We start from the raw sequence: 108979 nt of genomic DNA, 5'->3' as shown, positions 1-108979 counted from the left end.
AAGTAGATAAAGTGATATACGACATGTTACAAAGCGGCGAAATGGAGCGGCTGATAAACAACTGGGTAGAGAAATGGCTCTATGGCTAATTATTAAACTTTCTCTCGTTTTAATATCCCCCTTTTCTACAACAACAACGTTTGAACTAAATAACGTTGTATATACAGTATATGTCGCAGATAACTTTGTAAAGTGGGTTATTGGCTATATGAATGTGACCTCTTATGACCCACGCGGCGTTGGGGCCGTCGGTATGTTATTTATATTTCCCAGAAATTCTACATACTGCTTCTGGATGAAAAACACTTATATCCCCCTTAGGATTGTCTGGGTCAGCGGAAGTAGAATTACGGGACAGGCCTTGGGAAGGCCTCTAGACAAAACTCCGGTATGTGGCTACGGCGACAAAGTGCTAGAGCTTAAACCTGAGATTATACTTGGCGAGCAACAACAAAAATAGGCCTTTCTCGTTTTCAACTCACAACTAAGCGGGAACCGCCCCGGGAGAACATCACACCGCATTAGCTACAAACAACCAAAGGCCGCTATGGTATCTCTATCTTTGGTGTTCTATGCACGTTCATATGGGACCTCTGGAGTAGGGGAGAAAAGTCTGTGTCTACACCGTGGCGGCGCTATTCTAAACGTCATAACTTGGCAATTGACAATGACATAGGCTAAGATACGACGAAAAACAGAACGTCTAATAAGACCGTTTCACGTAGACACCGACAAATACGCCAAGTCAGCACTCTGACCAACTCCGCCGCAACTGAATTACGTGCCAGACCTACTTCAACCCACGAGCCTCTGGAATAGAACCTCTATAACACATTATGCCTAGATATCGCCGATATCGCAACGCTGAGAGATCGCGTGGCATGTATCCAAGGACGTGGGTATACACCGGCAGTACATCAGGTATAAAAAGCTGGGTCTCGGCCATGAGGTTGGGCGTGGCGGTGGCTGCGGCGGCTTTGGCGGTGTACGCCTTAGCCGGCTCGGACAGCAAAGCGCAGTCTGCGCAAGACGCGGCGATCGAGGGGCTGACCATTGGGGGTAATGACCTCTTCTGGTACATGTATGGCAGACTGCTGAGGAAGATGAAGGTTGACGACGTGTTTGGGCGTATTTTGGAGAGGCCGGTTGGGGCTCCCGGGCCTGCGAAAGGCAAATTTCAGCGAGAGACAGTGGTTTCACAACGACGCGGCGGGTGGGGAGGTTTACGAGAGGTGTCTTGGGGATTTTTGTAGACGCGGCGAGGATATACATAGTGGCGACAGACCCAGCCTGCGGAGAGAAGATAAGAAGAGCTGTGGAGGATCTCGCCAGCCGATACGGCACGGAGCTCGTCATCCTCAAAGACAAATACACACAAACAGCTAAGCCAGTGGGCAGACGCGCTGTTTCATAGGGCGTTTAAGGGGGTTTGGGGATAGGCTGAAGCAGATATGTGGAAAGATAGTTGTCACCGGGGTTGGAGTAGACCAAGCAACTAACCAGATCGTCGTGGGCATAAACCCAGACTGCATAAGCCGGGCCGTCATCAGAGAGCTAGCCAAAGCCCTAGACGAGTTGAGAATCCCAAAAGACGCCGTAATCCTAGAGAAATTCCCTGGTGTTGCGCCGTATCCGTTGCCAGTCGGCGTTATGGAGTCTAAGGATTGTTCTCTTGTGTTTACTGGGGGTTCGCGATGTTGGAAACCCCTTCGCCCTTACGGCTGGCGGCTGTGTGGTGTCCTACATAGATGTGTTAGACCACCGTAGATGTGTGATATTACCGCCTGGTGTCTGGGATATGTTGGGTGGTTAGGGCTGTGTGGCGATTCTGCATTGGTGCTGTACCACTGCGATAGCCACAAAGGGAGGTAGCGGCACACCCGTCCTCACGCCTTGGGTTGTTTTATCTTTCGTCCGCTGACTATTTTGTGACTCCGATATCGGTAGCTCTTCGAGATTTTTGAGGCGGTGTAGATTAAATTCCTCGTTGAGGTAGAATTTAATAGTGCCCCCTTACGGCTCCCGATCCTCTTCGGGAGGCCGCCGGAGTCGAAGGCCCGGCCCTGGAGTCTAGCGGCTGGGAGCGCCGCCAGCCCTAGTGACCTGGCTCCTCTCTGTCCGCGACCGCCCTAGCGCAGTCACGAGTGGGTCAAACCCCTAGGGAGAGTCGGCGCCGGGGAAGGGGGATGTAACGATGTTGTCCCGCCGACTTTTATAGTCGGCGAGCAACGACATCGTCACTAGTCAGAGGGGTTCCTCTTCCTCACCAAGTTTAAATATATGACCGCTTTTAAAAACGTGCTTCTGTGGGTTTACCTCGCCTTGGCGTCTTATGTTGTCTCTATAGGCTTTGGGCTCGCGAGCATGTCTGCGGCTTCAGCTGCGGCTGGCGCTATTTCCACTGTTCTTGTGGGAATTACACTCACTAAAGCCTACCGGGAGTTGCTTAATATCAGAGATATGTATTGGGATAAGCTCGGCGGCGTGTGGCTCGGCGGCGAATACGTCGTTGCCATCTGGCTTTTTGTAATCTCGGGTGTATCGTCACAACCAATTGCTCTGTTTCTAGTACATCAATTTGAAATTCTTGCAGACAGAAATGTGGAACAGATAGACTTTACAAAGTTGATGGGCTTGGGGGCGCTTGTCTTGGGGCTTCTTCTTCTAGTGGCAGTCTGGATAATTGCTTGGGCCTACTTGATTGAGGTTTTTACACGGGATATATACATCGTTAAAGTCGCAACGGGAGTCGGCACTTTTAGACCCTCTAGCGCCACGTTTTATATCGTGCTTAGTGTCATTACAATAGGTTTTTTATACTTCTACTGGTTATATAGCGTATGGAAGTGGATTTCTCAACTGAAGACATCGACGAAGTTGCCGCACTTATCGCAAAGTCAGACTGTGTAGTGGCGCTCACAGGCGCAGGGGTTTCTACAGCAAGCGGCATTCCAGATTTCCGAGGGCCTCAGGGCATTTGGAAGAAGATAGACCCTGAGAAATTCGACATAGAATACTTCTATAGAAATCCAGATGAGGTTTGGGATCTCTTTATCAAGTTCTTTCTCCCCGTCTTTGATGTAAAGCCTAATCCCGCCCATTATGCTTTAGCCGAACTGGAAAAAATCGGCAAATTGTGTGCTGTGATTACACAAAACGTAGACATGTTACATCAAGCCGCTGGCAGTAAGAATGTAATTGAGCTCCACGGCGCGCTCAGAGACGCCGTATGTATTAAATGCGGCGCTAGATATCCACTTAGAGAAGTATTAAAGTGGCGTAGTAGCGGGGCGCCTAGGTGTCCCAAATGTGGAGGAGTTCTTAAGCCTGATGTAGTATTCTTTGGAGAGCCTCTTCCACAGAGTGCACTAAGAGAGGCTCTTATGCTAGCCGAGATGTCTGACGTATTTATCGCAGCGGGGACTTCGCTAGCTGTATATCCTGCAAATCAACTGCCGGTAGTCGCTAAGAAAAGAGGTGCAAAACTCGTGATTGTAAATGCCGACGAGACTTATTACGATTTTTTCGCAGACTATGTGCTGCGGGGTAAAGTTGAAGAGATCTTGCCCAAGCTCGTGGAGAAGGTTAAAGACATTCTATTTTAAACGGCTTCTTTTCTACAAGAGCCTTTTCTACTTTCTTGCGGAGTTTTCTAATTTTTATACAACCTACGTCTTTTTCTAACAGCTGTATCGCTTCTTTTATCAACCTCTCAAATTTGTCCAGCTGACCCTCCTGGAGTTTTACAAATGATGCGGCCAACATTATTAAGCCTTGTAACGTCGGCTCTCTAGTTTTTCTCCAGACGCCCTCTAGTACGTTATGCGCCTCCCAAAATCTCTCTTTATTAAAAAGCTCTACGTATTTCTCAACGTCTCCACCGACTTCTTCAAATGTTATATCTATGACGTCTAGAACTCTGCCTATTTTCCTCTCTACCTCAACCACGGCCGTTTCTAAATCGTCGGTTTTAACATCAACTTCTACATGCGATGACGCAACTCTTATAGTTATAACTGGGAGAGACGCCCTCAGCTGCTTAATTAGAAACTCTCTATGAGACGGAAGATAGCCTGGGTTCTCTGCTATTATTAGATACCTCATTTAGCCAGTGAGAACAACATAACAACAAAATCTACTACGTCTCTAAATGATAATATTCCAACAAGTCTTCCCGATGTATCTACCACGGGGAGATGTCTAATATCTTGCACACGCATTTTTTCCATCGCCTCTGTAATTAGAGCGTCTTCTCTGATTACTATTGGATTCTCTGTCATTACCATCCAGGCTGGCGTATCCGGCGCTAGAGACCGGGCTACTACATACACTAGATCTCTTTCCGTAATTATGCCCACGGGTTTTCCCTCTTCATCTACTATAACTACACTACCAACTTTGTTTTCATACATTTTTATAGCTATGTCTTTTATTTTGTCGTCTTTTTTCGCAGTAATTACGTTTCTCACCATTACATCTGACACTCTGAGTGGGAGCTCTCTACGTTTTAACAGTGGCATAAATTCTGTCTTGTCCCCTCTATTTAACTATATCTTTACTAACATTTTTCTCACAGAGAGGTCTAGATCCACTATTACTTTTACATCTCCGTAGACCTCTCTCATCTTTCTAACTGTAGATATCAGTCTGTCTAATCTTCTTATGAAGTCTGCATTGTCTGGTAGGGGTCCGCCGGCATAAAACTCGACACCCTCTGCAGGTTTTAAATCGATGCCAAAGGCAAAGGCAAGCTCTTGAAACTTCAGCCACCTCTCTTCTAACGTCTCTAGAGCTAGTCTATTTGTTCTATACTTCTCGGCGTATTCTCTAATTGACGTCAACAACGTCTCTAGCTCAGACAGCGTAATTAATATCATCTCGAAAGGTAGTACGCTATCTCTACGTTGTCGACACAGAATTTAACCATGCCTGGCGTAAGGTCGTGACATCCAAATGTGTTGAGTCTAGTCTCTTCTCTTGGCAACGGCGGGATTTCTCTAGGTTGTGGAAGCGTAGGTATTACCTCTGGAAGAGAGGCCGGCGTTATATAGCTCTCGTCCGGCCCTATCACCACTGTGTAATCTCTTAACTTGAGATCTTCAGCCATTTTGTCAGCTTCAACAAGTGTTTCTAAGACAGAAGAGAGCGCTATGTAAATATAACCGAGGGTGCCGAGGCCTATTGTGTAGTTGCCAACTTGTCGGCGTGCTAGTAATATCGGCGTTGATTCTATCTGTGGCACAAGCGACCTTAAATGCCAGATGAGCTTCTCAATATTTGTTGAGCTTACTACGATCATATTATTATCCTTGTCTTACCGCCAGCTATTTCTATGTATACTTCTTCGTTTGGACCAAGCACCTTTAACAACACCTCTTTTATACGTGGGTCTATCTGTAGCTCTGCAACTTTTTTCTTCTGGAGCGTTCTCATGGCACAACTATGAGCGTATTTCTGCCCCTAAATACAACATACATATCTGGCGGAAAATATCGTAGTATATTCAACGGCACTCCAGTCGGCTGCGGAGGCCAGTAAAAATTTACCCTGGAGCCTCTTATAGCAACTGGCTTTACCTTATATCTCTCTAGGATAGATTCCACATCTTCTATAATATGGAGTTGCGACGTATGTAAAATCATATCTGCACCCTCTGGCGTGTTTATATATTTTACTTTAAAGTATCAAGTCTTAGCCGCCGTTTTGCAACCGCAGACAAGGGGGCTGGGTCATTGGGGCTTGCGTTCGTCACCGCGGTATGCCAGACCCTAGGCCGGGGGATGTCGTTCATGAGAGAGAAAGTTTTCTGAAGGGAAAATCTAGATAGTTGTCGAGACGGAGGTGAGGGAAACGAGTCATTATGGCTTTCTCTAAGAGTTTCTAATATCTCCTCTTGGCCCATATCGACGGTATATTGTCTCTGTGGTCGGTGAAGCTGTAGGAGGGGCGTGTCGTCTTCCTGTTCTTCAACTCCTGTAGCTTCGCGCCGTATCTCAAACAGACTGTTGAATACAACTCTAGACACGGCAACCCGTACCGCCGTGCGAGCTCTTGTAACCTTTTCCGCAATTGGCCTAGCCCGTCGAGGAGGTGCTTCTTCTCTCCGTCTCCGTCGCCCTCCCTCAACTCCCAATAGCTCTCGTCTTCTATCTTGTCGACGACTACGGCGGCTTTGTACTCCATCGCCAACTTGACGATCTCTCCGGCGATCTGCGTCACAACGCCCCCTATTTTCCTAAACCGCCTGGACTTGAGGTGGCGCGTCCTCTCCTCAAGCCGCCTCCTTGGGTCCGTCTCCCTTGCGACCCATTCTTCCAACCTACTTATCTCCTCGTGAAGTCTCCCCCGACTCCCTCGCCACAGAAAGGTCAGAGTGCTTTGGCGCCTAGTGGGAGAGACCGGAAATCCTAGACATCGCCACGGGGATGCACTCAACCGTAGAGGGATACGTCAAGAGATTGCTTAAGGAGGCTACGTGACTAGAGGAGCCAAAGCTCACGACAGAGGAGTTTGACAAGGAATTCCACACCGCTTTGTATACTCCTCTCGGCTAACAGATTTTAACCTGGGAAAACTTCTTTTCTATGCAAGCTGTGATTTTAGCCGGTGGGTTTGGAAAACGGCTTGCGCCACTGACAAACGAATTACCTAAGCCGCTGTTGCCAGTTGGCGGAAAGCCTATTCTTGTGAGACAAATCGAATGGCTTAGGAGATATGGAATTGTCGATATTATATTGGCCGTGGGTTACCTAAGACATAAGATCTTTGAGACTCTGGGAGATGGGCGTAAATACGGCGTTCGTCTCTTCTACAGTGTTGAGGAGGAGCCCCTCGGCACTGGGGGCGCTATAAAAAACGCCGCTCCCTATCTAACAGACGATGTATTTATAGTAGTGAACGGCGACGTGTTGACTAACCTGCCTGTAGATAGAGTTGTTGAAGCTCTAGAGAACGCAGATGGAGCAATTGCGCTTGTGCCTCTCAGAAGTCCCTATGGCATTGTTGAGTTTGACTCTAACGGCTATATCTCTAGGTTTAGAGAAAAGCCGCTGTTAGAGGGCTTTTATATTAACGCAGGCGTTTATGCTCTAAGGAAAAAAGTGCTGTCGGAGTTGCCAGACAGGGGGAATATAGAGGAGACTCTCTTCCCCTCGCTGGCGCAACAGAGACGTCTTAAGGCTGTTATATTTAGAGATGTCTTTTGGCGTTCTGTAGATAGTCTAAAAGACTTAGAAGAAGTAGATAAGTATTTTACTAATGAATCTTGAAGAGCTAGTTTTAAAATACGCCTTAGCTAACGCCGTTAAATACGGAGGTAAGGCAGATGTTAAAGCTGTTATGTCAAAAATCATGGCCGAAGTGCCAGAGCTCCGGCCGAAGGCTAGAGAGGTGAAGAGTATGGTAGAGGCCGTTGTGGCTAGGGTAAATTCTATGTCTCTAGAGGAACAACTTAGGTTGCTACGGGAGAGGTGGCCTGAGACTTTAGAGGAGAGGAGAGTTGAACAAAAGAGGCCAGGCATTGAAAATTTGGCAGAGCTGCCTAATGTAAAAGGCGGCGTGGTTGTACGTTTTGCGCCTAATCCGGACTTTGTGCTTCACTTAGGTAGCGCTAGACCTGCTATTTTAAACTACGCATATAGACTAAAATACGGCGGTAAGTTCATACTACGGTTTGAAGATACCGACCCCCGAACGAAAAAGCCGCTTGTAACCAGCGAAATTAATGCCTACGAAACCATACGGGAAGACCTCAAGTGGCTTGGCATCAAATGGGACGAGGAGTATATACAGTCTATGAGAATGGAAATCTACTATGAACATATCAAAAAACTATTGGAAAAGGGAGCTGCGTATGTTGACCTCTGCCGCCCCGAGGAGTGGAGAAAGTTGAGAAACGCCGGTAGAGCTTGTCCACATAGAGAACAAAGTCCAGAGGAGAACTTAGAGCTGTGGGATAGGATGTTGGAAGGCCGTTTTAAAGAGGGAGAGGCGGTGGTGAGGATAAAGACCGATTTGTCGCACCCAGACCCAAGTGTGCGAGACTGGGTTGCGTTTAGGATAATTGATACGTCTAAAACACCCCACCCTCTGGTTGGGGATAAGTATATCGTCTGGCCTACGTATAACTTTGCTGTTTCTATAGACGATCATTTAATGGGCATCACCCATGTGCTTAGGGCACAGGAACACAGCGTGAATACAATAAAACAGTCTTACATCTTTAAACACTTTGGCTGGGAGCAGCCTGTCACTATACACTTTGGGAGACTTAAGATTGAAGGAGCTTCTCTTAGTAAATCTAAGCTAAAGGCGCTTGGCGTTAGATACGACGACATAAGTCTGCCGACTCTCGCAGGTTTGAGAAACAGAGGAATTCTCCCCGAGGCCATCTGGGAGCTTATACTCACGGTGGGAGTAAAACCATCTGATTCAACTATAGCGCTGTCTAACCTCTTTGCTCTTAATAGAAAGAGGATAGAGCCGATAGCAAATAGGTATATGTATGTGGCAGACCCTATCAAACTCGTGTTTAAATCTGATAGAGAACTTTTAGCAAAAATACCTCTACACCCAAGTTTTAGAGAACGTGGAGAGAGGATCTATAAGTTTGGGCCAGGTACAATAGAGCTGTTTGTACCTAGGCAAGATATAAAGCCTGGAGCTGTCGTCAGACTGATGGAGCTTGCCAACGTCGAAATCATAGCCGTAGAAAACGGCGTTGCCCATGGCCGTTTACACAGTGTTGGCATTGACGAGGCCAGAAAGGTGGGCGCGCCTATAATCCAATGGGTTTATGAGCCCATCGAAATACATGTCGTAAAGCCTGTGGCCGTGGGGAAAAAGGTAGAAGAAATAGGGCTTGGAGAGAGCGCTCTTGAGAAAGTAGAGACCGGCGCCTATGTCCAATTTATGAGATATGGCTTCTTAAAAAAGGTGGGGCCTTCGGCTTTTGTCTACGTTCATGATTAAGTTAATATTTGACGCCCTCACGCCTAAACAAGCAAGGATTGCTGCTGTTTTATACCAAGAGGGGAGTAGACGTGGTATCAACGTTGTTATTACATGTCGTAACTATTTCCATTTAGCTGATATACTTAGAATATATGGAGTTCCTTACGTATGTATAGGTAGGTATGGAGTTACGCCATATGAAAAACTGGTCTATGGCTTGGAGAGACAGAGAGAGCTTGTGGAGTATGTAAAAGACGTAGATGGCATGCTTAGCTTTCCCTCTCCAGACCTAGCCCGAGTGGTATTTGGACTTGGTAAGCCAGTTATTGTGATGAATGATACTCCTCATGCAAGTCATGTGAATAGGCTTGTCATACCGCTTTCCGAAGTGTTGATAGCGCCTGCCGCCATACCTCAGGAAATTTGGAAGTCGTATTGCCCAAGGCGTGTTGTGACATTTGATGGTGTGTTTGAATATATGTGGATTTCTAAATTTGCGCCTAATGAGGAGGTTATCAAGAGACTGGGGCTTAGGAGAGGCGAATACGTAGTTTTTAGACCTGAGGAAGAACATGCGTCTTACTATCTGTGGAACACCGCCACAATAAGAATGAGACTTGTGGAAGAGTTTAGAAAGAGGGGCTACGTTATAGTAAATGTGCCTAGATATTCGAATCAAATTATAAACGGAGTTTTTAACTTGACGGAGGCTGTTGACCATTTACAACTAGCCTATTTCTCCGCAGGCGTTGTGACAGGCGGCGCAACTATGGCGACTGAAGCAGCTCTCCTAGGCGTGCCGGCTCTCTCGTATTTCCCAGGTGACTACTATTTAGACAGATACATAAGAGATAGAGGCGCGCCTCTATTTAGATGTAGAGATCTAGAGAGTTGTCTTGTTGCAGTTGAGGAGATGTTAAAAATTGGAAGGACTTCACCGCCAAAATTTGAAGACCCCACCCCTCTAATATTGGAAACTGCCACCGAAGTTGTTTCACTTCGTGAGAATTAGATTTAAAAGTCTCAACGTAACGACAATCAATGAGAGCTGTCGCTCTGCTTAAGGTGGGCCGCGACTACGGCGTAACTTTTCTAGACCTTAAAATTGCGGGTCTTAGAGAAACTGATACAAAACTTGCTAAATACACTGAGGAACTTGAGATGATACAAAATGATCTCATCGGAATTATGCCAAAACTAAAGGAAATGTATGTCTTAGATATAACACTTGAAGATACAATGGGGAGGAGGTATATAGCTAGATTCTACACCTACGGGGGAATTGTATATTATGCCATCCTGATATCTCCAAAAAGTACCATGGGAACTGTGCTTAAGAAATTAACGCAACAAGGTTGGAAACTTCTTATACTAATAGAGAGGAAAGCTGTTAAAAAGAGCGCTAGCGAGACAGACGTTCGATAAACTCTAAAAATCCCGTCTTCTCTGAATATTCAAGCCAATCTACTCTGTCGCTTCTACACCGCTTAGTTATACATCGTTTTAATACCTCAAATGTCTCCTCTGGGCTTCTTAATGTTACATCTATCTGGAATACTCTATGCCATCTTTCACTAGCAGATGTATAAACTATGTCTAAAATCTCGGCCCAAACATTATCCACTACCTTCTTAAGAGGCCACCCCCTGTTTAACAACTCTTTGAAAAGGACGTCTGGCGCTTTGCGCAACACTATAACAATTTTTGGATCTGGAGACACTTCTACTACGTGTGTATCTATGATGCTTCCAGGCCTTGTCGCTTTATATACGACCTCCTTTGCCCCTTCTAAATCTACTATTTCGTATGTATCTAGCTCTGGGATATATTTCACATATGGCGTATTTATCAACAACTCTCCCACAGATATGCACCACGTCGAGAAATACGCCGCAAGTTTTCTACACTGGCTAGTTTTTCCAACTCCCGGCGTGCCTGTAATTAGGGCCTTAGGGCTTTGTCCTTCTGATGTCACGTGGAAACGGCACTACATCTCTTATATGATCCGCGCCCGTAATCCACATAACTAGGCGGTCAACGCCAAGGCCAAAGCCTGAGTGTGGAACTGAGCCATACCGCCGTAGGTCGATATACCATTGGTAATCCTCAGGGTTTAGCCCGAACCGTATTATTTTATCTATAAGTTCCTTTGCGTCATAAATCCTCTCGCCGCCGCCAATAACTTCTCCATAGCCCTCTGGCAGAAGTACGTCAAAACTTAGCGTCACTTCAGGCCTTTGGGGATTATTTCTATGGTAGAAAGCCTTTAGTTTTTCAGGAAATCCATACAAAATAATCGGCTTGTCAAACTCTAGCGTTAACGCTCTTTCTTCGTCTGCACCTATGTCGTCGCCCCAATTTATATTCAAGCCTTTTTTTCTCAAAATCTCTATTGCCTCATCGTAACTAACCCTATAAAACGGCGGCTTGGCCTTTTCTAACGCTTCAGTCTTACGTCCCAAGAGCTTAAGCTCTTCTCCCCTCTCCTGTAAGACTTTTTCGACTGTAAAACTTATGACTTCCTCGCCTACGCGCGCGGCGTCTTCCATACTTGCCCACGCCATCTCCATTTCTGCATGCCAAAACTCTGTGAGATGTCTTCTCGTTCTAGAAGGCTCAGCTCTAAAACTAGGCGCTATTGTATATACTTTTTCAAGACTATATATGAGGGCCTCTAGATAAAATTGTGAGCTTTGTGTTAAATATACCGGCCGTCCAAAGTAATCTACTCTAAAGAGCGTCGCACCTCCTTCTACTGCAGCAGTTATAAACATGGGGGCTTGTACTTCATAGAAACCGTTTTTTCTAAAGTAGTGGTGTAACGCCTCAAATACTGTATGTCTAATTTTCAGGACTGCTTGCATTTTTCTACTTCTAAGCCATAAATGTCTTACGTCTAATAGATATTCGCTATCTGCAGTTACGGCATCTTCATTTATTGGATACGGCTCTCCTATATAAACCCAATCTATGCTTTCAACGTGCAATTCTACGCCTCCAGGAGCTCTCGGCTCTTTTACCAACAACCCACTTACCACAATAGAGGACTCTATATTGAGCTCTTCGGCTATTTTAAACCGATCTCTCGGAAAGACAAGTTGTATAATTCCTGTCGAGTCTCTAAGCACTACAAACACCTTCTCTTTTAACACCCTTTTCCGATACACCCAGCCTCTAACTGTAACGTATCCAGTGCTGAGCTTTATAGCCTCAGATATTGGAATGGCTTTCTTAAACACCTCCATCACGTCTGTAAAGGAGCTTCTTTAAAAATTCCAATTATGACCCCGCCCTCACATTCGGCGGTCTGTTTTCCCACGTAGTCTCCCTCTTGGTAACGTCTCTTTTTCTCAGTCCCGTCGCCGCAACGAACTAATGTAAATATCTCTGCTGGTCTCTCTCTGTCTCTAGTCGCTGTCACTCTCCAGAACATGTACATAAAGAACAGCAATACTAACAGGGATGTTATAAGTACAACGAGGTAATCCCACACATTCATTTTCTGCCTGCGAGATATCCGGCTTTTACATAGTCTTCATCTCCGTACCCCAGTGCAGTTAAAAGTTCGTATAGCGCCTTGACTCCGCTTATGGCTACTGACCCGGACTCAGCCTCACCTGCGGCAGTGGCGGCGTAGCGCATATCTTTTGCAGCATTTCTAATAGTAAACGTCGGTTGTCCGCTGCCTAACATTCTATCAATATAGCGCGCCGCCACTTCTTTAAACACAGTCATAGACAAAAGTTCTTTAAACACCTCGGGTTTAACGCCGTATTTAACAGCCAGAGAAAGAGACTCGCCTAATGTAGCCACTGTAGAAATCAGTAGAGAATTAAAGGCTAGTTTAAGAGCGGCGGCTTTTACGTTATCTCCAACGTAAAACAACGTGCCAAATTTCTCAAGCGTCGGCCTGAGTTTTATATATAACTCATCGGGGGCGCCTACGATATATATAGCGTCTCCTCCTTCCACATTGCGCGGACTGCCTACTACCGGCATGGCAAAAACTCTCTTTTCTCCTAGCGTCTCCACCGCTTTTTTAATAGCACCGATAGAATATGTGCCACAAAGCGCTATGTAATCACCGCCGATATTTGGGAGCACGTTGAAGAGGGCGGTATCGTCCGCGACAAAAATAGCCACAAATCCTCTTGCCTCCTCTGGCTTGTTTATAGCTTTGCCAGGCGCGTCTTTAACCTTCTCTCTAGTTCTATTCCACCAATATACATTATAGCCTAGCGATGCAGCGCGTTTTGCAAACGCCTTACCCATATTTCCCATGCCAATGATAGTTATATCCATATGGCGGGGACTGTACAAGTTTATATTTCTACATCCCTCTGCTACTGTGCTTTTACTACGTACAGATCCCCTTAAGCCAGACGCCGACGTAATTAGATTTGCCGCCGAGGTGTTAAAAAGAGGGGGCATAGTGGCGGCGCCCACAGAGACTGTCTACGGCCTTTTTACACATGCATATAGCGATATGGGGTGCGCCAAGGTTTTTAAAGCCAAGGAGAGACCTCCCGACAATCCCTTGATTGTCCACGTAGACTCGGTAGAAATGGCCGCACAAATCGCCTACATTCCAGAGGAAATTGTAGACGTACTCAGGCGCATATGGCCCGGCCCGATAACACTTGTAATGAAGTCTAGAGGGGCCGTCTCACGTTGTGTAACCGCCGGCTTAGATACTGTCGCAGTCAGAGCGCCGGCACATCCTATACCTCTGGCAATAATAAAAGAGTTAGAAGCTCCTATAGCAGGCCCTAGCGCAAATAAGGCGGGGAGGCCCAGCCCGACGACTGCAGAACATGTCGTCGAGGATTTAAATGGCGAAGTCGACGTAATTATAGACGGGGGGCCTACGTTTTTCGGTGTCGAATCGACAATTATAGATATTACTAGAAAACCGCCTATCCTCCTCCGCCCAGGCCCCTTTACAGTTGAGGAGCTTGAGAAGTATTTTGGGCCTGTGGAGATACCACCCGTCGCCCGCGGGCTTATTGAAACAGATGTGGCGTTAGCCCCCGGCATGAAGTATAAACATTATGCGCCAAATACGCCGCTTGTAATAGTCCATTTTGACCTCTCTCTGGCAGTTGAAACGCTAAGGTCTAAAGGGCTTAAAGTAGCTGTGTTATGTGCAACTGGCCGGTGTACTAATGCAGATGTTGTAATAAAAATGGGCGATGATTTATACGAAGTTGCTAAAAACCTCTATAGATCTCTTAGAGAGTTAGATAGATTTTCTGTAGATATTGGAGTTGTACCTGCTGTTGAAGAGACAGGCATTGGTCTCGCTATTATGAATAGGCTTAGAAAAGCTTCTGGACATAGAGAGGCTTTTAACCTAGGCCAATTGTTAAAGTATGGACTGGCTCAGCCAGTTTTTTGACGATATATATCTCGATTTTATACAACATTATAAAGGCGAGTGGGAGTCAAAAACTGAGGCGTTGTTTATACAACGCGCCCTCCGTATTGAGCCCGGCATGAGAGTATTAGATGTCGCTTGCGGACATGGGAGACATATGGCGTATATGCCTAAAGATACTGTAGTTGGCGTAGATATAAACCTGAAGTATCTAGAGATTGCGAAAAAACATGGAGATGTTGTACAAGCAGATGTAAGAAGCCTCCCGTTTAGAAAAGGAGCTTTTCACGGGGCGTATATAATGCACTCTACATTTGGCATGTTTGGCGTTGAGACAGAAGTAGAGATTTTAACTTGGCTCTCTGGCATATTAAAACAAGGCGGACGGCTGTTAATCGACGTAGCAAATAAGGAGAAGATTGAAGACATATACCACTCTCTAGGCGAGGTGTGGAACTTCTGGATCTCGGCAGGCCCCTATAGAGTCTTAAGTACGGCATATTACAACCCTCTTACCTCACGTATTAGAGAGGTGAGACATATATACAAGAGCGGGCAGTATGTCGGCGAGAGAGTACTCGAGCTTACTTTATACAGCCTTGGCGAGTTACGTGTAATGTTTTCAACAGTCGGCTTTTCCATTGAAGATATTTATGGCGGTTTCAACGGCGAAAAATATGATAGACACGCAGATAGGCTTATCGTAATCGCTGTAAAAACCGGCGGTATATCAAGGGCGTTAAAAGAAGCTGTCGTATGGAATGTGTAGCTTAAAACTCACGTCGGTTTTCTAACTTATGGATATCTTAGCTTTTCAAAACGCGGCCGACCTCATAACAGAGTTAGAGAAAGTGGGAGTGGTAAAACAGGTAGAAGAGCGGGTTTTTCCAGATGGCGAGGTCTTAATTCGTCTCCCAGAGACAGGTCCAGAAGTCGCACTTGTCCTTCGGCTCTATCCCAGCGTCAATGACAACATAATTAAATTGGTTTTAGCGCTTGACGCGCTTAGCGATATAGGCGTGCGTAAAGTGGTTTTGCTAACGCCATATTTCCCATATGCCAGACAAGATAGGAGGTTTAGAACAGGAGAGCCGATCAGTTCTAAGACTATTCTCAAGCTGTTGGCTAATTACCCCGTCTTCACTATTATTACGCTAGATCTACACAAGCCTTACATTGCCGAGTACGTACCGCGTATTACTACAAGAAATATATACCCAGCCGTAGAGTTTGCTGAAAGACTTAAAGACGTAGACATAGTACTAAGCCCAGATTTTGGCTCTGTCTACCGTGCTGAGGCTATAGCAAAAATATTGGGGGTGTCATATACATACTTCGAGAAGTATAGAGATAGAGACACTGGAAGCATCACACTTGTCCCACGCTATGATGTTAATCTCAAGGGTAAAAACGTCGCCATTGTCGACGATATATTATCGACAGGGGGCACTTTAGTAGACGCTTGTAAATCTGCGCGGGCGCTTGGCGCAAATAAAGTATATGCCGCAGTAACCCATTGCCAACTTCTCAGAGATGCTAGAGAAAAAGTGAGGGGGTGTGTTGACCGCTTAATATGTACCGACAGTATACCTAATGAATTTGCAGAAGTGAGGACTGGCCCTATTTTGAGAAGAGAGTTGGAGCGTCTCCTATAATCTCCAATATCGGCCGACGTAGCTCTTGACCTCCTTTATAATTTCTTCAAACTTCTCTAAGGTGTGTACGTCTGTAGAAGTTTGGCTTTCGCCTGGGGCAAACTCCCCAGTGTCTGCTAGTCTAATGAGAGCTTTTGTACCTCTTCTTATCACCTCACGGTTGTAGCCGCCTTCAAGTAGAAATATTACAGGCTTCTGTAGACGTAATACTGTTTCAAAGACGTAGAGGTAGCTTTTAAGCGATAGTCTCATATCGGCTAGGGGATCTTCCTTATGCGCATCCCAACCTAGTGAGATTATCACAAGACGGGGGTTGTATTGTCTCAACACAGGTGTTATAATCTCGTCAACTACTTTGATGTACACATCGTCGCCAGTATGAGGCGGCAGTGGGATATTTATATTGTAGCCCTCCCCCTTGCCCTCTCCCACCTCTTCGGGATATCCCGTGCCTGGGTAGAGCGTGAGCGGATGTTGATGTGTAGAGATATACAACAGATCTCTGTCATATAGTATTTCCTGTGTGCCATTACCGTGATGTACGTCTATGTCTAATACGGCTACTCCCTCTTCTCCATAAAGTGCGCCTATAGCAGCTGTATTAAAGATACAAAACCCTTGACTTGGCGCAGAGAGAGCTCTACCGGCAATCCCGGCGTGGTGACCCGGCGGTCTTGCCGCAATTAACGCCGTCTCTTTTCTCTCCACTGCGTTTATAATCGCGGACACGGCTAACGCTGCGGCATCGCATGTACCGCTTGATATGTATGTATCGCCGTCGATTTCGGCATGTCCTTCTCTACAAAGTCTACGTACTAACTCTACATAGCTCTTGTCGTGTATAGACTCTATAATGTGCCAGACGTCTTCGCGCATAACGGGCTCCTTTATCTCGGCCCCGGCCTCCCGAGCCCCCTCTAACAAGTGGTCTAGTCTATCTGGCGCCTCTGGATGTCTAAACGGCGGCGTGTGTTTTTTAAATATTGGCGAATAATACACAAGCATAAGTCTATCAGATAAGACATTATTTAAGCCTTCAGTTAGATTTAAAAGTTGTATAAAGTGTGTCTATTTTGAAAAGAAAGAAGAAAGAAGAGGAGGAAGACGATTTAGAGAAAATTCTTTCTGAACTGAAGGAAAATGATGAAGGCAACGACGTCACTACTGTCACTATTCAAATAGCTGGACTTAAGGAGTTGACTAAGGCCATACAAGAGTTAGCTGAAGCTATGAAGAAATGCAATAGCTAAACTTTGAGAAACTCCTCTACTTTTTTTAAAATCCTCCCTAGGGCGTCTTCCAACATCCTTCTCCCCCTTTCGGCTGAGACTTCTCCAGATTTGAGACAGCCAACGATGCCGCTTTTCGAAAATTTATCTACAGACATCTTTCCGAATAGGGAGGTGTCCCCCTCGCATATGTCGACTAAATCGCCTGTTAGTTTTCCGCCTATTGCAAGATATATACTAGTTTCGTCACTACCTGCGTGATCTCTTACAAAGATGTGCGACCAAACTTTTATGGCTAATACCCGGGGCCCCAGCTCGTAGTTTAATTGTTGCGCCAAGAGACTAACGGCTTCCCACACTCCGCCGTGGCCTACCACAGCTACTACCTTGCCACATTTCTCTACTGCAGATCTAAGCACATCCTCTAGGTATGGTATGAGACTTCGGCACCTTACAGAAATCGTATTTGGAAACGCACGATGTTCGTCGCTACAGGTATACCAAATCGGAGGTAGTACCTGTGCCGTAATTTTTTCAGCTAATTTCAACGCTATATATTGCGCTATCTCTGTATCAACAGTAGGGGGGAGGTGGGGGCCGTGTTGTTCATATGAACCTATTGGCAATATACAGACCACACACAGAGATTTTGCTCATTTATTCTCTTCGCCGTAAACTAAAGTTTACAATACACAAGTATTTATATAATCGGTAGTTTACCACCATGTGCACGGCATCGCAGTGATTGAACTCAAAGGATATAGAGAGTGGACAGAAAGCTTGGGCCCCCGTAGGGAACATATAATCCAACAGATTCAAGCCAAGCTACACGCGACGCTTTGGAAAAGTTTTACCACAGTGGGGGCCCTGCCCCATCATTTTAGATACGACTTTTTTATAGCGCTTGTTAACAACATAAGTAGTGCAGCTGTAGAGTCAGCTGTTGCAAAAATAGCGAAACACTCCCCAGTACCTATAGACTTCTGTATAGGAACAGGCGACACTCCCTACAGCGCGTATCTAAACTGCAGAGGTAAAGAGGTAGAAGCTACAAGTTTCTCTATCGTAGCCCATATGGATATTGTAAATAGTACCAAGACTACAAAACTCAACGGTCCGTTAGACGTATATTCACACATAGTAAGGTTGATAGACACACTTTTAGATGTGTGTAAAGAATATGGATGTCTAGTTTTTTACCTAGGTGGAGATAACACAGCTCTCTTCTTGCCAACGCCTGATGTAATCAACGAAATTGTAAGAAATATAGATACAAGAGTTAGAGTGGGCGTCGGCGTGGCGAAAAAACCATACAACGCGTTTGTCAAAGCAACTAGAGGTCTTGACTACCTCCGGTCAACAAATAGAGAGGGGATAAAAATTGTGAAATGAGACCATACGTCTATCTAGTTGCCGCAACTACGATAGACGGTAGGATAGCTAGTTATACAGGATATTCACGTTTGTCATGTCCATACGATTTAAAAAGACTTCATTCGATAAGGGCTAGTGTAGACGCAATAATAGTGGGAGCAAATACCGCCATTGTAGACAACCCTAGGCTAACAGTGAGGTATGTCGAGGGAAAAAACCCGATGCGTGTATTGATAGACGGAGCGCTTCGCGCCCCCCTCACGCTCCGTATATTCGACTCCTCGGCGCCGACTGTTGTATTTACTACACATAAAGCGCCGCAAGACAAGATACATGAGCTGCAAAAACGTGGTGTGAAGATCTATATAACAGAAGGCGAAACAGTCGACCCCGCTTATGTGTTAGATACGTTATATAAACAGGGAGTGAGGAAAGTGTTACTAGAGGGGGGCGGCAGGACGAATTGGGAATTTCTCTCCAAGTGTCTTGTCGATGAAATCATTCTAACTGTAACGCCATATGTATTTGGAAGAGGGGTCTCCCTAGTAGAGGGGGCCGGATTTGCCACTACTGAAGATATGCCGTTTGCTCTTACGCTACATTCTATAAAGCTTTGTGAATGCGGCCAAGAGGTAGTGTTGAAATACCACGTATCTTGTAAACATTAGTTTACAGAAAAGTATATTAGCAGTGACAAAAGTTTACTTATGCCAATTGAGGAGGCCATTAAGGCTTTAAGAGAGGGACGCATAGTTATGATATACGACGGAGATGAGAGAGAAAACGAAGTAGATTTTGTCATACGTGGCGACGCTATAACTCCGTCGTTAGTGCGATGGTTGCGTAAAAACGCCGGGGGACTGCTGTGTTTTGTTACTACTGAAAAAGTGGGGAGAACCCTAGGCTTAGAATTCCTAAGCGAATATTACGGAAGAAGAGGCTATGTTACTAAGGCGCCATATGGCGATAATCCAGCGTTTATGGGATATGTAAATCACATCAAGACTAAAACTGGCGTAAGAGATGCAGATAAGGCGTTGACTATAAGAGAGCTAGCCAGAATTGTAGAGCTAGCTCTTAGAGACCCCGATGCGGCTTATGAAGAGTTTAGAAAGAACTTCTACCTCCCCGGCCATGTGCCGATTCTCGGCGGCAGAGTTGGAACAAGATGGGGGCATACAGAGCTTGCGCTTATATTAGCCAACGCGGCCGGGATACCTCCGGCTTTGGCTATAATAGAGGCGTTAGGCGATTATCAAGAAGCTATGCCACTAGAAGAGGCTAAAGAGTTGGCATCTATACTGGGGATACCTCTTGTCACAAGTAGGGAAATTAGACCTTTAGCTTAAGTTCCACGACCCGTCTGTCCATAAGCCTAGGGACTTTCTCCTTGCCCACGCCTTTATGGGCATCCATGATGCCTCCGGCGTGGGGTCATCGGGCATGGGGCTGGATGGCGCGCGGTCCTCCGCGAGCGTCTTCGGGGCAGAGCCCCTCATTTAGGGAGGGGCGTGTACATGTATTTAAGTCTTCTGCCTGTATTCACAGCAACCGCTTTCTGCTCATGCGGGGTTTCCACCGCAGAAGTCTCGGCCGTAGTCTCTTTAATGTCACGTAATATACTCTATCTTTACTGTCTCAACCTTGGCTTATGTTCTTTGTTTTATGGCTTAAAGTGTCTACGAAGTCTAAGCTTTATCTTTGTTAATTTAGTCTCCTTAACAAACTCGATAACATATGGAGCTAAACGTTTAACCTCACTTTTTGAAACTGTATGCCAAACTGGACATGTCCTATCTATATCTACTTTCTCTCCGTCGAAAATAAGTGGATATAAACGACATCCGATGGGCCTTATGTCGTACATCTTACACATCTTGGTGTCTGGGTCGTAGAATACACAGTGGCCATTCACGTTTTTCAGCCTATATACGCCGTCGCGCTCCTCTGCAAAATCCTCTAACTTATAGCCCTTTGATGTTATCCGCAGTATATCTTCGACAAGGAGCTCCATTTCAGTACCTATACAACAGATGCCACATTTAATACAGCGAAATTTTACCTCAAACCAACTGGCGTCTTCCCACATTGTTTACGACTCTTCAACAGTGGAAAAAATATTTTTTGAAATAAAACAGCGACAATGTGATATATGACGTTATAATAGTAGGAGCTGGGCCCGCCGGCTCTACGGCTGCGTTAATGGCAAGAAGACTCGGGCTAAAGACGTTGGTAATAGATAGGGCGCAGCCGCCGCGCGAAAAGCCTTGTGGAGGGGGGCTAACGCCACGTACGTGGAAACTCTTGGAGAGACTTGGCATAGAGTATCCTGTATATGGCTCTTGTAAAAGTATAGAGACTAGAGCGGCAGGCTATCGCCATGTGTTAAAAAAAGAGCCTATACTTATCACCAGAAGGCCGGACTTCGATTACGCCATACTTAAACAAAGCGGCGTAGATTTTATAAAAGACTATATATTAGGCGTAAGAGAGGGAGGTGTAGTTGGTAGAGCTGGCGAATACCAGGGCAGAGTTATAATAGGCGCCGACGGCTCGACAAGCGTAGTGGCAAAATCTATAGGCGTAAGAAATTTCCGCGGTGAGAAAAGCCACGCCATCGCATATGTGACAATCGCCAAAGGGCCTACTTCCGATATATGTGTGATAGACTTTGACGCCGTGGTAAACAATACTGGGAGAGTTGGCTACGCTTGGATTTTCCCCTTAGACCAAGGCGCTAATATCGGCGCAGGTGTGGGGTGGGGTAAATGGCTAGACCTCAGAAAGTTGGTTGTTGAATATGCAGAGAAAGAAGGCTATAAGCCAGGCCCAGTACTAGGCCACCCAATATCTCTAGGCTATATAGCCGGCTTGGGGAGGCGAAATGTAATACTTGCAGGAGAGGCGGCGGGTTTTGTCGACGCCACAACAGGAGAAGGCATCTATTACGCCATAGCAACTGGAGCCTTGGCAGCAGTAGCGGCATATACTGCGCTTAAGATATATGGCAATGCGAAATGGACTTTTGACGTATATAGCGAACTAGCTAAGCCATATGTAGAAGAAGTTAAAAAGACAAGATGGCTTTCACATATGGCGAGAACCCTCGGCACAAGGAGATGGGTAGTTAAACTATTAGGTAGGCGGTTGGTTGAGTTATATTCGAGAGTGTACACAGGCGAAGCAACCTATAGCCTAACGCTAAAACCTGTGGAAAGACGGCTAAAGCTCTAATTCTTTCAACTGTCTCAACACATACTCCCTAATCTCTATATCGCTGGGGATACCTCTCACAAGTTTTCCATCTTCTATCCACTTAATTAATAGAGGTTCTCCACAAGGCGGCGGCTCATCCCATCGCACAACTACATGTCTAGACCCACACTTATATATCTGCTTAAAACCAGGGAGTTTGCCCCTTTTGGTAATTGGAACCCACCTCCCCTCTACCTCAACCTCCACAATATCCATAGATAAGTCTACAGAAGGCGGAAAGGCGATTGATGTGCCGACGCCAAATCCATCAGCTATATCTCTTAACATCGCTATCTGAGACTCGTCTAACCCTCCGCTGACGAAAATCTTGACATCTTTATACCCATGTAGGTCTAGAGTCCACCTCACCTCCTCTACAATACGCCTTATGTTCCCACGTCTGCTACCCGGCGTGTCTAACCTAACGCCATAGAGTCGGTTTCCCAACAACCTAGCGGCTATCAAGGCCTCCTCTCTCTCGTCTAAAAACGTGTCTACAAGTACAATACGGGGTACGTCTTGAGGCATTGTCTTATCAAACCATAGCCAAGCAAGTGTGTGATCTCCCATCAACGCCCTAAAGATTATCATTAGGGCGTGGGGCATTGTGCCCGACGGTTTGATTCCAATCATTTCAGCCCCTAGTACTGTAGCCACGCCGTCGCAACCGCCTATATAGGCAGCTCGGTCGGCCATAGGTTGAACAGCTGGATGCAAAGCTCTGGCGCCAAAGAAAAGACATGTTTTATCGCCAGCTAATTTCTTAATACGCGCAGCTTTAGTAGATATACTTGAGTAATGACGTAAAATTCCTAAAATTGCCGTCTCTAATATTGCAAACTCTAAATATGGGCCCTCTATTACCATTACAGGCTCGTTTTCATAAAAGGCCGTCCCCTCCGGCAGAGCGTATACAGTGACCTTTCTATTTTTTAACAACTCTAGAACCTCCTTTAAGCCAGTAAACAACGCCCATTTATACCCCCTTGGGAGAGACGCTACGTGAAACTCGGCTCTTACTCTTACGTCAGAAAGACCGGCGTTTTTTAAAACTTCAACTGTCCTGAGAAAATATACATCTGCAGTCCTACCTAACGAAATGTCTTGAGGAGAAGCTACATGAAACATTAAAGATAAAGGTATTGCCGAGTTTTAAAATTGTGGAGCTTTTTCCATATGAGGAATTTAGGCCTTACCAACGTGAGATCTATGAGAAAACATACACTACCTTACTTACTGGGGGGACTCTTTTAATTAATGCACCTACAGGTCTTGGCAAAACAGCCGCAGTTATAAGCGCCGCGGCGAAATATATCTTAGAAACCGGCGGCGTAGTACACTATACAGTTAGAACAAGGACAGAGCTAGAGCCCCCCGTGAGAGAGTTGGCAAATATAATGAGGCGGGGAGTGGAGTTAGACTATGTAGTTATCAAGAGTAGACAAGACATGTGTTGTTACCAACAACTGAAGAAGCTCGACTACTTAGAGTTTCTGGCAGAGTGTAATCTCCTCAAAAGTATGGGCAAATGTATATACTATCCGCCAAGAGATGTAAGCATTCCCCTAAAAAACGTCTCGGCCTACATAAAGTTTCTCTGTACTGCATATAGTTGTCCTTATGAATATGCAAAAGCTAGGCTAAATCGTGCAAAACTCATAATTTCTACCTATTACTATATACTGGGACGAGAACATATAGATCTAAAAGATAGAGCTGTAATAATAGATGAGGCACACTCTATATTTGATGCAGTAATACATTTATATACAGTTAAAGTATCGGAAACAGATGTTAAATCCGCATATAGAGAGGCGAAAAAATACGGCTTTTTAGAAGAAGCTAGCAAAATATATGCCTTACTCACATTTATTAGAAAAATGTCGGGCGTTGTAGATTTAGGAGATCTCCTAGGCATCGTCGAAGATTTAGACCTAGAAAACGCCATATGGGAAATTATAAAGAAGAAAACAGATGAGAGGATAAATCCATATACGCCGTTGATACTACTTAGAGAGTTAAAAAATGCGTTGAAAAGCAGAATAAAATACTTCTCTGAGATACGCGGCGAAGATGCCACAAAAGTTTTAGTTCTCCAACCGCTTGACCCCACGTCGTTAGTAAAAGAAAAGCTAAAAGAGGCAAAAAGCGTTATTTACATAAGTGGGACATTGCCGATATCGCTTTTTTCTACAACTCTAGGTCTGATAAAATACAGCCACATAGATATATCATTTAGTGAGTACATCCCACGTCAAAACTATCTATCGATAGTAGATTTGGGCGTTACGACAAAATTTACAGAAAGAAGCGAGGATATGTACGTCAAAATAGCGCAGAGAATAGCCGATATAATCAACATATCTCCCGGAGGGGTCTTGGCGGTGTTTCCTTCATATGAGGTATTAAAAGGCGTTAGGAAGTACCTAAGTATTTCAATACCACATTGGTACGAGGGGAGCCAGGAGGTGGATTTACATAATCTCCCAGATAGATTTTTCATAGGGGCAGTGGCCAGAGGTAGATATGCAGAAGGCGTTGAGTATGTACGAGACGGAAAGAACCTCCTCAGTACAGTAGCAGTAGTCGGAGTGCCATATCCTGAGCCGTCGCCATATTTAGAAAAAAGAGTAGAGTCATTAAGGCCACGTCTGGGAGAAAAAGCGTGGAACTCTGTGTACCTCTATTATGCAATTATCGCCGTTAGACAAGCAATAGGCCGGCTATTTAGAGGACCTGGAGATAGAGGCGTATTGATATTTTTAGATAGACGCTATGCCGAACCAGATATATGGAGTAGTCTTTCAGATATATTAAGCGGTTCTCTAATAGTAAACGAGCTAGGCGAGGCCAAAGAGAATATTATACACTTCTTCACCTCCGTGTTAAAAGTCGCCAAATAGCTACAGCAATTATAATAATCGCAGCATTTGTACCGGCTATTGAAATAGCGAGTAAAGAAATACCCAAAGTCTCATTAAATACTGAGAATACGGCAGTGATGACGCCCATTAACGCCGCCACCATTGCAATAATTATACCAACGAGGGGAAGCGGCTGAGTCTTCTCTGCCTGCTTCAAAGGTCTCTTAGTTATCTGCGTCTCTTGTTGGGGGGCCAACGGCAGAGGAGACGGAGGGGGGGTTGTTCTCTGAGTTCTAACAGTAGCTGATGGCATTGGATAGCCCGGCGGGGGAGGCGGCGGCGGGATTGGCTGTTGATACTGTATAGGCGGGGGAGGCGGAGGAGGAGGTGGTATTGGCTGCACAGGAGGTGGCCGTGGCGGAGGTGGTCTTCTAAGCGGCTTCTCTTGCTCCTTATCATCTACGGCCATACGTTCCCCTATGTCTCATTATATAAATGTTTCTACAACTGCTTAAATACGCCAACGCGTCTTGATATGTGATTTTGATTGTTGCCGAAAAGAGGTCTGTAGCTCAAGCAATCGCCAGATATCTAGGGGGGACGTATAAAGTGGAAAAAATCTATGGAGTATCTGCCTATAGGTTTCTATATAGCAATAGAGAGGCCGTGGCGCTTGGCCTCAGCGGCCATATCATGGACTACGATTTTACAGCTAGACAAAACGTGTGGAGTTGGCTACCTCCAGAAGAGCTCTTTAAGACAAGCCCCATACTTGTCCTCCGAGAAGAGGCTATTAAATACGTAAGAGCGCTTAGATCTCTAGCTCGTAAAGCCGAAGAAGTCTACCTAGCTCTTGATGCCGATTCAGAAGGCGAAGCAATATCGTATGAGGTTGCGCTAGTGGTAAGACTTGTAAATAAAAATGTAAAGATATACAGAGTACGTTTTAATGCTGTCACATATAAAGATATAAAAATGGCATTTCAAAATCCGACAAAACTTGATTTAAAACAGGTAGAGAAAGTTTTTTCAAGAATGCAAATAGATCTAACACTTGGTGCTGTATTTACGAGATTTTTAACTCTGACTGTGAGAGATTTGTTAGAGAAAGGCCAATTCTTGAGCTACGGCCCTTGTCAAACCCCCGTTCTCGGCATAGTCGTCACCAGAGAGCTACAACGGAGAAACTTCAAGCCTGAGAAATACTATGTAATTAAGGCCGTCGTTGAAATAAGAGGCTATAAAATCGAGATGTCAGCTGATGTTAGATTTAAAACTAGGAAAGAGGCCGAGGCCGTTGCGACTACAATTAAACGCGGCGTTGTAAAAACCGCCATATATAGACCACATTATATACAACCTCCCGAGCCTCTAGAAACCGTAGAATTAGAAAGGAGAGCAAGCAGATGGCTTGGGATAAACTCCAAGAAAACTCTCGACATAGCCGAAGAGCTCTACCGCGCGGGGTATATATCATACCCTAGGACAGAGACAACTATATATCCACCAACGTTAAATTTACGAGAGATTTTACAAGAGTTAATAAGGGGAGAGCATAGCCGGTATGTAGAAGAGCTTCTACTACGTGGTTTCAGGCCTACTAGAGGAGATTCAGACGATGGGGCACATCCGCCCATTTATCCAACAAAAGGAGCTACAAAAAGCGAGATATATAAGACCTTTGGAAAAATAGGCGATAACGCTTGGGCAATTTACGACTTTGTAGTACGTCACTTTTTGGCCACTTTAAGCCCGCCAGCGCAAGTTGAAAAACAAAAGATTGTCGTAGATTTTGGAAAAATACAGCTTGAGGTAGAGGGCCAGAGAACAATAGACGAGGGCTACTGGAGGATATACCCCTGGGAGAGACAATCTGATAGGCCTCTTCCACGTGTATATGTCGGCGACGAAGCACATGCAATTAAAGTGGAGGTAGTGGAGCGAGAAACCGAGCCCCCTCCGCCGATGTCAGAATCCGAGCTACTCGCCTTAATGAAGAAATATGGCATAGGCACAGATGCCACAATGCAAGACCATATCTATACCAATATAAAGAGAGGTTATATGAAGCTCCAAAAGGGTAAATGCATACCTACAAAACTCGGGGAGACTCTGGCAATAACGTTGTTTCAATATACGCCGGAGCTTATAGAGCCCACAGTACGCGCCAGAATAGAAAGAGCCATACAGGGCATTGTTAAAAACGGCATTTCTCCCAACAGGTTAATTCAGGAGATAAAATCTGAATTTGAGAAGTATTACAATGATCTTAAGAAACATAGAGATGAAATAAGAAGAGCCCTAGAAACGGTTTTAAACTCTAAAGCTAGGGAAAGGAGTGGAACATATTGAGGTACACCCTTTTGTATGGAAGGCGGGGCCAGACACGTTAATAGAGACCCCACCAGGTTTTAAATGGGTGGCGATAGAAATAGCCCGTAAGACTGGGGCGACGGTATCTGGTAGACCGGTATGGGGTGCGTGCGACGTAAGACCAGACCCACGCTTTAGGAAGATATTCCACTTGGGACATAGCGTGCCCCCCAATGTAGCTTATCTCCTACAGAAAAATCTCGGCGGCGAAATAGAGAGAGTAGAACAAGACTTTTACAGATTTAAAACCGGCGGTACAGAGATTTACTTCATTCCTGTGTACTACAAGCCGCCTCCAGATCTCCCGAGGCTTGAGAAAGTGGGAAAGATATACTTCCCACTGCCCTATAGGAAAATAGCAGAGGTAATACACAAAGAGACGGGGTTTCCTATTGCTAGAGACCCCGTCACGGGATGTTGGGTCGGGGAGCAACCTGGCGACGTAGCATATGTAGTGTCCACAGGGCTTTTCTACCCGCTTACGTTGAAATTCTTTTACCCAGATACAACAGTTTATCTAGTAGATCCATTTCGCAGAGAGGTCAAAGATATTGAGCCAGAGTTTATGAGATTGATAAAACTGAAGGCACGCGCGCATATATCTACGCCAAAGCGTGTCGCCGTGTTGTTAACTACGAAGCCAGGCCAAAGACAAGATGACAAAGCTTTGGAACTCTCGTCACAGGGACTAGTTATGGTACTACTAGATGAGATCTCCCCGGAATATATTGACGATTTACAATTTGACCTAGTTGTAAATACTGCATGCCCACGTATAGGTATAGATGACATAGATAGAATCAAAACGCCGATTTTGAACTACTATGAATATAAAAGAGGCGTCATTGATCCAAGACTTTCAATTAAGCTTATATAACAGAGAGAAGAGAAAGCCTCATGCGCCCCCTTTCAAAGAGTGGCGCCCCGGCCCTCTCCCGGGGGGCTCGGGGCCCGTCTCCGCCAGACGCCTTCGGCGGGCGGGGCGGAGGCGAGAGGGGCCGGCCGTGCCCGGGCAGACGGGCGCGGCTGATCGGCCGTACCCCCAGGGCCGGGGGATGTGGTTCATGTGAGAGAAATGTTACGAGCTTAAAAGTGTGAGGGGTGCCGGGACGGAGGAAAAAGCGGGTTGTTTTGTCTTCTGGAGGATTTCCCAGTATCTCCTCTTTGCCCACAACAACGGGATGTTATCTCTGTGGTCTGAGAAGCCGCAGGCGGGGCAACGCATTATGCGTTTTCTCCCTTCCTCCATCTTCGCGCCACACCTCGGGCAGACCGTGCTGTAGAGTCGCTCCTCAAGGTACGGTAGCCCATACCACTGGGCGAGCGCTTGCAAACGGCGGCGTAGTTGGCCCAATCCATCGTAGAGGTGCTTCTTGTCACCTTTCTCGTTGCTCTGCTTCCTCTCAATATACGTCTCGTAGTCCATCACATCTACTACAATGGCAGCGTTATGCTCTCTCGCCAATTTTACAATTTCGCTTGCGGTCTGCTCTACAATGCCCCTTATCTTCCTAAACCGCTTGGACTTGAGGTAACGCGCTCTGCTTTCGAGAAAACTCCTTCTGGCGGGATCGGTCTCCCTTGTGGCTCGCGCATCGAGACGGCCTATCCTCTCGTGGAGTCTCCACAACTTTTTGACCGCGCGCTCGTCTAGTAGTCTCTTCCGCTTGACGATCTTGCCGTCTTTTACAACGCCCACCATTATGCCGTGGTCGAGACGGTTCACGTCGACAACGACAAGCGCCCTGGGCTCCACCGGCGTCGCCTCTCTAGCGAACACCAGGGCGATGTACAAGCCGCCGTAGGTCGGCTCCTTCTTACCCCTCCGCTTCTCTATGCCAAGGAATGCCAACTTGAGTTTGGCGTCTTCCTGTAGTCTCTTCCTTATCCAAGAGATGTCGCTTTTCTTTAACTTGACGGTAAAAGGCGGTATGCCCAACTTCCGTACTCTGAGGACGCCGTTTTTCAAATCGACGAAGACCGCCTTACTCGTATCTCTCTCGTTCCCAACTCTAAGCTGGGCGTTTAGCGGAACCGCCCGGTGGAACAACACATCACGCCAGAAGAACTTAGCCCACTCTGCGATATATCTCTTAAGTCCGTACTTGGGGAACACCTCCTCAATTATCTTGACAGCCAGCTCCCGTCTGTCTGGCGTGAGGAGTCTGTCCAACTCCTCCATCGTCAGCTTCGGCTCCTCTTGCTCCGTGATTTCTTTAAACAATGTTTTGACGTACTCCTCCGCCGCGAGGCGCATCCTTACGGCGAGGTCAAGGACGTCGGGGCGTTCCCTGACGAGACGCCACGGTATCTCCGCTTTCAACATCCTATATACTTGGCTCATATGCATACAGGGCGCGAGGGAGAAAAGCTAGGTGTCGAGACCCCGTTGTGGGCGGGTAGGGCGCCGGTCTTGGGGAAGGCTATAACGGGGGAACCACGGTTAGTATCCGCCCGGCGGCGTTGGCAATGTATGCGACATCTTCACACCTCCCCCGCCACATGCGCGAAAAAGCCAGAAATACCCTTTCAACTATTTCGACTAACCTGCCTGACGTCGTCGCTGTCAGGCAGGTGAACCGAGGTAGTAGAAAGTGGTGTGTGGTTGCGTTAGAGGTGTGGGTGGGTTAAGAAACGGGTTTACGGCGGTTATCGCCGTCGGTACGGCGGTGGGTATCGCCGGTGTGGACAACGCGAGGGGTGGCAACGGCGGCGTATGACGCCGGCGGGTGTCAGCAAGTTGCTTACGACGACGGTTGTTCTTGTGGCGGCGAAGGTCATGGCCAAGCCTCCTAACGCCGCCTTCACGACGGCGCCGTGGGTTTGTCTTGTAAAACTTTTGGCCTGCCCCCATGCGCCTCCCATAACCAACAGATATTTCAGCCCCACCACATATACGCACATGTACGCATACAGAACGCTGAGGATAGAGATACCTTGGCGCCTCATCGAGGAGCGTCCAGACGTCTTAGACCTCGTGACACGTATGTATTTAGCCGTCGGGGAATATGTAAAGAGACTGCTAAAGGAGATTGCGGGGCAAGAGGAGTCGAAGCTGACGATGGAGGAGTTGGACAGACTCCTCACGCCAGACAAGCGCAAGTTGGTGCGCCGAATTATAAAGCCTCATAAACCGATTAACAGATAAAAACTTGATATAAATACTATTCGGTGAAGTTTAAATGTCCAGTATGTGGGAAAGAGGTAAACCTAGAACCCAGATTGGAAGGAGAGCCAATAGGCGGTCTATATGAGGTAATAGTACAACACGAAAGACATTTCATAAAGGTGTATATAGACAAAAGCGGTTTTATAAGACGAGTTTTCCCAATAGAACATCTCATTATAATAGATCCTCCGCAATACACTATATATATATACGAAGATAGAGCGGAAATAATAGATCACACCGGAAACATATACATAACAGACTCAGACTATTTATTAAGTGTCGTAAAAAAGATAATAAAGTAATCAATATAGTACAGTCATAGATAGTCGAGGGCCCTGGGCAAAAGGGTCTGGGCCACTGGGGTCTGGTAACGGCCCCCTCGGTAGTGAGCTTGGGCCCTTCTTGCCTCGTGACTTCCTTAAGCGATCTCTCGACGTTCTCCTCGACAGCCAGCTGCATTCTCGTCACGAGGTCTAGGAGTTCCGGTCTCTCTTCGATAAGACGCCATGGTATCTTTAGATTCCGTAGACGTACATGGCTATGTCTAGTGGCAGAGTCGAAATTTCTGCTGGTTATGAAGACTACAGGGGACCACACTAAAAGTTATAATATCAGCTTCAATTAGGCGTAGCCGTATGCTCGGATATTCTGTAAGGTAATCGAAAGAGTGGAGACGCGTCTCTCCCACGCCACATTTTAGCTCTCAGGCTTAAATTGTGGCGCCGGGATTAACTACGTGGAAAAAATAGGCGTAGTTGTCAAATCGCCCTCTATATACTACTATATATTTAGACCATTTCGAGGCGTTGAAATAGATGTCGGCTCTTTTGTAGCTACAGAGGTAGATGGACTACGCGTCATTTCTCGCATCACAGCTATTAGACACAGAAATGCCGCGACAGATCCAAGACTTATCGCACAGTTTGACGACGAGAATGTAATAAGAGAAATTAAGGAGACTCTAGGCATAGAAGACGTCTTGTATTACACAGAGGCGAGAGCTGTCGTATTAGGCGCTAGAGTCGGACGTAGGATATTAAAACCTCAAAAGCCAGTGAAACCTCTCAGCTACGTCTATAGAATTGTAGAACATGAATTAGAAGAGTTTTTCGCACCGCCTGAAGACGGAACGTATATCACTATAGGTAGAATAAGGGGCACGAACATATCTGCAAAAATCAACGCCGAAAAACTAGTTACTCACCACTGCGCTATATTAGCCAGCACAGGAGCTGGGAAGAGTTGGCTCGCAGGAGTCATAATAGAACGCCTTAGTCTCCTAGATATACCAATAATAGTTGTTGACCCACATGGCGAATACTCGGCAATGTCTATACCTCTGACAGAAGAGGGAAAAGCCGTCGCAGAAAAAGTAAGGATATATGTAGTGGGGAAAGTAGATACTAGACCCGTAGACGACGCATTTGAAAAAAGATATGGCACAAGGCGTGTGTATACAAGGATTGGGATAAACCCAAGAAGTTTACCTCTACGCACACTTGAAAAACTTCTTGACATATTATACGGGCTCACAGACGCGCAGAAGAGAATTCTAGAAGAGGGTTGGCAAGTTGCTACAAACTACGGCGAGAGACAGCCCCTTACTACAGTTGAAGAATTGATACGAGAGGTTTTAGAAGGGGGCAAACACGCGGCGCCTCCCGGCTACGCTGGCGAAATGGCGCTCAGCGGATTAGAGGGTAGACTCAGATCTCTTTTCTATACAAGCCCTATATTCATAACTAGATATGGAGAGGTGTACCAAGGAGAGCCTATTAAGTTAATTGACCCACAATCTTTTGTCACCACGCCTGCTCTGCATATTTTGGACATATCTGGACTAGACAGCGTTGACCAACAACTGTTTCTAGCCGTATTTCTAGATCAGATATACAGAGTTGCGACACAAAGGAAAAACCTTACAACTTTTATCGTAATAGAGGAGGCTCATATTTTCGCCCCATCTACCCCCAACGCGCTTAGTAAAAACTACGTTGTGAAAATAGCGAGAGAAGGTAGAAAGTTTGGACTCGGCCTCTGTCTCATCACACAAAGACCTACTAAACTAGACCAAGACGTAGTTTCACAAGCTATGACCCAAATATTCAAAAGAATGATTAACCCAAGCGACTTAAAGTACGTAGCTACAGTTGCGGAACATCTCGAAGATCCACGTCCATTACGGACGTTAGATGAAACAGAGGCTATGATTACAGGGATCTCTGTGCCCGTGCCTCTACTAATTGTCGTCGGTCAAAGATGGACACACCATGGGGGAATAACTCCTAGAATTAAGAGGGAGATGTAGTAGATATATAGGATTTATTTGTATCCCCTTCGCGGCGCCGGCTCTCTGGGAGCTGGGGGCGGGCCCGCCCCTTGCCGACGCGCCCTAGTTGGCGGTCGCATTCAACGTCGGCATTACAATGGCGATACTGTACACAGGAAGGTGGGCCTATTCGGTGGAGGGGGTCGGCGTTGCTAGACACGTCGTGGCGGTCTTGGCCACCGTCGCTAAACTGCCGTGGTAAACAACGCACTCGTCCTTACCTGCGCCGTAAACACACCACTACTACCGCCCCAAGCCCTACTCCCACTGGCAATACCCATCGTGGCGTTGACAATAGACGCCGTGAGAAGGGTAGAACAAACCCGTTTCCCCCCACTTATATTTAAAAACACCCGACTCTCGGGTCTATATCTTTTTACTGTTTCTCTACAACGCAACTACGAACGCATACAGAACACTAAAAGTGAAAATCCCATAGCAGTTAGGGGGACTAGACGTCCTCAACTCTGTGACGCACAGACACTTAGCAACGGAAAGTATGTTAAAAGACTGTTGAAAAGTCACGGGACGAAAGGAGCCCAGACTAACGACAGAGGAAATAGATCGGTTTGTCCACGCCAGATAAGCGTGAGCTAGCGAACTTGTGCAAGAATTTACTTAATCTGCACTTGCGCAGGCTTTACCTCAATTATCTGGCCAGCCGCAATAGTTCTACCCATGTCGCGGAGAGCAAAGCGGCCAAGCGCTGGGAATTCACTGAACTTCTCCGCAACTACAGGCTTCAGAGGCTTAATCTTTACAATTGCCACATCGCCCTGCTTTATAAATTGAGGCTTTTGTTCAACTGCTTGACCAGTGCGTGGGTCGAGTTTAGATACAAGCTCTACAATTTGGACAGGTACCGTGGCTGTATGTATATGCATAACTGGCGCGTAGCCTGGGCCTATAGCTGTGGGATGCCATAGTATAACTACACGGGCTACTATCTCTTCAGCGACAGTCGGGACGTTGTCTACTTTACCTAATACATCTCCACGTCTTACATCCTCTTTGCTTATACCTCTCACGTTAACACCTATATTATCGCCTGGTTGCGCTTGCTCAAGTTTCATGTGGTGAGTCTCTATAGATCTCACGTCGCCTACCTTAGCAGGAGGTACTATGACAACTCTATCGCCAACCTTTAACACGCCGGTCTCAACTCTACCAACTACCACAGTGCCCGCGCCTGTAATTGTAAATACGTCTTGTATCGGCATTCTAAGCGGTTTGTCAACAGGTCTTGGAGGCGGTTGGAAGGTATCAAGAGCTTCAAGTAGCGTGGGCCCGTTATACCACGGCATGTTGGAAGACTTAGTTTTGACGTTATCTCCCTTTATCGCACTTACTGGGATAAAGTGTATTTTGCTTGGGTCGTAGCCCAATAGTTTTAATAACTTAGAGACTTCGGCTTTAATCTGTTCATACCTCTTCTGGTCGTAGTTTACAATATCCATCTTATTAACAGCAACTACTATTTGTTGAACACCTAATGTCCTAATGAGAAATAGATGTTCTCTGCCCTGTCCCTGAGGCCCTATGGCTGTTTCAAACTCTCCAGGACGTGCAGAAATTACAAAGAGAGCTGCATCTGCTTGGCTAGCTCCAACAATCATGTTCTTTATGAAGTCTCTATGGCCAGGTAAGTCGATGATTGTAATGAATAATTTATTAGTCTCAAAACCCACGTGTGTAGCCTCGATAGTTACGCCGCGTTCACGTTCTTCCTTAAATCTATCAAGAATCCATGCAAAAGCGAAGTCTTCCTTCCCCATCTTTTTAGCCATCTCTTCAATTTCCTTAAACGCTTTTTCATCTACATAACCTGTCTCATATAGTAGACGGCCTACCAATGTCGATTTGCCATTGTCAACGTGGCCAACAACTGCTAGGTTTAAGTGCGGCTTTTGTAGAGCTGTTGGTTTTGGTGGTAATATTATCGACGGCATAGGCGGCTTTTATTCTTATTCTTATAAATTTTTCGAGCTTTAAATACCAAAGTTTTTAAACTGAAGTAAATCTCAACATATGCCGCGGCCTGCATATCGCTCTAGAAGTCTTAGGAGAGTAAAAGTGAGGACTCCAGGCGGTAGAACCGTAGTACATTATGAAAAAAGAGCGAAGGGCGTCCCCAAATGTCCCGTGACTAATCTGCCGCTAGGAGGTATGAACCATAAAGTATACAGATTTGGCATATCGATAAGAGCGCCCAATAGACCATATGGAGGCGTTTTTTCTCATAAAGTCTTAGCTAGGGCGTTGAGACTGGCCGTGAGAGGATAGACATACATGGTTGTTATAGCTATCTCTGGACAGCCAGGTAGCGGAAAGACTACAGTAGCTAGAGAGGTAGCTAGGGTGTTAAATTTACCACTTGTCTCATCCGGGTCACTTTTCAGAGAGTTGGCGGCCAAAATGGGCATAGATTTCATAGAGTTTCATAAATATGCCGAGAAAAACCCCGATATTGACAAGGTAGTAGACTCCATGGCTATAGAAAGAGCGAAAGCCGGTAACGTAGTTCTCGAAGGCCATCTAGCGGCGTGGATTGTGCGACCTTATGCGGACATATGTATATACTTAAAGGCATCTAGCGAAATACGTGCAAGACGAATTTCTATACGTGACAAAAAAAGCTTCGAAGATGCTCTACGGGAGGTAAGAGAGCGTGAGGAACTTAATAGGAGGCGATATCTTTCTCTCTACAATATAGACATCAACGACCTCTCGGTGTTCGATCTTGTCTTAGACACTTCGTATCTCTCTATAAACGATGCCATTAGAATTAGCTTAGACTACATTTGCACAGTGTTGGGATTTAAGTACTCCAGAAAATTCTGTTGATATTCGACAAATACAATAAATACGCATTTAATATATCACATTTCCAGCTACTATGAAGTTCTTGCTTCGATGCAAACCCAATACGAAAAAACCGCCGACAGGGAAAAGAGTTGCAATAATAGGCGCAGGGCCTGCGGGCCTAGGCGCTGCAGGCGTGTTGTTATGTAACGGACATGAAGTCCATATATACGACGCATTGCCCGAGCCCGGAGGACTGTTGATATTTGGCATTCCACCTTTTAGGGTCCCAAGAGAGAGCGTGAGAGAGGGGGTGAGGGAGCTGATAGAAGCCGGCGCGAAGTTTTACACATCTACGTTTGTATACTGCGGCGAGAAACCACATGAACACGAGGCTCTCCTATTAGTGAAAGAATTTGTAAATCTTGAGGACCTTGTAAAGAGATACGACGCCGTTATAATTACGACCGGGACTTGGAAGAGTAGATCGTTAGGCGTGCCAGGGGAGAATTTACAGGGGGTTTACAAAGCGCTTGACTACCTCTTTAGAATCTACGCCAATCAGTTGGGGTATCTACCTAAAGAAAAAGTCTATCCAACTGGAAAGAAGGTGTTAGTAGTAGGCGGAGGCTTGACTGCCGTAGACGCCGCAATTGAGGCCAAGCTACAAGGCGCAGAAAAAGTAGTAGTCGCCTATAGGCGTACTATTAACGAGGCGCCTGCCGGCAAGAAGACTATAGAAACTGAGCTTATAGCGAGAGGCATAGAGTTTCGAGAGTTAATAAACCCCGTGGCTTTCCTAGGCAGGGAAAAAGTGGAAAAAGTCCGGTTCATAAAGATGAGACTAGGGCCGCCAGATAAATCTGGTAGGCCCAGGCCTGAGCCTGTGCCAGGTAGCGAGTTTGAAGAAGAATTCGACACCGTGTTAATAGCCATAGGCGAGGAGCCAACGCCGCCAGGGCCCTGCCTAGGTATAGAATTTAACCCCGACGGCACCATCAAGGTAGATGAAAAAATGCAAACAACTCACCGCGGCATCTTTGCAGCAGGAGACGTAGTTACAGGGCCTTCTCTCATTGGCAAGGCATTAGGCTCCGGGATGAAAGCTGCACAATTTGTAAACGAATATCTCTCCTCCCACTGACTACTTCTTTTTAGCTATGACCATCGCATGTGCTGTATCATAAGGCTCTAAGTGGACAGTCTCAAGAATTTCAAACCCCCTCTCTTTTAGCGTGTTTATCTCTTGTTTAAACGTCTCAGTTGCCGGGGCCGTCACATCAATACTCATGGCTTTTATCACTAACATGACGTAGCCGCCAGGCTTAAGGAAGTAGTCGGCGTTGTCTGCAAGTATTTTTGCTTGCGCCGGCTGTGCCACGTCAATGTAGACAACGTCTACGCCTTTTACATAATGTGCGTATTGGTATGGAAATCTGGCATCACCTAAAATCGGTACTACATTTCTTCTGCCCTGGTCTACCAATTTTTCTATAAATTCTCTGAAGACCCGTGGCGAAAATTCCACAGAGTATATCAGACCCCTCTCTCCCACTATGTCACTTATATGGCTTGGCGTCGTACCAGAGGCAGCGCCTAGATAAAGCATGTGCGTACCCTCTTGAATTGGGATAAATTTTATGCCATTGACTATTGCGGCAGCAAGCTTAGAGCGATAGGGGTTCCATTCTCTATATTCCTCATCTCTCCATTTTATCAACCTCTCCCCATACACTCTCTTGCCTGGAGTTAGATTTTTCGTCGCCAGACGCTCAGTCCCATCTTCAAATTTAACTACATATACGCCGAAGTGATGTTCATGATTACGCACATCTACCACTTCAATAGACATGGAAAAATACGTCACTTTACGATTTATATACTTATCGCCGTGGCGGATATAATCAGCGCCGTCCTCTCCTAGGCGGAGGCGGTCTCTTCCCCCCTCCGCTTGGAGGAGGCGGCGGTGGAGGCGGGGTCTTTGTAGCCGGTTGCTGAGGGGTCTTGGGAGGCGGCTTTGCGTAGAGAGTCTTGATCTCTTGTATTCTTTTCATTAGTTCCTCCTTTAGTCTGGGGGCGATGAAATTACCAGTAAAAGCGTCGGCTTTAGCCGCAATCGCCAACTTAGCCGCAAGAGCTCTCGCTATCTTACCTCTCTGCCACCTCGGCGATCTAAAGATCTCGGGATATTGGAATATTACGCCGTGTTTAGGAGGCTTCCCTCCAGTACGTAAAGCTCTAAATAAAGCCTTCTCAGCGCCGAGAACCTGTATTGTAGATGCGGGAAGAAACGCCATCCTCGTCAGCCCACCGGCAAGTTTTATCAATCTGGCGCCTAACAACGGCCCCACTAACTCCCTTATGTTAGGCGCAACCTCTTTCATTGCCTCGTCAATATATGTAGCCAAGCTTTCTCTATACGACTCCAGTTTGATAAACGCCTCTGCGTACGATTTTAACTGAGCTAAATCCCACTCTGACATCTCAGCGCCTATGCTTTTCTTTGCAGACTCGACTATTTTCTTCACTCTCTCCGCAGGCATATCCGGAAATACCTTCCTTATACTCTCCTCGCTTATCCCAGATCTATGTCCTATATAGTACACTATCCTTACATACTCCTTATTGTCTCTCACTAACTCCTCCAACTCAGGAAAGTGCAAGCCGTACCACTCTCTAATTCTTGACGCTATTAGATTCAGTATTTTATCTACATCATCAAGTGTACTAATAGCTTGGGCAATAAATAGGTCTCTCTTTTCAACAGCTTGTCTTAGCTTACGCCTGGTTACCAAATCGCTTATTTCAAATAGGTAGTTTCTATAATCTTCCCAGCTTAAGCCCAACGCCTGGAGGTACTTAGAAAAGTTTTGTCTAAATGTCGTGAGCACGGGGGAGGGGCTCTCGGCCACGATCTCTACGCCCTTGATAACAGACACAAGCTTCCTCGCAAGCTCAGGATCCTCTACCACGATTTTCTGCGCCTTTGTCTTCACCCTCTCGATTATTGTAAGGAGTTCTGGTACGTAATTTGACTTTTCAAGTTCTATCAATCTCTCAGCTACTAGGTCGGGTTTTTTCTCATAAAACACCTTATCTACGAGATTTCCCGTCTCGTCAAGCGCGAAAAACCCCAGTACATCTGTCGCTATGTATATTTTCGTCATTAAGCCCTTTGAAAAATATACTTAAAAATATAACTCAGAAAGAGCACGTCTTACGTCTTCTACATCAATCCTCCCTCTGTATCTCCTCATGACCTCGCCTAAAGCCTTGTCTTTCCCAACCTCCCGCACCACCTCTCCCACCACTTTTTTCACCTCTTCATAAGACATTCTAACTAAGCCCAACCTCTTAGCAACTTCTTCCGCAGACTCCCCAGCTTTCATATTTCTAAGCACCTCCTCTACAGCCTCCTTTGTGATAATCTTTTTCTCAAGAGCCTCGAGAACTGAGACAATTTTCTCGTCTGTTATCTCAACGCCCTCTCTAGCGAGAGCTTTAGAAATATTTAGAAGAATAGTGGCAATTTGTTGAGGCGGCACTTTATATTTCGAGACGTAGTCTTCAAATTTCTCCAAGTATGGAGATTTAATAAGCTGAAGTGCCAAATCTTTACTAAGGCCTAGCGACGTTAATTCTGACAGCTTCCCCTCTAGACTTACCTTTGCGATCTCCTCAGACTTTTTTAAAATTTCAAAGGTGATTCTAATTGGCGGAATATCAGTCTCAGGGTACATCCTCGCGGCACCAGGCCTTGGCCTTAGAAAACGCGTCGTGCCGTCCGGATTAGCCCCCCTCGTTTCCTCTGGCACGCCTTGTAAAGCGGCATTTAGCCTATCAACTACAACAGTAGCCGCCTCCTCTAACTCCCTATCGTCTACGCCCATGAGTAATATGAAAGACTCGACGCCAAGTTTACTTATTATATCTCTCACCTCCTCTGCCGTTATTCCATATCCAGGAAGCTCGTCGCTGTGAAGAAGACCGCCTAACTCTGTCCAGGCTCTTACATAATCAGCAAGCTCTGTGCCAAAGCGCCGGCCAGGTTGCACCTCAACTCCAAAGATCTTCTGAAAGCCGGGCGTTTTGACCGCCACCACCTTACCCCCTGTCTCAAGCACTCTCTTTACAATCTTCGACTTTGTGTTTGTAAACACTTGAGTAACATCGACAGTAGAAAGCTCTAGTTTGCCCACTCCCCTTCTCCTCAACTCTTCAGAAATCTTCAGAAGACTGAGCTGTCTCTGTACTTCATACTCTATGACTTTCGGTATCAAGGAGAGGTCGGGCACCCCCTTAATCTCAGTTTTGGCACCTCCGGCAATTGAGACATTTACATCTTGTCTAACTGTGCCGAGACCTCTCTTAGCTCTCCCCGTGATTTTTACACTATATCCGATGATCCAAGCCACCTCCTCAACTTGTTGTGGCGGGTAAGACATAGGCTCTGTGGCAATCTCTATGAGGGGTATCCCCAATCTATCAAGCCTGTAGACAACTGTCTTCCCCTCCTCCGCTATTTTCCTAGCGGCGTCTTCTTCAAGCGCTATAGTCTCTATGCCGATATCATAGCCAAGAATCTTCTTCTTGCCGCCGTATGCGATCAACATCGTCCGTTGGAAGCCGGAGACATTAGAGCCGTCTATCACAATCTTCCTCATTACGTGTATCTCGTCGAAAATTTTTGCATTAAACATCTTAGCAACTGCGACAGCGGTGGCAAGCGCCTCCTCGTCTGGAAGATGCGGCGGCTCTTCATCTAGTTCCACTAGACAGGTAGTGTCGCGATAGCCCTCGTAAATATACCGCCTCCTTTTCCTCACCTCCCACAACACAGCTGGGTCAACGGCGCCGAGCTCGCTTACAGATAGGTGTAGCCTCCTCTCTAATCTAAAGTGGGGCTCGTCGTCTCTCAACACAGGGGGGCAGTGGCAGAAGAGCTTACGTTTAGTGTTTAACTGGATATGTATTTCAAGACCTACCTTTAGGCCAAGCGACTTATAGTCCACATGGCGATATAAATATTGGGTTTAAAATATATCGTGGGAAAGAGGCGGTGGAGTCAACATTTCTTAAGAGATACGTCAGTGGCGCAGTTTATAACAGAGCTTGTCCCAAGCGGACTTGACATAATTGAAGTCGGGCCGGGGAGGGGGGCTTTAACATTACCTCTAGCAGAGAAGTCAAAAACCATATACGCCATCGAAATCGACCCAACGCTAGCGGAGTTTTTAAAGAGACAAGCCCCTCCAAACGTCGTAGTAATTGTAGGCGACGCGCTTGAGATAGAGTGGCCTAGGGCAGACTTCTTTGTGTCAAACATCCCATATTCTATAACCTCCCCGCTACTTCTAAAACTCGCCAAATACAGACTCCCGGCGGTAGTTACTATACAGAAGGAGGTCGCCGAAAGACTTGTAGCTGCGCCAGGTACTGAAAACTACGGGAGGCTAACTGTGGCAATTCGGTGTCACTACGACGTAGAAGTGTTACGTATACTCCCACCCCATGTATTCAGCCCGCCGCCTAAGGTTTATTCCGCCGTGGTGCGTCTCACGCCGAGGCGGCCTTGTGTAGAAGATTTTGAAAACTTCCAACGATTTACAGCTCGGCTTTTTTCAACACGTAGAAAAACTCTCCGCCGTCTGAAACTTGGAGAGACAGAAAAGCGGGTGTACCAACTCACACTTGAGGAAATAGTTGAACTATATAAAAAACACTTCGACACGACAGAAACGTGCCGCTCTTAAAACTCGTATTTCTAGGCACAGGCGGCGCAGTGCCTAAATCAGATAGAATGTTGCCAGCTATATACCTAGAGGATTGGCTAGGCCATAGAGTTTTACTCGACGCAGGAGAGGGGGCTCAATATAGACTGTTGCAAATAGACGTCTCCCCCGCCTCTCTCACCCTAGTCGCAATTACACATCAACACGAAGACCACACATTAGGCCTACCCGGTTTAGTGATCACTAATAAGTTTCTGGGCGGAAAATTGAAAGTACTAGCTCCGAGATCTATGCATAAGATCTTAGAGAGACTTGGCGTTGAGGTAAGCGACAGCTACGAAGAGGGGCGCTTCAAAATAACATGCGTAGAGGTGTGCCACACTGTAGACGCGTGTGGGTGGCTCTTTCAATGGGACGTCGGCTATAAGCTAGATCTTTCTAAAGTCGCCGGATTGCCCAAGTGGGCGCTTACGAATTTAATAAGAGGAGAAGCTGTGAAAGTAGGCGGTAGGTTAATAACCCCAGAAGAGGTGGCAGATCTTACACATAAAAGATTCCGCCGGCTGTTATACACTGGAGATACTGCGCCGTGCCCCCAGATGTGGAAAACCGTCGGCGAGGTAGACGTGTTAATACACGAGGCCACTTTTGCCGACGACGTAGAACCTCAAAAAGCACATGACGAGGGTCATTCAACAGTGGCAGACGCCGTTGAGGCCGCAAAGGCGCTTAAAGCTGACGTACTTATACTTACACATATAAGCGCTAGATACCCCAGTAAAGAGAGACATAAAGCTCTAGCTGACGCCGTTAAGCCGCCGCCTCATATCTATATCCCCGACGACTTTGACACATTGCTTATCAAACTTTAACTGCGACATAAATAACTGTGGTGGCAAAAGGCGCAAAACGCTTCAACAGATCTAGTTTTTCAAAAAACTTAAGCCTAAACCGCTTTTGTAAAAACCTAGAGGGGAGGGGCGGGAATAAATATATCGGCCTAGCATCTATTATTTCAAGCCCGGCTTTCCTCAACGCAGATTTGACATAGAAGTACGAGTAGTAGTTGAAGGGCAGTTCGCTATCGACAGACTCCCAAACTCCTCTTACAACGCCGCGGAAAAGGGCATCTTTAAACTTGCCAACCCCTTGGAACAGCAGGTATTCATACAACATATCTAGACACACGGCGTTGTCTATATCTGTGATAAAGATGCCGCCTTTCTTAAGCACGTGCGCCACAGAGGCAAACGCACTCTCTAGGTTATGTAAATGGTTGTAGACGCTGCCGAGCGCCGTCACTGCGTCAAATCTACGAGCCCTAATAGGCAACATGGCGGCGTCGCCCTGTATTCTATCGCCACATCTACACACTTTCAAAGACTCGATAGAGATGTCTAGAGGGATCACTGTGGCGCCCCTGGCCTGCATATAGAGACTCCAAAACCCCGTGCCAGCCCCCACGTCGAGGATATACATACCTCTTTTGATATATACGTCTAACACCTCGCCTAACTTTCTATACAACGTCCTATAGTACCACGTCCCTAGGTATTTATCTACATAGAGGCGGGCTACTGTATCGTAATAATCGGCGACCGCCTTCACCTTGGCTCTATTCTAAAATCTAGCGATAGTTTCCTACGTAGTTTCTCTAACTTAGCAACCCCCCTCGAGAGGACAACGCCGAGGTACTCCTCAGGCACCTTGATCACAATTAGGCCGTCTCTCTCCTCAAGCTTAATCTCGCCAGGGGGCACGTAGCGCTTCAAGGCGGAGACCACCATGGAATATATCTTGCGGCTCGGCGCCCTCTCCCCGCCCCTCTTCACTGGCACCACGAAGGTCTCCTCGCCAAAGACGTAGATCTCATACTCCACCTCGTCTGTGAGGAAGTCCTTGACTAAGATAACCGGCCGGGCGAGATCCTCTTCCCTCATCCCCGCCGGCACCTTTACCACCATAGAGAGAGCGTATATCTTCTTCACCTCGCCGTCTTTCATAAAGATCACCGTGTCAATTATGGAGGGGATCATGCCCAGCTCCACCCTCCTGATAAACCTCTGGATGGCATCTATAGGCGAGGTGGCGTGGACAACCCCCACCATCCCCACCCCCGCCAGCCTGAGGTCCACGTAGAGCTGGAAGTCCGCCGTGTCCCTCATCTCGTCAAAGATAGTATAGTCGGGCCGCGACAGGAGGAGGATGTCGTGAACCTCCTCAGATGTGGCCAAGTTCTTCGAGATCTGCGTAATGGCGGGGCTCAGCACCATATCTCTCGGCGACTCCAACGTCTTCACAATCTTGCCCTTGCTTAGGTAGAACTCCGCGAGGGCCTGGGCGAAGGTGGTCTTGCCCGCTCCAGGCGCCCCCGCGATCAATATACCCTCGGCGCTTTTCTCAAGCCGCTCCAACACCCTGGGATCAAGCCCATAGTCTTCTATGCTCTTCCTAACCACAGGTTTTGTAGCTGTGATCTCCAATCTTTCAGACACCGGCGGAAAAACTACGACTATTCTATGCTCCTTATGTTGTATAATCATCGAATGGGGGCGCCTGATCTCAATCCTCGTCTTTGAATTCAGACGAGACGCCTCAGAGACGAGCTCTCTAATTATTGTATACAATTGCTTTCTCGTAAGAGGCTCTGGAGACAGTTGGACAAAACGCCAACTGCCCGGCTTGCCGACTTTGCCAAAAGGCGGCAAGCCCTCTTTTAAATGCACAGACATTACATCCTTAGAAAAAAACTTCTCTATCGTCAAAACGTCGCGCGGTTTGCCTAGATATATAGTTCTAATCCCCTGCACAACCGCGGCGTCTCTAGACAATTCGTCACTTGTCACATAGATACAGTTATTCTCTTTCGCAAACCTCCTAGCATACATATCTAACTCACTTGGGTCTACCCTCCTATCTATAGAAACAACCTCTATCTTTACAAAGTCCGAAAGCCCCAGCTTCTCCACAGACTCAAACAAATCTTTCAACTCCTCCACGCCAATTATCCCAACCCCATCCCCCTGTCTTGCAAGAGAAGAGAAATACTCCGCCATTTCAGAGAGGAGAAAGAGAGTGCCCCTAAGCCTCCCCCCAAGTATCGCCTCTTTTAACGAGCCGTCTAACACCACCGAGCTGTCAGCTATGTATTTATCCACCGCCAACACACATACAAGTCTATATAAAATCTTTTAGCAGATAGCCCGTGCGATATTTAATAACTACAGTCCCAGGACTCGAAGACTTTGTAATAGAAGAATCGGCGGAGCGGCTCTCGGCAAAAACTGCAAAAGCCATATACATGACAGGACGCGTAATCGTAGAGACAGAGGCAGAACCACACGCCCTATACAGTTTAAAAACTGCAGAGAGGTTCGGCATATTCCTAGGCGAGGGGCTAGCAGAGACACTACAAGAGGTGGTAAACACGGCGTCGACATATCTACCACACGTCTTGAAATACCTCACAAAAAACACAACCGTAGGCATACGTTGCGAGAGAGTAGGCCAACACCCCTTCACCTCACGCGACGTAGAGAGAGAAGTGGGGAGGTGGCTAAAGGAGAGGGGGTACGTCATCAGCCTAGTCGACCCAGACGTCGAGATAAACGTCGACGTAGTACACAACTACGTCACAGTCTGGATCACCGTGGCCAAAAAAAGCCTCAAAGACAGGCCCTGGCGCGCCTATGAGCACTACGCCAGCCTAAACCCCATAATCGCCCACGCCATGGCCAGACTCGCCAAGCCAGCCCCCGGAGAAACCATATGCGATCTCACATGCGGCGGCGGAACCATAGCCGCAGAGGCGGCCGAATACGCCCCCTGGGCCAGATACATATGCGTAGACATATCCCTAAAACACATAAAAGGCGCCGCCTTAAACACGGCCCGCTACCCCCAGGTAGACCTCCTCTGGTTCGACTCCACCAAACTACATAGAGCAATACGCCCCATATGCGACAAATACATATTCAACCCCCCATACGGCTTCAGAATACCCGGCAAGATAGGAAAGCTATACCACCTCCTCGGAAAAGCCATGCGCAAACTCACCCGCCACTGCGCCACCTACGTCACAATAACCCCCAGATACAAAACCTTCACAAGCCAAGTAGGAGGCGAGATAATCATGAGAAGAGTCATATACCAAGGAGGCCTATACAGCAGCATCATAGTGGGAAGAATATGCCCCACCTCGTCCCCCTAACCCTCTCTTGGCCCCTCCCTGGGGGACTCAAGGGCCCGCCCTCGGGCACGAGCTTGAGGTGCTTAACCAAGTCAAGGAGCCGCGCGGCAAACAGATGTGCGTACCCATACAGCCAAAAACCGCCCACGAGATAGAGCGCCAGGGCCAGGAGGAGAATCAAGACAAGCCGCCTCGTGTAATACACAGAACGGAGGCCTTATATAAGGCGCGCGCCGCCATCCGCGAGCCTATAGTGGGGAGAGTGCGTCCCACGTGAGTAGGAAGACAAACGACGCCAGAGGCACAAACACGTTGTCGTCTATAGGCGGGAACTCAAACCTCTCCACAAAGCTGGCCAAGACCGCCGCGGCCGCCCCCGCAACCCCTAGGTAGTGCCAGCCGATAGGTATGGAAACAGCCGCCATGGCTAAATTGCCCACCCAGTGCTTCGTCCTCCTCCCAAACAGGAGGTTTCTTACGACGCCCGTGGCCGAGTCGCCCACGGCCATAAAAAGCGCCGGCACAACGCCCAAGCGCCAGTCCCCCAAAAGGCCCCAGCTCGCGGCCACCACAACCCCCACATAACTGCGAAAGAGACCTCGTACATATTGCCGGGGTCTTGAAACCACCAGAGGAGCCGGCCGGTCCTATGCGGTATGTAGAGCAACACAGCGATTAAAAACGCTGTGGCCGCGGGAACCACCCAGCTTGAAAAACTTGGGACCAACACCGCCACTACGCCGCCGGCTAGCACGTGGATAACCTTCCGGTTGAAATACGCCGCCCTCATGTGCCCTAGGCGAGACAGCGGCTTATAGAGCCACCTCGTCAACCCAAGGGCTACGAAGGCAACCCAGGCGCCGAGCGCAGAGGCTAACGCCAGGTCGTTATACAAACTCAACGCCATCTGTCTTGGTGAGGGTCACGCGGTAGAGAAAGTCCATCTGCCTGAGGGCGGCGGCGTAGTCGAACTCGTTTAGCGCCGCCACCGCGTCGACAGGCACCACCACGTCGTAGAGCCTCAGCCTAGCGCTGGCCACCGTGTGGAGGACGCAGATGTTGGCCACAGTCCCCGTGACCACTAAGTGCTGGACGCCGTACATCCGGAGTATGTGGTCGAGAGGCGTGCCGAAGAAGGCGTCGTACCTCATCTTCTCCACTACTATGTCCCCCTCCCTGGGCTTCAGCTCGTCTACGATCTCCCAGCCCCAGGTGCCCCTAATGACGTGGGGCCCCCAGATGGGGAACTCCACCGGGTCGTCCCCGTAGTGTGTATCCTTTGTGTATATCACCCGCACGCCGCTCCTCCTCGCCCTCTCCAAGAGGGAGGCGATCCTCGGGATGATCTCGCGGGAGGAAGGCGCGTACAGCCTCCCGTTGGGGTGGGCGAAGTCGTTTTGCATATCTACGACAATTACGGCGGCTCTTTTAGATGGGATAGAGACTCTATCGACGATATTCACCCTGGGCACGCGGACGTAATCAGGCAACATGTCAAAACTCCGAAGCATATTTAAATCTATATCAACCACTTTGAGATATGAAAGAAGTCATCTACACAGAAAACGCCCCCAAGCCCATCGGGCCCTACTCCCAAGCTATTAAAGTAGGGAATATGTTGTTCGTCTCCGGCCAGATACCGGTGGACCCAAAGACGGGGGAGGTGGTAAAGGGCGGGATAAGAGAGCAGACCAGACAAGTCATGGAGAACATAAAAGCGGTGCTGGAGGCCGCCGGCTACACCCTAGAGGACGTAGTGATGGCCTTCGTCTTCCTCGCAGACCTCAACACATTCCAGGAATACAACGAGGTCTACAGCCAGTACTTCAAAAAGCCCCCCGCCCGCGTCACAGTACAAGCCGCCCGCTTGCCAAAAGACGTATTAATAGAGGTGGCAGTTATAGCCGTGAGGTGACGAAGACTCGCAGCGCTGAGAGGTGAAGACGAACCGGGTTCCGACCGTCTTCATAATCGGAGGCGGGAGGGAGGCCATGCTCTGCGCCAAGAAGATAGGCGCGGTGCATATAGACCAATACGCAGAGGTCAACCCAGAGGAGGTAGACGGCGGGATTCAGGCACACGTCGAGGACCCAAACCTCGCCATCCTCCTCCTAGACGCCGCCGAGAAAATATACCTCTACCCCGAATTCGCCCAGCTACTCCCCAGCCTCCCCCGGGACAGAGTAGTCGTAGTGGCGCCGGAGGGCCACCCCCTCTGCGCCGAGTATAGATGCGGAGAGCCCTGTTCATAGCCACCACATCCCTCACGAGGTCAGGCGTCGAGGCTTGCGTAGACTTCCTAGAGGCAACCGCGCCGAGGCTTGGCGAGTTCTGGCTACCGCTCCCCAGGGAGCTCTGCGCCGGCCGGCCAGTAGACCTAGGCCCCCTGGAGAAGTACCTAGAGCCCCTCCTAGCCCTCTACCACGAGGTAGAGGCAGACTGGCGTTGCTACGGCTCCGCCGAGGACCTCCGGCGGAGGGAGATGGCCACGGCCAAGCTAGCCGCCCTGGTCATAAAGGCGAGGGTATATGGGAAAATCGACCTAAGGGAGTGGGACGCCTACTTCAGCCACCCGCCGAGCCCCCCGCCCACCCCCTCCCTCGTCTTCGGCGCCGTGGGAGGAGAGGAGCTCGTGATATGCGGAGCCCACCCACCCAACCCAATAGAAGCCGCACACGAGCTGTGGCACACCCTCACCCCACAGAAAAAGACAGAACTAGCCATGTGGATCACCAAATTCATAGCACATATAGTAGACAGCATAAACCTCGACGAGGCATACCACAAACTCATAAGAGAAGGCTGGGAAAACACATACAAGACAATACTAGGCAACTCGAGGCCACAGCCAAAGTGGTGAGGAAAAATTCCCACTTAGCGGCGCATAACGACCAGTATACACAGTGAATGGAGTAGATCACGCCAATTAGATATTGCATAATATAATGCTTATATATTTACCTTAGCTTTCATAGTATGAAGTATATTGCTTTGTTTTTATCAGCTATATGCATTTATGGAACCACCGTAACCGCAATTTGGCACTTTGAGAGCTACGGCGTGACAACACAAACAACAAGCCCAGCCCTTTAGGGCGGGGGATGGGTACGAGTATATTTTTCACGGCAGATCGGTGAAGAAGGCAGAGAATGGCTTAAACAGCAGTGCACGCCATACGACGAGGCGGGTCAACCTACGTGTAAGATGGCCCCCGCGGGGGGACACCCCGCCACGATACCCGCCCCGACGCGGCCCACCAACCCCGGGCAACGGCCGAGACCCCGGCAAACTCCGCCTCAGGGGAGGGGGTCATCTCCGTCTGTGGAAATATATAGCTACTAGTGGTACAAGTGCTGCCAACACGGCGGCCGCCCATAGAGGCGGCGCATCGCGGGGCTCTCTAAATTCGTAGCCAGTCTTAGGCCAGAATTCCACTATCAGCGGCGACTTGCAGTACCCAGAAAGCTCGACGAAGCGCCTCACTACTTTTTCCGCCGTCTTTTCATCCGGCGGCCTCGTGCCGTTGGGGTACGGGAAGACGAATACCCGGGGGCCTGCAGGGGATAGTATAAAGAGGTGGATAATGCCCTCAACTCCTCTCTCTGTTTCTCTCACAGTCCCCATCTCCTCCTCTAGTCGCATTGCGGCGTTTCTGAGCCTCTCGTTCTCCTCGTCGCCCCCCGCCCAATATGGGCCCACTCTTACGATAGCCGAGAAGTCGCCTATCCTCTCTTTAACCGCTTTGATTATCCCCTCCGCCTCGGCGAAGTTTGTAGTAACTATAATGAGGGGGTCGCCGTGCCGTAGTAAAACTTTGACCTTCGGCGTCTTCTTCACAACTCCATCAATCACTGCAATTTCCCGTCGGCCACTCTGTGCAGTCCCATTTTCATTAAGCCCCTTGGATGGGTCTCTATAGACTTTCAACCCAAGCGCCCTGCCTACAGCAGCCTCAAGCTCTGTATAGTTGCGAGCGGCTACTTTCACGATCTTAGATACTTGATATGCTCCCCTACCTGCGTCCGAGACCCCGTAGATGCTGACCACCACCTCCACCTCTGGACCCACGAGAGGTAGAACGGCGTCCACAAGCTCTTCGAAGCTGTGTGATGGGGGCGGCGGCAGAGGCCTCTCCATCCTTGAGAGGAACAGCATGGGGGTTGTGTCGTTGAAACTCCTCGCCACGTAGACATACGCCGAGCATGTACCCAAGTCAAATACATAGGTAGGCCTTAGGATGTCCGTCAGCGCTGTCAGGTTCTCCACTACAACCGAGCCACGTTTCTCAATAAGCGACACTGAAGACGCAAACACGGTTGCCAACGCGACAAGCAACACAACCCCCGCCAGCCTGAATATTTGAGCTAGAATCACGCCCGTCGCTGTGCCGGGATATATAAACCTTGTCTACTCCAAGTCTACAACAGCGGCAGAGATACAACGTAAAATACGGCAGAAAAAACCGAGCAACACGTCGGCAATCGCCCATAGGCACCTGCCTTCGCTGAGGATCATACCACTGGTAAAAAGGCCGGGATTCGAACCTTATCTCAAGCCCCCTCGCGGGGGCTTGACGAGACCTCCCAGACACCTCGGCCTCGAAGGGGCGCTGGTGGGGGCAAGCGGATTCCCAAGCTGAGCATCATAGCCGAGGTGGCTAAGGCGCACAGCGTGTCTCACGGCAAGAGCCGAGGTTCGCGAAAGCAGGTCCACTGGCTGAGGGCTGGCTATACCCTCCAGTTAGGGGGGTAAGGGTCGAGATTTTGGTAAACGCCACCGGGCTGGGGCCCTACAACGCCACCCGCCACCGCGAGGTGTCGCAGAAGGCTAAGTCCGAACAGCCACGTTGACGACACGATAGCGGGGCCGCGTCCACTCCGGCAGGCGCAGATGTGGCACCTCCACACCTGGGCCTCAGAGAGATGATCCCCCTCCGACCTGAAGGGCGGGGCTTGTTGTTTGCGCTGTCACAAAGCGTTAGGTGTGGCCGAAGTTTAAAAGCCACGCGGCCTCTACGCCGCCGTGTGATAGCAAAATTTTTAAATATAGACGACACTCTGTTTGTGGAGGAGCTTCCGCGAGAGGTGGAGCTTCTGCTCGAGGCGTATAGGGAGGCTAAGAGGCCCCAGATCAAGATAGGTTACATCAGGGTGAAGAGGGTGGTGGGTGTTTTCTATGGCGTTGAGGGTGAGGATAAGACTTAGGGCCGGAGGGCGCGAGGTCGAGACTTCCGCGCTTGTAAACACCGGCTTTGAGTCCTCTGCTCCTGACGTGGCGGTTCCCGTCGAGGTGGCTAGGAGGCTCGGCTTGTGGCCTCCCAAGTCGGCCAGAGTCGTGTCGGCCGATACGGGCGGCGGCGAGGTTGAGATGGTGTATATTGAGGCAGGCGCTGAGATCGAAGTAGAGGGGAGGCGGGCCTCTGTAAACATACTCGTGAACCCCTACATCGACGAGGTTTTAATAAGCGACTTCCTAGCTGGGGAGCTGGGCATCGTCATACTCGACGCGAAAAGGGGGCACTGGCGTTTTAAAGATGAGGAGACGATAAGGAGCTCCGTAGAGCCGCAACGCTGGCCCCGCCGCGGCTAAACCCAACAGCTGGCCTAATTCCAGCTTCTCGTCCAGCTTGAGCTTGTGCCTTCAGCCTCCAGCCGCCGTTGATGTGGCGCCAGGACTGCTTGGTAGGCCGCAGAGGTATTACAGCCCAGCCTCTGTGCGTCGCCCCCTTATCGCTGTACAACGCCTTTCAGGTTTCCTCCTGTACGGCGCGCCGAAAATCAGGGGACTTACTTCAGGGTTTTTCGGCGTCTCCGCTGAATCCGCCGAAAATAAGCGCTCTTTGCAGGGAGATCCCTGAAGTAACCCCGCCAAGAAAACATTTCCGTTTTCAGCTCCCCCTCGTAGTCGGAGCCGCCACAACGCGCATGTGCACACGGGTGACCCCCCGCGCGCTCGGCGGAGGCGGCCGTATTCCCCGATGGGAGATGACCCCCTCCCCGCCTGATGTTCGATGTCTCATCTACATTAAGCAACACTACCGATTTCTTTTGAAATACAGGGTGGCCGTGTGGATATCGAAGCATCCGCCTCTGGAAGCTGAATACAGCGATATGCTGCGGCTCGGCGCTGAGGTGAAGCAGAACCTCAGAGGTTCGTCGGCGCTTAAACTATATAAAAGCGCTCTTCAACACACTGTGTGAGCGAGCTGAAGTTGCCGCCCAGCGTCAAGAGGGTCGTGGAGATATGCCGCTCCATGGGGTTTAAGGTATTTCTAATTGGGGCCCGGGCTTTGGAGTTCTACGGCGTGGTGAGGCACACGGCCGATTGGGACTTGGCTATAGATCAGCCGTTTACTGTAGAGGTGAGGGATAGGCTCACTGAAGCGTTGAGAGGGGCAAGCTACGCTGTACAGTGGAGGAAGTGGGGGCTGTACGTCGACGCGGCAGGGATCCGCATACACCATCCGCCTCTCATGCTAGACAGCGACTTTATTTCTAGGTGTAGAGAGGCGGGAGGCGTCTTTATCCCATCCCCGGAGGATCTAGTTATCTTAAAGCTTGCCAGCTGTGAGTGTAAAGACGTAGAGGACTTGAAGAGACTTCTCAGACTGCCACTCGACTTATCTTACCTCAAAAAGAGGGCTCTCCAGGCGGGTCTGGATAAGGAGCTGTGGAAGATCTGGCGGAGGGTGCATGGTACTCGCCTTTAGAGAGGGGGAGTGTCTGCTTTTCGGAGCTGTGAGGTTATCAGCCGAGGCCGTATATGTCTTGGAAGGCTGTGCCCTGGCTGGTTGGTCCGCCCTCGCCGCCCATTTAGGTACGGCGCAGTCCCTTCCATTTCACCCCCCGTATCTCCAGTTCGTATGCCCGTCGCTCGACGCAGTTGTTGAGAAGGCTGTGAAAACCTCGCTACGTGTCTGGAGGGGGCGGAGACGCGTTTCCCTCGGCACCAGGCTGGGCAAGGAGGCCGAGGTAATTGAAGGATTCGTCACCGGTGAGCGATTCCGCTGTGGGCTGTATGTACAGCGGTGCGACGAGGCGGTTAGGCATATTGCAACACACGGCCCCGGCTCGAAGTATCTAAAGCTGTTGCCGAAATACGTAGAGGAGGGCTTGTGCCTGCATAAAAGGCGTTCCGCATAGGTTAACGCTGGACGTACCAAGCCTAGGGTAGGTACGGAGCACATCCGCTTGAGGCTCTTTAGGTCTCATACGTGATGGCGGACTGGACATGGGGGCCGCGGAGGCTCCTCTACGGCGTTTGAGCAGTTTTTGCTCCAAACAGTGTTTCTCATTGTGCTTGTGGTGACGCCGCTTGTTTCGAAGAGGGTGGAGCGTAACATTGAGCCGTTTTTCCTCGCCGTGGGTACCGCCGGCGTGTCTCTGGCGGGTTTGTAGAGCTGGGAGCCTCTCAAAGAGGCGCTTCCCCACCCACTAGCTGTCGTACCGAGAATCGCCGAATTCCTGAAATCGCCTCGACGAGAAAAAACGCGTCGTTTAAATCCCGAAACAGTGTGCACTGGAATCTGCGGAGACACATCCTATCGCCGTAGTATACATAGCCACCGTCCTCAGAGGACGCCAGAGTCCAGCGCCTCCCATCGAAGCGGAATACATAGAACCCCCTCCAGACCGGGATATGACCTCCCTGAGGCAGGGTTTCCCTGGGGTCTCGGCCGTTGCCCGGGGTTGGTGAGCCGCGTCGGGGCGGGTATCGTGGCGGGGTGTCCCCCCGCGGGGGCCATCTTACAACCCGCCGCATGGCGCGCACTGCTGTTTAAGCCATTCTCTGCCTTCTTCACCGATCTGCCGTGAAAAATATACTCGTACCCATCCCCCGCCCTAAAGGGCGAGGCTTGTCGTTTGCGTTGTCACGCTACTTCCTCTTTACGTCTCTAGGCTCCTCCCCCGTTAGCTCTTTTATAAGCTGGGCGAGCCTAGCCGCGGCCTCTGCCCCCTTGGGCGTCAGCCTCAGCTCCTCGTCGCCCGTTACGAACCCCCTCTCTTTTAGATACTCCACGTATTGCTGAAAGCGGCTGTAGCTCACCCCAGACAGCAACGCCGCCTCTCTCCTGCTACGTCCATCTGCGAGGAGGAGCAGGATTTTCGTCACGACGTAGAGATCAGGATAGAATCTCCCTCGCCTTTTCATAAAACACCTCGGCCCTCCTAGCCAGCTCGGCTGACCGCATCACAAGCCTCCACGCCAGGACCAACGCCAACGCCAAGGCGCTGTAGAAGGAGGCGGCCCACAGAGCCGTGTACAAAACCCAGCCAGCTGACCCCCCGAACACATCCCCCTTCACAACCACTATAAACCTCCCTCCCCGGGCCACGCTCCCCACGCCCCTTACGTGAAACACCACCTCTGTTATGTTGCCGACGAGAGCCGCGGTGTGGTTGCCCAGCCCCTCCGCGCTTGTCGCGGCAGACGCCGGAGCTACCTCAACCACCATCAGGGGAGTTGTGTAGAGATACAGCGAGGTGGTGGCGACAAACGCAAGCGCCGCGTAGGACGCAACGTACAAAACAGGAGCCGCGACGCAGACACCCCCGCGTCTGTGGAACAGCTCCAGCAGATCCAACCCCCCGGCCCCCTTCCTCCCGGGGAGAAGGCCGACAACCGCGGTGGCCACCGCCGAGGCGGCCGTGGCCGGAAAGACAAAGCCCCCCACGGCGCCTTCAACATAGAGGAGGAACAAGACAGGCAACAGCCATACGTGAACCAAGGTTAGGTAGAGGAGGGGAGGAGCCCACCTGCACAGACGGAAAAGTAGAGACATGGAGCGGAGAGGAGCTCTACTTAATATCATTTGCAGAAAAACAAACCGAGACGTCGAGAGAAAAAGACGGGTTTCTGGAGAGGCATTATTCGTAGTATAGCGTTAGCGTGCCCGAATAAGTTATGGAATAGGAGTTGGGGTTCATCACCACAGCAATAATGTTTTGAGACAGATCTAGAGGGAAGGAGACGGAGGCGCTCTGGCCGTAGCTACATATGCCGGGTCCGCTTCCCGTTTTCAAATCTACATACCCGAGGCAGAGATAGCCCGTGGGGCTCCACGAGACGCCGAACTCCACGTTGATAAGCCCGGTGTAAGGCCCGTAGCCATCTCCAGTGCCAGGAGGTAGCGTGCCGGAGATAGGTTGTGACGCTTTGATTATGTCTGGACTCGGCTTCTTACCGGCCTGGCCGGCGCCCTCTGCGCCGCCTTTCCACTCGATTCTACCCCTAGACCAGATCCTACCGCCGTCTATTACCAGAAGTGTGCCGTTGGGCAAAAACTTGAACTCGACTCGCCTGACCTCACCCCCTCTCATGACTATTTCCTTAATTATGGCAATGGGCCTCCCACCCTCTAGCAACACGGCGGAGCCGTTTGGCAACAGCCTTATCTCAGCCTTCTTAACCCCCTCCTTTAGGTTTAGCGCGACTGTGTGTACACTGCCCTGGAGATCTACCATCTTCACAACCCCGTTCTCATATGTGTACGTCACCTTAAACGCACCGGCGCTCAGAGCAACGGCCATCACCGCGGCCGCCAACGCGGCGAGCGCCGCCAGCTTGACCGTTTTGGATTTCTTTTCCATGCCCGCCGCTGTGCCGGGATATATAAGCCTTGCATACTCCAAGTCTACAACAGCGGCGGAGATACAACGTAAAACACGACAAATAGGACGGGGCGGTAGGTGCTACCCCGTCTAGACCCGCGGCGCGGTGCTCTCTCACATTCATCTAGCGGCGCCTCGTGAGGGGGGCGCGGCGCGGATGTGCGATAGGTGCGCGGCTTAGCGGCTTGGGCCTAGCTACCTGGGGAGCCCGCCGCGTGTCTCTTTGAAAAACTCCTCGAACCAGTCGGGGGTTCTGAACTCATTGACGACGTCGAGGTGGTCGTAGGGCTTTATGTCCAACACGGGGCTCCCGCTCCACGCATCGAGGCCTAGGACTTTGAGCCTGGGCGGGTCCACCTCCACGATCTTGACTATGGAGAGGGCAATGGGGTTGGGCCTCTGTGTAAAGCGCGTTGCGAATATGCCCACCTCGGGGAAGTCCCCCCGGCCCCAGGGCCTCAGCCTCAGCTTGACGCCTCGGGTTTCGTAGAAGAGCCATATTATTGAAGGCGTGGCTGTACTCCTCCAGCCCCCCAAGCCCCTCCACATACTCGTCGAACACCCTAATCACAGACACAAAGTCGAACCTATCCACCCGCCCCAGCCGCGGGAGGCCCACCTCTACAACCCCCACAGGCCTTAGGCAGATTGGGCACGACACGTCGCCTGTAGGCCGTGGGTATTTAAGTCAACCTCCGGCGCCCCCTCGCCACGTCCTCCAGACGCCGCCGCCTCGGCCCGGCGTAGTCCAGCTCAGAACCGCGCCGTGTAGACCCCCGGCTCCCCCGCCGAAGTCAACCAACTAGTCTTGGGAAAAGCCACGTAAGACCCCCCGGCCGCCCGTCCGCGCAGCCGCCGCCGCGACGTGCACAGAGCTTCCAAACCCCCGGACAAGCCCCACCCCCCTCCAGAGCCCCGCCGATCTGCTGAAACGCAGGCGGGGTTGACTACCACCTCCGCCACCACGCGAGCTCCGGGGAGAGCACTACACATACCAGACAGCAAACTGCGAACCCCCCGGCCCTAAACAGCGCCAGCCTCCCTCCCCCGAAGCCGCCAAGGGCACCTTCTCACCACACGTCAAGAGACCGCCCCTACCCACCACGGGACAGACCTTGACAACCGCCCCACAACGACCGACCCCCACCACCTCCACCAGCGCCGACACAACCCCCCATCCAAGGCCCCCCAGCCTACCTCCCGAAAAACCCACCTCGCCGCCCCGCCAGACCCCCCTCCGCCGCCTACGCCCGTGCAGGCTCTCCTCTACCTAGCCACCTCCCCCACCGAGACAGAAACAGAGGTGTGCGCCGACCCTCTAGAGGCCCCAACCCCCAGACTCGGCCAGATCTGTTTACCCCCCCCCCCCCCCCGCGAGGTGTACCGTGGCGAGCCAGCCGACCTCGGCCCCACCCCAGGCGAGACAGGAGCTAGCCAGGTGGATAGCGGAATACGTCACACAGATCGCGGAAAGCACAAACCTAGACGAAGCCCACCACAAGAAAACAAAACTCGGGTGGGCACAAGCCTACAGGAGGCTGAAGCCAAAGAAATAGGCAGAGCAGAACGGATACCCTCAAAAAGGACAAGACACAAATGATCACAGACGGCGAGGAAAAGCCCCGGCCGGGATTCGAACCCGGGACCTCCTCACTAGGCGGCTAACCGCCATTACCAGTGAGGCGCTCCACCAGGCTGAGCTACCGGGGCAGGATAGAAAATGGCAAGACCTTAAAAATTTTGTCTCCTCTGCCAGTGCGAAGTCGCTCAATCATAGCCCCCCGGCGCCCTCCCCCGCTAATCCACAGCCTTTTGGGCCAAACGCCTAGATCCGGTGTTGTTATAGCTTTTCGTGTTCGGCAGAATCGCCCCCGGTCTCCGCCATCTCTTCTCCCCTGCCTTCACCGCCGCCTCCTCGGCTTCTAGCCATAATTGTAGGGGCCCTCTAGCCTTGTAGTGGCGCATGTACACTCTATGGTGCTAGTAGCGAGCGTCTTGTAGGGCGGGGGTCTAGACCTTGAAAAGTTAAATATAAAATGCCGTATAGATGTCATAGTGATGATCTCTTCGCTGCGCGGAGTTGTGACCATTCCGGCGGAGCTGACACATTGTTTTATACACTATAAAGGCAATGGGGCCGCCGGGATTTGAACCCGGGATCACCGGCGTGCTGGCATCTACGGGGTTGTCCCCAGGCCGGCCTCAGGGGGCTACGCCCAATCCTAGCCAGGCTAGACTACGGCCCCTTTGCTTTATTGGGTGGAGTTTATTAACTTTTCTATAGTTCACTCGGTGTGAGGATTGCTCTTGTCCAGATGCCTAGGGTTGGGCTTGGGGAGGGGGTTCGCTGGCTTCTGGAGCGGTTGCCTAGGGCTGATGTGGTGGTTTTGCCGGAGTATTGGCTTGGGAGGTCTGTGTTGGATGGAGAGGGCTTGCGCAGGCTTGTGGGGGCTTTTGTGGATGTGGCTTCTGCTGTGGGCGGGGTTGTTGTGGCTGGCGGCGTGGCTGTGGCTGTTGGGTCGTCTGTGAGGGGGGTTTGTCCGGTGGTGGGGCGGGAGGGGCTTTTGACTTGGGGTGAGAAGATCTTCCCGTCGGCTGCCACGGGGGAGAGGGGGTGGCTGTCTCCCGGCTCTAGGCTTGCGCTTTTTGCCGTCTCGGGGTGGGCTGTGGGGTGTTTGATTTGCATAGATCTCATATATCCGGAGCTGGTGCGGAGGCTTGCGTTGGCTGGGGCTGAGCTAGTTGTAAATCCCGCGAGTATATCTGCCGACAGGAGAGGGCTCTGGGGAGCTGTGGGCCTTGTGCGCGCCTTTGAGAATTCGATATACGTCGCCTCTGCGGTGGGGACGGGTTTTGAATATGCCGACGGCAGGCCTGTGGCAGGCGGCTCTTACGTGGCTTCTCCTAACGGCGGCTTTAGAAGCTTTGGTTCTGAGGCTGGGGTTTATGTAGCTGAGCTTGATCGTGGGGAGGTTCTTCAAGCTAGGGCTAGGAGGAGGTATTTAGACGATGTAAAGGCCATGGGGGGCGTTGATTTAAATATCTATGGTCTATAGACGCTATGTCGTGTCCGATTTGCGTCAGGCCTATAGGAGTTGTTGAAGTGGGTCTGCCTAGGTGGGGCAGTGTGGATAGGTTCGACTTTGTGTCTGTGATTAGGGTGTTCGACGAGTATGTGGATGGCCTTGTGGGGCTTGAGGAGTACAGCCACGCCTTTATCCTCTGGCATTTCCACGAGGCAGGGGCGCCGCGTCTTAGGCTGAGGCCGTGGGGGAGGGAGGATCTTCCCGAGGTGGGGATATTTGCCACGCGGTTTCCGCAGCGCCCCAACGCGCTGGCGCTTACGATTGTGAAGATAGTGGAGGTGGATCCGCCTAGGGTCAGAGTGCTTGGGCTAGATGCTTGGAGTGGCAGCCCGGTGTTAGATATCAAGCCTTATGACCACCTCGATGTGGTTAACGAGTTCCGTACGCCGGATTGGGTCGAGGAGTTTTTCAGGGGGTCTGTCGATAAGTTCCCCCGCTGGCTGGGGCCTGCTAGGAAGACGTAGTGTAGAAAGATAATGGTAGCCCGGCCGGGATTCGAACCCGGGCCACGGGTTGTGGGTGCCGGCGGCACTGTCCAAAGCCCCGCATCCCAAGCCGGGTTGTCCTTTGGCCGCTAGACGACCGGGCTCGTCTATATCTTGGTTGTGGGTTTTAAGTTTTTTGTCTCTATTGCCAGCCTGTGGCTGGCTTTAGTGTTGTGCCGGCGGGGATTCTGGCGCCGCGTGGTATTAATGCGCCGAGTTTGTAATATGTCCTGCCTCTTACTTCTACGGGCTCTAGCCTTTCTCTTCCCTCTCTCAATACCGCCATTGTGACTACGTTAGGCTCTAATACGGCCTCCTCTCCGACTATGCTGTATGAGATAAATGAGGCTCTTCCTATAGTCGCCTTTCTGCCTATTAGGCTGTGGCTTATTTCCGCAGCGCTTCCTACCACGGCGTCTTCCTCTATATAGGCGTAGTTACGGATTAATGTGTGGCTCCCTACGAAGGTTTTTTTGCCGATGTATGCCGGGCCTTTTACTACTGCATAATGGTCTATCTCTGCGCCTTCTTCTACTATGACGGGGCCTTCTATTATTGCAGTGGGGCTTATCTTTGTATTGCTTGCTATGTAGGTGTGTTTCGGCGCGATGTATTCAAGGAGTTGTAGTATGTCCTCTGGGTAGTTTACGTCATGCCAGACGCCGCTCCAGGGGATTGTGGCTATTTTCTTAGTTTTCGCCGCCTCGTTTAATGTTTCATAAAACGTGGCTTGTAGTATTGTCTTTATTATGTCTCGTGGGAGTAGGGCTACGCCGCCGAAGATCCACTGGCTCTCTCCGCCTATTCTAGCCAGTAGGCCCCCGGCCTTTGTCTCTACAGCCCCGTAGCCTTTTGTCGCTTTTTTTGGCACTATGAGTATTGCGCCGTCTGCTCCCGTCGATATTGTGCCTTCTACTAATGCTCTGAAGGCGGAGGGGTCTACATATACGTCTCCATACGCCAGGAGGATGTGTGTTTCAGCGCCTAGGTGGGTCTCTGCGGTAGCGATGGCTTGTTCTATTCCCTGGCCTCGCTCTTCTACATATATATAGGGCCCTCGCTCTGGGTGGGGAGATACTATATACACTCTGCCGAAGATAGCTAGGAGGGGGTCTGCGACATATTGATAGAGTCTTTTTCCGCCGACTTCTATATAGGTCTTTGGGAGGGGGCCGGTGAGTTTTTCAAAAAGCCCCGGCTTTCCGCCTGCCAATACAACTGGTGCTATCTTCATACTACTCCACGGTGACGGTTTTTGCAAGGTTTCTAGGCTTGTCTGGGTCGTAGCCTTTTTCCACGGCGGTGAAATATGCCAGTAGTTGGAGAGGCACTATATGTAATATAGGCGCGGTGAGTTCTCCCAATTCTGGCACCTCTATGGCGTAGTCTAGTCTTTTGGCAATGTCGCTTTTCGTAGGCACTGTGCCTATTGTGTAAGCGCCTCTGGCTTTCATTTCCGCCACGTTGCTTAACGTCTTTTCTCTTGTGTTTGGGTCTGAAAACACAAAGAGGACGGGAAAGCCCTCTTCTACTAACGCGATGGGGCCGTGTTTTGATTCCCCCGCTGGGTAGGCCTCGGCATGTATATACGCCACTTCTTTTAATTTTAGAGCGCCCTCCATAGCCACTGGCAACGCCGCGCCTCTGCCTAGATAGTAAGCGCTTGGCTTATTCTTAAGTCTCTTTGCTAGGTCTTTTGCCGCGCCTGCTGTATTTTCTAGTGTTTTTCTCACAAGGTCGGGCAGCGCCTTTATCTCCCGCTCCATGGGGGCTGTATCGTAGCCTAGTGTTTTTAACGCTGCTACATAAAGCGCCGAGAGGGTGGCTACTTGTGTGGTAAAGGTCTTTGTGGCGGCTACGCCTATCTCTGGGCCGGCACGTGTGTATATAACTGCGTCGCTTTCTCTAGATATTGTACTACCGACGACGTTTGTCACAGCTAGAACTCTGACGCCTTTTTCCCTCATCGTTCTCACCGCTTTTATTGTGTCTATAGTTTCGCCTGATTGTGAAATTGCGACTGCCACATCGCCTTTGTCGAAAAGCTGTTCATATGTGGCGTATTCAGAAGCTACTATTGGAACTGGAGTCACTTTTATACGTAGTAGCAATTGTAGGAAGGCGAGGCCGGCGTGAAGTGACGAGCCGGCGCCGACTATGTAGACATTTCTGGCAGAGAGCAAAGTGTTTGCGGCAGTTTCTAACAAAGGCCACTCAAGCCCTGCGACAGTCGTGGCCAAAGACTCGGGCTGTTCATATATCTCTTTTAACATAAAGTGTGGATAGCCGCCTTTTGTAGCCATTTCTGCACTCCAGGGGATCTCCTCTATGCGGCTGGATACGTCTTGTGACACTCCGTCTGCTTCAATATACACCTGGGTGGGGGTTATGTAGCCGTACTCCCCATCTCTTACCGCTATGACTCTTCTCGTGTAGTCAAGGACTGTTGGTATATCGCTGGCAATTATATTAAAGCCGTCGCCGACGCCAATTATAAGGGGAGATAGATTTCTGGCGAAGTATATTGCCTTTGGGTTTTCCGCATCTATCAAAGCCACGGCGTAGGCCCCCCTTATTTTTGAAATAGCTTTTTTAAAGGCTGTAAAGGTGTCTACGCCTTGTCTCTTATACTCCTCGACGAGGTGTGCAATAACCTCGGTGTCCGTTTCAGAACGGAATATGTGCCCCTTGGCCAAGAGCTCCTCCTTTAATTCGGCGTAGTTTTCTATAATGCCGTTGTGAACTACGGCAATTATGCCGCCGCAGTCTATATGGGGGTGGGCGTTAGATTGGTCAGGCTTTCCGTGGGTAGCCCAGCGGGTATGCGCCACGCCGGCTGTGCCTTGTATAGAGTCAAAGTTGTACCGCGCGGCCACCTCTGCGACTTTTCCCGCGTCTTTCCTAACTATTAACAGCCCTCTGTCTACTACGGCGATGCCAGCTGAGTCGTATCCCCTGTATTCAAGCCTTTCTAAAGCTCTTCTCAATATTTCGCCTAAGTTTCTCCTAGGCCTCTCGGCAAATACTATACCAAAAATACCACACATAGGCTTAGTCTATTTATTGTTACATTTAATAGTTTTTCATAGACATCGGCCTTAGACAATTTTATCGTCGTCTAGCTCGGCTTTGGGCAGGGCTGTAGTAATGGACGCTTAGGGCTATAGACTCAGTGCCGCTGAAGGGCGCTCATCTCTCGCCTGAACCTCTACTCATCACCTCTATAGCTCTACAAGGCACGTTTATATTGTTGCAACTGCCAAGTACATAAACAACGTTGGGTTTTAGAAGCTGTATGAGTTGTCGTAGAGGCCTATGTCTGTCGTATATTGGGGCTTTGATGTGGGCTCCTGCTGCGTATTTATGCCCGCCTCCTCCCATACGTGTTGCGACTTCTGTACAATCGTATGGGCTATCTCTATGCGCGCCGCAGTATAGCCTGTAGACTCTCCAACCTCGTTTAACTAGTATATTTACAAATTTTACGCCCTTTTTCTCAAGCTCTATCGTGAGTAGACGGTAGGATATGCCTAAGCGTATGGGGCTGTATATAAATAGGGTCTCCTCTGCCGGCAGTTTTGTAGCTATTTCTTGGATTTGTCTATTCCTCTCTAAACCTCTCTGGGCAAGCGATTTCAAAGGCTCCTCTTCTAATGCAGCAAGTCCAGCTTTTGCAAGTTTTTCTACCGCGGCCAACTTCTCTCTTCTGTCGGCGTATCTAATCGCGAGATCTAGAAGCCTCACTCTGGGGTCTGTTACATTGGCTGTATCTGTTTGTATAGCGGCGTCTACCAACTGCTTAGCCACCTCGTCGTTTTCCAAGCCAAGTGCTTTAGCTGCCAATAGCGCTGATGCGGGGGCCTCTGGGTCGTAAAACTCCACTTCTGCACAGGGCTTGTTAGTCTTGTGGTGATCTGCCCTCACTCTTACTCTGCCTGGACAGGGGAGGTCTGCCACAAAATCCCACCTCGTTAGTCTAATCCACCATTTTTTTACGTCGGCTGGCCCCGCCAGTACGACCGCCCCCCGTGGATTAGCTCTTTTAAAAAGAGCTGCAGACGCTATCCCGTCTACATCTCCCACGTCACACAACGCGAGAGGTCTGCCAGTTAGTTTAGCTATGATTACAGTAAGGAGCATACGCCGCCGTTAGATATATATTTATTTAATTTTGTCTACAGCGTTGAGGCTGGGGTTCTTGGGGAGGAGGAGTCTCTTTGAAGTCGTAAGGAGGGTGTCGTTTAACATAGCTCTTTTTGAGCGGGGGGATATAACTATTGTCGATGCTAAACTTAGAGAAGGGGGAGATATCGTATTACATTGCGACAGCTATCGTTGTGTTGCACAAGAGTTGTTTACTCTCTTGCCTAAACTACTTGGAGGTGGAAAGGTGGGGGTGGACCTCGGCACGTCTAGAAACGGCATGGCTTATGTATGGAGAGGAGAGCCTATTCTCCACGCCGTATTAGACTGGAAGACTGTAGAAGAGATTTTAAGAAATATTGGGCCTCTCCAGATTTACATAGGCTCTTCTCCTTACGTCGACGTTAAAAAAGCGGCTACGCTTGTCGGATGCCGCGAAGTGCGGCTTGTGGACGAGCTAGCCGCAGGTTGGACAAGAAGGTGGCTTAAGGCAAAATATCCAGAGTTGGAGGAAGACGAAATAGATGCGCTAGCGTTTACATATCACGACGGAGTGGCTGTATCTCTATGTTGACAACTCACCACTAAAGTCCCCCGCTTGCGCCCTTCACCGACGGCCTGGCTGTCACTGGCACGAGGCCGGCGCTCTTCGAAGAGTCTCCGAATTGTAGCGTCTATATCTAAGCCTTCACAACTCTGCTAAATACAATCCGCCGGAGTAAAGCCCGCCCTAAAGGGCGAGGCTTGTCGCAGTTGTCACTAATAAGTTTCAACATTTTCATAATGTATATCTCAAGGGAAAAAGTTTCACAAAGACTCCCCAATCTCTTTTATAAGCCCTGTTTTCGGCCAAGGGAGATTGCGGTGGGTGTGTATTTCTCGTCCTTTGTTTTAACTTCTGGCTCTACACAACTCTACAGAGGCCGGGGTTATAACTCCGCTGTTTCTAAACTAACAGACATAGCCTTAGGTGTTAACCCCGGTGAGGGGTTTTCGTAGCGAAAATCTGCGTACATGGGCAGATCGCCTCTCGCATGTTCAAAGGCTGTAATCTATCGATAGGTGTAAGACTAGTATTATCTAAGAAACTTTAATAAGCGGGATATGTCTTTTGTCAGTGTTTGTTGTGAAATGCGATTCATGTGGATTTATACTATATAAGGGGCCGGAGCCTAAGACTGTAGAAGCTGTCTATAAAATGTGGGGTGGAGTCTGTCCCAAGTGTCTCTCGCCGCTGGAGAGGAAGCCGATAAAAATAGCCATAGGCTTAAAGAGGGCGGCACGTTAAAGATATATTAGGGGCCGTTCCGTCCGTCATGGACAAGAAAGAGAAACTTCTACTTGCCGTGCCAGCCCTATTGGCGGCGTTTGCCATCGCTCTCTACGCCAGGATGTATAGGGTGTTTCTCTGGGGGTGGTGGCTGGACGAATTTGACCCCTACATAAGGTACTACCTGGCCAAGTACACTCTTGAGCATGGCGTCGGGTGGTGGTGGGGCGGTGCGCAGTTTACCCAGTTCTGGCACCCCTACGGCGTAGACTGGGGCAGAGTACTCCTCCCGGGCACCTCCCTCTACGGCCTCTTTGTCTACGCCCTCCTACGCCCCTTCGGGGTAGATCTGTGGCACGCCGTCATAGCGGCTCCTGCGATAATGAACTCTCTGGCTGTCTTTTCCATGTTCTACCTGGGGTATAGGGTTGGAAGCGAGTTGGGTATACCAAACGGCGGGGTTAGAGTTGGCCTAGCCGCCGCGTTGCTCACTGCCATAGCGCCGGCCTTCGTCGAACGCGGCTTTGCCGCTTGGTTCGACGACGAGCCGATAAGCCTCTTCCTAATCCCCCTGGGCCTTGCCCTGTTGATAGACGGCCTTAAGAGGCCGTGGACTGGGGCTCTGGCAGGAGCCGCGTTGGGCTACGTGGTGTGGACGTGGGGCGGGCACTTCTATGTCTGGAACTTAGTCGGCCTATACGCCATGGTCCTCCCCGCCTACTACTACCTAAAGCTAGCCCTGGCGAAGCTGGGGAAGAAGAGCAGACCCCCGGAGCTCCCCTTCGACGCAAGGAATTTCTTCCTGTCCTACCTCCTCTTCTACGTGGTGTACGCGGCCTTTGTGGCGGCTATACCTAGATACGGCGTACACACGGTGGCGAGCGCCTTCAACATACTGCCGACTTTCGGCCTCGCCTCGGCGGCGTTGACGTGGGCGCTTGGCTTAAAGCTCGGCGCCGCCAGAACAGCCGAGCTACTTAGGCGCTACATATGGGCTGTCGCAGGCGTGGTGGCCGTCGGCGTGGCGGTGTTCGCAGCGGCTATTGTGGCTGGGCTCATCGGCGGGAAGTTCATCGCCACCCTCCTGCCCTTCGGCAGATCGGCCATCGTGGCCAGCGTCGCGGAACACTCGACAACTCAGTTTATACAGATCTTGAGTAGGTACGGCCCCATAATCCCGTTCATAGTGGTCTCTCTGCCATATCTCTTCACGCCCAGCGGCCTGCTGGCGCTGTCTTACCTAGTTACCGCGGGCTACGCCGCCGCCACCATGGTGCGTCTCCTCGTGCTCCTGGCCCCCGGCGCGTTGATCGCGGCCGCCGTGGGCATGGTTAAGCTCTTTGACAACAGGAGGTTTGGCCATATCGTAATGGCGGCGGCCGTGGTCTCCACAGTGATGTTACTCTCCGCCGTGATGCCGGCCGTCTCGCAAGGCCAGGGCTTCGTCCAAGGCCTCGCTAGACAGCCTACCCAGATCGCCACCTCCGCTGTGGGGGTGGTGAGCGACGACTTCATAGACGCGTTGATGTGGCTTAAGACCCGTCTGCCGCCTTACGAGCCTGTGGCGTCGTGGTGGGACTACGGCTACTGGATTTCTGTCGTCGGGAACAAGACGAGCCTCGCAGACAACTCGACGATAAACGCGACGCAGATCGGCAAAATAGGCCTCGCGTTTATGGCGCCGCCTCAGGTAGGCGCCGCCATATTTACAAAGCAGTTCGGCACCAAGTACGTCCTCGCCATCATGCCCTACGCCATATACCCCGTCACCTTGCCCACGGGCCTGCAGACGCCTCTGCTCGTGCACGAGTATCCGCCTGGCGGCGACTTCTTAAAGTCCTACTGGATGACGAAGATAGCTCTGGAGAACGTGGGCAACGCCACGGATGTGTTAAAGGCGCGCGACATGAGCCCCGAGGACTATATATACACGAGGGTGATGTCTTTCCCAGGTCCTCCGCCTAACGCGGCGTACGCCTACTTCACCATCGGGGGTAGCTACTACCCCGTCCCGCTGGATTTAAACAGGACGTTGTACGCCATGCTCTTCTCCAAGGAGAGGTTCTTCCCCATATATGGCAACTACAGCCAGTTCCTCCCCTGGATCTTCGAGGGCATGGAGCAACCAGGCGGGGGCTTCACGTCATTTAGATCTCTGAGACTCGTCGGCGGCAACGTCTATCTGCCGACCGACATAACGCCGCAGCTCCAGAGCTTAGGAGCCTACGTGATCAAGGGCTGGGACCGCGGCGGGGTAGACGTAGTCGTTGACCCGTTGACGAACGCCACCCAGAGGATCCCCCTGGTTACGGCCGACCCGCGGCCTCTGAGACTTGTATACGTATCCAAGCCCTACGGCTGGGTGGTGGTGTACGAGGTGGAGGGGAGCTAGGGCCCCCCGAGGAGGTCTTTCAGAATTCTCTCCTTTGTCTCCTCTCTGACGGGGAGGGCGCCCGTCGACAGCTTCTGTAGGATTCTATACCTCTGGTATTTATCCTCCGGCGAGTACTTGGGCGGGTGTGGCACCTTGACGGGGCCTCCGCACCTGGGGCACTTCTCCTTAGACAGCGTGTAGGCCCCACATTTTGTGCAACGCCTCAGGAGTGACCTCATTCTAGGCGCTGCACCGTGGCTATTACTTTGTGCTTCTTCTGTAGCGTCTGTAGTATGTTTGCCAGCTCTGTGAAAGCTGCCTCCACCTGCTTAGGCGCCTGGCCTACAAGGTCTATGCGGTACCTCGGGGGCCCCACCACGTATATCTTCACAGAAACGCTGGGGTATTTCTCATGTAGGGTTTTTGCCAGCTCCGCTAGGGCGGCTTTTATCCTCTCCGCCCCGTCGCCCTCGACGCTGACGGCCTTTATTATGCCGGATATCTTGGTGGGGGGTATCTCCACCTGTTGTCTCGCAAGCTCCACAATCTGCTCCTTGAGCTGGGGGTCTAGCTCCAGGTCGTCGAGGACGTGGGGGCCGGTTTTCACGACCTCTTCAAACACCTTGAAGGGGTCTCCGAACTGCTCCTCCAGGTACCACAGCGCCTTAAGCGCCTCCTCCGGCGGCCTGCCCAGCTTCTTCATGGCTATCTCGAGCATCTTGAGCACTCTGACCTTGTGGCGGTAGAGCAAGAGCTTCTTCTCCTTCTCGTCGACACGGACGCGCTTTAGCGACACTTCCACGACTCTCATCCTCGGGTTTACGCTAATTACCTTAAACACTGTCTTATTCCCCTCCTTCACGTAGTCTCTAATCGAGTGGAACCAAGACTGTATAATCTCTTGCGTAGGCGCGAAGGCCTCCAGCTCGTATTCATCAAGGTAAATGTATGCGCCGTGTTCAGCTATTTTTTTGACGGTACCAATTACCAGCTCTCCGACGTCTGGGAGATCTTTCTTAACCAGTTTCATAAGGCGATGGGGGTATTTGGTATAAATCTGTTTAGCTATTCTAGTATTTTCACTACGTGTCCCGCAAGTCTAGCTTTTCCACCAGTTGGCTCGGCGAGTACTCTACCACAAACTAAACAGCGCACTACCATAGCCGCGTGGGAAAATACTACTTGTTCATTTCCACAGTCTGGACATCTGACTTTTATAAACTTAGACCGAGGTTGTGGGATTAAGACCTTGCTAAATTTAACTGGCATACTATACTAGCTCTACTTTCTTCATTCTACCAAGACTTCTCACAGTTTTATAACCGCATTTAGTACATGTAAAGACGAGAGTCACTTTCTTATTTACTTTTGCAAAACGTTTTTGCTTAGGCTTTGGGGTAGAGCCGTACCCCTTTAGTTTTCTCTCATATCTTCTCTGGCCTTCTGCTAAAGTGCGCCTCTGGCCGGCGTGGTAGTGAGATACTGTGTGTTTTGTATAAGTGTTGCAACGTGGGCAGTACTTATTAACAGACTTGGGAAATTTCATCAACCAACGCTGGAATTGAGTAAAAAATAAATCTTTCGCGCCGTAGGTCTCCTGACAAACATGGAAAACTAGCTCCTCCCAATGGCGCTCTGACAAAGTCTTATGGAAACCTCTTTGCCACACCCCTCTCCTCTAGATCTTTGGCGTCTCTCGCCGGTAGCTTAGCTAAATCTCCTTTGGCAAAGGGGCCTATTTGGATAAACTCCTCTGTTACTATGGCTGGGTGAGACACCAAAAATTGGACCACCACGTAGTTCTGTGATTTCTTCCTCTGCGGGCTGGCTTGTCTTATCTTAAGCAGGGGGCCTATTAGTCTCTCCTCTTCTGCAGTCATGTTACTAGGAGTTCTACCCTGGCTGAGCTCCCATAGTATTTTTTTAATTCTAAGGTCTACAATAGCTAATAGAGTAGAGATTATGTGGTCTTTTACTTTGTCTTGGAGACTCTGGGGAAGGGGCGAGTTTTGTAGCTCTTTTATAAACCGTTCGGCCACTTCTGCGTATGAGCTGTAGGGGGGTTCTGTTAATAGGCGTGAATTTACCTCCGCCGTAAGCCAAAGTCTTAGTTTCTCAATCATATATTTTACCTATTTCTTGCAGTTCTAAATATATTGCAAGATATGCAGGAAGTACTTTTACATCGCCTTCTCTAGCATTTATTTTTTCAAATAAGACAGCGCCTTCAAATGTCTTGTTAAATCTAAGTTTTAAGTTGCCCTTCTTAAAGACAATTGCGCGTTCTACAATCTGCTCTACATCTTTTTCGAGGTCTTGTTGAGAGAGGGGGAGCGCTAATAGTCCTGTCTTTCCGTTTATAGAGCCGGGTACTCTAATTAGCCTGTGTATATCCTGGGTAACAACTTCGTCTATTTCTATTTTTAAAGCTTTTGGGTCTTCAACTCCCTGTCTAATTCTAAAGAGGTTTCCGCCGACCTCCTCCTCGTACAAAACGACTTTTTTCCTCCCCTTCTTTACGACGAAACGAGAGGGGTCGAAACCCACGGCCTTTAGGTAGTTGACAAGCTCTCTCCTCTCCTTAGCCCCTAATGTTAACACCTCCTCTTCAGACACATGTATGTGGAAACCTCTGTTGCCAGAAAACACAACACGCCTAGGCTTCAGCCCTAGCTCTCCTGTGAGGACGTCAATTAGCTTGTTGGCCTCTTCTTTTGCATCATTAAGACAAGCTATGGACACAAGTTTGCTTTCTCTACAAGCCTCTGTATCAAGGTGATCACCGTCTATGTCAAATATTAAGTCTGCCCCCAGCCAGCCTTTTCGTTCCATATCTTCTTCGCCTGGCCTTTCGTAATATGCCGAAGAGTGGTATATATGTCTTGGCGTTTTTTCTATAACAAATTTTTTCAATTCTTCCAAAGTTTTGAAAGCTCTATGTCTAACTATACCGCCTTCAAAATATTGAAATGCAAACTCTCTTTTCTCGACCGCGTCTATGTCAAATTTTGCATAATTCCGGTAGAAGTTGCGGAAAAAGACTTCGACGATCACTCTACTCTAGGCGCTAGGAAGTAGGAGATTTTGCCGCCCGCGGGAATGTCGAAGGTTAACAGTAGGGGTTTCGCCGTTGCTAACTCAATTGTAACTATGTCGCTGATTTTAGACGTCTTTCCGACAATATCAACTAGATATTCCAAAGAGTATCGGGCAGAAGCAGGCTCTTTTACATCAAATTCGTAGACGAGCTCGCTGTTTTTATCAAGCTTAACTTCTACCTCGCCTTTATCGCTAGACGCCTTCATTAACAACGCCTCTTCATTAGCCTCAAATTTTATCTCATCTGCTATAGCATCTGCGTCTTTTACTGCAGAAGCTAAGACATCGCTGGCAGTTTTTACCATTGCCGTAAATACTACCTTTGGCGTTGGGAGGTCTTCGCTGACAACCTCTATCGTCGGTATTGTAATAGATCTCACAGATTTCCCAACTAGTTTTATTCTCACTCTACCCTCCTCAATCTCCATAGATATCTTATCCCCCTTCTTAATCCGTCTCAAGACCTTCTTCAAGTCTTTGAAATTGAGGCCAATACGCAACTCCTCTACTTCTGGAAATTCTTCAAACGCCTCCTTAGGTATTGAAAGATCTACCATCGCAGTTCTAGATGCATCAAGCGCCCTGAGGTAAAGGCCGTCGCTTCTGACGATAAAACTTGCCTCCTCTACCAATACAGAAATTGAGTCTACTATATATGCAAATTCCTTGGCGTCTAGGTATGTTAATATGTGTTTCGACATGTTATTATATCACCACCCTATTTTTAAGTCTGTAGATTGGTATTATTCATATTCGCGCCATGTATATCCACATTTTGTACATCTGTAGAAACGCGTTGGCGGCTCATCTGCCGCTCTAGTTTGTTGAACCCATACATAAGCCTCGTCGTGTCCACATTTGGGACATCCCCTAGTCTTAACCTTAGGCAGATTTATTATATTATCAGACACCACTATGATAGTGTTTTTACTCTCTACAATAGACTTGCTCTGATATCTGTTTTTCGCATCGCCGCTAATCTCCTCTTCATATCCACATTTTGGACATCTCAATACGGTCTTATCCCCCTTTCTTACAGGAATTAACAAACTCTTGTCGTTAGGACAAAATCTCATGCCGCTACAAACGACGTGTGGTATATAAATTCTTTGAGACAAAAATCTTATAAATTGGGGCTATAACTGGGGCGTGACGTCAGTTAAAGAAGTTCCTGCCGATATGTTAATAGCTGAATTAGCTAAATATATAAAAGAGAATATACCGCAGGTAAAGCCGCCGGTATGGGCGCCTTTTGTAAAAACTGGGGCTAACAAAGAGAGGCCTCCTATGAACGAAGACTGGTGGTATATAAGAGCAGCATCTATAATGAGAAAACTATACCTATATGGGCCTGTTGGCGTCGGTAGCTTAAGGACGGCCTATGGCTACAGGGCTAAGATAGGCGATAAGACAAGACCTGAAAGAACTAGAAAAGCGGGGGGCGCCATAATTAGAAAGATATTACAACAGCTTGAACAAGCTGGTCTAGTCGCTAAGACCAAACAGGGGAGAATATTGACTCCAGAGGGCAAGTCGCTTGTCGACAGGATAGCTGCAAAAATTGGAAGAGAGCTTACAAAGACAAGACCGGAGCTTTTAAAATACATCGCGCCGCCTAAGGAGTAATGGCTGAGGGGGGTTTTGAAGATAGAGAACTAGAGGAGATAAGGAGGAGGAAGCTGGAGGAGTTACAAAAAAGGGCAGAGCTTGAGCGGCAGGCACAAATAGCGGCTGCCCAGAGAAGAGTTGCATTGAAAAGAATACTCACTCCTGAAGCTCTTGCAAGGTTAGATAATATCAGAGTTGTGAGACCTGAGCTGGCGGAAGCTCTTGAGCAACAGCTGATTGCTCTAGCTTCCTCTGGGAGAGTAAAAGTGCCTATAGATGATGAGACATTAAAGAAAATTTTAGAGGCTATCTATAGCCAGACACGCCGGGAGTATAGATTTCGTCTCTAAAGTTTTTAAACTCTCTGATTAAAACACGGCCATGGCCCGTAATAAGCCTCTTGGCAAAAAGTTAAGACTAGCCGCCGCGCTTAAGTCTAATAGAAACCCCCCTGTGTGGGTTGTTGTGAAAACTAAGAGAAGAGTCACTAGATCTCCCACACGTAGACACTGGCGTAGGACGAAGCTAAAGGCTTAGGCAGATTTTATTGCTCTTATTATCTCGCCGAGTTTCTCAGGTTTCTCCTCAGCTAAGGTCCCAGTTACTATCACATTTGGCTTCTCCCGCGCAATTGTATAAGCTACCTCTCCGCTTCTAATACCGCCGCCCACAATTAAAATTCTTGGAAAGACTCTTCTCGCGGCTCTTACCATCTCTGGGGGCGCTGGCTGAGGCGCCCCGCTGCCAGCTTCTAAATACACCGCCTTAAAACCTATGTAATTTGCAGCTAATGCATATGCCATAACAATGTCTGGCCTTGTGTATGGTATTGGCTTACTCATTGAGACAAAACCTGCGGCGCCGCCGTCGCCTATTATAATATAAGCTGTTGATATAACTTCCAACTTGGGATAGTGCTTTGCCAATAGGACAGCGCCTTGTATCTGAGCCCCAATTATATAATAGGGGTCTAGCGAGTTTAGCACGCTGAGAAATAATACGCCATCTGCTTCGTCAGTGAGTTGCGAAATAGAGCCTGGGAAAATTACGACTGGGACGTGCGCTATTGATTTTATGTCTTTGACAACTTGTGTAATCTGGCTCTCTCTAATGCCTAAAGATCCGCCGACTAGTATGCCGTCAGTCCCTGCCTCTAAAGCGTATTTAGCAATCTTTAGATAGTCAACTGATTTATCTGGGTCTATCAATGTGAAGTGTTTTGTACCCTCTATTAGATACTCATATAGTTTCATTGCCATCAACTCCTTCTTGTTTTCTTTGCGGCGGTGTTATTTTGCCCTCTAGATATAGGTCTACGAAAGCGTTATAGTAATCCACAGCCATCCACCCCGGCCGCTCTTCAAATTCGTAACGTAAGCTACAGTTGCCACATATTACTAAATAGCCGTTTTCTGTCTTTTTTACTGTAACTAATTGAGCGCCACAGTGGGGGCAGGTAAAGATTTTTGGTAATGTCTTCTTTAGCTTTGGAATTATCTTTCTAGTCTTTCTTCGTCTCCCCATATAACTCGTGGGGAGACCGTGAATATAAATATACGTCAGCTGTAGCGCCTTCGGTCACCAAATCACCGTAACCCTGACGGCATCACCATAGAGCACTTTATACAAATTTTAAAACTTTAGCGTAATGAAACTTATGAGATATCTGTCTGGCTTAAACCCAGTTTATAAAGTGGCAGATATCTTACCACAAGTCAACAAAATAGAAGACGTGGAGAAAATCGCCGTATGGGATGCGGCAGGTCGCGTAGTTGCCAGAGATGTTATAGCGCCTCACGACTATCCCCCATATCCTAGGGCTGCCTATGACGGCTATGCTGTTAACTCTAGCGCAACGCCGGGAAAGTTCAGAGTCGTCGGAACTATTCTCGTAGGGCAATATAGGAGAGATATAGTATTGAATAGCGGCGAGGCCGCTTATGTCACAGTGGGAGCTTTTCTGCCTGAGGGCGCCGACGCTGTCGTGCCTGAGGAAGCTGTAAAAAGAGAGGGGGAGTACATTCTGGTAGATAGGAAGTTTGAAAAATACGCCAATGTAGACCCTCCTGGCTCATATGTACGTAAGGGTGTTGTATTATTAAAACAAGGCACTGTAGTCACGCCGTTTGATGTTGTAGGTCTTCTCGACGTCGGCATCACTACGCTATATGCATATAGAAGGGTACGCGTCGGCATTGTTACAACAGGCGATGAATTAATCGCCCCGCCTATCGATCCAGATACAGCTAGTGAACTAGTGTTACGTGGAAAGGTTATTGAATCGACGGGATCTTTAGTTGCGTGGTATATCCAGACGTTTATGCCATATGTAGAAGTTAGAGAAAAAATAATCACCGGAGATAGACACGAGGAGGTGCGAGCAGTAGTAGACAGATTTCTTAAGCTATATGATGCAATTATCATAACCGGCGGCGCAGGGCCTAGCGAAATAGACCATTTCTACAAACTAGGCTTTGGGGGGCTTAGAGGATTTCGCATGAAGCCTGGAAGACCTACGAGTGTAGCAGTAGTAGGAGGGAAGCCTGTCTTTGGACTTTCCGGCTATCCGATAAGCGCACTTCACGGCGTTATTAGAATCGTAGAGCCAGTTCTCAGATATATGGCGAATGTAAATAAAGCGCCAGGCCACGACTGGCATTATGCGGTAATTACACAAGATATACAGGGCGAGATGGCTCAGATTGTGCGGGTGAAACTTGAGGTTACTGAAAGCGGACTTCATGCAATACCTATTAAGGCTAGACACCATAGTTTTACAGAGCCGGATGCGTGTGGTGTAGCTTTAATACCGCCGGGGGGCGTAAAAAGAGGAGATATGGTTCTGGTATTAACGTACCGCGATATTAGGAGAGGCTAGACATTTGCTAAGCTTAATATAGCCTCTTTTAACAAGCATATCCAAAGCGTACAGCATATAGCCAAATCTCTTCTCTACATATTCACTACCGTACCACTCTAGATGCGCTTGTATTAGTTCGTCAAGACACCACTCGGTTTTTCCGGTCTCTTTTACGATCTTCATAATAAAGCCTGTGGCATCTTCTACGGCATTCCATTGATAGGCAAACCAAATCCACTCTCTAACCTCTACTGCGTAGAAATCCGGCATAAATTTGGCAACGCTTGTTATTACTTGTAACGCGGCTGTCTTAACCTCTTTTGGTCTACAACACTCTTCGAGACTCTTTTTTGCAAGCTCGATACTATCGCCAGTGTCGACAATATCGTCTACTACCAACACTCTTTTACCACTTAGATCTACGTTAATTGGATATTTCACATAAGCTTTCTCAGCGATTTGTGCAGCAGAAGGCCAATGTACCACTTGTACACTAAGGAGGTCGCTCACGCCGAGCCAATCACAGAGAAGACGCGCTGGTACATAACCGCCGCGGGCCACAGCTACTATTACGTCTGGTTGCCAGTTACTCTCTTTGATTTTCTCTGCCAATTTCCTACTCCACTCAACAATTTCGTCAAATGTCACAACTTTTACAGGGATCTTAGGCACGTTGAGGTAAGTTCCTACCCAGTTTATATACATTCAAGGTATTATTTACACGGCTCCACAGTTATAAACGTCGTACCGAAATTGCGACATTTAACTAAACCTTTAAATTCAAAATCCGATGTCCTAACAATACCGCACTCCATATCCACACACTGGTTAAAGAGGAGGTTGCCCACTACACATCTATCGCCTTCGCATGATGCGTATTTAGCCCTCTTTCTTCCCCCGTCTACCATCATGTTTATATTGCCGGCTGCAATATACAGCCCTGCTACATTAAACGCAACGAGCCACCTTCCCATCACTTTTGCAACAATATATGGAAGAGCTCTCAACAGCCCCAAGTCTACGGCAACGCCTCCTGGCATAACCACAGGATCTAATGCGGCATAGATCCCAAATAGAAGCAACCAACTCTCATAGCTCAGAGAAAGTCTCCATTTTAATGCGCTGTAGATGCCATATCGCATAGCTATAGCAAATCCAAGCCACGACTGGTCTATTACCTCAAGCACATCTCTAAACTTCAACAGCCCAAGAAGAGCTGCAGATATCTTGTCTAGATTTGGCGGCGTGTAAAGCTTACGCTCTCTTAACCCCCTGGCAATTAATACACCAAGAGTCTCTCTACATCTTCGCAGAGCTATAGGCTCCCCCCTGCGGTAGATATCCCAAAGAGGACGTGACCCTTTAATAACAGCATATAGATATTCGGCGAGACAATCGCCACTATTTAACCTATCTGTTGCATAAAGTTCAGAAATTCTAAGAGCTTTATTTAACCCCTCTGTAAAAACCTCACGGTAGAAAAACCTAGGTATTTCAGGAGGGTCGCTACAGAGATATAGACCGCCAACTTTAACAGGACATCTCAAGGCGCGTCTAAATACAACCAATTTTTCGTTTAGATAGACGCCATCTTCTCTAATTTCTACTCTTCCCAATATACGACTACCGCCAAATTGTAACTTACTACTGTTGATATATAGCGTTTTACTAGGAGATATCTTGATAAAAATATCGGCGAGGTTATCAGCGTTCAAATCCTCGCTCATCAATCGCCACTCGCCTCTCGTCACCCATAAAAAACAACACAGAAAGATAAAAAATTAATACCTTGCCGTATCCACGCCATCATCGTGTCTAACAACAACTCAGCCAGTGCAGACGTAACATATCAAGAGATGCGCAGAGATGTCGTAATAGCTCGCGAAATACGGCTTTGAAAAGGGAGCTACGTACCGCCCGGCCCCACGTCCGAGGTTGCCGACAACGGCATAGGCGAGAAGGAGGTTTCTAGACGTCGTCTAGGGATGGGCGGACGAAAATCAGACGTCTTTTTCTCTAGTATACAGCCATGTAAGCTTAGAGAGATCTATTCCCTCGCCGTGTTTTATAAGAGAGAGGACATTCCAGGTTATTACCCCTATGATGATGTGTCTACAAATCTTTCCCCCTACTGTATTACCTTCACATGTACACTTAGCCCCATATTCGCCTACTGCGACATAATACCAAACATCTGGTTTTTTTCTTGATCTTACGGCCAGCCTTAGTCCAACTATCTTACTTCCTCTCTCAACTATTTCAACTATTCTCACAGTCTCAGGAGTTACATAGAAATATAGATCTAGAACCTTCTCTATCCTTATATCTAAAACTCTAGAGAGGGCCAATAAGAAGTTCTTAATCTGGTCATCAATTTGATACTGCATCTACAAAATCTTCGTCTCCTGCTATAATAGAGATTCTTGAATCTGGATATTGTTGTCCATAGATTACGTATTTAAAGCCGGGGACATATTTTGAAAACGTCAACGCCCCCGCGATATCTAATACACGTAACCTCCCTCTGAGGTCTACAAAGCCTTTTGCAATTCCTTCGGCTGTATATATTAGTTCTGCGGCAGAACTGCCCAAACTCCTCCCCTTTAGCCCCATTTTTCGCAAAATTTCACAAGTCTTGTCAGGAAATCCGTTGCTAATGGCTACAAAAACTATATTACTTTTCCTTCTTCTTTTGATAGGCCTTCCGTTTTTCCGAGCGCCGAGCTCTGGACTGGCAGTATATATATCTCCCATTGGTAAAATAGATACCGTTGCATATTCTAAATCCCCAAGCGTTCCTTCTCTGTATTTTCCGGCTGCTAAAGAAATGGCAAAGATTGGTATCCCGACAGTATAGTTAAGCGAGCCGTCTAGCGGATCAAGAACAAACATATACCGCTCGTCCCCCCATCTATAGACCCCCCGCTCTTCTGCATATAGAACCCCGCCCTCTCTAAAGTTTTCTTTTAACATATAGTACACCAACTCCTCTATTGCTAAGTCGATTTCTCTAGTTACATCATCTCCTTTGTTTAAAATAACTTCGACCCCTCGACCTTTTTTGAAGCTATCGAGTAAGTATTGGGAAGCCCGCGCCACAACCGCCTCCAATATACCTAACACATTTCTAGCTTTTCTATGTCTTATTTAAGTAGTACAGATAGATAGTCGCAGCAATTATAAACTTGGCCGTCTAGCGACATATGGAAAAGCTAAAGAAGAGGTTTGTAATTGCGTCTATAGGGGTTTTTTAAATACGAATCTTTATATCAAGAAAAGTTTCTGAAAGCCAAGCCCCTTCTGTTGCCAACTCGAAGTCTACTATGTAGTCGACAAATCTTGCGACACTAGCTACAGCGTTTACATAATCGACAACGTCATTGCCCAGAATTCTTTCTATGTCTCTGATGCCTGAAACCGCAAATACTTTGACTTTCATACGCCCAGAGTATATGTTATATATAACTTCTATAATATCACGAAATGTCGTAGCTACTTTAACTCTATTTTCCTCTAACTCCACTGGGAGTGTTGTCTGCGGAAATAGCGAAAGGTAAAATATATCACGCGTTGAAGCGAGCTCTTCTAATTTTTTCGCAAGCTTTCTCTTATCTGTTCCATATATGCCTACTATCTGAGATTTGTATAGTTCCTCTACGCCAAGAAGCGTTGCGTCTTCAGGCATCGGCGACTTTATGACCAAGGGTTTTTTATTTGGATATACGTAGACGAGCCCTACGCCTTCTAGAAAGTCAAAGAGAAAACGTTCACTGGGGGGCGCATGTCTAGATTTAACAAGTTTAAGATATCTAACTGTATGGCCCAGTGCGTTTTCTTTACTCCACACTTTGACTAAGTTATCTGCTATGTAAAACACTTGCTTTGGCACGCCCTCTACTACAACTATAATTGGCATATCTTTAGAAAGCTGGTAGAGAAAGCCGTGAGCTAATTCTTCTAGTTTCTCTTCATGTGGCGCAATCCCATTTATCGTATCTACTACTAGCGCCTCATATTCGTGGATGTGGTCTGCAATAAACTTAGCTATATTCCCTCTAAAGGCTCTTGGGAAGTCGAATACATAGAATTTCTCGGCGTTGGCGCCAACTCTAGTAAAAGTCGTCTTTAGTATATTTGGCGGTTCATTTGTACTAATCCACAGTATTCTATTTGCCACTTTGTCGGCAAGTTTAGCGGCGACGCTAGTCTTTCCGCTTCCAGGCGGCCCGTAGACTACAGTAAGGCCTCTAGAGGCCACTTCCTGAATTACAAACACATAGGTGCAACGGTGTATATTTTAAAATTTGCAACACGAACTGAGAGAAGACGTAAGTATCTTAAGCATGTAATTTTCCAAAACTCCTTTTGCTCTCTTGGCGAGACGCTCTGGATTTCTGCGTTCTTTCGCCATAGGAGGCACAAGAAATGCTTGTCGCTGTACCACCACTAGCTTGCCGACAGAGATGTTAAAAAGCCCTGCATTAAAGAGCTCCCCTAGTAGACAACTTAGACATTTGTAGAAACGTCTTGGTATATATACGACAACATCTCCATATATCGGAAACTCTACACAATCTTCACATACGCCCCCCTCTCTACACCACATGGCGTAAACAGCGCCGTTTTCAGTAACAGCCACGTGATAATCTCCTATCGAAGTTATACATTCGAAGTCCCTCCCCTTTATTAGAAAAACTGTTGAAAATATCTCAAACATAGACACTCTACCCTCTCATAGCAGTCTTAATAAGGATGTTGGGTATTTAGTGGGCCCGCCGGGATTTGAACCCGGGATCACCCGCGCGTCAGGCTTCTGCGGGGCTCTGCCCCTGGGCATCCTACCGCTAGACTACGGGCCCCGTAGATGTCCTACCCACACTTTTTAAGCTTTTTGCTAAAAGCACGATTAGAGAACGTAGCGGGCCCGGTGGGATTCGAACCCACGACCTACGGGTTTCTACGGGCGACAACCGCCCCTAAGAGCCTCGGCAGGCCCGACTGGGTCCTCCGCCGCTCTACCAGGCTGAGCTACGGGCCCTGCATTCAAGAGTTGCCAACTTTATAAGCTTTTCTATATCTCTGATTCATCTCGGCACGTGTAAAACTTAGACATCTACAACCGCCAGAAACGTTTATATAGGGGGTCTCCTTGGGGTAGATGGAACGAAAGCCAAAAAGAGGGCCGTTTCGTGGACGACGCAGCCCGTCTGGTCCGAAGCCTGTTAAAGAAGGAGATGTATTAGAGGTGGAAGTTATAGAAAAATCTAGAAAGGGCGATGGGGTTGCAAGAGTTGAAGGATTTGTAATATTTATACCAGGAGCAGAACCTGGCCAGAGAGTGAAGATACAGATAGAAAAAGTAGGCGGCACCTACGCGATAGGTAAGGTGGTCACCTGAGCTTGGCGCTTATACGGTACTCGTCGACTCTCCCGCGTGCTTTTTCTCTCCTCTCCCTATGATCTTTTAGAAATCTCGAGATCTTCTCGTAGAGTTTTAGTTTGCACTCTCCGCAAAGCATAGCGCCCGACTTGCAGTCTTGCCGGATTTTCTCCACAGAGGCGTCGTCTGGGTCAAACAACATGTGGTAGTGGAAGACAGGACATATATCGGGGTTGCCGCCGTATTTACGTTGTTCCTCCGCCGTGGGCCGGCCCCCCGTGAAGGCGTTCATTATCTTCCTCTTTACGGTTTTCTCGTCGTCTGTTGTATATATCGCTGAGTCCGGGTTTGAGGCAGACATCTTGCTCTCCCCCGTAAGCGCCATTATGAACTTCGAGTATATGGTGGCGGGCTTGGGGTAGCCGAGGCTGTCCGCTATATCTCTGGCCAGCCTGAAGTAGGGGTCTTGATCTATGGCACATGGTATCAACACGGGGGTGGGCTGGCCGCGGAGCTCTGTGGGGAGAAATGCGACGGCTATCTGTAGCGACGGGTAGAAGATAAGGCCTATGTTGGTTGAGTCGGTGAAGCCGAAGGTGGCCTTGACGGTGTTCCAGGTGAGCTTCTTGGCTACCCTCACCGCGATTGGGTAGAGCGGCTTGATGTCTTTTGTGTCCACTATGAGGTGTAGCTTGTCGGGCGTGAAGCCCAAGGCAATTACGTCTAGGGCGTTTTCATACGCCCAGCCGGTGGCCTCGTCTAGCTTCATCTCCGGGTCGTCGTAGAACTTCTCGTCGTCTGTCATCTGGAAGTAGACCTCAAGGTTGAACTTGTCCGAGAACCACTTCAGCAATATCCACGGGACCATATGGCCTATGTGTACAGGCCCGCTTGGCCCTCTCCCCGTGTATAAAGCCCAGGGCTTCCCCTCGCCGTGCCACTTCAAGATAGTGTCGAAGTCTCTATGGGCATAGAAGAACCCCCTTTTAATTAGTGGATGTACTTCGCCGGCATATTTCTCAAGTAACGCCACGTCGTCTGGTGTTAATCTCTTCGCACCAAAGTGTTTGAGAAGCTTATCGTAGTCTACCCTCCCCCTCACCTCCCAGGGCGTAACGACAAACTCTTCCTCATTTCCTCTTACGTCCACCCCATGAGTTTTTGGTGCTTTTAGTCAGTATTTAAGCTAAACCGCCGACGAGTCCCTTATCGATTAGATACGACACTGTCTGCACCCAGCCTGCGAGTCGGCCTAGCTTTCTATATGACAGCCCTCTGAGACAGCGCGAAGAGATAGGACATGTCTCACATGTGTACTTGCGGCAGTAGTTTGCCCTTGGCGTCTCTCCGGCTAAGCCCAACTTTGGAGCAATCCTCATGAAATGTTTATCTACGGGGGCAGATGTGACATCGCCTGTAAAAAGTAAAAAAAGGTCGGCGACTTTAGGGCCTACGCCTGCTATTTTAAGCAACTCCCCCCTACTGCGGGGTCTCCCCAGTCTTATATAATCCTCTATAGCTTGTGGAAGCCGCTGTAGTTGATAACTTCGCCCAATTTGAGGCGCTATCTTTACAATCTCTCTCAAGTCTTCTGATAATGAAAAAATGCGACGTATCCACCGTAGGACATTAGTATAGTAGTTTGTATTTTGCGTTAAGAACGCAGTTACAAAAAGGAGATCCTCATCTCCAGGCGAGATTGAAATGCCAATACAATCGCCGTATAACTCCACGAGCCTATGTACTCTGTTGCGCAAATCGCCGTCTACATCATTTATATATCTCCAAGGGTTGTACCAACGGCCAGATATATACTGATCCTCCGACGCTTTTACGCCTTTTTTCACCCCGAAGATTTTTACATAATTCTCATCTAGTAGTGAGAGCGTAAGACTTGGATAAAGAGTGAGACTAAGACAGCGGTCTTCCCTACTGTGTCGCATCATATCATAAAGGTGGGCACGCCACTTGGGGTCACTGCGTGAGTTGGCCTAAGTCCCCGCATCTCCATGAGTTTAACTACATGAGGATACAGTATTACATATTCTACATCAATACATTGAGACAGCCGTTTGTCGATCTCTTCTAGAGTCTTCTCAAGCTGTCTTATGCTTTCATCTGTCGAAAATCCTAACATCGCCGCGGGATACACGTCTTGACAAGGCGTCATGCCGCTTTCTATCAAAAGTTGAATAGCCTCTATCTGTCTGTAGAAATAGACTCCAGGCGACCAAGTAATTTTTTCAAATTCCCAAGGGGCGGCCCCCTTAATTGAAACTCTAACGACTGCGTTTGGCCTTGCCGCAAGCTCTTTCGCAACCGCCTTGTCTATGAGAATGCCGTTTGTCTCCACGATAAATACATAGTCTCTCAGCTCATCTATTACTTTAATTAAATGCTTAGGCGCAATAAGGGGCTCGCCGCCGGAGATCCTCACTTGATTAAATCCCTTCTCTTTTACAATTTTTCTAAGCTTGTCTGCAACTTCGTATGGAGACATCCACGCCCCCGCCGTAAGTACATACGAAGTGTTTCTCCACGCCCAACACATACCACACCGTAGGTTACAGCCGACAACGTCTGCTGTGGCAATACCTCCATACCATCTATCCGCTCTAAACCGTTTATACCGCCTGTATATAACGCCATCTACTGTCTTCACAGCATACTTCTCCACAAGCGCAAGCAATTTCTCCGGATCTATCACATTAAATACTGTCATTGTATTTATTTAATTTACTTTGCTTGAAAAATTTACAGAAGAACATATAATAAGGTATCTTCACAATATATCGTGTATGAAATAAGTTTTCCTAAAAAGGGCGTAAAAGAAGTTAGAGAAAAAAGGCCAGAGCTATATTGGGGCTAACGGCTGAGCCACTAGGGTGAAGATCAAGTAAACCTCGTTCTTTTAATGCGGCAGAGTCAGTCACTGGTGGAGTCGTCGCTTTACCTGCCTTTAAAACTTCATGAGAGGAGAGACCACAACGTAGCTGCGATGATAAACACCAAGAGAAGAGCCTTGGAGGTATTTACAAAAGGCTGTGCACCGCCGGCCCTATGCCCAGGCGGCCCGGCGTCAATGACGGCATAGAGGAGAAAGCCCCTAGGTGCTGCCGGCTGACGACGGCGGCTAAATTTTAAAACGTCCCTTTTTCTGCTTAGCTGTGTCTGAGGAGAAGAAGGTCGTACTCACTAGGGAATATATAATTAACCTAAGGAGGGCGTATGTCGTTTCAAGAACTAAGAGGGCAAAGTATGCGGTTGGTTTAGTCAGAAGATTTATTGCCAGACATCTAAAGGTTGATCCTAAGGCTGTGAAAATTGGACAGCGGTTAAATATGGCGATATGGTCGCGTAGCATTGAAAAGCCGCCTAGAAAAGTCCACGTAGTTGTTGAGAAATATAGTGATGGCGTAGTAAAGGTAGAACTAAAAGAATGACCTTTGATATAGCTCCCGTCAGAATATTTGGAAGCCCCTCTGTGGGGGTATTCATAGCTACAAACAACACGGTAACATTTCTACCGCCTGATGCGCCTGAAAAAATTGACGATGTAGTGCGGAACACTCTCCGCACATCTATCGCCAGATTTACAGTTGCCAAATCTCCTTTACTTGGCATTTTTCTTGTACTGAACGACAACGGCGTGTTACTTTCCGCATTAGCACTAGAGGAAGAGGTAAGACTTTTTAAAGCCCTTGGGTTGAATGTGGGTGTTGTAAATAGCAAGTACACAGCCATCTCTAACCTCATATTGGCGAACAATAAAGTGGCTGTCGTCTCGCCACTCTTAGAGCCTGAGATACGGAAGATAATTGTAGACACCCTAGGCGTAGAGGTAATTGTAGACACAATAGCTGGCAACCCGCTTGTCGGCTCACTCGCAGTAGCTAACTCAAGAGGCGTCTTAGTGGCGCCTGAGGCTACAGACGAAGACTTGAAAAAACTTTCGGAGTACTTCAAGACGAGAGTTGACGTAGGCACGGTTAATAAGGGGAGAAGCTTTATTAGAGGCGGCATTGTGGTTAATGACAACGGGGCGCTTGTCGGCGACGAAACAGCAGGCCCTGAGTTAATGAGAATAACACAGGTCCTGGGGTAAAAGCCAAGGCCGCGTACACAAGGCCGCCGGCCGCATATCGCCAAGCTCCATGCAGGAAGCACCATGGAACCAATAGCGGCACGGGGCGAAGAGGAAGCCGCCGTCTACAGCACAGCAGGAGCTTAAAAACAATATCTCGGAGAGGCCGTAGAAGAGAGAGAAGTGGAGTGAAGAAGAGGGGCAGAAAAGCGCCGAGAGAGGCATGAAGAAAGACACAGAGAAGAAGAATGAGTATGTCGTAATGCGTACAGACGGTAAATTTTTTAAGGTTTTGCGTCTCTATACGACATGCCTAAGATTTACCGCATAGTTGGCGAAACTACCACAGGTATGAAGTTTAAAATAGAGGTAACGGCCGAGAAGCCTTACGACGCAATTGAAAAGGTGTATTCTCTCATCGGCAGTAGACACAAGCTTTCGAGAGTACAGATAAAGATAAGAGAAGTTACAGCAGTACAGCCAGAAGAAGCTCGTTCAGATAGTGTAAAGATGCTAATGGCGATAGACCGAGTTATCAAGTATTAATATGTCTCGACAAGATGTCCAGAGACTTCTTGAGGAATATCAAGTCATTAATGAACTCTTAGCTACACTTCAAGCTCAACATGCCACAGTATCTGAGCTTCTTGAGGAGCTTACTACTGCACTAGATGGCGTAAGGCTGTTGAAAACGGAAGGCGGAGAGAGACTTGTTCATATAGGAGCCGGTCTTTTTGTAATGGGCACATTTAACACAAGAGAAGTTCTCACTCCTCTTGGCGCCGGTTATCATGCCTTTTTAGATCTAGAAAATGCCGAAAGAATTCTAAAAGAGAGGATAGACGAGTACTCTAAGGTAAAGACCTCTCTTGAAGAAAATATAGAGAAGCTTATAGAAAGAGCGGCCCAAATTCGCCAGGTTCTAGAGAGGCTAGGTATTAAGTAATGTTTGAAAAACTTAAAAAAACATTCTCTAAGTTTGTAGAGTCTGTAGTTAGTGTTGTAAAAGAAGAGAAACTTGATGAGCGCGATGCCGAAAAACTTCTCTCCGATTTATATTTCGACTTGGTAGATAGTGATGTTGCTGTTGATGTCGCCGATGCAGTAGTTGAAGAACTTAAGAAGAGGCTTGTGGGGATTAAAGTGCCGAGATTTGGAGATAGAGAGGCCGCAGTTAAAAAAGCCGTATATGAAGCTCTACTCAATGTACTTAGCGACGTGCCTGACGTAGATTTCTATAAAGAGGCAAGAGAAATGCTTGAAAAGACTAGGCCATTTGTCGTAATGTTTCTCGGGCCCAATGGCTATGGAAAAACCACTACGTTGGCAAAATTGGCATTTCACCTACAGGAAATGGGGTTTAGAGTTGTAGCCGCTGCCGCCGATACGTTTAGAGCGGGGGCAAGAGAACAATTAGAGGAGCATGGAAGAAGAGTTGGATTTAGAGTTGTGGGAGGCGCCTACGGCTCTGACCCCGCTGCAGTTGCTTACGACGCCATTCAACACGCTAAATCCAGGGGGTACCACTTTGTACTTATAGATACTGCAGGGCGTATGCACACTGATACAAACCTAATGGATGAGCTTAGAAAAATACAGCGCGTAGCAGAGCCCCACCGCTCAATTTTTGTATTTGACGCACAGTTAGGCAACGAGGCATTAGAAATAGCTAAATATTACTCTAAATATGTCAATATAGATGGTATGATAGCTACTAAGGTGGATGCATATCCAAAAGGCGGCTCTATTCTTACCTTTATATACGTATTGAAGAGGCCAGTATATTTCCTAGGCGTTGGCCAAACTTACAGAGACTTGGTAAAGTTTTCTAAAGCAGAGTATATAAGTCAGCTATTAGCCTTAACCTAACCTCCTAGTTCTCTCAGCGTTTAGCTCTTCTAAGAGTTTGTATTTCTACAAGGTAGCTGTAAGCGAGGGTATTATATTTGTTGCCGTGTGTTACCCAAGACACAAACGACTTTTACAACCGAAAGTCTTGCCTCTAGGACAGACTTTTAATCTCGACAATCAACATAGAAAGGTGGGGAAAAAGACTTAAACATCGGCGTTGCGTACAGCAAGACGAGTCAACCAACCGCCTGTCCCTAGGCTATTGCGCCTAGGGACTTCCTCCTCGCCCACGCCGTCATGGGTATCCATGATACCTCGGGCGTGGGGTCATTGGGCATGGGGCCGGGCGGCACGCAGCCCTCCTCGAGCGCCCTCCTTTCGATGTTTATGACAGCGGCGACGTCCCTCCCCCACTCCCGCCCGCAGTGGGGGCAGAGGAGGAGCCTCGGGGCAGAGCCCCTCACGAGTTTCTTCCCGCACCGTGGGCGGGCGGAGGAGGTCTTGCGCGGATTGACCTTTATCAGACGACCTCCTTTAATTACCGACAGCAACAATCACGAGACTCAAGCCTAAGCCGCTTCGGAGACGCCCCCGCCGAGATACCTGCCCATAACCCTGTCGGAAGTGGCGTAAAGCGGGGCTGCCCCATGAGACGCTGAAGGAGGGCCGCTTGACCCCATGACCAATGACCCCATGTCAGAGGTGGCCTAATTACTAATGAAGGCGTTGGCGAGGAGAAACCTCGCCCTCTAAGACAGGAGCGCAGTCAGAAATGCCGTGTCTCTACAGCGGCAAGCTTTTATAGTATTACGAATTATAGCATGTGTCGTCGTTACAAGAGAAGATAGCAAATATCTGGAGAGATATTAAGTGGGTTATTTCTACGGCAACAAAACCCGATGAAGAGGAGTTTAAACTCACAGCGAGATTTTTGGTTCTTCTAGCATTTGTCGCCGGGACGTTTCAGTTAGTCTTTCACTTGGCTGGCGTTTATATCAACAGCGCTGTTTACAAACAAACAGTTCCAACATTAGGCGATCCTATAAAAGAGACTGTTACCGCGCTTGTGTCTATAGGGGTGATCTTAGTAGGGCTGATATATCTCATGGCTAAGTTGAGGTGATGTCGCAAGAGAGGTGCCCTGTTTATAGCGTCAGCGCCGTTTCACGGCAAGAATACAACATAGTGATAGTATTAAAGATGCGCATAGAGTCTAACAAAATTCCAATATATTCTATTGTGGTACCTCCCGAGCCTTTTGGGATTTTATTTATAGAGGGCGAGTCTCTTCCCGCAGTCAGCCGTGCCATCTACGGTGTGAAACATATCAAAGGAATTATGAGGGGAGTGACAAATGTAGAAGAGGTATTAAGGGTGGTAAGGCCTACAAAACCCGCCGTTGAAATAGATATAAACGACGAGGTAGAAATTATCGCAGATGTATTAAAGGGGAGTAGGGGGAGGGTTACCTTTGTAGACAGAGAAAAGGGAATTGTGCGCGTAGAGCTTCTAGACAGCGCCTTCCCCATGCCCCTAGATCTCAGAATTAACGAAGTGAAGTTAGTAAAGAAGGCGTCACAAGGATAAAGCTTTAATACTAAGCCCTTTGAGAGGCCGATGTCTAAACGCGTTATAACTGTGCCGTTACAAGGCGGTAAAGTTGCTGTAAATCCACAATTTCAAGACTCACTTAAACAGATAGGCCTTGACCCAAACGCCGTTGTTCAAAAAATACAAGAAGAGTTGAAGAGATATAGCAAATACCCTATCCAGAAGGTAGAGTTAGAGGTCTTTTCGCCGTCTAGATACGAGGTTAAGATATATCTTCCGCCAATAGGCGACTTATTCTTAAAAATACTTGGAAAAGACACCGGCGCTCACGACTCCAGAAATGAAGTTATTGGAAACTTGTCATTTGACCAGCTTGTCGAAATTGCAATATTTAAGAAAGACGAGCTTAAATCTAAGAGTCTAAAATCGGCAATAAAACAACTACTTAGTACATGTAAGGCAATGGGAATTACAGTAGATGGGAAACCGGCTGGCGAAGTTATTAAGGAAGTAGATGCGGGGAAATACGACGAAATAATTAATAAATTTGAAAAACTGTGGTCGCAATGAGCGCCGTAATTAATAAAGAGGTTCTACTTTCAAAGATTAAAGAGGCGTTGAGAAACGGAAAGCCGAGAAGGTTTAGACAGAGCGTAGAGCTTATTGTAGTATTAAGAGATGTGGATTTGAACAAGCCTGAGAATCGTATAAATCTATTGGTTGAGCTCCCCCACCCACCTAAGCCTAACAAAGTAGCTGCCTTTGCGCATGGCGCATTTGAAACACAAGCTAAAAATGCCGGCGTAGACGCGATAATTACAAGAGATCAAATAGAGTCTTTAGCTGGGAATAAGAGAGCTATTAGAAAACTTGCAAAACAATACGACTTCTTTATAGCTCCGCCTGATCTAATGCCTTTGCTAGGCAGAGTGATAGGTCCCATATTTGGCCCCAGAGGCAAAATGCCTGAGGTCGCACCGCCTAATGTAGACATAAAAGCGCTTGTAGAAAGACTAAAGCGGTCTGTAAGAGTTAGGCTTAGAAACGAGGCTGTGGTAAAAGTCAGAGTTGGATCTGAGACCCAGAGGCCTGAAGAGATTTTAGAAAATATCCTTGTAATACTTGAGGAACTCAATAGGAGGTTCCCACTACGCCAACACTTAAGGGGGATCTATATTAAAAAGACAATGGGGCCTCCCGTAGTCGCTAGGGCTCTGGAGGTTTTAGTTCGCTAAATTATTTAAATACAGCAAGTTCTTCGTTTTGATGCTCGCCATAGGCAAGAGGAGATATGTAAGAACTAAGCCATACCCACTGCGTAAGGTTAAAATAGTAGAAGAGGCCATAGATTTATTAAAACGCTATCAATATATCTTTCTATTTGACCTACACGGGCTTTCTGCCAGAATTCTACACGAATACAGATATAGGTTAAGACCATATGGTCAGATTAAGATTATAAAGCCTACGTTATTTAAAATCGCATTTACTAAAGCCTACGGAGGTATGCCAATAGATATCGCAGAAAAAGTCCGGGGCGAAATAGGCTTCTTTTTCACAAATGCCAACCCTGCAGAGGTTATTAAAATAATCGCTAAAAATAGCGTTAGAAGAGCCGCCAAGCCTGGAGACAAAGCGCCTTTTGATATAGTCGTCCCAGCAGGTCCTACAAACGCATCGCCAGGCCCTATAATTTCTAAATTCGGCAAATTGAAAATCCCCACTAGAGTTCAAGAAGGTAAGATCTGGATTGTAAAAGATACTGTAGTTGCCAAAGCTGGTCAAGAGATTACGCCAGAAATAGCTGAGGTTCTCAGAGTAGTTGGGATAGAGCCTATATTTGAACAACTAAGGCTTATAGGCGTTATTTGGAAGGGCAAGAGATTTGTAGAAATAGCCGAGCTTGCTGTAGACGTCGGTAAGTACAAAGAGCTATTTGAAGCCGCAGCTGTTTATGCAAAGAATTTAGCGCTTAACATAGTCTACCCAACTAGAGAGGTATTGCAAATAGTTATACCGGCGGCTCATATGAGGGCAGTTGCTCTTGCAGCTAGACTCGGCGTAGTGACTAGAGAGACGTTACCAATGTTATTAAGCAGAGCAATTGCAGAGGCTAACTCCTTGGCGGCTTTAGTTGCATCTAAGGCACCGGAACTCGGTCTATCTGTGTCAACAGTGCCACAACCTACGTCACAACAACCGATACAACCTACTGAAACTCCAAAAGAGAGCGCCGAGGAGAAAAAGGAGGGACCTAGCGAGGAGGAAATCGCGGGATCTTTGGCGTCTCTCTTTTAAATGGTAAAGGTTTTTGCACCCGGCGTTGTAAAATTATTTGGAGAACACGCCGTTGTATACGGCAAGCCGGCTATAGCAACTACAATTGACAGAGGAGTTTTCATAGAGTGTGAAAAAAGCGACCGTCTCATTATCGAGTCAATAGGCACGCCATCTACGCTTGTGTACCTCCCAGAAGAGGGGCGTTTAGAGGCTTTAGGCGCAGAACGTTTTTTTGCATATGTAAATACCGCTCTTAAAATTGCTAGAGAAAGATGGGGCAAGCTTAAGGCTAGGTTTTCTATAAAAAGCGAACTTCCGCCTAGCATAGGCGCTGCGACATCAGCCGCTGTTTCTGTAGGCATTTTAAAAGCATACTCTTTATGCGCCAACGTTGAAGTTAGTAAAGAGGAACTCGCCAAGCTTGGACATCAAGTGGAGCTTAATGTACAGGGAATTGCATCGCCTATGGACACTACCGCTGTGGCGATAGGGGGGGTTTTAAAAATCTGGGCTCACCCCTTTCGAGTTGAAAAACTAGACGTGTCTCTTCCACAGTTTTACATAGTGGTACTCCCTCGCAGAGGCACAACTGGCGAAATTGTAGCTGACGTAAAAGCTCTATTGGATAGACGGCGTTCTGCACAATCTATAATTAATGCAATAGGCGAGGTGGTGGAGGAGGCAGAGGGGTGTTTAAGACGCGGCGATTTAAATTGTGTCGGAGAGTTAATGATTTTAAACAATTGGCTACTGGGAGCTCTTGGAGTTGTAGACAACAGAGTGATGACGCTCTTAGATTTACTTAAGACGTTTGTCTATGGCGGAAAAATTAGTGGAGCTGGCAGAGGCGGCGTGGTGTTAATACTACCTAAAGACGAGACCGTAGTAGAGAAAATACTTTCGGCAACCAGCTATACATATTTCAAGGTCTCTATTTCTAAGACAGGGGTGGTTGCCATATGACTCAGATAGTGGGCCTCCTTGGGCTACTTCTAATTGCTTCGGCTTGGGCTGTCAATATAGCTCGCAAAAGCCCTCCCCCTCCGCTTGATCTCACCCTCTTGTATCTCCTGGGGAGTGTCGTACTTACGGTTTATGCATTAATACTTGGCGACATTATCTTCACAGTACTAAATGCTGTATCTAGTATGCTCTCCCTTATTAATCTCCTACGGGCACTACGTATTAAAAACCAAGGCTAAACACATATATGGCACAAAGACCTAAGATAGGAGCTAAGGCGTATCACCTCTTGTTGGCGCCTGGCGAAGTCCCGCGGTATGTACTTCTGCCGGGAGACCCAGGGAGAGTGCCGCTTATTGCAAAATATTGGGATAACGCCAGAGAGGTTGCAAAAAATAGAGAGTTTGTTACATGGGTGGGTACATATAGGGGTGTTCAAATTGGAGCCACTTCTACTGGAATAGGCTCTGGCTCTACCGCAATTGCTATCGAAGAGTTATTATACGCCGGCGCAGACACCTTTATTAGAGTGGGGACTACAGGCGCCTTACGGAGAGAAATAAAACTAGGCGACGTGATAATTGGAGCTGCCGCAGTACGTTTTGATGGAGCTTCAAAATGGTATGCGCCGCCGGAGTACCCGGCCGTCGCCCATTGGTTAGTAGTAAAGGCGCTGATAGAGGCGGCGGAAGCTCTAAAAGTTAGATATCACGTCGGCATTGTAGCATCTACAGATTCGTTCTACGTTGGCCAAGAACGGCCTGGATATGGCGGTTTTATGCCGCCGTGGGCAAAAGGGCTTATAGAAACTCTGAGAGCTCTCAGAGTACTATCTTTTGAAATGGAAAGCGCAACTATATACACCCTCTCCTCTATCTATGGCGCAAGAGCCGGCGGAGTTTACGCAGTAATTGCAAATAGGGAGACAGACGAATTTTCTCCAGAAGTCGGCGTTGAGGAGGCTGTAAGAGTCGCAAATGAGGCCGTGAGGATATTAGCTGAGTATGATAATAAAGGTAGTTCAAATACGTGACACAGCAATTATAGAGCTTAGCCTGCCGCCTTGTGCCGATGTATTTACTTTCAAGATTAGCAGTAGAGAACTAGAAATTTGCGGCAAGACGTACGTCCTAAGTGAGGAGATAGGCGAATTTAAAAGGGGGCTTCTCCTATTGGAGAAAACCCCATTTTTTATCGAGTGTGACGAGGGGAATTGCATAGCTGCTAAGGCGCAAGTATAAAAATGCCGCCGGTTAGCTAAAACCATGGAGGTGCTTGTGGCAGCATATAACATAAGTTCTGTGCCAAAGATGTTAGAACTAGCCAAAGTTACATATGGCTTTGGCTTAAAACGATTTATACTCATTAAGGTGTTTGGAGCGGCGGCGCAACAGATAGGAGACCTCTTTAAGCTTGCGTTTAAAATGGGCGGAGAGGTATTAGTATTTAACGACATAGCCGATGCAGTGGATATTTTAAAACCAGATGTTATATATGCATTAGGGCGCCCCGACAGAGACACAAAACCTATAGAGAAGGTAGATGGGAAAATTATGTTATTAGTACATGGGGCGGACTTATCGTTTTCGCCTAGAGAACTACCCCCAGGCGCAATTATGAGCCACGCCGTGGCAAAAGACATAGGCTCAACAGGACAGCTTGCGATTGCGCTATATAGATTACTAGGCGCCTAGCCACGGACTGGGATTTTTATTTCCTCTTCTCTGATTTTCTTAGCCGTAATTATAAGCACGCCGTTTTTATACAAAGCAGATGCTGTAGAGGGGTCTATCCTAACTGGCAGACGTATAAGTTTTGAATATTTTCTATCTCCTCTAGCGCCCTCGGCCTTAATTAACGAGCCGTCTTTTGTTACCGAAAGAGATATATCGCTAGCCTCAAGCCCCGGCATATCTATCTCTATCCTAATCCCGTCGCCTTCTTCAACGAGATGATAGTCTCTCTTTTCTTTAATTTCCTCAATCATTTTTTGAAACGACTTTGTCACCTCTTCTATAGCTCTTTTGAAATCTTCCATATCTCTAGCTACAGTTTGTATTTTAATTATTCTCTTCTAAAGACTTTGCCGACGGCCCTCGGCGGCTTAGCCCTCCCAATTACTCCCGCAACTATCAACAACGTTGCAATATACGGAATCATCCTAGTTATTTCATATCTAGCTACGCCCACTGTCTGTAGCCAATATGACAAAGCGTCAAAAAAGCCAAATATAAAAGCTCCGACAATGGCCAACAGGGGATTCCAATTGGAGAATACAACGTTGGCAAGCGCTATAAAGCCCCTCCCTGCAGAAATCTCCTTTGTAACGACAGAGAGATACGCGGTGCTTAGATACGCCCCGGCTAAAGATGCCAATGCCGACCCAATAATCGTAGAGAGTAATCTCACCCTGTATACATCTATGCCCATGTTATACGCCGAGTCTGGATCCTCGCCACACGCCCTAATTATAATGCCCACTCTAGATTTAAATATGACATACCACATGATCCCCGCAACGATAAATGTAAAAACAGTAACCCACATGGGATCTGCCTTTGCCCAATCTGGTACTTGTTTATATCCGGCCACACCCCAATAAGCTTGTATACCGTAGGCCACAGCCCCCGCCGCAAATAGGTTTATTGCAACTCCGCTGATAATCTGATCGCCGGCTAGATATGTTGAGATATAGCCATGTATCAATCCCACTGAGGCGCCTATGGCAATAGCAGCCGACATAGCAATTATCGGCCATACGAGGTCTGGCAACCACATCCCCACGCGGTAACGGAGATAATCTACCGCTAGAGGAGCGACAAACGCACCCAATAACATTATCCCCTCCAGCCCTATGTTAACAACACCGCTACGCTCCATTAGAATCTCGCCTAAAGAAGCGAGAAGAATCGGCACAGATGCCAAAAGCGCTTGTATGATTAGAAGAAGGAGTAGTTCTGTCATGTCTTTTTTAACATCTGTATAGCTAATAACAATATTATAACGCCTTGTATTATCCTCACAAACTCAAAGGGCGTTCCAGCCTCTATTTGCATATGTCTCGCACCTTCTTGTAAAACGCCGAGAAATAACGCCGCAATAGCCACGCCTATGGGATGTCCGCGGCCTAACATAGCTGCGGTAATTCCGTCGAAACCTAAGCCATAAACATTGGCGAGATTTCTCATTAAGCTATAAGACGGCGGCTTGGCGACCACTTGCATAACGCCGGCAACGCCCGCCGTTAATGCGCCTATTAAAAACGACAGCATTATCGACCGCATAGGCTCAATGCCGTAGGACTTAGCTACTATTGGGTTTTGACCGCTTATAGAAATTCGATAGCCCCATACACTGTATTTAACAAAGATATAAACAAACAAAGCTATTATATAAGACAACGGAACTGCCGCCGTGAGATCTGTCCCAGCTACTAGCGGCGTTAGACGCGCTGGCTCAGGTGTTTTTATAGACTCCTCTGGCTGAAGAGGATTTGTAAATACTGTAGACACAGCCATTATTACAACCCAATACGCAATCCAATTCATCATTATAGTAGTTATCACCTCGTTTACCCCTCTCCAGATTTTAAGAAGAGCAGGTACTAAAGACCAAACACAAGCTAAAGTCAACCCTATAAACAACGCAAGAGGTAACGCCAAACTACTCTTTGTAATATATGCCGCAACTACAGCGCCCAAAGCCCCCATATATACTTGGCCCTCTGCACCTATGTTAAACAAGCCTGCTCTTAAACCTACGGCGAAGGTAAGACCGGTTAGAACTATTGGCGCCGAAAAGGCCAGTGCAGAAAAGAAATATGTATAGTCTAAGAGCGGGGTAAATAACATAGATCTATACGACATTATTGGGTCGTATCCAGAGATCCACATAACTACTGCGCCTATGGCAAAGGCGGTGACAAGCGTAAGAACTACGTCTAACAATGGAAGAGGTATCCTCATAACCCTGCCATCTTCTTACCCACTAGGTCTACCCCCATCTCTTCTACAGGGCCTAAAGCCACTATTTTGCCTCTGTAGATAACCGCGATGGTGTCCGCCAATTTGTATGCCTCATCTAAGTCGCTTGTCACAAGTAAAATGCCTGCTCCGTTATTCCTCGCCTTCATAAGCAACTGATGGACATACTCTGTCGTAGCTACGTCTAAGCCGCGTGTAGGTTGATGCGCTATTATTAGCTTAGCCCCCCTACTTAGCTCACGCCCAACTACAAGTTTTTGTTGATTCCCACCCGATAGGTGACGTACAAAAGCCCTGGGACCAGGAGCTATTATGCCAAATTCTTTAATTAGCTTTGTCGCAAATTGTTTCGCCAAAGTCCATGAAATTATCCCTCTTTTTGCAAACTCATTCTCTTTACCAATTATTGCGTTTTCAACAAGCGTAAATTCTGGTATCAACGCTTTTCTCAATCTATCGTCGGGGATATAAGCCAGTCTGCCGTATATTTTGATCACACCCCTTCTCCACCTCCTTAAGCCTACTATAGCTTCAACTAAATGTTCCTGACCGTTGCCTTCTACACCAACAACGGCCAAAATCTCCCTCTCTCTCACTTTAAAACTCACGCCTTGTACGATAGCTCTGCCACCCTCGTAGATCCATAAATCTTCTACTTCAAGCACGAAGTTTTCCCCCGGTTTCTGAATTCTTTCGACACGTTCTATTTTTAACTCGCCGACCATAGATTCAACTAATCCCCTGGGGTCATAGGGAGGAAGAAATTCTGCAACTTTTACGCCTCTTCTCAATACTACGACGCGATCAGCTATTTCCAATACCTCAGGTATTTTATGAGTGATATAGACTATCGATTTGCCAAGGCTCCTCAATTTTTTTATTACTTGGAAAAGAGATCTCACCTCTGGAGGCGAGAGCACTGTGGTAGGCTCGTCTAATATAAGCAAATCCGCGCCCCAGTAGAGAGCCTTTACTATTTCAACTCTCTGTCTTACACCAAGGGGCAACTCCTCCACATCTCTATCCCACTCAATTTCAAATCCAAGCTCTTCTGATATCTTAACAGCTCTTTCTTTTAACACCGTTGATATAGGTTTTAAACTTGCTCCCTCTAAAATAGCCAGATTTTCCAAAGCTGTAAGTCCAGGTATAAGAGAGGGGTGTTGGTGAACCATAGCAATTCCAAGCTTTAATGCGTCTCTCGCACTTCTAAACCTCACCCTCTTGTCATTTACATATATCTCGCCAGAGGTAGGTCTGTAAACTCCCGCCAATATCTTCATTAGAGTTGTTTTTCCAGCCCCATTTTCGCCTAACAATGCCAAAATCTCACCTGGAAAAATTTCAAGAGAGACACCCCTAAGGGCGTATGTACCATCTGAAAAAATCTTGTGTATTTCCCTGAGAAAAACCTTCATTTAGCTAACTCTGCCAAGGCCAAGCTCTTTTCTAAGTTGAACAACTTGGTCCTGCGTAGTGGGCAGAGGCACTTTCTCTTTGCCAGAGATTATGTCTTGTCTTAACATATCAATAGCATCCCAAATCCACGCCGGTATTTTAGACCTCATCTCTCTGACAGTCTCAATAATTTTCTGAGCATCCTCCTGTCTAACAGCCCCCGCCTTAATGCCAATTTCTAAAAACTGCGACAAATCGTCAAGTGTACTCACAGAAACGCCGCCTTCTTTAAGACCTAGTTCTAAAACACCGCCTTTGAATGTCCCCTCAACTGCCATCTTGGTTGCAGTATAAACGCCGACATCTACTCTCTTCATCATAGAAGCGAGGATAAAGCCTGGCTTAATATAGTCCTGATCTGCGTCTACTCCAATTGCAAAAGGCGGCCCCATATTCTTCCCAGCCTTCCTACCAGCCTCTGCAACAGCCTCAAAAACTCCCAACCCCGTGGCGCCTGCAGCTTGATATATCACACATACTCCCTGCGAAAGCATAACTTCAGCCGCTTGTTTACCCTTGGCGGGGTCGTTAAAAGACCCAGTATATATGTACAAAATGTCAAACTTTGTATCTTTGCCAAACTTCTGTTTGATATACCGCTCGGCCCATCTCACGCCGTATGCATACCCAATTTCAAACTTCCAGAGGACGGGTATCTCCATGCCTAATACAATACCGACTTTTGTACAGTTGAAATAATATGCTGTAAGCGCCGCCAAAGCACCAACGAGAGCCGAGCCCTCGTTTTCCCGATACAGTATTGAAACCACATTTGTCCTATCTGGCACATACCCATCAACAATGGCGAATTTGACATTTGGATACTCTTGCGATACTTGTTTAACGGCGTCTGTCATTAAGAAACCTACAGCAACTATTAAAGCCGCATCACCTGACCTCGCGGCAGCTCTTAAGTTAGGCACATAATCATCTTGTGTCCGACTTTGTACCTCCTTTAGGCTAAGTCCTAAGTCTTTTGCTGCCCTCAAAGCACCTAAGTAAGCCATGTCGTTAAATGAAAGATCTCCTCTGCCTCCAATATCGTATATTACATAGATATTTCTTTGCTGTTGTCCTGTGGTTTGTTGCTGTTGCGTAATTTGTGTAGTCATTGACTGTTGTAATATAAAAAATATGCCTATTATAATCAGCGTAATAACTATAGCAGCAATAAGCCAAGTTCTTGTAGCCATGAAATACACAATACATTAGTTTTTATCTCTTGCCCTTTAAGAGGTAACCAACTATGGCGCCCAAAACAAAAAATAAGACCCAGAACGCTATCCAGAGGAATAAAAATAGCGAGAACATGGAGATATATCGTGTTAACCTGACAAAATTTATTGCAGAATAATAGAAAAATACCACAGCTACAGGTACTAAGGCTACAATCGGCGATGTAAGTATCTCTCTTCTCTTGTCAGCAAAGTATCCGTAAACAAAACCACCTATAAGAGGTAGAGCCGCCGCGTTTAGTATGTGCAATGGCGAAATTACACCAACTAGTGGTATAAACAAACCTATGTACTTAACCCACTTTGACATATTCCCCCCTCACCCAAGGCATATACATTGCATCATAAAGCGGGCTGAGAGGGTCACCATCTGGCCCACCTGGTAACATCATATAAATGCCATCGCCAAACGCGACAATAAACCTAACACTAGGACCATGCGTGACTTTAAAACCTGGCGCCACGTTTATGGTAAACCAACTTCCCGGAGCCTCGACCTGTTTATAGTTAAGCTGCGGAAAAGCAGAACCAAGTATATGGTTTATACTATACTTATGTAACTGACCCCACGGCGTAGATATTTTCAAAGCCTCTTTTGCTGCTAATTCTACAATAGAACGGTTAAGCAAACCACGTTTAATAGAGATAAGTGTTATTTCAAACGGTACAAAAGTTGTGGAAATATTAAACCTTTCCCATGCTAACTTCTGTAATGTATATACAAACGTCGCATATCTTGTAGCAATTACAGAGTCCGGAGCCATAGAACAATCCCATTTATTTAGCTCATTAAGAAGAGATCTTCCAGCCTCTCCCCCATATAGTTCTAGTAGTGTTTTTACATCTCTACAAGATATATCAACAATATCTCTCTGGATATCCATTACATCTCTTGTAGAGAGTTTTCCCTTCGATAGCTTTTGAGATATTAATTCTAGTATCCTGTCATGCCGATACCTATCGGCCCACCGCCACTGTATGTATATATTTGCATCTGCCACTTTGTTATTTGCCGTGGCAAGATATGGCGGATTTACGTAGTTTAAGACCTCGGGAAGCCAGACAAACCTCTTCCACTCACCCTCACCTTTTGATCCATTAAATGGGAGATATCCGCCGTCTCTAATTGGAAAATACCCATTTGCAAAATATGCCACTACTCCATGTTCATCGGCGTAAACTGTGTTTTGGCTAGGCGTAATGAAATATTTTAACGCGCTGAGAAACTCTGTTAGATTAGTTGCCTTGTTCATGAGATATAGGGCTAGAGCCTCAAGTGTTACGTTGTTTCCTAACCACCGCATAGCATATCTCTGTCCTCTGTATTCTATTACAGGACCGTGTACCGTCTCTAGCACTTGAAGAGCTTTTGAATTACATATATTGTTTAAATCGCATATTTTGAAAACCTCGGTACGTATCTCTGCGTCTCTCCACGAGCCGTTATAGTAATACTTTGTGTTATTCCATACGTAGTAATAATAATCGATAACATCTACGCCAGTGTTGGTAAAACCCCAAGCAATATGCCCGTTGGTACCTATAACGACTACCGGAGTACCTGGGAAAGCGACGCCCATCACATAGTACTCAGGCGTCTCTACTCTTTGGAAAATCCAAATGGGGGGTACTGAAAGAGAGAGATGCGGGTCGTTAGCTAAAATAGGCCTTCCAGTAGCTGTATAATTAGGTGAGATAATCCAGTTATTACTACCTAACGTAATCGGAGACATATAGGAAAAAGTTACTTTACGCTGTAAAATAGGCGTGTTCATCTCTCGAGAGAGAGCTATGTTTAGAAATTGCGGACCAAGTGCATCAACAAGAACTTTAAGATCTAGGTCGCTCTCGCCACCGCTTAGAGACCAAGCAATAAGCTTATTAATAGCAATCGTATCTACGGGCTTCCAAGGCTCTGGATTTTTGCCAAGTATTAAGTACTCTATGGAAGGAGAGTTCTGCGATAAGAAATCGTTAACACCCCGTGTATACTCTTCAATCAACGTGGCAAACTCAGGATACTTGGCCTTGATATATTCCCAAGTCTTCTCAGCTGCTATGTAAAGTCCTCTAGTTCTGAAGTAGATATCTATTTCTAAAGCCGCATCGCCCAATAATTCCGACAACCTACCTTCTGCCGTTCTTCTCATAATATCCATCTGGAAAAAGCGATAATAGGCGTGGGCGTAGCCAAGTTTATAAAAAGCCTCTTTTTCGCTATTTGCTTTTACTATCAATATATAATTTTCTATCGGCACAGGCGGTGGAGGTCTTGTAATAGCCTTCATAGGTCCTCCAAAAGGATCTGCAAATCTAAAAAGAAAAGGCGGTATGAAAAACATAATTAAAAACGCTAGTAGTAATACAACAAGTGAACCGGCTAGTCTCATAGAGATTAGCATCTCGACCCTTAAAAATGTGATGACGCTTACAAGGTCTGACAGATGAGGAGGGCTGAGCAACTGATCTATTCTTTTTATATAGGTGATAAAGTTCTACTATGAATTACAGTGTGGAACATGCAAAAGTGAAAGAGCTAATTGAGAAAGCCCAATGCACGGGGGCTTCTCCACTAGATGTAGTTAACTGTATAATTGAACAGCTGAGGTCTGCCGGATACACTCCAACGACTACACAGTTGTTAGATGCAAATGTCGACCCCGCCGAGAGGCTTGAACAAGCGAGATTTATACGATTTGAGGCCCGTAGAGAGGGAGATAAAAACCTCCACATATTTACTTTTGCACTACTTAAGCCAGGCGGAGTTTATAAGCCTCTTTGGCTTCAGTCCGCCGTAATTGAAAAGTAATGGAAACCATCAGAGAGCGACTTATAAAGATTCTGCTTGAGAGTAAGGAGCCGCTCACTATACACCAACTACAGTCGTTAGCTCAGACAGAGTTGGAACCAAACGAATTATATGAAGAGTTAGAACATGTAAGAAAGACTTTGAAAAGAATGGGGTACCGCCTAGTGATAGTGCCAGCCACGTGTAAAAAATGCGGCTATCAGTTTACAGATAGAGAGAAGCTGAAAAAGCCGAGTAGATGCCCGCGCTGTAAGAGTGAGAGAATTGAGCCGCCTAGGTTTTATGTGGTTACTTCTTCTTAAACTTCTTAGGCCGTAGATTTCTAGAGCGGCAGCGGCGGCATTTCTCCGCATCTGGGGGATTTCGCGCGCCGCACTCTCTACAGATCTTATACTGGAATTTGTGTTTCATTACTATAGCCAACTTCTCAGGATCTAACGTGATAGGCATAGGTGGTTTGGAGATTTCAAATTTATATACTTATCACTCCATTTCTCTCTCTTCTACGGCCTCTCCGAGAGACCGAAAAGGGAGAAGAGACGATTTAAGATCGATGAGGTTAAATAACTGTAAAGTGACGAACATGTGTCTACTTCTCTTTTAGGCATAGCAAGAGACGGCGATGAGTATTATATTCTTAATATTACAGAGGGCTACAAGTCACGTCTTGTTTACTGGTTTAGAGATCTCGAAAACCGTATCTCTGCCACACTTAAGACAGGCACGTCGGTTGTATTACTGGGGCCTCACGGCTCTGGCAAATCTGTACTCGCGCGTTATATAGCCGCAAAGTTTGTAAGCGAGTATTACGCAGTCATAGACCTAGGCGTAGATGTTGTCACTTTTGACAACTTGCTTGAAATACTTCCCGAGGTACCCAACGCAATGGGGTTTTACGACCCTCTTGGGATATCGTTTTACGACAATCCACATATCCCAAGAGCCGAGTTGGCCGTGCCCTGGATACGGCGGTGTCAGTATATAATAGACCGCGCCTTTTATCTAAACACACGCGACATACCGACGTTATTAGTATTGCCATATGACTTGTTTCGCTACTCCCCGTGTAAGACATACATAGAGAAGAACTCGAAAATTGTCGACATAGCAGAATATCTACGTAACATAGATGTGTCTTCTATATTAAAGAGCGTGTTTTCTACACATGCAGCAGCTCTAGGTTGCAAGACTTCAAACCCAGACCCATACATAGACTACGTCTTGCAGAAACACAGCGATTTAAGTGGAGTTTTTGCCTTGGCGACATACGGCGGTAGGCTCTATGCCAGAAATAGATGCGCCCCATACAAACCAGATGTGTTATACCAAGATGTTATAAAAGAGCTTGCAAAGATATACTACAGACTATATCGAGAACTCTTCTTCCCAACTTGCCAAATCGCCAAAGCCTTAGCTATTCCTCTTTTATTAAGTCTACAGGGCCAATATATACCACCGGCGATTATACACCCGCTTTCAAATGCAGATAGAATTTCTAGGAGACTGTATATATTGAGCAGAGCTTCTGCAACCCTAGACTCGGCGGCTAGAGAAGAGATACTTGAAGAACTAAAAGAGCTATATCAACCACAGGAAGAGTTTGTCGACATAGCAGAGTGGGCTTCTGCGCCTAAGGAAAGCGTCGTAGTGGAATCGCTTAAGCTATCTATTAGAGAAGATCATTGTACTAATATACAGGGAAACCCTATACACAAAATAAGGACGGTTTACAAAGGCCTTATGACTCTAGACTATAGATATGCTATTGATCTAGCTAAGGCAGTAGCTTCAATAGTGCTGAGCATAGATATATGTAAAGAGGATATAGGTAAATATCTTTGTTACAGAGGGGAGGTACCCCAGATAATTATCGAAGCACTGGGCGGCGATAAGAGAATAACTCTTGAGACACATATTGTGTCGCCTACCCCCCGCTGTCTCGAAGATGACATCGAACTACTGACTCAACTAGCTACTATAGACGCAAGAAGAGCCCCGCTTCAATGTCTAGAAAAGTTTATAGAAGTTCTTTATAACACAGTCAAGAAAAACCCAGAAAGTCTTGTTAAATTTTATAAACTATATAGAGACTATATGGAAATAGTCGCGGAGAGGGTAGCTACGCCTATTCTTAGAAAATTCGCGCTGACGCATTACTATGGCGTTGTGCCAAGCGAAGCCACTCTGATTTTAAAGAGGATACTAGAAGTTGCGCAAGAAGATTACAAGACCGTTGCGACGGTTCTAGCGTCTCTAGCTACTTTGACGTCTGAAGATGTCGCTAGTCTACTGCCCACCTGCGACTGTCCCTACCTAAGGGCGTTCTCCGCGTATCAAATAGCTAAAAAGCTTATGGAGAGTAGCCGGCCTCAAGAAGCATTAAAAATTCTCGACATCGCAATTACAGAAGTTAAACGTGGCGACCCACGGCATGAATATACACCACAGTTTATCCAAGAGGTAGAGGAGCTCTATCGGCAAGTGGCTTTAGAGCTTATTATTTAAAGTACTACCTTTATTAGGTCTCTGGCGTCGTCTTTTAAAGCAGATATATAATACACCTCCTGTGCTCCTACCGCTACAGCGATTTCATCAGCCTCAATATAGAAGCCGTATTCATGCGCGAGATCCATTTTATTTCCCACGACAGCCAGTCTTTTAAACGGCTTTATCCCCCTATCTAGCAAGCCGCTGTGTATTTCTACCAAAGCTTTCAGAGTATCGTAGTGAAGTACATCATACATATACACGGCCTTGTCTACATAAAAAGTCCACATCTTGGCAAAGTTTTGGACTACCTCAATGACATACTGCCCTGGCACATCGATAAGATTTACCTCTCTATTGGCAATATAAAGACGGTAGACGCCAGGACGCAGAGTTACAGTAGGCCTAATCGACAGCCCCATAAGCCTATATGCAAGCGTTGTCTTGCCTACACCACCGACGCCCAAGAGGACAACAATATAGCGCACGTCATATCTACAGGCACTATATAAATAAGAAATGTCTCCCTAACCACCGTTATATTTAAAAATAAGTAAAAAAAGACGCGTATGAATCCAGTAGGAAGACTTGCGTTGTGGATAGTGGTGTACATTGTTGTAATGGCTGTTGTACAATACGCTTTCCAATTTGTAACTAGTAACATATATAAAGATGCAATGAGCTACAAGGTCTACGTCGATATTCTACTCACTCTATTCTTTGGGTGGCAGATTGTAAAAGCGTTTGCAGATATTGTGGCATTGCCTGTTGCTAAAAAACAGGGAGAGACCGCCGGGAAGGCTGTGGCAAATCTAATAAAACTTTTGGGCATAGGCGCTCTGGTAGCATCTCTAGCAGGCGCCGTCTCTGGCGGTGCTGCTGCGGCGGCTTTAGGCGGTTTTATCGGATTAGTAATAGGCTTTGCAACTCAGCAAGTGCTTAGCCAAGCAGTAGCCGGCACCTTTCTACTTCTCGCAAGGCCGTTTAAAATTGGCGACAAAATTGTAGGCGCCGGCCAAGAAGGCATAGTCGAAGACATAGGCGCTATGTACACTGTTGTTAAAGATGCCGAGGGTAACAAGATCTTAATACCTAACAACAAACTAATAGGTGATATACTGAAGATAAAGAAGTCTTAGCTTTTTTCAAACCATACCTCAACCTCCCAATTTTCCCTTGGGATAACCACCGCGAGCGCCGGCCTCAAACCTAACTTCTCCATTATCTGTTGTCTCTTCTGTAGAAGAGTTCTCTTTTTCCTAAGCTTTGGATCTGTGGGGCGCGTTGTGGTTTTAACCTCGACGTGGTAGACCACCCCATTTTCAACTAGTAGAAAATCCACCTCTCTAAGCGTTTCTATCACTGATACAACAAAATCAGGCCCGCCTCTAAGTCTTTCATAGATAACAGCCGCTATCTCTATATCTGTCTCTGTAAAAATGTCGAAGTCTTTTAGGAGCGTGGGCGATACGCCCTTTAATACATAGTCTTTTAACTCTTTTAGCCCCAAGGAGAGAAGTAGGGCGTAGACGCCCTCTGTATCCCTCCCTATATATTTCACAAGTCCCCTCGGCGGGTCTAAAATCACTGCAGGCGCGCCGTCTTCAACCACAGGGACAAACCACGACTTATGTATAGGCCATTCAGAAAGCACATGTTTAGAATATACGCCACGACCTTTTTCATGCGGCATTGACGTCCCCCGAGGCGCTATCTTATCCGCAGAGTATAAACCCTCGACTAACATTGCAATAGTCTCACCGCGAGATACTTTCTGCAACACTTTCGCAAATATATACTCGCCAAAATAGCCTATTCCAGCGCCTAGCGTCTCCAACAGATTTACCCTAATCAACACTCGGTATAGAGCCTAAATTTTTCAAACCATCGTTTAATTACACGACGCATATATATTTATATATTGACTATAGACAGCTTGTGATTTCTAAACTTTTCGACCCCCAGAGCGTGGCGTTGGTAGGAGCATCAATAAAACAAGGATCCGTCGGATATGTTATCCTAGAGAATTTAGTCACTAGATTTAAGGGTGTTGTATATCCAGTAAATCCAAAATATGACGAAGTAGAGCTTTGGGGCCGTCGGATTAAATTTTATAAATCTATCTTGGAGATAGATGCGCCAATAGACGCCGTGGTTATAGCAACGCCCGCGCCTACTGTACCTAAGATACTTGAGGAGGCTGGCCTTAAGGGCGTCCCAGTGGCTATTGTAGTAAGTAGCGGCTTTGCAGAAGCTGGAAATGTAGAGCTTGAAAACTGGACAAAGGCTGTGGCAAAACAATACGGCATAAGAGTACTAGGCCCCAACTGCATAGGTGTTTACAACGCATATACAAACTTCGATACAATATTCCTCCCAGCCGATAGAGCCGGTAGACCGCCGCCAGGCCCCCTTGCGTTAATTAGCCAAAGCGGCGCAGTCGCTGCAGCAATTATGGACTGGGCTGCTAGGAGAAAAATAGGCCTTGGCCTTATGGTAAACTACGGCAATAAAATAGACATAACAGAGGTAGAGCTACTAGAGGCCTTTGCGGCAGACGACAGAATAAAAGTAATAACACTATATATCGAGGGTTTTAAATATCCTGGCGAGGCCTCTAGGTTTCTTGAAAGCGTAAGAAAAATAGTGCCGAAAAAACCAGTGGTTGTCTATAAAGCAGGTAGAGGCAGGGCTGCTCAACGCGCAGTGAAAAGCCACACGGCGGCTATGGCTGGGACATACGAGATGTACCACGGACTTTTCCAACAGGCAGGAGTAATAGAGGCTTCGTCTGTTAGAGAAATGTTCGACATGGCTAAGGCCCTTGCCTATCAGCCGATTCCACGCGGTAAGCGGGTGCTAGTTGTAACAGACAGCGGGGGCATGGGCATACAAGCGGTAGATGCGCTAGAGGCACTTGGGCTTGAGGTGCCCGAAGTCCCCGAAAGTATAGCCAACGAGCTAAAGAGAGAGCTTCTCCCATTTGCGGCGGTGTCAAACCCTATAGACGTAACTGGAAGCGCCACAGACGAACACTATAAAATAGTGCTAGATACGTTACTCCCAACGGCATTTTTCGACATGGCGCTAGTGGTTACTCTAATGCAAGTGCCAGGTCTTACGAAAAACCTCGCAGAGTATATAATCAACAGCAAGAAATATGGCAAGCCTCTTGTTGTTGTTAACTTCGGCGGTAGCGAAGTTGTCCAAAAGTTTGAAGACATATTAGAGGGCAATGGAATACCTGTATATCCAACACCGGAAAGAGCGGCAAAAGCCCTGTGGGCTTTATATAAATACGCAGAGGTGAAAAGAAAAATATGACACACACAATTGTAGCTAAAGCCCTTGCCGAAGCTAGAAACAAGTTGAGAGAAGATGAGGCGCTAGCTCTACTTAAGGCATATGGAATACCAACTCCGGACTTCGCCCTAGCTCGCGACGAAGAGGAGGCGGTCAAGCTAGCTGAACAAATAGGCTATCCAGTAGCTGTAAAAATAGTATCTCCACAGATTGTACACAAGACGGATGTAGGCGGAGTTATCCTAGGGGTGTCAAACGAACGGGAGGTCAGAGAGGCTTGTGTACAAATTAGGGAAATTATCAAAAAGGTGCCATATGCCGAGCTTGAGGGCGTCTTAATACAGAAGATGGTGCCAAAAGGCGTAGAGCTTATAATAGGTACAGTCTACGACGAGATTTTTGGCCACGTAATACTCTTCGGCCTAGGCGGTATATACACCGAAATTTACAAAGACGTCTCCATGCGTATAGTGCCTATAACTGAAGAAGACGCATGGGAAATGATACGCGAGGTAAAAGCCTATAGAATACTTACGGGCTATAGAGGCATGCCGCCGCGCGACGTAGCCGCGGTTGTAGATATATTAGTAAAGTTTTCACGACTCGTACAAGAAAACCCAGAGATAAGAGAAGCCGATTTAAACCCAGTAATAGTACTTGAAGAGGGGAAAGGAGCGTATGTAGTAGACGCAAGATTCATACTAAAGATGCCGTAGTGGTGGGGCCGGAGGGATTTGAACCCCCGACCTACGGGTCTGGAGCCCGCCGCTCTGCCTGGCTGAGCTACGGCCCCTCTCTATTTTAGCTCACAGTTTTTAAGCTTTCTCCTACTACAAGACGTGTTATACCACAGATGAGAATAGCTACAAGAGACATCTATTCAAGTCCGGCTTCCGTAATTCTGTACTCTATCCTTACGTCAGGAGCCATACCAGGCACGTCTAATGGCCACATGTAACCCTCTAGCTTCGCCTTGTTAGGCCGCACCATCATAAATCTCGCGTTTACGGTATGTGCCAAGACGTTGCCGCCCGCCGGCCTTTTCACGCCGCCGGCAAAAATCTCGGGCACGTCCATCACTTGATTTGTCAAAATAGAAGTTACGCCAAACGTCCTCGCATGGCGTCTCAGCCAATCGACGAGATAATGAATTCGCTGTTGTCTAGCCGCTAACATCTCCCTACCGGGAAACTCAGCACGATACAACGCCGTGATTGTATCTATTATCACAAGACGGCAACCCTCTTGTATATGGCGTGGGATGTCGTATTTCACTATCTGTTCTAACTGCATTACATTAGCCGGTTGATATAAAACAAGCGACGTGTCTAATCTCTCAATTTCTACACCAAACCGCCTCGCAATTGTCTCGACGAGCGTTGGGTTAAACGTGCCCTCTGTATCTATATACACAACTCTCGCAGTAAAACCCTCCTTAAGTCCTACCACGGCAAGTTGATGTGCAAACATCGACTTACCAGTGCCATATTCGCCAGCAAATTCATATATAAAGCCCTCCCTTATCCCTCTCCAAGGAGTTTTTTCGTCGAATTCTACAAGCCCAGTCTTAAAAGTCTTGACTTGTCTCTGTCTAAACTCGCCAAATGTCACCGCCTTCACCCCGCCGACTTTTTGCAAAACTTGCTGTAGAAGCTTTACAGCTCTTTCATATTCGATACCTGCCTCAGCTAACTCCTCCGCCGTAAATTCAGATAGATGTTCTAGAGATGTAATACCCAACTCCATTAGCTTTTCAAACGTCTTAGGACCCACGCCCTCAAGCGAAGATAAATCGGCTTTCTTCCTGGACATAAAATCAGTTTATCCCTATGTTAAATTTATTCAGAGGGATAACCGCCTCTTCACACCTCCAGGCTCCCCAAGACGTCATCACTTTTTTACCTCTACACAGAGGTATATATGTGATGAGCCTCACGGTAGGCGAAAAATGAGCGCAACGCCCTTCACTGACTCGGCTAGACGTTTCGCTCAACCTCGCCTTTATATACGCCAAAAGCTCCTCTGTCTCTTCCTCTGTGAGATATCCAACGCCCAATCTCTCAGCGAACTCTCTATCGCCAACCACAAGCACAAACCTCCTCTCTATGTCTCCGAGCTCTCCCATAGATAAAGCCCTCACGCCAGGAACCCCCTTCCACTCATCTGGCGGCTGACCCCTAAATACAACAACTACCTCCATGCCATAGCCCTACATCCAATTTATAAGATATTACGTAGTTACAACCGAAAGCCTTGCCCTTTAGGGCGGGGAGGGGGTCATACGCCAAGATATGGCTTTAGACAAGTCTCCCGCCACAGCACTTCCACATCGCCGGTATAGGCGGCTATCTCCTCCGGTTTACCGCCTTTTATATATAAGACGTCGTCGTCATAGCCACACGTCGCCTTTAGTAAAACCTCTCTAACGCTAGGAGGCAACTCCCTCCAGGCGTGTCTGGCATAGCCCAGTTTTTCAAACAGTCTCGCTACTGCGACGTTATCTATCGCAGATGTTGCAAGATATGTAGATGCGCCACATAGCCCCTCTACATATCTAACAAGCGAAGTGGCAATCCCCCGTCTCCTATGCTTAGGCGCTACAACTATATAGTAGTGTACACACGTCATCTCTGCAAGACGGACTGCGTAGAAGACCTCAGCCCCCACAGGCTCCCCATCTATATAGACAGTAACGGCGTTTGAGCTAGGCCATCGTTCTAACACCGCCTTTGCGTATTTAACAGGGCCTCTATAATAAAGACCGACAAGTCTCAACGCAGCCTCTCTGTCTATTACGAACTCCACCGCGTTATCTCTAGAAAATCCTCCTCGCTGAGCTCTATCTCTAGAGACCTTACGATCTCGTCGATATGCTCTTTCCTCTCGGCCTTAGGAATAGGCACGACGCCTCTCTTGACATACCAAGCAAGAGCGATTTGAACCGCCGAAGCCCTATACCTTGTTCCAATTTCCATAAGCCTCCGATCTCTAGCAATAGCCCCCTTCTCAAGAGGGGTGTACGCCATGTACATAATCCCATTTGACAAGACATACGGTATGACATTTGCATCATCACTTCTATAATATAAAGAGTAGCGGTTTTGAACTGCCGCCAGCTCGTACTTCTTTGTACAACTTTCAGCCTCCTTGATTTGTCTAAGTGAAAAATTGCTAACGCCAAAAAACTTAATCAAGCCTCTATCTACAAGAGTTTCAAACGCCCGTATTGTCTCACATATGGGGACTATCTCTGAAGGCCAGTGAAGCAGATATAGGTCAATATATGTGCCGAGCCTTGCCATACTTTGTTTGGCAGACTTCAACACATCCTCGAAACGCGCGTGGCTAGGCCACACCTTAGAAACAATAAACAGCTCATCTCTTGGAAACCCCTTTATCGCAAGACCCACGAGCTCTTCCGTATGCCCACCTCCATACATCTCAGCTGTGTCTATAAGAGTTATGCCCCGCTCTATTGCGTACCTCAACGCATCTATCCACTCCCTGTCCCTACTTCTATCCGAGACCCAAAAACCCCCACCAATCCCCCAAGTACCCAGCCCCACTGCAGAGACACAACCTACACGCCTAAAACAAACCCTCTTCACAGGAGTAAATTGACACATATTCTAAAACGTAACTGGCGGGCCCGGTGGGATTTGAACCCACGACCTACGGCTCCGGAGGCACGACGGACCTAGCCGGGTCCTCCGCCGCTCTATCCTGACTGAGCTACGGGCCCCACACCAGCTGGAC

General features: G+C 47.8%; 138 protein-coding genes, 7 tRNA genes and 4 pseudogenes (1 of these 149 only partly in view). 73 read left to right on the top strand and 76 right to left on the bottom strand.

Annotated features, from left to right (window positions below; genetic code table 11):
- The 6 genes from ACZ49R_RS07790 to cobB all read left to right on the top strand — a co-directional run.
- Nucleotides 1–89 carry the end of an ABC transporter substrate-binding protein gene (locus ACZ49R_RS07790; RefSeq protein ID WP_464732601.1) on the top strand. Its footprint begins 724 nt before the window's first position, so only the last 89 of its 813 coding nucleotides appear in the window; its start codon lies beyond the left edge, outside the window; it ends in the stop codon at nt 87–89.
- Nucleotides 74–460 carry a DUF192 domain-containing protein gene (locus ACZ49R_RS07785; RefSeq protein WP_464732600.1) on the top strand — a complete coding sequence of 129 codons (387 nt, stop codon included), beginning with the start codon at nt 74–76 and terminating at the stop codon, nt 458–460. Before ACZ49R_RS07790 ends, ACZ49R_RS07785 begins: the two co-directional genes overlap by 16 nt.
- 421 nt (nt 461–881) lie before the next feature.
- A complete protein-coding gene (locus ACZ49R_RS07780; protein ID WP_464732599.1) occupies nt 882–1253 on the top strand; it encodes a hypothetical protein in 372 nt (123 codons plus the stop codon).
- Nucleotides 1238–1414 carry a hypothetical protein gene (locus ACZ49R_RS07775; RefSeq protein ID WP_464732598.1) on the top strand — a complete coding sequence of 59 codons (177 nt, stop codon included), beginning with the start codon at nt 1238–1240 and terminating at the stop codon, nt 1412–1414. Before ACZ49R_RS07780 ends, ACZ49R_RS07775 begins: the two co-directional genes overlap by 16 nt.
- A gap of 884 nt (nt 1415–2298) precedes the next feature.
- The gene (locus ACZ49R_RS07770; protein ID WP_464732597.1) at nt 2299–2910 is read left to right on the top strand and encodes a hypothetical protein; all 612 of its coding nucleotides are present in this window, start codon (nt 2299–2301) and stop codon (nt 2908–2910) included.
- Nucleotides 2841–3605, top strand: a complete 765-nt coding sequence (gene cobB, locus ACZ49R_RS07765; protein ID WP_464732596.1) for an NAD-dependent protein deacetylase — start codon at nt 2841–2843, stop codon at nt 3603–3605. The genes ACZ49R_RS07770 and cobB overlap by 70 nt, the downstream gene beginning before the upstream one ends.
- Here the strand turns inward: cobB and ACZ49R_RS07760 are convergent.
- From ACZ49R_RS07760 to ACZ49R_RS07730, 7 genes are all read right to left on the bottom strand, one after another.
- Nucleotides 3586–4104, bottom strand: a complete 519-nt coding sequence (locus ACZ49R_RS07760) for a DUF309 domain-containing protein (protein ID WP_011762118.1) — start codon at nt 4102–4104, stop codon at nt 3586–3588. The two genes, cobB and ACZ49R_RS07760, sit on opposite strands and share 20 nt — an antisense overlap.
- Nucleotides 4101–4520, bottom strand: a complete 420-nt coding sequence (locus ACZ49R_RS07755) for a CBS domain-containing protein (RefSeq protein WP_464732595.1) — start codon at nt 4518–4520, stop codon at nt 4101–4103. Before ACZ49R_RS07755 ends, ACZ49R_RS07760 begins: the two co-directional genes overlap by 4 nt.
- A gap of 27 nt (nt 4521–4547) precedes the next feature.
- Nucleotides 4548–4877, bottom strand: a complete 330-nt coding sequence (locus ACZ49R_RS07750) for a hypothetical protein (RefSeq protein WP_464732594.1) — start codon at nt 4875–4877, stop codon at nt 4548–4550.
- Nucleotides 4874–5299 (bottom strand): hypothetical protein, encoded by a 426-nt coding sequence (locus ACZ49R_RS07745; RefSeq protein WP_464732593.1) that lies wholly within the window; start codon nt 5297–5299, stop codon nt 4874–4876. The genes ACZ49R_RS07750 and ACZ49R_RS07745 overlap by 4 nt, the downstream gene beginning before the upstream one ends.
- Nucleotides 5296–5433, bottom strand: a complete 138-nt coding sequence (locus ACZ49R_RS07740) for a hypothetical protein (protein ID WP_011762122.1) — start codon at nt 5431–5433, stop codon at nt 5296–5298. Before ACZ49R_RS07740 ends, ACZ49R_RS07745 begins: the two co-directional genes overlap by 4 nt.
- Complete coding sequence (locus tag ACZ49R_RS07735; RefSeq protein WP_011762123.1) at nt 5430–5642, bottom strand: hypothetical protein; 213 nt, start codon at nt 5640–5642, stop codon at nt 5430–5432. The genes ACZ49R_RS07740 and ACZ49R_RS07735 overlap by 4 nt, the downstream gene beginning before the upstream one ends.
- 238 nt (nt 5643–5880) lie before the next feature.
- Nucleotides 5881–6318: a transposase gene (locus ACZ49R_RS07730; RefSeq protein ID WP_464732592.1), complete on the bottom strand. Its 438-nt coding sequence runs from the start codon at nt 6316–6318 to the stop codon at nt 5881–5883.
- A 266-nt stretch (nt 6319–6584) separates the two neighbouring features.
- Between ACZ49R_RS07730 and ACZ49R_RS07725 the strand changes: the two genes are divergently transcribed.
- The 4 genes from ACZ49R_RS07725 to ACZ49R_RS07710 are packed head-to-tail and all read left to right on the top strand — an operon-like array spanning nt 6585 to nt 10377.
- Nucleotides 6585–7268: a nucleotidyltransferase family protein gene (locus tag ACZ49R_RS07725; RefSeq protein WP_464732591.1), complete on the top strand. Its 684-nt coding sequence runs from the start codon at nt 6585–6587 to the stop codon at nt 7266–7268.
- Nucleotides 7258–8970: a glutamate--tRNA ligase gene (locus ACZ49R_RS07720; RefSeq protein WP_011762126.1), complete on the top strand. Its 1713-nt coding sequence runs from the start codon at nt 7258–7260 to the stop codon at nt 8968–8970. Before ACZ49R_RS07725 ends, ACZ49R_RS07720 begins: the two co-directional genes overlap by 11 nt.
- The gene (locus tag ACZ49R_RS07715; protein WP_464732590.1) at nt 8963–9964 is read left to right on the top strand and encodes a DUF354 domain-containing protein; all 1002 of its coding nucleotides are present in this window, start codon (nt 8963–8965) and stop codon (nt 9962–9964) included. The genes ACZ49R_RS07720 and ACZ49R_RS07715 overlap by 8 nt, the downstream gene beginning before the upstream one ends.
- A 29-nt stretch (nt 9965–9993) precedes the next feature.
- Nucleotides 9994–10377, top strand: a complete 384-nt coding sequence (locus tag ACZ49R_RS07710; protein ID WP_464732589.1) for a hypothetical protein — start codon at nt 9994–9996, stop codon at nt 10375–10377.
- Here the strand turns inward: ACZ49R_RS07710 and ACZ49R_RS07705 are convergent.
- From ACZ49R_RS07705 to ACZ49R_RS07690, 4 genes are read right to left on the bottom strand one after another with little or no spacing between them, the layout of a single operon-like run.
- Nucleotides 10355–10927 (bottom strand): adenylate kinase family protein, encoded by a 573-nt coding sequence (locus ACZ49R_RS07705; RefSeq protein WP_464732588.1) that lies wholly within the window; start codon nt 10925–10927, stop codon nt 10355–10357. The two genes, ACZ49R_RS07710 and ACZ49R_RS07705, sit on opposite strands and share 23 nt — an antisense overlap.
- Entirely contained in the window at nt 10902–12197 is a 1296-nt protein-coding gene (asnS, locus tag ACZ49R_RS07700; RefSeq protein ID WP_464732587.1) for an asparagine--tRNA ligase, read from the bottom strand. Before asnS ends, ACZ49R_RS07705 begins: the two co-directional genes overlap by 26 nt.
- On the bottom strand, nt 12197–12451 hold the full coding sequence (locus tag ACZ49R_RS07695; RefSeq protein WP_011762131.1) for a hypothetical protein: 255 nt from the start codon (nt 12449–12451) through the stop codon (nt 12197–12199). Before ACZ49R_RS07695 ends, asnS begins: the two co-directional genes overlap by 1 nt.
- Entirely contained in the window at nt 12448–13254 is an 807-nt protein-coding gene (locus tag ACZ49R_RS07690) for an NAD(P)-dependent oxidoreductase (RefSeq protein ID WP_464732586.1), read from the bottom strand. Before ACZ49R_RS07690 ends, ACZ49R_RS07695 begins: the two co-directional genes overlap by 4 nt.
- Nucleotides 13255–13300: 46 nt before the next feature.
- Here ACZ49R_RS07690 and ACZ49R_RS07685 point away from each other — a divergent pair, with 46 nt between their 5' ends.
- Genes ACZ49R_RS07685 through ACZ49R_RS07675 form a run of 3 tightly spaced genes read left to right on the top strand, consistent with a single transcriptional unit; the run spans nt 13301 to nt 15984 of the window.
- Nucleotides 13301–14350 (top strand): L-threonylcarbamoyladenylate synthase, encoded by a 1050-nt coding sequence (locus ACZ49R_RS07685; protein WP_464732585.1) that lies wholly within the window; start codon nt 13301–13303, stop codon nt 14348–14350.
- A complete protein-coding gene (locus ACZ49R_RS07680) occupies nt 14325–15098 on the top strand; it encodes a class I SAM-dependent methyltransferase (RefSeq protein ID WP_011762134.1) in 774 nt (257 codons plus the stop codon). Before ACZ49R_RS07685 ends, ACZ49R_RS07680 begins: the two co-directional genes overlap by 26 nt.
- Before the next feature lie 28 nt (nt 15099–15126).
- Nucleotides 15127–15984 (top strand): ribose-phosphate diphosphokinase, encoded by an 858-nt coding sequence (locus ACZ49R_RS07675; protein WP_464732584.1) that lies wholly within the window; start codon nt 15127–15129, stop codon nt 15982–15984.
- On the opposite strand, the gene ACZ49R_RS07670 is transcribed toward ACZ49R_RS07675, so the two are convergent.
- A complete protein-coding gene (locus ACZ49R_RS07670) occupies nt 15979–16989 on the bottom strand; it encodes a histone deacetylase family protein (RefSeq protein WP_464732583.1) in 1011 nt (336 codons plus the stop codon). The two genes, ACZ49R_RS07675 and ACZ49R_RS07670, sit on opposite strands and share 6 nt — an antisense overlap.
- Nucleotides 16990–17048: 59 nt before the next feature.
- On the opposite strand from ACZ49R_RS07670, the gene ACZ49R_RS07665 reads away from it, so the two are divergent.
- Nucleotides 17049–17234, top strand: a complete 186-nt coding sequence (locus ACZ49R_RS07665) for a hypothetical protein (protein ID WP_011762137.1) — start codon at nt 17049–17051, stop codon at nt 17232–17234.
- Here ACZ49R_RS07665 and ACZ49R_RS07660 read toward each other — a convergent pair.
- Entirely contained in the window at nt 17231–17851 is a 621-nt protein-coding gene (locus ACZ49R_RS07660; protein WP_464732582.1) for a creatininase family protein, read from the bottom strand. The genes ACZ49R_RS07665 and ACZ49R_RS07660 overlap by 4 nt on opposite strands.
- 88 nt (nt 17852–17939) lie before the next feature.
- On the opposite strand from ACZ49R_RS07660, the gene ACZ49R_RS07655 reads away from it, so the two are divergent.
- The 3 genes from ACZ49R_RS07655 to ACZ49R_RS07645 are packed head-to-tail and all read left to right on the top strand — an operon-like array spanning nt 17940 to nt 19936.
- Nucleotides 17940–18605 carry a GTP cyclohydrolase IIa gene (locus ACZ49R_RS07655; protein WP_464732581.1) on the top strand — a complete coding sequence of 222 codons (666 nt, stop codon included), beginning with the start codon at nt 17940–17942 and terminating at the stop codon, nt 18603–18605.
- Nucleotides 18602–19255: a 2,5-diamino-6-(ribosylamino)-4(3H)-pyrimidinone 5'-phosphate reductase gene (locus tag ACZ49R_RS07650; protein ID WP_464732580.1), complete on the top strand. Its 654-nt coding sequence runs from the start codon at nt 18602–18604 to the stop codon at nt 19253–19255. Before ACZ49R_RS07655 ends, ACZ49R_RS07650 begins: the two co-directional genes overlap by 4 nt.
- A 39-nt stretch (nt 19256–19294) precedes the next feature.
- A complete protein-coding gene (locus ACZ49R_RS07645) occupies nt 19295–19936 on the top strand; it encodes a 3,4-dihydroxy-2-butanone-4-phosphate synthase (RefSeq protein WP_011762141.1) in 642 nt (213 codons plus the stop codon).
- 314 nt (nt 19937–20250) lie between these two features.
- Here ACZ49R_RS07645 and ACZ49R_RS07640 read toward each other — a convergent pair whose 3' ends face one another.
- Nucleotides 20251–20676 carry a YkgJ family cysteine cluster protein gene (locus ACZ49R_RS07640; RefSeq protein WP_464732579.1) on the bottom strand — a complete coding sequence of 142 codons (426 nt, stop codon included), beginning with the start codon at nt 20674–20676 and terminating at the stop codon, nt 20251–20253.
- Nucleotides 20677–20735: 59 nt separating this feature from the next.
- Here ACZ49R_RS07640 and ACZ49R_RS07635 point away from each other — a divergent pair, with 59 nt between their 5' ends.
- Nucleotides 20736–21821 carry a geranylgeranyl reductase family protein gene (locus ACZ49R_RS07635; protein ID WP_464734107.1) on the top strand — a complete coding sequence of 362 codons (1086 nt, stop codon included), beginning with the start codon at nt 20736–20738 and terminating at the stop codon, nt 21819–21821.
- Here the strand turns inward: ACZ49R_RS07635 and ACZ49R_RS07630 are convergent.
- A complete protein-coding gene (locus ACZ49R_RS07630) occupies nt 21810–22970 on the bottom strand; it encodes a nicotinate phosphoribosyltransferase (RefSeq protein ID WP_464732578.1) in 1161 nt (386 codons plus the stop codon). The genes ACZ49R_RS07635 and ACZ49R_RS07630 overlap by 12 nt on opposite strands.
- 32 nt (nt 22971–23002) lie before the next feature.
- Here ACZ49R_RS07630 and ACZ49R_RS07625 point away from each other — a divergent pair, with 32 nt between their 5' ends.
- Complete coding sequence (locus ACZ49R_RS07625; protein ID WP_464732577.1) at nt 23003–24745, top strand: ATP-dependent DNA helicase; 1743 nt, start codon at nt 23003–23005, stop codon at nt 24743–24745.
- On the opposite strand, the gene ACZ49R_RS07620 is transcribed toward ACZ49R_RS07625, so the two are convergent.
- Nucleotides 24717–25175: a hypothetical protein gene (locus ACZ49R_RS07620; RefSeq protein WP_464732576.1), complete on the bottom strand. Its 459-nt coding sequence runs from the start codon at nt 25173–25175 to the stop codon at nt 24717–24719. The two genes, ACZ49R_RS07625 and ACZ49R_RS07620, sit on opposite strands and share 29 nt — an antisense overlap.
- A 68-nt stretch (nt 25176–25243) precedes the next feature.
- Here ACZ49R_RS07620 and ACZ49R_RS07615 point away from each other — a divergent pair, with 68 nt between their 5' ends.
- Both ACZ49R_RS07615 and dph2 read left to right on the top strand, forming a co-directional pair.
- The gene (locus ACZ49R_RS07615) at nt 25244–27058 is read left to right on the top strand and encodes a DNA topoisomerase (protein WP_464732575.1); all 1815 of its coding nucleotides are present in this window, start codon (nt 25244–25246) and stop codon (nt 27056–27058) included.
- Nucleotides 27045–27956 carry a diphthamide biosynthesis enzyme Dph2 gene (gene dph2, locus ACZ49R_RS07610; RefSeq protein WP_464732574.1) on the top strand — a complete coding sequence of 304 codons (912 nt, stop codon included), beginning with the start codon at nt 27045–27047 and terminating at the stop codon, nt 27954–27956. Before ACZ49R_RS07615 ends, dph2 begins: the two co-directional genes overlap by 14 nt.
- A gap of 201 nt (nt 27957–28157) precedes the next feature.
- Here dph2 and ACZ49R_RS07605 read toward each other — a convergent pair whose 3' ends face one another.
- The gene (locus ACZ49R_RS07605) at nt 28158–29423 is read right to left on the bottom strand and encodes a zinc ribbon domain-containing protein (RefSeq protein WP_464732573.1); all 1266 of its coding nucleotides are present in this window, start codon (nt 29421–29423) and stop codon (nt 28158–28160) included.
- Nucleotides 29424–29858: 435 nt separating this feature from the next.
- Between ACZ49R_RS07605 and ACZ49R_RS07600 the strand changes: the two are divergent.
- Together ACZ49R_RS07600 and ACZ49R_RS07595 are read left to right on the top strand one after the other, a co-directional pair.
- A pseudogene (locus ACZ49R_RS07600) lies at nt 29859–30203 on the top strand (zinc ribbon domain-containing protein); the annotation flags it as partial.
- A gap of 47 nt (nt 30204–30250) precedes the next feature.
- Nucleotides 30251–30553 carry a hypothetical protein gene (locus ACZ49R_RS07595; RefSeq protein ID WP_464732572.1) on the top strand — a complete coding sequence of 101 codons (303 nt, stop codon included), beginning with the start codon at nt 30251–30253 and terminating at the stop codon, nt 30551–30553.
- A 76-nt stretch (nt 30554–30629) separates the two neighbouring features.
- On the opposite strand, the pseudogene ACZ49R_RS07590 reads toward ACZ49R_RS07595, so the two are convergent.
- Nucleotides 30630–30827: pseudogene (locus ACZ49R_RS07590) on the bottom strand (zinc ribbon domain-containing protein); the annotation flags it as partial.
- Nucleotides 30828–30987: 160 nt separating this feature from the next.
- Here ACZ49R_RS07590 and ACZ49R_RS07585 point away from each other — a divergent pair.
- Nucleotides 30988–32559, top strand: a complete 1572-nt coding sequence (locus ACZ49R_RS07585; protein ID WP_464732571.1) for a helicase HerA domain-containing protein — start codon at nt 30988–30990, stop codon at nt 32557–32559.
- A 635-nt stretch (nt 32560–33194) separates the two neighbouring features.
- Here the strand turns inward: ACZ49R_RS07585 and tuf are convergent.
- Entirely contained in the window at nt 33195–34529 is a 1335-nt protein-coding gene (tuf, locus tag ACZ49R_RS07580; protein ID WP_464732570.1) for a translation elongation factor EF-1 subunit alpha, read from the bottom strand.
- 79 nt (nt 34530–34608) lie between these two features.
- Between tuf and ACZ49R_RS07575 the strand changes: the two genes are divergently transcribed.
- The 3 genes from ACZ49R_RS07575 to ACZ49R_RS07565 are packed head-to-tail and all read left to right on the top strand — an operon-like array spanning nt 34609 to nt 36526.
- The gene (locus ACZ49R_RS07575; protein ID WP_464732569.1) at nt 34609–34863 is read left to right on the top strand and encodes a 50S ribosomal protein L34e; all 255 of its coding nucleotides are present in this window, start codon (nt 34609–34611) and stop codon (nt 34861–34863) included.
- A gap of 6 nt (nt 34864–34869) precedes the next feature.
- Complete coding sequence (cmk, locus tag ACZ49R_RS07570) at nt 34870–35424, top strand: (d)CMP kinase (protein ID WP_011762154.1); 555 nt, start codon at nt 34870–34872, stop codon at nt 35422–35424.
- 52 nt (nt 35425–35476) lie between these two features.
- Nucleotides 35477–36526, top strand: coding sequence for an FAD-dependent oxidoreductase (locus ACZ49R_RS07565; RefSeq protein ID WP_464732568.1), 1050 nt, complete (start codon nt 35477–35479; stop codon nt 36524–36526).
- Here ACZ49R_RS07565 and ACZ49R_RS07560 read toward each other — a convergent pair whose 3' ends face one another.
- Genes ACZ49R_RS07560 through gatE form a run of 3 tightly spaced genes read right to left on the bottom strand, consistent with a single transcriptional unit; the run spans nt 36527 to nt 40394 of the window.
- Nucleotides 36527–37234: a fibrillarin-like rRNA/tRNA 2'-O-methyltransferase gene (locus ACZ49R_RS07560; RefSeq protein WP_464732567.1), complete on the bottom strand. Its 708-nt coding sequence runs from the start codon at nt 37232–37234 to the stop codon at nt 36527–36529.
- Between the two features lie 52 nt (nt 37235–37286).
- Nucleotides 37287–38549: a C/D box methylation guide ribonucleoprotein complex aNOP56 subunit gene (locus tag ACZ49R_RS07555; RefSeq protein WP_464732566.1), complete on the bottom strand. Its 1263-nt coding sequence runs from the start codon at nt 38547–38549 to the stop codon at nt 37287–37289.
- Nucleotides 38550–38570: 21 nt separating this feature from the next.
- A complete protein-coding gene (gene gatE / locus ACZ49R_RS07550; protein ID WP_464732565.1) occupies nt 38571–40394 on the bottom strand; it encodes a Glu-tRNA(Gln) amidotransferase subunit GatE in 1824 nt (607 codons plus the stop codon).
- 33 nt (nt 40395–40427) lie between these two features.
- Between gatE and rsmA the strand changes: the two genes are divergently transcribed.
- Both rsmA and ACZ49R_RS07540 read left to right on the top strand, forming a co-directional pair.
- Nucleotides 40428–41135 (top strand): 16S rRNA (adenine(1518)-N(6)/adenine(1519)-N(6))-dimethyltransferase RsmA, encoded by a 708-nt coding sequence (gene rsmA / locus ACZ49R_RS07545; RefSeq protein ID WP_011762159.1) that lies wholly within the window; start codon nt 40428–40430, stop codon nt 41133–41135.
- Nucleotides 41123–41986, top strand: a complete 864-nt coding sequence (locus tag ACZ49R_RS07540) for an MBL fold metallo-hydrolase (RefSeq protein ID WP_464732564.1) — start codon at nt 41123–41125, stop codon at nt 41984–41986. Before rsmA ends, ACZ49R_RS07540 begins: the two co-directional genes overlap by 13 nt.
- On the opposite strand, the gene ACZ49R_RS07535 is transcribed toward ACZ49R_RS07540, so the two are convergent.
- Together ACZ49R_RS07535 and ACZ49R_RS07530 are read right to left on the bottom strand one after the other, a co-directional pair.
- Complete coding sequence (locus ACZ49R_RS07535) at nt 41976–42722, bottom strand: class I SAM-dependent methyltransferase (RefSeq protein ID WP_464732563.1); 747 nt, start codon at nt 42720–42722, stop codon at nt 41976–41978. The two genes, ACZ49R_RS07540 and ACZ49R_RS07535, sit on opposite strands and share 11 nt — an antisense overlap.
- Nucleotides 42719–44272, bottom strand: coding sequence for a PINc/VapC family ATPase (locus ACZ49R_RS07530; RefSeq protein WP_464732562.1), 1554 nt, complete (start codon nt 44270–44272; stop codon nt 42719–42721). The genes ACZ49R_RS07535 and ACZ49R_RS07530 overlap by 4 nt, the downstream gene beginning before the upstream one ends.
- A 47-nt stretch (nt 44273–44319) precedes the next feature.
- Between ACZ49R_RS07530 and ACZ49R_RS07525 the strand changes: the two genes are divergently transcribed.
- Nucleotides 44320–45324, top strand: a complete 1005-nt coding sequence (locus ACZ49R_RS07525) for a THUMP domain-containing protein (protein ID WP_464732561.1) — start codon at nt 44320–44322, stop codon at nt 45322–45324.
- Nucleotides 45325–45551: 227 nt separating this feature from the next.
- Here the strand turns inward: ACZ49R_RS07525 and ACZ49R_RS07520 are convergent.
- Both ACZ49R_RS07520 and ACZ49R_RS07515 read right to left on the bottom strand, forming a co-directional pair.
- Nucleotides 45552–46210, bottom strand: a pseudogene (locus tag ACZ49R_RS07520) (dolichol kinase).
- Nucleotides 46191–46796, bottom strand: a complete 606-nt coding sequence (locus ACZ49R_RS07515; RefSeq protein WP_464732560.1) for a cysteine hydrolase family protein — start codon at nt 46794–46796, stop codon at nt 46191–46193. Before ACZ49R_RS07515 ends, ACZ49R_RS07520 begins: the two are co-directional and overlap by 20 nt.
- Nucleotides 46797–46843: 47 nt before the next feature.
- Between ACZ49R_RS07515 and ACZ49R_RS07510 the strand changes: the two genes are divergently transcribed.
- Genes ACZ49R_RS07510 through ACZ49R_RS07500 form a run of 3 tightly spaced genes read left to right on the top strand, consistent with a single transcriptional unit; the run spans nt 46844 to nt 48163 of the window.
- Nucleotides 46844–47218: a RidA family protein gene (locus ACZ49R_RS07510; protein WP_011762169.1), complete on the top strand. Its 375-nt coding sequence runs from the start codon at nt 46844–46846 to the stop codon at nt 47216–47218.
- A 22-nt stretch (nt 47219–47240) separates the two neighbouring features.
- Entirely contained in the window at nt 47241–47555 is a 315-nt protein-coding gene (locus ACZ49R_RS07505) for a hypothetical protein (protein ID WP_464732559.1), read from the top strand.
- Entirely contained in the window at nt 47534–48163 is a 630-nt protein-coding gene (locus ACZ49R_RS07500) for a hypothetical protein (protein WP_464732558.1), read from the top strand. The genes ACZ49R_RS07505 and ACZ49R_RS07500 overlap by 22 nt, the downstream gene beginning before the upstream one ends.
- Before the next feature lie 449 nt (nt 48164–48612).
- Here ACZ49R_RS07500 and ACZ49R_RS07495 read toward each other — a convergent pair whose 3' ends face one another.
- The gene (locus ACZ49R_RS07495) at nt 48613–49677 is read right to left on the bottom strand and encodes a hypothetical protein (RefSeq protein ID WP_464732557.1); all 1065 of its coding nucleotides are present in this window, start codon (nt 49675–49677) and stop codon (nt 48613–48615) included.
- A 10-nt stretch (nt 49678–49687) separates the two neighbouring features.
- Here ACZ49R_RS07495 and ACZ49R_RS07490 point away from each other — a divergent pair, with 10 nt between their 5' ends.
- The 7 genes from ACZ49R_RS07490 (at nt 49688) to ACZ49R_RS07460 (ending at nt 52700) form a co-directional block, all read left to right on the top strand.
- A complete protein-coding gene (locus ACZ49R_RS07490) occupies nt 49688–49942 on the top strand; it encodes a hypothetical protein (RefSeq protein WP_464732556.1) in 255 nt (84 codons plus the stop codon).
- Nucleotides 49943–50366: 424 nt separating this feature from the next.
- On the top strand, nt 50367–50507 hold the full coding sequence (locus tag ACZ49R_RS07485) for a hypothetical protein (protein ID WP_167827602.1): 141 nt from the start codon (nt 50367–50369) through the stop codon (nt 50505–50507).
- Nucleotides 50479–50892, top strand: coding sequence for a pepsin/retropepsin-like aspartic protease family protein (locus ACZ49R_RS07480; protein WP_464732555.1), 414 nt, complete (start codon nt 50479–50481; stop codon nt 50890–50892). Before ACZ49R_RS07485 ends, ACZ49R_RS07480 begins: the two co-directional genes overlap by 29 nt.
- A 458-nt stretch (nt 50893–51350) precedes the next feature.
- A complete protein-coding gene (locus ACZ49R_RS07475; protein ID WP_464732554.1) occupies nt 51351–51503 on the top strand; it encodes a hypothetical protein in 153 nt (50 codons plus the stop codon).
- Nucleotides 51500–52012, top strand: a complete 513-nt coding sequence (locus ACZ49R_RS07470; RefSeq protein WP_464732553.1) for a DUF6036 family nucleotidyltransferase — start codon at nt 51500–51502, stop codon at nt 52010–52012. The genes ACZ49R_RS07475 and ACZ49R_RS07470 overlap by 4 nt, the downstream gene beginning before the upstream one ends.
- A 28-nt stretch (nt 52013–52040) precedes the next feature.
- On the top strand, nt 52041–52445 hold the full coding sequence (locus tag ACZ49R_RS07465) for a hypothetical protein (RefSeq protein WP_464732552.1): 405 nt from the start codon (nt 52041–52043) through the stop codon (nt 52443–52445).
- A 141-nt stretch (nt 52446–52586) separates the two neighbouring features.
- Nucleotides 52587–52700, top strand: a complete 114-nt coding sequence (locus ACZ49R_RS07460; RefSeq protein WP_464732551.1) for a DUF1646 family protein — start codon at nt 52587–52589, stop codon at nt 52698–52700.
- 478 nt (nt 52701–53178) lie between these two features.
- On the opposite strand, the gene ACZ49R_RS07455 is transcribed toward ACZ49R_RS07460, so the two are convergent.
- The 5 genes and pseudogenes from ACZ49R_RS07455 to ACZ49R_RS07435 all read right to left on the bottom strand — a co-directional run bounded on the left by ACZ49R_RS07455 (nt 53179) and on the right by ACZ49R_RS07435 (nt 56127).
- The gene (locus tag ACZ49R_RS07455) at nt 53179–53454 is read right to left on the bottom strand and encodes a transcriptional regulator (protein WP_464732550.1); all 276 of its coding nucleotides are present in this window, start codon (nt 53452–53454) and stop codon (nt 53179–53181) included.
- On the bottom strand, nt 53426–54085 hold the full coding sequence (locus ACZ49R_RS07450; RefSeq protein ID WP_464732549.1) for a hypothetical protein: 660 nt from the start codon (nt 54083–54085) through the stop codon (nt 53426–53428). Before ACZ49R_RS07450 ends, ACZ49R_RS07455 begins: the two co-directional genes overlap by 29 nt.
- Before the next feature lie 85 nt (nt 54086–54170).
- Nucleotides 54171–54893: a hypothetical protein gene (locus ACZ49R_RS07445; protein ID WP_464732548.1), complete on the bottom strand. Its 723-nt coding sequence runs from the start codon at nt 54891–54893 to the stop codon at nt 54171–54173.
- A gap of 216 nt (nt 54894–55109) precedes the next feature.
- Nucleotides 55110–55575: pseudogene (gene tsaA, locus ACZ49R_RS07440) on the bottom strand (tRNA (N6-threonylcarbamoyladenosine(37)-N6)-methyltransferase TrmO).
- A gap of 324 nt (nt 55576–55899) precedes the next feature.
- Nucleotides 55900–56127 carry a hypothetical protein gene (locus ACZ49R_RS07435; protein WP_464732547.1) on the bottom strand — a complete coding sequence of 76 codons (228 nt, stop codon included), beginning with the start codon at nt 56125–56127 and terminating at the stop codon, nt 55900–55902.
- 172 nt (nt 56128–56299) lie between these two features.
- On the opposite strand from ACZ49R_RS07435, the gene ACZ49R_RS07430 reads away from it, so the two are divergent.
- Complete coding sequence (locus ACZ49R_RS07430; RefSeq protein WP_464732546.1) at nt 56300–56470, top strand: hypothetical protein; 171 nt, start codon at nt 56300–56302, stop codon at nt 56468–56470.
- Between the two features lie 62 nt (nt 56471–56532).
- On the opposite strand, the gene ACZ49R_RS07425 is transcribed toward ACZ49R_RS07430, so the two are convergent.
- Nucleotides 56533–56624: transfer RNA gene (locus ACZ49R_RS07425), tRNA-Thr, on the bottom strand.
- A gap of 422 nt (nt 56625–57046) precedes the next feature.
- Nucleotides 57047–57160, bottom strand: a tRNA-Pro gene (locus ACZ49R_RS07420).
- A 48-nt stretch (nt 57161–57208) separates the two neighbouring features.
- On the opposite strand from ACZ49R_RS07420, the gene ACZ49R_RS07415 reads away from it, so the two are divergent.
- Together ACZ49R_RS07415 and tsaA (ACZ49R_RS07410) are read left to right on the top strand one after the other, a co-directional pair.
- Nucleotides 57209–57970: a carbon-nitrogen hydrolase family protein gene (locus ACZ49R_RS07415; protein ID WP_464732545.1), complete on the top strand. Its 762-nt coding sequence runs from the start codon at nt 57209–57211 to the stop codon at nt 57968–57970.
- A gap of 5 nt (nt 57971–57975) precedes the next feature.
- Nucleotides 57976–58464, top strand: a complete 489-nt coding sequence (gene tsaA, locus ACZ49R_RS07410) for a tRNA (N6-threonylcarbamoyladenosine(37)-N6)-methyltransferase TrmO (protein ID WP_464732544.1) — start codon at nt 57976–57978, stop codon at nt 58462–58464.
- 13 nt (nt 58465–58477) lie between these two features.
- On the opposite strand, the gene ACZ49R_RS07405 is transcribed toward tsaA (ACZ49R_RS07410), so the two are convergent.
- From ACZ49R_RS07405 to ACZ49R_RS07390, 4 genes are all read right to left on the bottom strand, one after another.
- A tRNA-Gln gene (locus ACZ49R_RS07405) sits at nt 58478–58589 on the bottom strand.
- Between the two features lie 38 nt (nt 58590–58627).
- Nucleotides 58628–59719 (bottom strand): NTP transferase domain-containing protein, encoded by a 1092-nt coding sequence (locus ACZ49R_RS07400; RefSeq protein ID WP_464732543.1) that lies wholly within the window; start codon nt 59717–59719, stop codon nt 58628–58630.
- 1 nt (nt 59720) lies between these two features.
- Entirely contained in the window at nt 59721–61532 is a 1812-nt protein-coding gene (gene glmS / locus ACZ49R_RS07395) for a glutamine--fructose-6-phosphate transaminase (isomerizing) (protein WP_464732542.1), read from the bottom strand.
- Between the two features lie 142 nt (nt 61533–61674).
- Nucleotides 61675–62625, bottom strand: coding sequence for a Fis family transcriptional regulator (locus ACZ49R_RS07390; RefSeq protein ID WP_464732541.1), 951 nt, complete (start codon nt 62623–62625; stop codon nt 61675–61677).
- A gap of 31 nt (nt 62626–62656) precedes the next feature.
- Between ACZ49R_RS07390 and ACZ49R_RS07385 the strand changes: the two genes are divergently transcribed.
- The 3 genes from ACZ49R_RS07385 (at nt 62657) to ACZ49R_RS07375 (ending at nt 66290) form a co-directional block, all read left to right on the top strand.
- Entirely contained in the window at nt 62657–63202 is a 546-nt protein-coding gene (locus tag ACZ49R_RS07385; protein WP_464732540.1) for a hypothetical protein, read from the top strand.
- 543 nt (nt 63203–63745) lie between these two features.
- On the top strand, nt 63746–63916 hold the full coding sequence (locus ACZ49R_RS07380) for a hypothetical protein (RefSeq protein WP_167827604.1): 171 nt from the start codon (nt 63746–63748) through the stop codon (nt 63914–63916).
- A gap of 28 nt (nt 63917–63944) precedes the next feature.
- Nucleotides 63945–66290: an STT3 domain-containing protein gene (locus ACZ49R_RS07375; protein ID WP_464732539.1), complete on the top strand. Its 2346-nt coding sequence runs from the start codon at nt 63945–63947 to the stop codon at nt 66288–66290.
- Here the strand turns inward: ACZ49R_RS07375 and ACZ49R_RS07370 are convergent.
- From ACZ49R_RS07370 to ACZ49R_RS07335, 8 genes are all read right to left on the bottom strand, one after another.
- Nucleotides 66287–66511, bottom strand: a complete 225-nt coding sequence (locus ACZ49R_RS07370) for an RNA-protein complex protein Nop10 (protein WP_011762187.1) — start codon at nt 66509–66511, stop codon at nt 66287–66289. The genes ACZ49R_RS07375 and ACZ49R_RS07370 overlap by 4 nt on opposite strands.
- Nucleotides 66508–67302 carry a translation initiation factor IF-2 subunit alpha gene (locus ACZ49R_RS07365; protein WP_011762188.1) on the bottom strand — a complete coding sequence of 265 codons (795 nt, stop codon included), beginning with the start codon at nt 67300–67302 and terminating at the stop codon, nt 66508–66510. Before ACZ49R_RS07365 ends, ACZ49R_RS07370 begins: the two co-directional genes overlap by 4 nt.
- A gap of 35 nt (nt 67303–67337) precedes the next feature.
- Nucleotides 67338–67541, bottom strand: coding sequence for a 30S ribosomal protein S27e (locus ACZ49R_RS07360; RefSeq protein ID WP_011762189.1), 204 nt, complete (start codon nt 67539–67541; stop codon nt 67338–67340).
- A gap of 1 nt (nt 67542) precedes the next feature.
- Nucleotides 67543–67818, bottom strand: coding sequence for a 50S ribosomal protein L44e (locus tag ACZ49R_RS07355; RefSeq protein WP_011762190.1), 276 nt, complete (start codon nt 67816–67818; stop codon nt 67543–67545).
- A 100-nt stretch (nt 67819–67918) separates the two neighbouring features.
- Nucleotides 67919–68395, bottom strand: coding sequence for a DNA replication complex subunit Gins51 (locus ACZ49R_RS07350; RefSeq protein ID WP_011762191.1), 477 nt, complete (start codon nt 68393–68395; stop codon nt 67919–67921).
- Complete coding sequence (priS, locus tag ACZ49R_RS07345; RefSeq protein ID WP_464732538.1) at nt 68388–69326, bottom strand: DNA primase catalytic subunit PriS; 939 nt, start codon at nt 69324–69326, stop codon at nt 68388–68390. Before priS ends, ACZ49R_RS07350 begins: the two co-directional genes overlap by 8 nt.
- A complete protein-coding gene (gene pcn, locus ACZ49R_RS07340; RefSeq protein WP_011762193.1) occupies nt 69323–70072 on the bottom strand; it encodes a proliferating cell nuclear antigen (pcna) in 750 nt (249 codons plus the stop codon). The genes priS and pcn overlap by 4 nt, the downstream gene beginning before the upstream one ends.
- Before the next feature lie 42 nt (nt 70073–70114).
- Complete coding sequence (locus tag ACZ49R_RS07335; RefSeq protein WP_011762194.1) at nt 70115–70447, bottom strand: transcription factor S; 333 nt, start codon at nt 70445–70447, stop codon at nt 70115–70117.
- A 73-nt stretch (nt 70448–70520) separates the two neighbouring features.
- Here ACZ49R_RS07335 and ACZ49R_RS07330 point away from each other — a divergent pair, with 73 nt between their 5' ends.
- From ACZ49R_RS07330 to ACZ49R_RS07320, 3 genes are read left to right on the top strand one after another with little or no spacing between them, the layout of a single operon-like run.
- Nucleotides 70521–70997: a 30S ribosomal protein S19e gene (locus tag ACZ49R_RS07330; protein ID WP_011762195.1), complete on the top strand. Its 477-nt coding sequence runs from the start codon at nt 70521–70523 to the stop codon at nt 70995–70997.
- Nucleotides 70997–71329: a DNA-binding protein gene (locus tag ACZ49R_RS07325; RefSeq protein ID WP_011762196.1), complete on the top strand. Its 333-nt coding sequence runs from the start codon at nt 70997–70999 to the stop codon at nt 71327–71329. The genes ACZ49R_RS07330 and ACZ49R_RS07325 overlap by 1 nt, the downstream gene beginning before the upstream one ends.
- A 31-nt stretch (nt 71330–71360) precedes the next feature.
- Complete coding sequence (locus ACZ49R_RS07320; RefSeq protein WP_011762197.1) at nt 71361–71516, top strand: 50S ribosomal protein L39e; 156 nt, start codon at nt 71361–71363, stop codon at nt 71514–71516.
- On the opposite strand, the gene ACZ49R_RS07315 is transcribed toward ACZ49R_RS07320, so the two are convergent.
- Nucleotides 71513–72232, bottom strand: coding sequence for a phosphoglycerol geranylgeranyltransferase (locus tag ACZ49R_RS07315; RefSeq protein ID WP_464734106.1), 720 nt, complete (start codon nt 72230–72232; stop codon nt 71513–71515). The genes ACZ49R_RS07320 and ACZ49R_RS07315 overlap by 4 nt on opposite strands.
- Nucleotides 72219–72503: a hypothetical protein gene (locus tag ACZ49R_RS07310; protein ID WP_464732537.1), complete on the bottom strand. Its 285-nt coding sequence runs from the start codon at nt 72501–72503 to the stop codon at nt 72219–72221. Before ACZ49R_RS07310 ends, ACZ49R_RS07315 begins: the two co-directional genes overlap by 14 nt.
- Before the next feature lie 133 nt (nt 72504–72636).
- On the opposite strand from ACZ49R_RS07310, the gene ACZ49R_RS07305 reads away from it, so the two are divergent.
- A complete protein-coding gene (locus tag ACZ49R_RS07305) occupies nt 72637–73857 on the top strand; it encodes a molybdopterin molybdotransferase MoeA (protein ID WP_464732536.1) in 1221 nt (406 codons plus the stop codon).
- Here ACZ49R_RS07305 and ACZ49R_RS07300 read toward each other — a convergent pair.
- From ACZ49R_RS07300 to ACZ49R_RS07265, 8 genes are all read right to left on the bottom strand, one after another.
- A complete protein-coding gene (locus tag ACZ49R_RS07300; protein WP_053240534.1) occupies nt 73828–74511 on the bottom strand; it encodes a phosphoribosyltransferase in 684 nt (227 codons plus the stop codon). The two genes, ACZ49R_RS07305 and ACZ49R_RS07300, sit on opposite strands and share 30 nt — an antisense overlap.
- Before the next feature lie 41 nt (nt 74512–74552).
- Nucleotides 74553–75566 (bottom strand): hypothetical protein, encoded by a 1014-nt coding sequence (locus ACZ49R_RS07295; protein WP_011762202.1) that lies wholly within the window; start codon nt 75564–75566, stop codon nt 74553–74555.
- Nucleotides 75567–75839: 273 nt separating this feature from the next.
- On the bottom strand, nt 75840–76226 hold the full coding sequence (locus tag ACZ49R_RS07290; protein ID WP_011762203.1) for an SWIM zinc finger family protein: 387 nt from the start codon (nt 76224–76226) through the stop codon (nt 75840–75842).
- Entirely contained in the window at nt 76210–76962 is a 753-nt protein-coding gene (locus tag ACZ49R_RS07285; RefSeq protein ID WP_464732535.1) for an inositol monophosphatase family protein, read from the bottom strand. The genes ACZ49R_RS07290 and ACZ49R_RS07285 overlap by 17 nt, the downstream gene beginning before the upstream one ends.
- Before the next feature lie 127 nt (nt 76963–77089).
- Nucleotides 77090–78115, bottom strand: coding sequence for an RAD55 family ATPase (locus ACZ49R_RS07280; RefSeq protein WP_464732534.1), 1026 nt, complete (start codon nt 78113–78115; stop codon nt 77090–77092).
- 21 nt (nt 78116–78136) lie between these two features.
- Nucleotides 78137–78556, bottom strand: a complete 420-nt coding sequence (locus tag ACZ49R_RS07275; protein WP_464734105.1) for a hypothetical protein — start codon at nt 78554–78556, stop codon at nt 78137–78139.
- A 50-nt stretch (nt 78557–78606) separates the two neighbouring features.
- Nucleotides 78607–78698, bottom strand: a tRNA-Val gene (locus ACZ49R_RS07270).
- 60 nt (nt 78699–78758) lie between these two features.
- Nucleotides 78759–78877: transfer RNA gene (locus ACZ49R_RS07265), tRNA-Lys, on the bottom strand.
- A gap of 120 nt (nt 78878–78997) precedes the next feature.
- On the opposite strand from ACZ49R_RS07265, the gene ACZ49R_RS07260 reads away from it, so the two are divergent.
- Nucleotides 78998–79237: a TRAM domain-containing protein gene (locus tag ACZ49R_RS07260; protein WP_464732533.1), complete on the top strand. Its 240-nt coding sequence runs from the start codon at nt 78998–79000 to the stop codon at nt 79235–79237.
- On the opposite strand, the gene ACZ49R_RS07255 is transcribed toward ACZ49R_RS07260, so the two are convergent.
- Genes ACZ49R_RS07255 through ACZ49R_RS07245 form a run of 3 tightly spaced genes read right to left on the bottom strand, consistent with a single transcriptional unit; the run spans nt 79230 to nt 81926 of the window.
- A complete protein-coding gene (locus ACZ49R_RS07255; protein WP_464732532.1) occupies nt 79230–80369 on the bottom strand; it encodes a tryptophan--tRNA ligase in 1140 nt (379 codons plus the stop codon). The genes ACZ49R_RS07260 and ACZ49R_RS07255 overlap by 8 nt on opposite strands.
- 31 nt (nt 80370–80400) lie before the next feature.
- Nucleotides 80401–81165 (bottom strand): endonuclease III domain-containing protein, encoded by a 765-nt coding sequence (locus tag ACZ49R_RS07250; RefSeq protein ID WP_464732531.1) that lies wholly within the window; start codon nt 81163–81165, stop codon nt 80401–80403.
- Nucleotides 81162–81926 carry a radical SAM protein gene (locus tag ACZ49R_RS07245; RefSeq protein WP_053240277.1) on the bottom strand — a complete coding sequence of 255 codons (765 nt, stop codon included), beginning with the start codon at nt 81924–81926 and terminating at the stop codon, nt 81162–81164. The genes ACZ49R_RS07250 and ACZ49R_RS07245 overlap by 4 nt, the downstream gene beginning before the upstream one ends.
- Nucleotides 81927–82154: 228 nt before the next feature.
- Here ACZ49R_RS07245 and ACZ49R_RS07240 point away from each other — a divergent pair, with 228 nt between their 5' ends.
- The 6 genes from ACZ49R_RS07240 (at nt 82155) to ftsY (ending at nt 85172) form a co-directional block, all read left to right on the top strand.
- Nucleotides 82155–82313, top strand: coding sequence for a hypothetical protein (locus ACZ49R_RS07240; RefSeq protein ID WP_464732530.1), 159 nt, complete (start codon nt 82155–82157; stop codon nt 82311–82313).
- A 73-nt stretch (nt 82314–82386) separates the two neighbouring features.
- Entirely contained in the window at nt 82387–82662 is a 276-nt protein-coding gene (locus ACZ49R_RS07235) for a 50S ribosomal protein L31e (protein ID WP_464732529.1), read from the top strand.
- A complete protein-coding gene (locus ACZ49R_RS07230) occupies nt 82659–83324 on the top strand; it encodes a translation initiation factor IF-6 (protein WP_464732528.1) in 666 nt (221 codons plus the stop codon). The genes ACZ49R_RS07235 and ACZ49R_RS07230 overlap by 4 nt, the downstream gene beginning before the upstream one ends.
- A gap of 288 nt (nt 83325–83612) precedes the next feature.
- A complete protein-coding gene (gene rpl18a, locus ACZ49R_RS07225) occupies nt 83613–83849 on the top strand; it encodes a 50S ribosomal protein L18Ae (RefSeq protein ID WP_011762214.1) in 237 nt (78 codons plus the stop codon).
- A 1-nt stretch (nt 83850) separates the two neighbouring features.
- Nucleotides 83851–84249 (top strand): prefoldin subunit alpha, encoded by a 399-nt coding sequence (gene pfdA, locus ACZ49R_RS07220; RefSeq protein ID WP_464732527.1) that lies wholly within the window; start codon nt 83851–83853, stop codon nt 84247–84249.
- The gene (gene ftsY, locus ACZ49R_RS07215) at nt 84249–85172 is read left to right on the top strand and encodes a signal recognition particle-docking protein FtsY (RefSeq protein ID WP_464732526.1); all 924 of its coding nucleotides are present in this window, start codon (nt 84249–84251) and stop codon (nt 85170–85172) included. The genes pfdA and ftsY overlap by 1 nt, the downstream gene beginning before the upstream one ends.
- 236 nt (nt 85173–85408) lie before the next feature.
- Here ftsY and ACZ49R_RS07210 read toward each other — a convergent pair whose 3' ends face one another.
- Nucleotides 85409–85705, bottom strand: coding sequence for a zinc ribbon domain-containing protein (locus ACZ49R_RS07210; RefSeq protein WP_464732525.1), 297 nt, complete (start codon nt 85703–85705; stop codon nt 85409–85411).
- 272 nt (nt 85706–85977) lie between these two features.
- Here ACZ49R_RS07210 and ACZ49R_RS07205 point away from each other — a divergent pair, with 272 nt between their 5' ends.
- Genes ACZ49R_RS07205 through ACZ49R_RS07160 form a run of 10 tightly spaced genes read left to right on the top strand, consistent with a single transcriptional unit; the run spans nt 85978 to nt 91642 of the window.
- Entirely contained in the window at nt 85978–86277 is a 300-nt protein-coding gene (locus ACZ49R_RS07205) for a hypothetical protein (RefSeq protein ID WP_464732524.1), read from the top strand.
- Nucleotides 86277–86741: a transcription elongation factor Spt5 gene (locus tag ACZ49R_RS07200; RefSeq protein ID WP_011762218.1), complete on the top strand. Its 465-nt coding sequence runs from the start codon at nt 86277–86279 to the stop codon at nt 86739–86741. The genes ACZ49R_RS07205 and ACZ49R_RS07200 overlap by 1 nt, the downstream gene beginning before the upstream one ends.
- A 30-nt stretch (nt 86742–86771) precedes the next feature.
- Nucleotides 86772–87275 carry a 50S ribosomal protein L11 gene (locus ACZ49R_RS07195; RefSeq protein WP_011762219.1) on the top strand — a complete coding sequence of 168 codons (504 nt, stop codon included), beginning with the start codon at nt 86772–86774 and terminating at the stop codon, nt 87273–87275.
- Nucleotides 87272–87940, top strand: coding sequence for a 50S ribosomal protein L1 (locus ACZ49R_RS07190; RefSeq protein ID WP_464732523.1), 669 nt, complete (start codon nt 87272–87274; stop codon nt 87938–87940). Before ACZ49R_RS07195 ends, ACZ49R_RS07190 begins: the two co-directional genes overlap by 4 nt.
- Nucleotides 87941–87971: 31 nt before the next feature.
- Nucleotides 87972–89003 (top strand): 50S ribosomal protein L10, encoded by a 1032-nt coding sequence (locus ACZ49R_RS07185; protein ID WP_464732522.1) that lies wholly within the window; start codon nt 87972–87974, stop codon nt 89001–89003.
- Nucleotides 89004–89948, top strand: coding sequence for a mevalonate kinase (gene mvk / locus ACZ49R_RS07180; RefSeq protein ID WP_464732521.1), 945 nt, complete (start codon nt 89004–89006; stop codon nt 89946–89948).
- Nucleotides 89945–90187, top strand: coding sequence for a hypothetical protein (locus ACZ49R_RS07175; RefSeq protein WP_011762223.1), 243 nt, complete (start codon nt 89945–89947; stop codon nt 90185–90187). The genes mvk and ACZ49R_RS07175 overlap by 4 nt, the downstream gene beginning before the upstream one ends.
- Before the next feature lie 8 nt (nt 90188–90195).
- Nucleotides 90196–90981 carry a uridine phosphorylase gene (udp, locus tag ACZ49R_RS07170; RefSeq protein ID WP_011762224.1) on the top strand — a complete coding sequence of 262 codons (786 nt, stop codon included), beginning with the start codon at nt 90196–90198 and terminating at the stop codon, nt 90979–90981.
- Entirely contained in the window at nt 90953–91189 is a 237-nt protein-coding gene (locus ACZ49R_RS07165; RefSeq protein WP_011762225.1) for a hypothetical protein, read from the top strand. The genes udp and ACZ49R_RS07165 overlap by 29 nt, the downstream gene beginning before the upstream one ends.
- A gap of 24 nt (nt 91190–91213) precedes the next feature.
- Nucleotides 91214–91642, top strand: a complete 429-nt coding sequence (locus tag ACZ49R_RS07160) for a RecB-family nuclease (RefSeq protein WP_464732520.1) — start codon at nt 91214–91216, stop codon at nt 91640–91642.
- On the opposite strand, the gene ACZ49R_RS07155 is transcribed toward ACZ49R_RS07160, so the two are convergent.
- Genes ACZ49R_RS07155 through ACZ49R_RS07125 form a run of 7 tightly spaced genes read right to left on the bottom strand, consistent with a single transcriptional unit; the run spans nt 91639 to nt 99014 of the window.
- Entirely contained in the window at nt 91639–91986 is a 348-nt protein-coding gene (locus ACZ49R_RS07155) for an Hsp20/alpha crystallin family protein (RefSeq protein ID WP_011762227.1), read from the bottom strand. The genes ACZ49R_RS07160 and ACZ49R_RS07155 overlap by 4 nt on opposite strands.
- A gap of 26 nt (nt 91987–92012) precedes the next feature.
- Nucleotides 92013–92912: an ABC transporter permease gene (locus ACZ49R_RS07150; protein ID WP_464732519.1), complete on the bottom strand. Its 900-nt coding sequence runs from the start codon at nt 92910–92912 to the stop codon at nt 92013–92015.
- Entirely contained in the window at nt 92909–93913 is a 1005-nt protein-coding gene (locus ACZ49R_RS07145; RefSeq protein WP_011762229.1) for an ABC transporter permease, read from the bottom strand. Before ACZ49R_RS07145 ends, ACZ49R_RS07150 begins: the two co-directional genes overlap by 4 nt.
- Nucleotides 93910–95349: an ABC transporter ATP-binding protein gene (locus tag ACZ49R_RS07140; protein ID WP_464732518.1), complete on the bottom strand. Its 1440-nt coding sequence runs from the start codon at nt 95347–95349 to the stop codon at nt 93910–93912. The genes ACZ49R_RS07145 and ACZ49R_RS07140 overlap by 4 nt, the downstream gene beginning before the upstream one ends.
- Complete coding sequence (locus ACZ49R_RS07135) at nt 95350–96582, bottom strand: BMP family lipoprotein (protein WP_464732517.1); 1233 nt, start codon at nt 96580–96582, stop codon at nt 95350–95352.
- A 22-nt stretch (nt 96583–96604) separates the two neighbouring features.
- A complete protein-coding gene (locus tag ACZ49R_RS07130) occupies nt 96605–96934 on the bottom strand; it encodes a hypothetical protein (RefSeq protein ID WP_464732516.1) in 330 nt (109 codons plus the stop codon).
- Nucleotides 96918–99014 (bottom strand): penicillin acylase family protein, encoded by a 2097-nt coding sequence (locus ACZ49R_RS07125; protein ID WP_464732515.1) that lies wholly within the window; start codon nt 99012–99014, stop codon nt 96918–96920. Before ACZ49R_RS07125 ends, ACZ49R_RS07130 begins: the two co-directional genes overlap by 17 nt.
- A gap of 110 nt (nt 99015–99124) precedes the next feature.
- Here ACZ49R_RS07125 and ACZ49R_RS07120 point away from each other — a divergent pair, with 110 nt between their 5' ends.
- Together ACZ49R_RS07120 and ACZ49R_RS07115 are read left to right on the top strand one after the other, a co-directional pair.
- A complete protein-coding gene (locus ACZ49R_RS07120; RefSeq protein ID WP_011762232.1) occupies nt 99125–99433 on the top strand; it encodes a hypothetical protein in 309 nt (102 codons plus the stop codon).
- The gene (locus ACZ49R_RS07115; protein ID WP_464732514.1) at nt 99433–99735 is read left to right on the top strand and encodes a transcriptional regulator; all 303 of its coding nucleotides are present in this window, start codon (nt 99433–99435) and stop codon (nt 99733–99735) included. Before ACZ49R_RS07120 ends, ACZ49R_RS07115 begins: the two co-directional genes overlap by 1 nt.
- On the opposite strand, the gene ACZ49R_RS07110 is transcribed toward ACZ49R_RS07115, so the two are convergent.
- On the bottom strand, nt 99722–99883 hold the full coding sequence (locus ACZ49R_RS07110) for a 50S ribosomal protein L40e (protein ID WP_011762234.1): 162 nt from the start codon (nt 99881–99883) through the stop codon (nt 99722–99724). The genes ACZ49R_RS07115 and ACZ49R_RS07110 overlap by 14 nt on opposite strands.
- A gap of 135 nt (nt 99884–100018) precedes the next feature.
- Here ACZ49R_RS07110 and ACZ49R_RS07105 point away from each other — a divergent pair, with 135 nt between their 5' ends.
- Nucleotides 100019–101938 carry a hypothetical protein gene (locus tag ACZ49R_RS07105; RefSeq protein ID WP_464732513.1) on the top strand — a complete coding sequence of 640 codons (1920 nt, stop codon included), beginning with the start codon at nt 100019–100021 and terminating at the stop codon, nt 101936–101938.
- Here the strand turns inward: ACZ49R_RS07105 and ACZ49R_RS07100 are convergent.
- Nucleotides 101935–102342, bottom strand: coding sequence for a Rab family GTPase (locus tag ACZ49R_RS07100; protein ID WP_464734104.1), 408 nt, complete (start codon nt 102340–102342; stop codon nt 101935–101937). The two genes, ACZ49R_RS07105 and ACZ49R_RS07100, sit on opposite strands and share 4 nt — an antisense overlap.
- Before the next feature lie 147 nt (nt 102343–102489).
- Between ACZ49R_RS07100 and ACZ49R_RS07095 the strand changes: the two genes are divergently transcribed.
- Nucleotides 102490–103059, top strand: a complete 570-nt coding sequence (locus ACZ49R_RS07095; protein ID WP_464732512.1) for a mechanosensitive ion channel domain-containing protein — start codon at nt 102490–102492, stop codon at nt 103057–103059.
- Here the strand turns inward: ACZ49R_RS07095 and ACZ49R_RS07090 are convergent.
- On the bottom strand, nt 103056–103778 hold the full coding sequence (locus tag ACZ49R_RS07090; RefSeq protein ID WP_464732511.1) for a hypothetical protein: 723 nt from the start codon (nt 103776–103778) through the stop codon (nt 103056–103058). The two genes, ACZ49R_RS07095 and ACZ49R_RS07090, sit on opposite strands and share 4 nt — an antisense overlap.
- An 80-nt stretch (nt 103779–103858) precedes the next feature.
- Here ACZ49R_RS07090 and ACZ49R_RS07085 point away from each other — a divergent pair, with 80 nt between their 5' ends.
- Together ACZ49R_RS07085 and ACZ49R_RS07080 are read left to right on the top strand one after the other, a co-directional pair.
- Nucleotides 103859–105244, top strand: a complete 1386-nt coding sequence (locus tag ACZ49R_RS07085; protein ID WP_464732510.1) for an acetate--CoA ligase family protein — start codon at nt 103859–103861, stop codon at nt 105242–105244.
- Nucleotides 105241–105939, top strand: coding sequence for an acetate--CoA ligase family protein (locus ACZ49R_RS07080; protein WP_464732509.1), 699 nt, complete (start codon nt 105241–105243; stop codon nt 105937–105939). The genes ACZ49R_RS07085 and ACZ49R_RS07080 overlap by 4 nt, the downstream gene beginning before the upstream one ends.
- On the opposite strand, the gene ACZ49R_RS07075 is transcribed toward ACZ49R_RS07080, so the two are convergent.
- The 6 genes from ACZ49R_RS07075 to ACZ49R_RS07050 all read right to left on the bottom strand — a co-directional run bounded on the left by ACZ49R_RS07075 (nt 105940) and on the right by ACZ49R_RS07050 (nt 108965).
- Nucleotides 105940–106016: transfer RNA gene (locus ACZ49R_RS07075), tRNA-Trp, on the bottom strand.
- An 83-nt stretch (nt 106017–106099) separates the two neighbouring features.
- On the bottom strand, nt 106100–107035 hold the full coding sequence (locus ACZ49R_RS07070) for an ATPase domain-containing protein (protein WP_464732508.1): 936 nt from the start codon (nt 107033–107035) through the stop codon (nt 106100–106102).
- Nucleotides 107036–107039: 4 nt separating this feature from the next.
- The gene (locus ACZ49R_RS07065; protein ID WP_464732507.1) at nt 107040–107423 is read right to left on the bottom strand and encodes a hypothetical protein; all 384 of its coding nucleotides are present in this window, start codon (nt 107421–107423) and stop codon (nt 107040–107042) included.
- Between the two features lie 77 nt (nt 107424–107500).
- Entirely contained in the window at nt 107501–108028 is a 528-nt protein-coding gene (locus tag ACZ49R_RS07060; RefSeq protein WP_464732506.1) for a GNAT family N-acetyltransferase, read from the bottom strand.
- Complete coding sequence (locus tag ACZ49R_RS07055) at nt 108016–108831, bottom strand: aldo/keto reductase (RefSeq protein ID WP_464732505.1); 816 nt, start codon at nt 108829–108831, stop codon at nt 108016–108018. The genes ACZ49R_RS07060 and ACZ49R_RS07055 overlap by 13 nt, the downstream gene beginning before the upstream one ends.
- A 33-nt stretch (nt 108832–108864) precedes the next feature.
- Nucleotides 108865–108965 (bottom strand) — tRNA-Arg (locus ACZ49R_RS07050).
- Between the last annotated feature and the right edge of the window lie 14 nt (nt 108966–108979).

This window comes from Pyrobaculum organotrophum, assembly GCF_055384425.1.
This window is presented reverse-complemented; position numbering and strand designations above follow the sequence as displayed.

Bases quoted from the DNA above. Each gene is read 5' to 3' on its own strand.
- glmS (WP_464732542.1), bottom strand. From the start codon at position 61,532: ATGTGTGGTATTTTTGGTATAGTATTTGCCGAGAGGCCTAGGAGAAAC.
- ACZ49R_RS07755 (WP_464732595.1), bottom strand. From the start codon at position 4,520: ATGCCACTGTTAAAACGTAGAGAGCTCCCACTCAGAGTGTCAGATGTA.
- ACZ49R_RS07675 (WP_464732584.1), top strand. From the start codon at position 15,127: ATGGATATCTTAGCTTTTCAAAACGCGGCCGACCTCATAACAGAGTTA.
- tsaA (WP_464732544.1), top strand. From the start codon at position 57,976: ATGTCGTGTCCGATTTGCGTCAGGCCTATAGGAGTTGTTGAAGTGGGT.
- ACZ49R_RS07515 (WP_464732560.1), bottom strand. From the start codon at position 46,796: ATGTTGCCTGATTACGTCCGCGTGCCCAGGGTGAATATCGTCGATAGA.
- ACZ49R_RS07155 (WP_011762227.1), bottom strand. From the start codon at position 91,986: ATGGAAGATTTCAAAAGAGCTATAGAAGAGGTGACAAAGTCGTTTCAA.
- ACZ49R_RS07650 (WP_464732580.1), top strand. From the start codon at position 18,602: ATGAGACCATACGTCTATCTAGTTGCCGCAACTACGATAGACGGTAGG.
- ftsY (WP_464732526.1), top strand. From the start codon at position 84,249: ATGTTTGAAAAACTTAAAAAAACATTCTCTAAGTTTGTAGAGTCTGTA.
- ACZ49R_RS07715 (WP_464732590.1), top strand. From the start codon at position 8,963: ATGATTAAGTTAATATTTGACGCCCTCACGCCTAAACAAGCAAGGATT.
- ACZ49R_RS07230 (WP_464732528.1), top strand. From the start codon at position 82,659: ATGACCTTTGATATAGCTCCCGTCAGAATATTTGGAAGCCCCTCTGTG.
- ACZ49R_RS07680 (WP_011762134.1), top strand. From the start codon at position 14,325: ATGGACTGGCTCAGCCAGTTTTTTGACGATATATATCTCGATTTTATA.
- ACZ49R_RS07125 (WP_464732515.1), bottom strand. From the start codon at position 99,014: ATGAGACTAGCCGGTTCACTTGTTGTATTACTACTAGCGTTTTTAATT.
- cobB (WP_464732596.1), top strand. From the start codon at position 2,841: ATGGAAGTGGATTTCTCAACTGAAGACATCGACGAAGTTGCCGCACTT.
- asnS (WP_464732587.1), bottom strand. From the start codon at position 12,197: ATGGAGGTGTTTAAGAAAGCCATTCCAATATCTGAGGCTATAAAGCTC.
- ACZ49R_RS07185 (WP_464732522.1), top strand. From the start codon at position 87,972: ATGCTCGCCATAGGCAAGAGGAGATATGTAAGAACTAAGCCATACCCA.
- ACZ49R_RS07370 (WP_011762187.1), bottom strand. From the start codon at position 66,511: ATGAGGTCACTCCTGAGGCGTTGCACAAAATGTGGGGCCTACACGCTG.
- ACZ49R_RS07390 (WP_464732541.1), bottom strand. From the start codon at position 62,625: ATGCTCCTTACTGTAATCATAGCTAAACTAACTGGCAGACCTCTCGCG.
- ACZ49R_RS07160 (WP_464732520.1), top strand. From the start codon at position 91,214: ATGGAGGTGCTTGTGGCAGCATATAACATAAGTTCTGTGCCAAAGATG.
- ACZ49R_RS07555 (WP_464732566.1), bottom strand. From the start codon at position 38,549: ATGACGAAAATATACATAGCGACAGATGTACTGGGGTTTTTCGCGCTT.
- ACZ49R_RS07360 (WP_011762189.1), bottom strand. From the start codon at position 67,541: ATGCCAGTTAAATTTAGCAAGGTCTTAATCCCACAACCTCGGTCTAAG.
- ACZ49R_RS07080 (WP_464732509.1), top strand. From the start codon at position 105,241: ATGACACACACAATTGTAGCTAAAGCCCTTGCCGAAGCTAGAAACAAG.
- ACZ49R_RS07605 (WP_464732573.1), bottom strand. From the start codon at position 29,423: ATGAGCCAAGTATATAGGATGTTGAAAGCGGAGATACCGTGGCGTCTC.
- ACZ49R_RS07620 (WP_464732576.1), bottom strand. From the start codon at position 25,175: ATGGCCGTAGATGATAAGGAGCAAGAGAAGCCGCTTAGAAGACCACCT.
- ACZ49R_RS07150 (WP_464732519.1), bottom strand. From the start codon at position 92,912: ATGACAGAACTACTCCTTCTTCTAATCATACAAGCGCTTTTGGCATCT.
- ACZ49R_RS07120 (WP_011762232.1), top strand. From the start codon at position 99,125: ATGAATTACAGTGTGGAACATGCAAAAGTGAAAGAGCTAATTGAGAAA.
- tuf (WP_464732570.1), bottom strand. From the start codon at position 34,529: ATGCCGTCGATAATATTACCACCAAAACCAACAGCTCTACAAAAGCCG.
- ACZ49R_RS07560 (WP_464732567.1), bottom strand. From the start codon at position 37,234: ATGTCTATTGAAGTGGTAGATGTGCGTAATCATGAACATCACTTCGGC.
- ACZ49R_RS07070 (WP_464732508.1), bottom strand. From the start codon at position 107,035: ATGTCCAGGAAGAAAGCCGATTTATCTTCGCTTGAGGGCGTGGGTCCT.
- ACZ49R_RS07140 (WP_464732518.1), bottom strand. From the start codon at position 95,349: ATGAAGGTTTTTCTCAGGGAAATACACAAGATTTTTTCAGATGGTACA.
- ACZ49R_RS07100 (WP_464734104.1), bottom strand. From the start codon at position 102,342: ATGGGGCTGTCGATTAGGCCTACTGTAACTCTGCGTCCTGGCGTCTAC.
- ACZ49R_RS07200 (WP_011762218.1), top strand. From the start codon at position 86,277: ATGTCGCAAGAGAGGTGCCCTGTTTATAGCGTCAGCGCCGTTTCACGG.
- ACZ49R_RS07450 (WP_464732549.1), bottom strand. From the start codon at position 54,085: ATGTCTCTACTTTTCCGTCTGTGCAGGTGGGCTCCTCCCCTCCTCTAC.
- ACZ49R_RS07290 (WP_011762203.1), bottom strand. From the start codon at position 76,226: ATGCAGTATCAAATTGATGACCAGATTAAGAACTTCTTATTGGCCCTC.
- ACZ49R_RS07165 (WP_011762225.1), top strand. From the start codon at position 90,953: ATGATAATAAAGGTAGTTCAAATACGTGACACAGCAATTATAGAGCTT.
- ACZ49R_RS07145 (WP_011762229.1), bottom strand. From the start codon at position 93,913: ATGAGGATACCTCTTCCATTGTTAGACGTAGTTCTTACGCTTGTCACC.
- cmk (WP_011762154.1), top strand. From the start codon at position 34,870: ATGGTTGTTATAGCTATCTCTGGACAGCCAGGTAGCGGAAAGACTACA.
- ACZ49R_RS07455 (WP_464732550.1), bottom strand. From the start codon at position 53,454: ATGAAAAGGCGAGGGAGATTCTATCCTGATCTCTACGTCGTGACGAAA.
- ACZ49R_RS07780 (WP_464732599.1), top strand. From the start codon at position 882: ATGTATCCAAGGACGTGGGTATACACCGGCAGTACATCAGGTATAAAA.
- ACZ49R_RS07400 (WP_464732543.1), bottom strand. From the start codon at position 59,719: ATGAAGATAGCACCAGTTGTATTGGCAGGCGGAAAGCCGGGGCTTTTT.
- ACZ49R_RS07445 (WP_464732548.1), bottom strand. From the start codon at position 54,893: ATGGAAAAGAAATCCAAAACGGTCAAGCTGGCGGCGCTCGCCGCGTTG.
- ACZ49R_RS07725 (WP_464732591.1), top strand. From the start codon at position 6,585: ATGCAAGCTGTGATTTTAGCCGGTGGGTTTGGAAAACGGCTTGCGCCA.
- ACZ49R_RS07670 (WP_464732583.1), bottom strand. From the start codon at position 16,989: ATGCTTGTGTATTATTCGCCAATATTTAAAAAACACACGCCGCCGTTT.
- ACZ49R_RS07365 (WP_011762188.1), bottom strand. From the start codon at position 67,302: ATGAAACTGGTTAAGAAAGATCTCCCAGACGTCGGAGAGCTGGTAATT.
- ACZ49R_RS07645 (WP_011762141.1), top strand. From the start codon at position 19,295: ATGCCAATTGAGGAGGCCATTAAGGCTTTAAGAGAGGGACGCATAGTT.
- ACZ49R_RS07690 (WP_464732586.1), bottom strand. From the start codon at position 13,254: ATGGATATAACTATCATTGGCATGGGAAATATGGGTAAGGCGTTTGCA.
- pcn (WP_011762193.1), bottom strand. From the start codon at position 70,072: ATGTCGAAACACATATTAACATACCTAGACGCCAAGGAATTTGCATAT.
- ACZ49R_RS07315 (WP_464734106.1), bottom strand. From the start codon at position 72,232: ATGAAACTATATGAGTATCTAATAGAGGGTACAAAACACTTCACATTG.
- ACZ49R_RS07640 (WP_464732579.1), bottom strand. From the start codon at position 20,676: ATGTGGGAAGACGCCAGTTGGTTTGAGGTAAAATTTCGCTGTATTAAA.
- ACZ49R_RS07785 (WP_464732600.1), top strand. From the start codon at position 74: ATGGCTCTATGGCTAATTATTAAACTTTCTCTCGTTTTAATATCCCCC.
- ACZ49R_RS07575 (WP_464732569.1), top strand. From the start codon at position 34,609: ATGCCGCGGCCTGCATATCGCTCTAGAAGTCTTAGGAGAGTAAAAGTG.
- ACZ49R_RS07275 (WP_464734105.1), bottom strand. From the start codon at position 78,556: ATGTTTGAGATATTTTCAACAGTTTTTCTAATAAAGGGGAGGGACTTC.
- udp (WP_011762224.1), top strand. From the start codon at position 90,196: ATGGCACAAAGACCTAAGATAGGAGCTAAGGCGTATCACCTCTTGTTG.
- ACZ49R_RS07065 (WP_464732507.1), bottom strand. From the start codon at position 107,423: ATGGAGGTAGTTGTTGTATTTAGGGGTCAGCCGCCAGATGAGTGGAAG.
- ACZ49R_RS07175 (WP_011762223.1), top strand. From the start codon at position 89,945: ATGACTCAGATAGTGGGCCTCCTTGGGCTACTTCTAATTGCTTCGGCT.
- ACZ49R_RS07740 (WP_011762122.1), bottom strand. From the start codon at position 5,433: ATGAGAACGCTCCAGAAGAAAAAAGTTGCAGAGCTACAGATAGACCCA.
- rpl18a (WP_011762214.1), top strand. From the start codon at position 83,613: ATGCCTAAGATTTACCGCATAGTTGGCGAAACTACCACAGGTATGAAG.
- ACZ49R_RS07260 (WP_464732533.1), top strand. From the start codon at position 78,998: ATGGAACGAAAGCCAAAAAGAGGGCCGTTTCGTGGACGACGCAGCCCG.
- ACZ49R_RS07130 (WP_464732516.1), bottom strand. From the start codon at position 96,934: ATGTCAAAGTGGGTTAAGTACATAGGTTTGTTTATACCACTAGTTGGT.
- ACZ49R_RS07250 (WP_464732531.1), bottom strand. From the start codon at position 81,165: ATGATGCGACACAGTAGGGAAGACCGCTGTCTTAGTCTCACTCTTTAT.
- mvk (WP_464732521.1), top strand. From the start codon at position 89,004: ATGGTAAAGGTTTTTGCACCCGGCGTTGTAAAATTATTTGGAGAACAC.
- ACZ49R_RS07355 (WP_011762190.1), bottom strand. From the start codon at position 67,818: ATGAAATTTCCCAAGTCTGTTAATAAGTACTGCCCACGTTGCAACACT.
- ACZ49R_RS07695 (WP_011762131.1), bottom strand. From the start codon at position 12,451: ATGAATGTGTGGGATTACCTCGTTGTACTTATAACATCCCTGTTAGTA.
- ACZ49R_RS07295 (WP_011762202.1), bottom strand. From the start codon at position 75,566: ATGAGCGAGGATTTGAACGCTGATAACCTCGCCGATATTTTTATCAAG.
- ACZ49R_RS07510 (WP_011762169.1), top strand. From the start codon at position 46,844: ATGAAAGAAGTCATCTACACAGAAAACGCCCCCAAGCCCATCGGGCCC.
- ACZ49R_RS07115 (WP_464732514.1), top strand. From the start codon at position 99,433: ATGGAAACCATCAGAGAGCGACTTATAAAGATTCTGCTTGAGAGTAAG.
- ACZ49R_RS07500 (WP_464732558.1), top strand. From the start codon at position 47,534: ATGCGGAGAGCCCTGTTCATAGCCACCACATCCCTCACGAGGTCAGGC.
- pfdA (WP_464732527.1), top strand. From the start codon at position 83,851: ATGTCTCGACAAGATGTCCAGAGACTTCTTGAGGAATATCAAGTCATT.
- ACZ49R_RS07565 (WP_464732568.1), top strand. From the start codon at position 35,477: ATGAAGTTCTTGCTTCGATGCAAACCCAATACGAAAAAACCGCCGACA.
- ACZ49R_RS07335 (WP_011762194.1), bottom strand. From the start codon at position 70,447: ATGAGATTTTGTCCTAACGACAAGAGTTTGTTAATTCCTGTAAGAAAG.
- ACZ49R_RS07745 (WP_464732593.1), bottom strand. From the start codon at position 5,299: ATGATCGTAGTAAGCTCAACAAATATTGAGAAGCTCATCTGGCATTTA.
- ACZ49R_RS07110 (WP_011762234.1), bottom strand. From the start codon at position 99,883: ATGCCTATCACGTTAGATCCTGAGAAGTTGGCTATAGTAATGAAACAC.
- ACZ49R_RS07720 (WP_011762126.1), top strand. From the start codon at position 7,258: ATGAATCTTGAAGAGCTAGTTTTAAAATACGCCTTAGCTAACGCCGTT.
- ACZ49R_RS07195 (WP_011762219.1), top strand. From the start codon at position 86,772: ATGTCTAAACGCGTTATAACTGTGCCGTTACAAGGCGGTAAAGTTGCT.
- ACZ49R_RS07630 (WP_464732578.1), bottom strand. From the start codon at position 22,970: ATGTTTCATGTAGCTTCTCCTCAAGACATTTCGTTAGGTAGGACTGCA.
- ACZ49R_RS07750 (WP_464732594.1), bottom strand. From the start codon at position 4,877: ATGATATTAATTACGCTGTCTGAGCTAGAGACGTTGTTGACGTCAATT.
- ACZ49R_RS07735 (WP_011762123.1), bottom strand. From the start codon at position 5,642: ATGATTTTACATACGTCGCAACTCCATATTATAGAAGATGTGGAATCT.
- ACZ49R_RS07190 (WP_464732523.1), top strand. From the start codon at position 87,272: ATGAGCGCCGTAATTAATAAAGAGGTTCTACTTTCAAAGATTAAAGAG.
- ACZ49R_RS07760 (WP_011762118.1), bottom strand. From the start codon at position 4,104: ATGAGGTATCTAATAATAGCAGAGAACCCAGGCTATCTTCCGTCTCAT.
- ACZ49R_RS07305 (WP_464732536.1), top strand. From the start codon at position 72,637: ATGAGATATCTGTCTGGCTTAAACCCAGTTTATAAAGTGGCAGATATC.
- ACZ49R_RS07350 (WP_011762191.1), bottom strand. From the start codon at position 68,395: ATGATTGAGAAACTAAGACTTTGGCTTACGGCGGAGGTAAATTCACGC.
- ACZ49R_RS07710 (WP_464732589.1), top strand. From the start codon at position 9,994: ATGAGAGCTGTCGCTCTGCTTAAGGTGGGCCGCGACTACGGCGTAACT.
- ACZ49R_RS07135 (WP_464732517.1), bottom strand. From the start codon at position 96,582: ATGGCTACAAGAACTTGGCTTATTGCTGCTATAGTTATTACGCTGATT.
- ACZ49R_RS07095 (WP_464732512.1), top strand. From the start codon at position 102,490: ATGAATCCAGTAGGAAGACTTGCGTTGTGGATAGTGGTGTACATTGTT.
- ACZ49R_RS07375 (WP_464732539.1), top strand. From the start codon at position 63,945: ATGGACAAGAAAGAGAAACTTCTACTTGCCGTGCCAGCCCTATTGGCG.
- ACZ49R_RS07320 (WP_011762197.1), top strand. From the start codon at position 71,361: ATGGCCCGTAATAAGCCTCTTGGCAAAAAGTTAAGACTAGCCGCCGCG.
- ACZ49R_RS07310 (WP_464732537.1), bottom strand. From the start codon at position 72,503: ATGGGGAGACGAAGAAAGACTAGAAAGATAATTCCAAAGCTAAAGAAG.
- ACZ49R_RS07480 (WP_464732555.1), top strand. From the start codon at position 50,479: ATGGCGTTGAGGGTGAGGATAAGACTTAGGGCCGGAGGGCGCGAGGTC.
- ACZ49R_RS07325 (WP_011762196.1), top strand. From the start codon at position 70,997: ATGGCTGAGGGGGGTTTTGAAGATAGAGAACTAGAGGAGATAAGGAGG.